The 115,343-nt window shown below is 42.1% G+C and carries 91 protein-coding genes and 3 tRNA genes (1 of these 94 running past the window's edge); 52 read left to right on the forward strand and 42 right to left on the reverse strand.

The window, feature by feature from the left end; translation table 11 throughout:
• Positions 1 to 97 precede the first annotated feature (97 nt).
• The 4 genes from dnaA (at position 98) to MTO98_RS05635 (ending at position 4,950) form a co-directional block, all read left to right on the forward strand.
• Positions 98 to 1,522, forward strand: a complete 1,425-nt coding sequence (gene dnaA, locus MTO98_RS05620) for a chromosomal replication initiator protein DnaA (protein ID WP_090528828.1) — start codon at positions 98 to 100, stop codon at positions 1,520 to 1,522.
• A gap of 196 nt (positions 1,523 to 1,718) precedes the next feature.
• Entirely contained in the window at positions 1,719 to 1,901 is a 183-nt protein-coding gene (locus MTO98_RS05625; protein WP_243485632.1) for a hypothetical protein, read from the forward strand.
• 167 nt (positions 1,902 to 2,068) lie between these two features.
• Entirely contained in the window at positions 2,069 to 4,453 is a 2,385-nt protein-coding gene (locus MTO98_RS05630) for a TlpA disulfide reductase family protein (protein ID WP_243485633.1), read from the forward strand.
• Between the two features lie 41 nt (positions 4,454 to 4,494).
• Positions 4,495 to 4,950: a nuclear transport factor 2 family protein gene (locus tag MTO98_RS05635; protein WP_243485634.1), complete on the forward strand. Its 456-nt coding sequence runs from the start codon at positions 4,495 to 4,497 to the stop codon at positions 4,948 to 4,950.
• Between the two features lie 3 nt (positions 4,951 to 4,953).
• On the opposite strand, the gene MTO98_RS05640 is transcribed toward MTO98_RS05635, so the two are convergent.
• The 7 genes from MTO98_RS05640 to MTO98_RS05670 form a co-directional block, all read right to left on the reverse strand.
• Positions 4,954 to 5,484 carry a Uma2 family endonuclease gene (locus MTO98_RS05640; protein ID WP_243485635.1) on the reverse strand — a complete coding sequence of 177 codons (531 nt, stop codon included), beginning with the start codon at positions 5,482 to 5,484 and terminating at the stop codon, positions 4,954 to 4,956.
• Positions 5,485 to 5,524: 40 nt separating this feature from the next.
• Positions 5,525 to 6,076, reverse strand: coding sequence for an NUDIX hydrolase (locus MTO98_RS05645; RefSeq protein WP_243485636.1), 552 nt, complete (start codon positions 6,074 to 6,076; stop codon positions 5,525 to 5,527).
• The gene (locus MTO98_RS05650) at positions 6,069 to 6,473 is read right to left on the reverse strand and encodes a hypothetical protein (RefSeq protein ID WP_243485637.1); all 405 of its coding nucleotides are present in this window, start codon (positions 6,471 to 6,473) and stop codon (positions 6,069 to 6,071) included. Before MTO98_RS05650 ends, MTO98_RS05645 begins: the two co-directional genes overlap by 8 nt.
• A 25-nt stretch (positions 6,474 to 6,498) precedes the next feature.
• A complete protein-coding gene (locus MTO98_RS05655) occupies positions 6,499 to 7,293 on the reverse strand; it encodes a YgcG family protein (RefSeq protein WP_243485638.1) in 795 nt (264 codons plus the stop codon).
• An 11-nt stretch (positions 7,294 to 7,304) separates the two neighbouring features.
• Positions 7,305 to 7,739 carry a TPM domain-containing protein gene (locus MTO98_RS05660; RefSeq protein ID WP_243485639.1) on the reverse strand — a complete coding sequence of 145 codons (435 nt, stop codon included), beginning with the start codon at positions 7,737 to 7,739 and terminating at the stop codon, positions 7,305 to 7,307.
• Between the two features lie 121 nt (positions 7,740 to 7,860).
• Entirely contained in the window at positions 7,861 to 8,442 is a 582-nt protein-coding gene (locus MTO98_RS05665) for a LemA family protein (protein ID WP_243485640.1), read from the reverse strand.
• Positions 8,443 to 8,696: 254 nt separating this feature from the next.
• Positions 8,697 to 9,272 (reverse strand): RNA polymerase sigma factor, encoded by a 576-nt coding sequence (locus MTO98_RS05670; RefSeq protein ID WP_243485641.1) that lies wholly within the window; start codon positions 9,270 to 9,272, stop codon positions 8,697 to 8,699.
• A 595-nt stretch (positions 9,273 to 9,867) separates the two neighbouring features.
• On the opposite strand from MTO98_RS05670, the gene MTO98_RS05675 reads away from it, so the two are divergent.
• Genes MTO98_RS05675 through MTO98_RS05685 form a run of 3 tightly spaced genes read left to right on the forward strand, consistent with a single transcriptional unit; the run spans position 9,868 to position 12,258 of the window.
• Positions 9,868 to 11,418 carry an NAD(P)/FAD-dependent oxidoreductase gene (locus MTO98_RS05675; RefSeq protein WP_243485642.1) on the forward strand — a complete coding sequence of 517 codons (1,551 nt, stop codon included), beginning with the start codon at positions 9,868 to 9,870 and terminating at the stop codon, positions 11,416 to 11,418.
• Entirely contained in the window at positions 11,415 to 11,900 is a 486-nt protein-coding gene (locus MTO98_RS05680; protein ID WP_243485643.1) for a DinB family protein, read from the forward strand. Before MTO98_RS05675 ends, MTO98_RS05680 begins: the two co-directional genes overlap by 4 nt.
• Entirely contained in the window at positions 11,893 to 12,258 is a 366-nt protein-coding gene (locus tag MTO98_RS05685) for a CoA-binding protein (RefSeq protein WP_243485644.1), read from the forward strand. The genes MTO98_RS05680 and MTO98_RS05685 overlap by 8 nt, the downstream gene beginning before the upstream one ends.
• Here MTO98_RS05685 and MTO98_RS05690 read toward each other — a convergent pair.
• From MTO98_RS05690 to MTO98_RS05705, 4 genes are all read right to left on the reverse strand, one after another.
• Positions 12,255 to 13,049: a DUF5672 family protein gene (locus tag MTO98_RS05690; protein WP_243485645.1), complete on the reverse strand. Its 795-nt coding sequence runs from the start codon at positions 13,047 to 13,049 to the stop codon at positions 12,255 to 12,257. The two genes, MTO98_RS05685 and MTO98_RS05690, sit on opposite strands and share 4 nt — an antisense overlap.
• Before the next feature lie 59 nt (positions 13,050 to 13,108).
• A complete protein-coding gene (locus MTO98_RS05695) occupies positions 13,109 to 14,992 on the reverse strand; it encodes an ABC transporter ATP-binding protein (RefSeq protein ID WP_243485646.1) in 1,884 nt (627 codons plus the stop codon).
• A 242-nt stretch (positions 14,993 to 15,234) separates the two neighbouring features.
• Positions 15,235 to 16,296 carry a glycosyltransferase family 1 protein gene (locus tag MTO98_RS05700; RefSeq protein ID WP_243485647.1) on the reverse strand — a complete coding sequence of 354 codons (1,062 nt, stop codon included), beginning with the start codon at positions 16,294 to 16,296 and terminating at the stop codon, positions 15,235 to 15,237.
• Positions 16,293 to 17,285 (reverse strand): glycosyltransferase family 9 protein, encoded by a 993-nt coding sequence (locus tag MTO98_RS05705; RefSeq protein ID WP_243485648.1) that lies wholly within the window; start codon positions 17,283 to 17,285, stop codon positions 16,293 to 16,295. The genes MTO98_RS05700 and MTO98_RS05705 overlap by 4 nt, the downstream gene beginning before the upstream one ends.
• 316 nt (positions 17,286 to 17,601) lie before the next feature.
• On the opposite strand from MTO98_RS05705, the gene meaB reads away from it, so the two are divergent.
• Positions 17,602 to 18,486: a methylmalonyl Co-A mutase-associated GTPase MeaB gene (gene meaB, locus MTO98_RS05710; RefSeq protein ID WP_243485649.1), complete on the forward strand. Its 885-nt coding sequence runs from the start codon at positions 17,602 to 17,604 to the stop codon at positions 18,484 to 18,486.
• A 70-nt stretch (positions 18,487 to 18,556) separates the two neighbouring features.
• Here the strand turns inward: meaB and MTO98_RS05715 are convergent, their stop codons facing one another.
• Positions 18,557 to 19,846 (reverse strand): aminopeptidase P N-terminal domain-containing protein, encoded by a 1,290-nt coding sequence (locus MTO98_RS05715; RefSeq protein ID WP_243485650.1) that lies wholly within the window; start codon positions 19,844 to 19,846, stop codon positions 18,557 to 18,559.
• A 148-nt stretch (positions 19,847 to 19,994) separates the two neighbouring features.
• Here MTO98_RS05715 and MTO98_RS05720 point away from each other — a divergent pair, with 148 nt between their 5' ends.
• From MTO98_RS05720 to MTO98_RS05750, 7 genes are all read left to right on the forward strand, one after another.
• Positions 19,995 to 21,359, forward strand: coding sequence for an OmpA family protein (locus MTO98_RS05720; protein ID WP_243485651.1), 1,365 nt, complete (start codon positions 19,995 to 19,997; stop codon positions 21,357 to 21,359).
• A gap of 136 nt (positions 21,360 to 21,495) precedes the next feature.
• On the forward strand, positions 21,496 to 21,639 hold the full coding sequence (locus MTO98_RS05725) for a DUF6728 family protein (protein WP_243485652.1): 144 nt from the start codon (positions 21,496 to 21,498) through the stop codon (positions 21,637 to 21,639).
• Positions 21,636 to 22,013 carry a RidA family protein gene (locus MTO98_RS05730; protein WP_243485653.1) on the forward strand — a complete coding sequence of 126 codons (378 nt, stop codon included), beginning with the start codon at positions 21,636 to 21,638 and terminating at the stop codon, positions 22,011 to 22,013. Before MTO98_RS05725 ends, MTO98_RS05730 begins: the two co-directional genes overlap by 4 nt.
• Before the next feature lie 434 nt (positions 22,014 to 22,447).
• A complete protein-coding gene (gene recG / locus MTO98_RS05735; protein WP_243485654.1) occupies positions 22,448 to 24,547 on the forward strand; it encodes an ATP-dependent DNA helicase RecG in 2,100 nt (699 codons plus the stop codon).
• A gap of 254 nt (positions 24,548 to 24,801) precedes the next feature.
• Complete coding sequence (locus MTO98_RS05740; RefSeq protein WP_243485655.1) at positions 24,802 to 26,181, forward strand: M20/M25/M40 family metallo-hydrolase; 1,380 nt, start codon at positions 24,802 to 24,804, stop codon at positions 26,179 to 26,181.
• A gap of 173 nt (positions 26,182 to 26,354) precedes the next feature.
• A complete protein-coding gene (locus tag MTO98_RS05745; RefSeq protein WP_243485656.1) occupies positions 26,355 to 27,677 on the forward strand; it encodes an MFS transporter in 1,323 nt (440 codons plus the stop codon).
• Positions 27,678 to 28,006: 329 nt separating this feature from the next.
• Positions 28,007 to 28,816, forward strand: coding sequence for an SDR family oxidoreductase (locus MTO98_RS05750; protein ID WP_243485657.1), 810 nt, complete (start codon positions 28,007 to 28,009; stop codon positions 28,814 to 28,816).
• Between the two features lie 66 nt (positions 28,817 to 28,882).
• Here MTO98_RS05750 and MTO98_RS05755 read toward each other — a convergent pair whose 3' ends face one another.
• Both MTO98_RS05755 and ettA read right to left on the reverse strand, forming a co-directional pair.
• Entirely contained in the window at positions 28,883 to 29,299 is a 417-nt protein-coding gene (locus MTO98_RS05755; RefSeq protein WP_243485658.1) for an SMI1/KNR4 family protein, read from the reverse strand.
• 89 nt (positions 29,300 to 29,388) lie between these two features.
• Positions 29,389 to 31,071: an energy-dependent translational throttle protein EttA gene (ettA, locus tag MTO98_RS05760; protein WP_243485659.1), complete on the reverse strand. Its 1,683-nt coding sequence runs from the start codon at positions 31,069 to 31,071 to the stop codon at positions 29,389 to 29,391.
• A 524-nt stretch (positions 31,072 to 31,595) separates the two neighbouring features.
• Between ettA and MTO98_RS05765 the strand changes: the two genes are divergently transcribed.
• Positions 31,596 to 34,130, forward strand: a complete 2,535-nt coding sequence (locus tag MTO98_RS05765; protein WP_243485660.1) for an ATP-dependent Clp protease ATP-binding subunit — start codon at positions 31,596 to 31,598, stop codon at positions 34,128 to 34,130.
• A 230-nt stretch (positions 34,131 to 34,360) separates the two neighbouring features.
• On the opposite strand, the gene MTO98_RS05770 is transcribed toward MTO98_RS05765, so the two are convergent.
• Positions 34,361 to 35,470, reverse strand: coding sequence for a carboxypeptidase-like regulatory domain-containing protein (locus MTO98_RS05770; protein ID WP_243485661.1), 1,110 nt, complete (start codon positions 35,468 to 35,470; stop codon positions 34,361 to 34,363).
• A 149-nt stretch (positions 35,471 to 35,619) separates the two neighbouring features.
• On the opposite strand from MTO98_RS05770, the gene MTO98_RS05775 reads away from it, so the two are divergent.
• The gene (locus MTO98_RS05775) at positions 35,620 to 36,006 is read left to right on the forward strand and encodes a hypothetical protein (protein WP_243485662.1); all 387 of its coding nucleotides are present in this window, start codon (positions 35,620 to 35,622) and stop codon (positions 36,004 to 36,006) included.
• A gap of 71 nt (positions 36,007 to 36,077) precedes the next feature.
• Here MTO98_RS05775 and MTO98_RS05780 read toward each other — a convergent pair whose 3' ends face one another.
• The 5 genes from MTO98_RS05780 to MTO98_RS05800 all read right to left on the reverse strand — a co-directional run bounded on the left by MTO98_RS05780 (position 36,078) and on the right by MTO98_RS05800 (position 41,979).
• The gene (locus MTO98_RS05780; RefSeq protein ID WP_110586904.1) at positions 36,078 to 36,890 is read right to left on the reverse strand and encodes an enoyl-ACP reductase; all 813 of its coding nucleotides are present in this window, start codon (positions 36,888 to 36,890) and stop codon (positions 36,078 to 36,080) included.
• A gap of 34 nt (positions 36,891 to 36,924) precedes the next feature.
• Positions 36,925 to 37,689 (reverse strand): energy transducer TonB, encoded by a 765-nt coding sequence (locus tag MTO98_RS05785; RefSeq protein WP_243485663.1) that lies wholly within the window; start codon positions 37,687 to 37,689, stop codon positions 36,925 to 36,927.
• Positions 37,690 to 37,716: 27 nt separating this feature from the next.
• Positions 37,717 to 39,411, reverse strand: coding sequence for a DNA repair protein RecN (gene recN / locus MTO98_RS05790; protein WP_243485664.1), 1,695 nt, complete (start codon positions 39,409 to 39,411; stop codon positions 37,717 to 37,719).
• A gap of 193 nt (positions 39,412 to 39,604) precedes the next feature.
• Positions 39,605 to 41,596, reverse strand: coding sequence for a M56 family metallopeptidase (locus tag MTO98_RS05795; protein WP_243485665.1), 1,992 nt, complete (start codon positions 41,594 to 41,596; stop codon positions 39,605 to 39,607).
• A gap of 5 nt (positions 41,597 to 41,601) precedes the next feature.
• Positions 41,602 to 41,979 carry a BlaI/MecI/CopY family transcriptional regulator gene (locus tag MTO98_RS05800; RefSeq protein ID WP_243485666.1) on the reverse strand — a complete coding sequence of 126 codons (378 nt, stop codon included), beginning with the start codon at positions 41,977 to 41,979 and terminating at the stop codon, positions 41,602 to 41,604.
• 454 nt (positions 41,980 to 42,433) lie between these two features.
• Between MTO98_RS05800 and murB the strand changes: the two genes are divergently transcribed.
• Both murB and MTO98_RS05810 read left to right on the forward strand, forming a co-directional pair.
• Positions 42,434 to 43,453 (forward strand): UDP-N-acetylmuramate dehydrogenase, encoded by a 1,020-nt coding sequence (murB, locus tag MTO98_RS05805; RefSeq protein WP_243485667.1) that lies wholly within the window; start codon positions 42,434 to 42,436, stop codon positions 43,451 to 43,453.
• A 264-nt stretch (positions 43,454 to 43,717) separates the two neighbouring features.
• Positions 43,718 to 44,254 (forward strand): RNA polymerase sigma factor, encoded by a 537-nt coding sequence (locus MTO98_RS05810; RefSeq protein ID WP_090528721.1) that lies wholly within the window; start codon positions 43,718 to 43,720, stop codon positions 44,252 to 44,254.
• Between the two features lie 93 nt (positions 44,255 to 44,347).
• On the opposite strand, the gene MTO98_RS05815 is transcribed toward MTO98_RS05810, so the two are convergent.
• Positions 44,348 to 44,956: a helix-turn-helix domain-containing protein gene (locus MTO98_RS05815; protein ID WP_243485668.1), complete on the reverse strand. Its 609-nt coding sequence runs from the start codon at positions 44,954 to 44,956 to the stop codon at positions 44,348 to 44,350.
• A gap of 102 nt (positions 44,957 to 45,058) precedes the next feature.
• The gene (locus MTO98_RS05820) at positions 45,059 to 46,540 is read right to left on the reverse strand and encodes an NAD(P)/FAD-dependent oxidoreductase (RefSeq protein ID WP_243485669.1); all 1,482 of its coding nucleotides are present in this window, start codon (positions 46,538 to 46,540) and stop codon (positions 45,059 to 45,061) included.
• An 81-nt stretch (positions 46,541 to 46,621) separates the two neighbouring features.
• On the opposite strand from MTO98_RS05820, the gene MTO98_RS05825 reads away from it, so the two are divergent.
• The 4 genes from MTO98_RS05825 to MTO98_RS05840 are packed head-to-tail and all read left to right on the forward strand — an operon-like array spanning position 46,622 to position 48,940.
• Complete coding sequence (locus MTO98_RS05825) at positions 46,622 to 47,473, forward strand: phytoene/squalene synthase family protein (protein WP_243485670.1); 852 nt, start codon at positions 46,622 to 46,624, stop codon at positions 47,471 to 47,473.
• Entirely contained in the window at positions 47,473 to 48,018 is a 546-nt protein-coding gene (locus MTO98_RS05830) for a hypothetical protein (RefSeq protein ID WP_243485671.1), read from the forward strand. Before MTO98_RS05825 ends, MTO98_RS05830 begins: the two co-directional genes overlap by 1 nt.
• Positions 48,015 to 48,701: a lycopene cyclase domain-containing protein gene (locus MTO98_RS05835; RefSeq protein ID WP_243485672.1), complete on the forward strand. Its 687-nt coding sequence runs from the start codon at positions 48,015 to 48,017 to the stop codon at positions 48,699 to 48,701. The genes MTO98_RS05830 and MTO98_RS05835 overlap by 4 nt, the downstream gene beginning before the upstream one ends.
• Positions 48,698 to 48,940, forward strand: coding sequence for a cytochrome b5 domain-containing protein (locus tag MTO98_RS05840; RefSeq protein WP_243485673.1), 243 nt, complete (start codon positions 48,698 to 48,700; stop codon positions 48,938 to 48,940). Before MTO98_RS05835 ends, MTO98_RS05840 begins: the two co-directional genes overlap by 4 nt.
• Before the next feature lie 278 nt (positions 48,941 to 49,218).
• Here MTO98_RS05840 and MTO98_RS05845 read toward each other — a convergent pair whose 3' ends face one another.
• Complete coding sequence (locus MTO98_RS05845) at positions 49,219 to 50,133, reverse strand: PfkB family carbohydrate kinase (RefSeq protein WP_243485674.1); 915 nt, start codon at positions 50,131 to 50,133, stop codon at positions 49,219 to 49,221.
• A gap of 317 nt (positions 50,134 to 50,450) precedes the next feature.
• On the opposite strand from MTO98_RS05845, the gene MTO98_RS05850 reads away from it, so the two are divergent.
• Positions 50,451 to 50,524 (forward strand) — tRNA-Asn (locus tag MTO98_RS05850).
• Positions 50,525 to 50,838: 314 nt separating this feature from the next.
• Here the strand turns inward: MTO98_RS05850 and MTO98_RS05855 are convergent.
• From MTO98_RS05855 to MTO98_RS05865, 3 genes are all read right to left on the reverse strand, one after another.
• Entirely contained in the window at positions 50,839 to 51,963 is a 1,125-nt protein-coding gene (locus MTO98_RS05855; RefSeq protein ID WP_243485675.1) for a TlpA disulfide reductase family protein, read from the reverse strand.
• Between the two features lie 150 nt (positions 51,964 to 52,113).
• Positions 52,114 to 52,863, reverse strand: coding sequence for a hypothetical protein (locus MTO98_RS05860; RefSeq protein ID WP_243485676.1), 750 nt, complete (start codon positions 52,861 to 52,863; stop codon positions 52,114 to 52,116).
• A gap of 72 nt (positions 52,864 to 52,935) precedes the next feature.
• Positions 52,936 to 54,471: a hypothetical protein gene (locus tag MTO98_RS05865; RefSeq protein WP_243485677.1), complete on the reverse strand. Its 1,536-nt coding sequence runs from the start codon at positions 54,469 to 54,471 to the stop codon at positions 52,936 to 52,938.
• Between the two features lie 167 nt (positions 54,472 to 54,638).
• On the opposite strand from MTO98_RS05865, the gene MTO98_RS05870 reads away from it, so the two are divergent.
• From MTO98_RS05870 to MTO98_RS05880, 3 genes are read left to right on the forward strand one after another with little or no spacing between them, the layout of a single operon-like run.
• A complete protein-coding gene (locus MTO98_RS05870) occupies positions 54,639 to 54,965 on the forward strand; it encodes a helix-turn-helix transcriptional regulator (RefSeq protein ID WP_243485678.1) in 327 nt (108 codons plus the stop codon).
• Complete coding sequence (locus tag MTO98_RS05875; RefSeq protein WP_243485679.1) at positions 54,955 to 55,452, forward strand: SRPBCC domain-containing protein; 498 nt, start codon at positions 54,955 to 54,957, stop codon at positions 55,450 to 55,452. Before MTO98_RS05870 ends, MTO98_RS05875 begins: the two co-directional genes overlap by 11 nt.
• A gap of 36 nt (positions 55,453 to 55,488) precedes the next feature.
• Positions 55,489 to 55,917 (forward strand): VOC family protein, encoded by a 429-nt coding sequence (locus tag MTO98_RS05880; RefSeq protein WP_243485680.1) that lies wholly within the window; start codon positions 55,489 to 55,491, stop codon positions 55,915 to 55,917.
• A 191-nt stretch (positions 55,918 to 56,108) separates the two neighbouring features.
• Here the strand turns inward: MTO98_RS05880 and MTO98_RS05885 are convergent, their stop codons facing one another.
• On the reverse strand, positions 56,109 to 56,690 hold the full coding sequence (locus tag MTO98_RS05885; protein ID WP_243485681.1) for an RNA polymerase sigma factor: 582 nt from the start codon (positions 56,688 to 56,690) through the stop codon (positions 56,109 to 56,111).
• Positions 56,691 to 56,982: 292 nt separating this feature from the next.
• Here MTO98_RS05885 and MTO98_RS05890 point away from each other — a divergent pair, with 292 nt between their 5' ends.
• The 10 genes from MTO98_RS05890 to MTO98_RS05930 all read left to right on the forward strand — a co-directional run bounded on the left by MTO98_RS05890 (position 56,983) and on the right by MTO98_RS05930 (position 71,156).
• A complete protein-coding gene (locus MTO98_RS05890; protein WP_243485682.1) occupies positions 56,983 to 58,140 on the forward strand; it encodes a FecR family protein in 1,158 nt (385 codons plus the stop codon).
• Positions 58,141 to 58,341: 201 nt separating this feature from the next.
• The gene (locus MTO98_RS05895; RefSeq protein ID WP_243485683.1) at positions 58,342 to 61,644 is read left to right on the forward strand and encodes a TonB-dependent receptor; all 3,303 of its coding nucleotides are present in this window, start codon (positions 58,342 to 58,344) and stop codon (positions 61,642 to 61,644) included.
• Between the two features lie 12 nt (positions 61,645 to 61,656).
• Positions 61,657 to 63,456, forward strand: coding sequence for a RagB/SusD family nutrient uptake outer membrane protein (locus MTO98_RS05900; protein ID WP_243485684.1), 1,800 nt, complete (start codon positions 61,657 to 61,659; stop codon positions 63,454 to 63,456).
• A gap of 93 nt (positions 63,457 to 63,549) precedes the next feature.
• Entirely contained in the window at positions 63,550 to 64,743 is a 1,194-nt protein-coding gene (locus MTO98_RS05905) for a glycoside hydrolase family 99-like domain-containing protein (RefSeq protein ID WP_243485685.1), read from the forward strand.
• A 6-nt stretch (positions 64,744 to 64,749) separates the two neighbouring features.
• Positions 64,750 to 65,946 carry a glycoside hydrolase family 99-like domain-containing protein gene (locus MTO98_RS05910; RefSeq protein WP_243485686.1) on the forward strand — a complete coding sequence of 399 codons (1,197 nt, stop codon included), beginning with the start codon at positions 64,750 to 64,752 and terminating at the stop codon, positions 65,944 to 65,946.
• Between the two features lie 262 nt (positions 65,947 to 66,208).
• Entirely contained in the window at positions 66,209 to 68,902 is a 2,694-nt protein-coding gene (locus MTO98_RS05915) for an alpha-L-rhamnosidase (protein ID WP_243485687.1), read from the forward strand.
• 473 nt (positions 68,903 to 69,375) lie between these two features.
• Positions 69,376 to 69,492: a hypothetical protein gene (locus MTO98_RS34395; protein ID WP_371825406.1), complete on the forward strand. Its 117-nt coding sequence runs from the start codon at positions 69,376 to 69,378 to the stop codon at positions 69,490 to 69,492.
• 99 nt (positions 69,493 to 69,591) lie between these two features.
• Positions 69,592 to 69,664 (forward strand) — tRNA-Cys (locus MTO98_RS05920).
• Between the two features lie 23 nt (positions 69,665 to 69,687).
• The gene (locus MTO98_RS05925) at positions 69,688 to 70,599 is read left to right on the forward strand and encodes a PIG-L family deacetylase (RefSeq protein ID WP_243485688.1); all 912 of its coding nucleotides are present in this window, start codon (positions 69,688 to 69,690) and stop codon (positions 70,597 to 70,599) included.
• A 74-nt stretch (positions 70,600 to 70,673) separates the two neighbouring features.
• Positions 70,674 to 71,156, forward strand: coding sequence for a hypothetical protein (locus MTO98_RS05930; protein ID WP_243485689.1), 483 nt, complete (start codon positions 70,674 to 70,676; stop codon positions 71,154 to 71,156).
• Positions 71,157 to 71,346: 190 nt separating this feature from the next.
• Here MTO98_RS05930 and MTO98_RS05935 read toward each other — a convergent pair whose 3' ends face one another.
• From MTO98_RS05935 to MTO98_RS05960, 6 genes are all read right to left on the reverse strand, one after another.
• Positions 71,347 to 72,399 (reverse strand): LamG domain-containing protein, encoded by a 1,053-nt coding sequence (locus tag MTO98_RS05935; RefSeq protein WP_243485690.1) that lies wholly within the window; start codon positions 72,397 to 72,399, stop codon positions 71,347 to 71,349.
• Between the two features lie 25 nt (positions 72,400 to 72,424).
• Positions 72,425 to 73,936 carry a RagB/SusD family nutrient uptake outer membrane protein gene (locus MTO98_RS05940; RefSeq protein WP_243485691.1) on the reverse strand — a complete coding sequence of 504 codons (1,512 nt, stop codon included), beginning with the start codon at positions 73,934 to 73,936 and terminating at the stop codon, positions 72,425 to 72,427.
• Positions 73,937 to 73,954: 18 nt separating this feature from the next.
• The gene (locus MTO98_RS05945) at positions 73,955 to 77,140 is read right to left on the reverse strand and encodes a TonB-dependent receptor (RefSeq protein ID WP_243485692.1); all 3,186 of its coding nucleotides are present in this window, start codon (positions 77,138 to 77,140) and stop codon (positions 73,955 to 73,957) included.
• Positions 77,141 to 77,436: 296 nt separating this feature from the next.
• Positions 77,437 to 78,600 carry a glycoside hydrolase family 130 protein gene (locus MTO98_RS05950; protein ID WP_243485693.1) on the reverse strand — a complete coding sequence of 388 codons (1,164 nt, stop codon included), beginning with the start codon at positions 78,598 to 78,600 and terminating at the stop codon, positions 77,437 to 77,439.
• A 180-nt stretch (positions 78,601 to 78,780) separates the two neighbouring features.
• Entirely contained in the window at positions 78,781 to 80,010 is a 1,230-nt protein-coding gene (locus MTO98_RS05955) for a sugar MFS transporter (RefSeq protein WP_243485694.1), read from the reverse strand.
• Positions 80,011 to 80,038: 28 nt separating this feature from the next.
• Positions 80,039 to 80,923, reverse strand: coding sequence for an ROK family protein (locus MTO98_RS05960; RefSeq protein WP_243485695.1), 885 nt, complete (start codon positions 80,921 to 80,923; stop codon positions 80,039 to 80,041).
• Between the two features lie 315 nt (positions 80,924 to 81,238).
• On the opposite strand from MTO98_RS05960, the gene MTO98_RS05965 reads away from it, so the two are divergent.
• The 5 genes from MTO98_RS05965 to MTO98_RS05985 all read left to right on the forward strand — a co-directional run bounded on the left by MTO98_RS05965 (position 81,239) and on the right by MTO98_RS05985 (position 88,428).
• Positions 81,239 to 82,267, forward strand: a complete 1,029-nt coding sequence (locus MTO98_RS05965) for a LacI family DNA-binding transcriptional regulator (RefSeq protein WP_243485696.1) — start codon at positions 81,239 to 81,241, stop codon at positions 82,265 to 82,267.
• A 216-nt stretch (positions 82,268 to 82,483) separates the two neighbouring features.
• The gene (locus tag MTO98_RS05970; RefSeq protein WP_243485697.1) at positions 82,484 to 83,929 is read left to right on the forward strand and encodes an MFS transporter; all 1,446 of its coding nucleotides are present in this window, start codon (positions 82,484 to 82,486) and stop codon (positions 83,927 to 83,929) included.
• A 32-nt stretch (positions 83,930 to 83,961) separates the two neighbouring features.
• Positions 83,962 to 84,531, forward strand: coding sequence for a Crp/Fnr family transcriptional regulator (locus tag MTO98_RS05975; protein WP_243485698.1), 570 nt, complete (start codon positions 83,962 to 83,964; stop codon positions 84,529 to 84,531).
• A 225-nt stretch (positions 84,532 to 84,756) separates the two neighbouring features.
• A complete protein-coding gene (locus MTO98_RS05980; RefSeq protein ID WP_243485699.1) occupies positions 84,757 to 87,222 on the forward strand; it encodes a glutaminase family protein in 2,466 nt (821 codons plus the stop codon).
• 99 nt (positions 87,223 to 87,321) lie between these two features.
• Positions 87,322 to 88,428, forward strand: coding sequence for an acyltransferase (locus MTO98_RS05985; protein WP_243485700.1), 1,107 nt, complete (start codon positions 87,322 to 87,324; stop codon positions 88,426 to 88,428).
• A gap of 316 nt (positions 88,429 to 88,744) precedes the next feature.
• Here the strand turns inward: MTO98_RS05985 and MTO98_RS05990 are convergent, their stop codons facing one another.
• From MTO98_RS05990 to MTO98_RS06010, 5 genes are all read right to left on the reverse strand, one after another.
• Entirely contained in the window at positions 88,745 to 90,154 is a 1,410-nt protein-coding gene (locus MTO98_RS05990) for a hypothetical protein (protein WP_243485701.1), read from the reverse strand.
• Positions 90,155 to 90,378: 224 nt separating this feature from the next.
• On the reverse strand, positions 90,379 to 91,893 hold the full coding sequence (locus MTO98_RS05995; protein WP_243485702.1) for a RagB/SusD family nutrient uptake outer membrane protein: 1,515 nt from the start codon (positions 91,891 to 91,893) through the stop codon (positions 90,379 to 90,381).
• 18 nt (positions 91,894 to 91,911) lie between these two features.
• On the reverse strand, positions 91,912 to 95,298 hold the full coding sequence (locus MTO98_RS06000; protein WP_243485703.1) for a TonB-dependent receptor: 3,387 nt from the start codon (positions 95,296 to 95,298) through the stop codon (positions 91,912 to 91,914).
• 126 nt (positions 95,299 to 95,424) lie between these two features.
• Entirely contained in the window at positions 95,425 to 96,393 is a 969-nt protein-coding gene (locus tag MTO98_RS06005) for a FecR family protein (protein ID WP_243485704.1), read from the reverse strand.
• An 86-nt stretch (positions 96,394 to 96,479) separates the two neighbouring features.
• Positions 96,480 to 97,079, reverse strand: coding sequence for an RNA polymerase sigma factor (locus tag MTO98_RS06010; RefSeq protein WP_243485705.1), 600 nt, complete (start codon positions 97,077 to 97,079; stop codon positions 96,480 to 96,482).
• 348 nt (positions 97,080 to 97,427) lie between these two features.
• On the opposite strand from MTO98_RS06010, the gene MTO98_RS06015 reads away from it, so the two are divergent.
• Both MTO98_RS06015 and MTO98_RS06020 read left to right on the forward strand, forming a co-directional pair.
• Positions 97,428 to 97,501 (forward strand) — tRNA-Asn (locus tag MTO98_RS06015).
• Between the two features lie 92 nt (positions 97,502 to 97,593).
• Positions 97,594 to 98,187, forward strand: a complete 594-nt coding sequence (locus MTO98_RS06020; protein ID WP_243485706.1) for a DUF4304 domain-containing protein — start codon at positions 97,594 to 97,596, stop codon at positions 98,185 to 98,187.
• A gap of 247 nt (positions 98,188 to 98,434) precedes the next feature.
• On the opposite strand, the gene MTO98_RS06025 is transcribed toward MTO98_RS06020, so the two are convergent.
• A complete protein-coding gene (locus tag MTO98_RS06025) occupies positions 98,435 to 98,698 on the reverse strand; it encodes a hypothetical protein (RefSeq protein ID WP_243485707.1) in 264 nt (87 codons plus the stop codon).
• 110 nt (positions 98,699 to 98,808) lie between these two features.
• Here MTO98_RS06025 and MTO98_RS06030 point away from each other — a divergent pair, with 110 nt between their 5' ends.
• The 3 genes from MTO98_RS06030 (at position 98,809) to MTO98_RS06040 (ending at position 102,082) form a co-directional block, all read left to right on the forward strand.
• Positions 98,809 to 99,354 carry a TetR/AcrR family transcriptional regulator gene (locus MTO98_RS06030; RefSeq protein ID WP_243485708.1) on the forward strand — a complete coding sequence of 182 codons (546 nt, stop codon included), beginning with the start codon at positions 98,809 to 98,811 and terminating at the stop codon, positions 99,352 to 99,354.
• 76 nt (positions 99,355 to 99,430) lie between these two features.
• Positions 99,431 to 100,306, forward strand: a complete 876-nt coding sequence (locus MTO98_RS06035; RefSeq protein ID WP_243485709.1) for an MBL fold metallo-hydrolase — start codon at positions 99,431 to 99,433, stop codon at positions 100,304 to 100,306.
• Positions 100,307 to 100,495: 189 nt separating this feature from the next.
• A complete protein-coding gene (locus tag MTO98_RS06040; protein ID WP_243485710.1) occupies positions 100,496 to 102,082 on the forward strand; it encodes a M20/M25/M40 family metallo-hydrolase in 1,587 nt (528 codons plus the stop codon).
• A 261-nt stretch (positions 102,083 to 102,343) separates the two neighbouring features.
• Here the strand turns inward: MTO98_RS06040 and MTO98_RS06045 are convergent, their stop codons facing one another.
• The 3 genes from MTO98_RS06045 to MTO98_RS06055 all read right to left on the reverse strand — a co-directional run bounded on the left by MTO98_RS06045 (position 102,344) and on the right by MTO98_RS06055 (position 106,942).
• On the reverse strand, positions 102,344 to 104,965 hold the full coding sequence (locus tag MTO98_RS06045) for an outer membrane beta-barrel family protein (protein WP_243485711.1): 2,622 nt from the start codon (positions 104,963 to 104,965) through the stop codon (positions 102,344 to 102,346).
• Between the two features lie 259 nt (positions 104,966 to 105,224).
• The gene (locus MTO98_RS06050) at positions 105,225 to 106,217 is read right to left on the reverse strand and encodes a FecR domain-containing protein (protein WP_243485712.1); all 993 of its coding nucleotides are present in this window, start codon (positions 106,215 to 106,217) and stop codon (positions 105,225 to 105,227) included.
• A 143-nt stretch (positions 106,218 to 106,360) separates the two neighbouring features.
• On the reverse strand, positions 106,361 to 106,942 hold the full coding sequence (locus MTO98_RS06055; RefSeq protein WP_243485713.1) for an RNA polymerase sigma factor: 582 nt from the start codon (positions 106,940 to 106,942) through the stop codon (positions 106,361 to 106,363).
• Between the two features lie 509 nt (positions 106,943 to 107,451).
• Here MTO98_RS06055 and MTO98_RS06060 point away from each other — a divergent pair.
• From MTO98_RS06060 to MTO98_RS06080, 5 genes are all read left to right on the forward strand, one after another.
• Entirely contained in the window at positions 107,452 to 108,453 is a 1,002-nt protein-coding gene (locus MTO98_RS06060; protein WP_243485714.1) for a hypothetical protein, read from the forward strand.
• A gap of 502 nt (positions 108,454 to 108,955) precedes the next feature.
• A complete protein-coding gene (locus MTO98_RS06065) occupies positions 108,956 to 112,636 on the forward strand; it encodes an ABC transporter permease (protein ID WP_243485715.1) in 3,681 nt (1,226 codons plus the stop codon).
• Between the two features lie 271 nt (positions 112,637 to 112,907).
• Complete coding sequence (locus MTO98_RS06070) at positions 112,908 to 113,276, forward strand: hypothetical protein (protein WP_243485716.1); 369 nt, start codon at positions 112,908 to 112,910, stop codon at positions 113,274 to 113,276.
• A gap of 127 nt (positions 113,277 to 113,403) precedes the next feature.
• Positions 113,404 to 114,810 (forward strand): TolC family protein, encoded by a 1,407-nt coding sequence (locus MTO98_RS06075; protein WP_243485717.1) that lies wholly within the window; start codon positions 113,404 to 113,406, stop codon positions 114,808 to 114,810.
• A gap of 4 nt (positions 114,811 to 114,814) precedes the next feature.
• Positions 114,815 to 115,343: the beginning of an efflux RND transporter permease subunit gene (locus MTO98_RS06080; protein WP_243485718.1), read on the forward strand. 2,711 nt of this gene lie beyond the right edge of the window; 529 of the gene's 3,240 nt are visible here — the first part of the coding sequence; the start codon lies at positions 114,815 to 114,817; its stop codon lies off the right edge, out of view.

Here is a 115,343-nt window from a genome sequence, read left to right on the forward strand (position 1 = left end):
TTTTTTATAAGCTTTTTTTGGCAATATTCGATGTTCCGTAGCAAGGCCAAAAGTTGTTTCGCTGGGGGTTGGAAATCAATATTTTACTTTTATCTATATGGAAAAAACTTGTACGAACGTTTGGAATAGCTGCCTTCAGATCATCAAAGACAACATACCGGCCCAGAGTTTTAAGACTTGGTTTGAGCCGATAAAAGCTTTGAGGATGGAAGGAAGCGTATTAACCATACAAGTACCAAGTTTATTCTTTTACGAGTGGCTTGAAGAGCACTATGTAGGGTTACTGCGCAAAACAATTAAGAAACAATTGGGCGACGAAGGACGTTTAGAGTATAATATAGTTGTTGAGCAATCATCAAGTAAACCATACACAACTAATATGCCTTCAAACGGAAATGGCGCTGATTCAAAACATCAGAGTATGCCGATACCTATTTCAATTAACAAGGATATTAAAAACCCCTTTGTTATACCCGGGCTTAAAAAGTTGAATGTAGATCCTCAGCTTAACCGTAACTACACCTTCGAAAACTTTGTTGAGGGTGATTGTAACCGTTTGGCCCGCTCGGCCGGTTATGCAGTAGCGGCTAAACCCGGAGGTACCTCATTTAACCCACTGATGATTTATGGAGGTGTAGGTTTAGGTAAAACCCACCTGGCACAAGCCATCGGTAACGAGATCAAGCGTACCCTGCCCGATAAACTGGTACTGTATGTATCATGCGAAAAATTTACACAGCAATTTGTTGATGCTTTAAAACATAATAACATCAACGATTTTGTGAACTTTTACCAGGCCATTGATGTGCTGATCATGGATGATGTGCACAACTTTGCCGGTAAAGAAAAAACACAGGATTTCTTCTTCCATATTTTTAACCACCTGCACCAATCGGGCAAACAGCTGATCATTACATCAGATAAAGCACCTAAGGATTTGGCCGGTTTGGAAGAACGCCTGCTTTCGAGGTTTAAATGGGGCTTATCTGCCGATTTGCAGATCCCTGACCTGGAAACCCGTATGGCTATCCTGAAAAACAAAATTTACCAGGACGGTATCGATCTGTCAAACGATGTGATCGAGTACGTTGCCCATAACATCGACAATAACGTACGTGAGCTGGAAGGTGCCATGGTATCATTACTGGCACAGTCAACCCTTAACCGTAAGGAGATTGACCTGAACCTGGCTAAACAAATGTTGAAAAACTTTGTGAAGAACTCATCTAAAGAAATTTCGATGGAATACATTCAAAGCCTGGTGTGTGAGTACTTTGAAGTGCCTATTGAGATGGTGAAGTCACAAACCCGTAAACGCGAGATTGTGCAGGCCCGTCAGATATCTATGTATTTGGCCAAAGCACATACCAAAAGCTCGCTTAAATCAATCGGCCATTTCTTTGGTGGCCGCGACCACTCTACGGTGATCTATGCCTGCCAAACTGTTGAAGATTTGATTGACACCGATAAGAAATTTAAAGGTTACGTAGCCGATATTCAGAAGAAACTGAAAATGTCGTAATAAACGATTTTAAAGATTTAGAAGCCTTGCATTTATGCAGGGCTTTTTTGTTGGTCCCGCTGGAGCTATTTGTAAAACAGACGGTGATTATAAAAGCAAGGTGCCCTCCATCACAGTAACCGACGAGTTGCTCCCCAAAGCATTCCTCTACATGAATAGTTGAAGGTTGATTGACAAGTACTCCCTGTAAAATTTTATGATCCTGATTGGTATTAATGTAATTGGCTTGCTGCAGGAGTCCGGCAAGTGTTTCGGCGGCTTTTCATACGGTTGGTCGGTAAACGTATTAAATGTGCAGTTTGTAACTTTTTCATTGACAGATTTTTTTGCTTACAGTAAAGTAAAAAAGCCGCGTATGTTAAATATCACTATAATTTGAAACTGGATTAATAAAAATGTAGTTATTGTTATGAGACAGATCATATTTTTTAAAAATCCGGCGTGTTGCCGCCTAATAGCTTGTTACCTGTATGTTGAGATAATTCATTGTTTGGCTTGTTAATTAAATGTATATTTAACGGTTAAGTAATAACATCTAAACCTTACATGAAAAAACTACTGTTACTGGTGCTGACTTTTGTTTGCATCTCCCGTGTTTATGGACAATCTATCAGGCTTGAAAAAGGCAAAGAGTTTGAAATCAATGTTCATAATCTGAATCACTTTACAGATTATACCGAAAATTCAAACTACACATACGCTTTTAAGGTGTTAGGGAAGGAGGGTGTAAACACTTTACTTGATTGCCGAATGGTAAAAGCAGTTTTATCTAACGTCAATAAAAACCCTGTAAACAGTAATGAGTTAAATAGCGACAGCGTTAGAACGGCGAGATTAAATTCATCATGGACCCTGATACCGCTGGCCTTATTGCAACAATCATTTACAGTAACAGTAGCTCCCAATGGCGATTTGGTGAAGATCGACGGTGTTGATGAGATTTTACAGGATGCTTCAGATAGATGGGTATTAAATTATAATACCACCGCCGAACTAAAAAATAATGGAGTAGGATTTGTAAAATCTACTATTGAAAAAATATTTCCTCAATTGCCTAAACAAACAATCGGGTATAAAAGCGAGTGGACCGGGCGGTATTTAAGTTTTAATGCTACTGCCATTGATGGAGCGCTTCTCTACCTCGCCATAGTAGGGAAAGATAAGGAGGATATTGCAGGCTCAGGCATTTTTAACCAGGTTACCGGGCTTTTTGAACAACTACAATATAAAACGTTATTAAAGTTTTTTGACATAAATGGCAAAACTAAAGGCTATATTGATTTAAATTACAAGCAAAAACTGCGCTACGGAAGCGGCCATTATTTAGCGGCGGATACTGCATGGATCAATATGCTGGTAAAAACCAATCAATATTTTGGTAAGGCTTTCATGGATAAAATGAATTTTGATAGTACCAGGGCATTCACCTACCTAAGGGCCCACGACGACGCGTTTGTAAATGACCCCTATTATGCAACGGCCAAACTTGATCTTGTACAGCGTGGGGCAGGCAATAATTATGAAGTGTATGGTAAACAGCTGCGAAGTACTCCCGCCAAATTCTTGAAAGGAAACGAGGTACACTTATTCAATAAATTTTCCGAGTCAATGAATACCTCTGCCGATTCGGCTTATGAGGTGAGCAAGTACATGTACCAAATGGAAGCCTTTAATGGTTTGGTGCAAGAGTCATACTCCCAAAATTTTTTATTTTTAAAATCGGCCGACCTATTGCAAAATGATGACTTTAAAAAGTACGTTGCCGAAAAGAAACTTTCAGATGCGGATGTGAAAAAGATGCTGGACGAGATGAGTGAGAAACACGCTGTGACGGTAACCAATAGTGCCAAATTACTTTCAATGCTCCACCAGGATAAAAACCCTTTAATGCAGCAAAAGATCAATCCCATGTATTTATGGGTAAATGCTAAAGATCATGGAAATGATAAAGTGGTTTTATCAAAAACGGCCAGTGCGTTTATGAAGATGAAGGATGATGAGATAAAAAATGGTAATGGTGGGCGCTATGCCTTGCTGTTCTATAAGCAGCTTATATCAGTTTCTCAAAAAGGCAAGGCGGAGGCATTACTTCAAAAAACTATTGAAAATCTTGAGAGGCTTGCTGAAGATACTTTAAATAAAGATCGTTATGCGCACAAAAATATATTAGCCTATGCCTGGTATTTAAAGTATCAGGCTGCAAAACCTGCGGACTCCGTTAAAGCCCTGCAGTATCTTTCAAAAGCTGCTCAATATTCGCCCTCGGGCAATAAGGAAAAGGCGTATGTTAGTTTTTACGACCGGGTTTTTTTGCACTCAGAAGAAAGTTATCGCCAGCAATTTATTGAAAAGCTATTTGCCCTTGGGGATAATGAACAAGCTTTAAAAGTTTTTGCTGATCATATCAATTCGGCTCCAACCAGCATTGACGAGATGCGGAAAATTTATGAGCAGCATTTTCCTGATAAAAAATTTAAGGATTTTTTTGCAGCTAACATCCTACCATCATGGCAGGCCGCACCAGATTTTGTATTAAAAGGTATTGATGGCAAGGAACGTTCTTTAGCCGAGTTTAAAAACCATTGGCTGGTTATTGATTTTTGGGGGACTTGGTGTCCTCCATGCCGGGATGAAATGCCGGCTATTAATGTTTTTAATAAGGAGCTTAAAGATGGAAAATATACCGGAGTCAATTTTTTAAGTGTAGCCTGCCGGGATAACGCCGAGAATGTAAAAGCATATCTCGCCACCAATAAGTTTGATATTCCCGCTGCTATGGCAAATGAGACTATCGAAAAGCTGTACAATATTGCTGGTTATCCGTCAAAAATCCTCGTATCGCCCGAAGGAAAGATGCTGGCATTGAAATTTGGGGATGATTGGGCTGGAACTATTAAGAAGTTTAACGATATCTATCCGGTAAATAATTAAACCTGCATATCGGGATAATAGTAAATGCGGTATATTTAGGTATGAGAAAACTTATCCTGTGTGCCTTTATCTTGTTATCATTAAAATCCTTTGCTCAGCAAACGGAGCAGGATGCTATTAAGCAAACCATTAATACTATGTTTAATGCCATGCGTAAAGGCGATAGTAGCCTGCTCCGTTCAACCTTTGCTAAAGGAATCGCATTTCAAAGTGTAGCCAATAAAAAGGATGGAACAGTAAGTTTAGAGATTGAAAACCCCGATGATTTTATAAAGTCGATCGGCACTCCGCACAAAGGTGTTTACGACGAGCGGGTCACCTTTGCCGATATCAAAATTGATGGGCCGCTGGCCAGCGTTTGGGCACCATACAAGTTTTATTTAGATGATAAATACAGCCATTGCGGGGTAGATGTTTTCCAGCTAATGAAAACCGCAGAGGGCTGGAAGATCATTTATATTGTTGATACCCGGCGCAAAGATAATTGCCCGGAGTAGTGCCTAAAAGGCGAGGGTCAATGATAGTTGAATAACAGTTACCCGACCAGCTGTTAAACCCTGTTGAAGTTGATAATTCCCCTCAACCAAGAGGTAATGCAATACTTCCCGATTATCGGCATCCACAATGATATATTCAGCTATACCATTGCGCTTGTAAAGATCAAATTTTTTCTCTTTATCGTAATTCTTGTTTGAGGAGAGGATTTCAATTACCAGGTCTGGTGTACCGTAAATGCCTTTCCTTTGGATTATATCTGTGTGTTCTTTTTTTATGTAGATAATATCCGGCTGCACAACGCTTTGTTCTGCATCAAGGTAAACATCACAGGGCGCAATAAATATCTCCCCTAAACCTGTATCTTTTGTTGCTGATCTGAGCTGATAAGCGAGATCAAATAAAATCCGTTGATGATCAGTAGTAGGCGAGGGCGACATATAAAGCGTGTTATCGATTACTTCACACAAAGTACCCTCTGGTAGCAGGTTAAACACCTCCATCGCCGTTCTCGGTATATCTAAAATGTTTTTCATCTTATGCTAAAATAAACAAAACGGGGTAAAAGTGCAATTCTTACAATACCCCCAATTTCGTCATCCCGTAAAATAGACCGGCGCAATGCATGGCTTGTTTTATCTCATTATTGAGCAGTAATTGTTTCACCTCTTCAACGGTATATTCTTCAACAATCAGGTCTTCCAATTCGTCAAGGTGCTGTCCCTGTACTTTTTTACCGCCTTTGGTAAAGTAGGTAAATGTTTTATTGTTTGCTGTGGATGGATTACCGTATACGGTGCAAATCAGTTCAAATTCATCAAACTGGTAGCCGGTTTCTTCCAGCAACTCGCGGCGTATGGCATGTACAGGCTCTTCACCCGCATCAATTACGCCGCCCGGTATTTCGAGCGATATAACGCCCGCAGCATGACGGTATTGTTTAACCATGAGCACCTTGTTATCTTCGGTTATGGCTACAGCATTTACCCAGTTCGGGTATTCAAGTACGTAATAATCTTCAACTATTTTGCCGTTTGGCATTTCGCATTTATCAATGCGCAAGGTGGCCCAGGGGCCTTTGTGGATATATGATGATGAAAGTAATTTCCAGGTGAGATCTTTACTCATAGTTGTTTTGCAGAAATTGATAGATAGTATTACGTTTATTTATATTCTCAAAAGAGGTGCGATGATGGTCTTTCTCCAGCCGGTTAAATATGGAAATGACTTTTTGTAAGGCGGCTAATGTTTCATCGTTAGCAACAAACGGCTCATAATAGAGATATAGCAGTTGCGCTAAAGCATCCAGCTTGTCGGCCGAATAATTCCTTTCATCAAGTATAAGGTCAAAATCTTCGATGCTTAACTCAAGTAACTCCGGTAGTTTAATATCATATTCATCCTGAAGCATCTGATCGGCATGTTGAATAAACGCTTCAGGATTTACCGCATTTTTAAAACCGGCAAGCCTTGTTATCGAGTATACGATTTTTTCGATCTCGCTTAAGATATAGTCTTTTTGCATAAAGTTAGCTGCTATATGTGAACGTTTACCAGCTGCCGCTTGAACCGCCACCGCCACCACTGCCGCCGCCAAAACCTCCGAAGCCACCGCCGCCTGAACTGCCGCCGCCACCTGAAAAGCCTCCCCAGTCGCTGCCACTGCTCCGGCCGCCACCACCGAGCATATTGCCCGCCAGGAACCACCAGAATGGGCTTGCGCCGCCACGGCGGCCAATGATCTGCCTGCCGCCACCGCCGCCACCGCGATTACGAAACACCAGTATGAGGATCACTACCACGATGACAATGAATATAAAACCAGCCGGACCGCTATTGCTTTGCTTTGGTTTTTTTGTTGCCTTATACTCACCCTTCATGGCTTTGATGATGCTGTTGGTACCAGCATCAAGTCCGCCATAATAATCGCCTTGTTTAAAATGTGGTTTAAGGTCGTTTTGAATAATATCCTGCGTAACAATATCAGGTAAAGCACCTTCGGCACCATAGCCGGTTTGGATACTCATTTTGCGATCGCCGATAGCTACAAGCAGCAGTACGCCGTTATTTTTTTCTTTTTGGCCAATGCCCCATTTGCGTAATAATTGAACGCCATAGTCATTGATGTCATAATTGCCTACAGATTTCAGTATCACTACTGCTATCTGCGTTGAAGTAGAATCGTTAAATGCAACCAGTTTAGTTTCCAGCTGTTGCTTATCAGCCTGACTTAAGGTGTTGGTATAGTCGTTAACGAGGGTATTGGAGCGTTCCGGAAAATCCTGGGCCTTTGCGGCAATAACGCAAAGTATAAATCCGAAAAACAGTATAAATTTTTTGAACATGTTTTTAAATTTTAATCGCCATCCATAAAGGCAATATCATCCGGAAGTTCGTTTTGATCGCCATTTTGATGAGGGAAATATTTTTGCAATTGTTCACCGGCAATTTTAAGCCCTGTAACAATCCCTTCAACAATATCGCCGTATTTAAAATGTTGCAGCATATCATCGCGGGTGGTATCCCAAAAATCGGGCGGAACCACCTGGTTAATACCTGCGTCACCTATAATGGCAAACTTACGGTCGACAGTGGCAACATACACCAGTACGCCATGCCTGAGCTTGGTTTTGTGCATATTAAGCTGCTGGAAATATTTTGCGGCGCGGTCAAGAACATTCTCGCTGCATCTTTTTTCGATGCAAACCCTGATTTCGCCCGATGAGCGGTGCTCGGCATCTTCAATAGCTTTGCGGATGCGCTGCTGCTCTTCTTCGTTAAATACAGCCATATTTTTTTGTGATTACACCGATTATTTTATGATTGTGCTGATTTTTATGATTACACCGACTTCTAACGATTACGTGATTCTGCAACAAAATCGGTGAAATCATTTCAATCGGTGAAATCCTTTAATTAAACTCTACTTTGGGGGCTTTATCAGCACCTGGTTCGGCAGTAAAATATCCTTTTGCAGAAAAGCCGAACATTTTGGCAGTTATATTGGCCGGGAATGAGCGGATTTTGCTGTTGTATTCCTGCACAGCGTCATTGAAATCTTTACGCGATACATTGATCCTGTTTTCGGTACCTTCCAATTGAATTTGCAGGTCGTGAAAGTTAGAGTTCGATTTCAGGTCAGGATAGTTTTCTGTAATTGAAAGCAATTTGCCAAGGGCAGCACTTAACTCGCCCTGCGATGCCTGGAATGCTTTTATTGATTCTGGTGTAAGTTTGTTAGGGTCAACCTGTACCGATGTAGCTTTTGAACGCGCCTCAACTACAGCTGTTAACGTGCTTTTTTCAAAATTGGCCGCACCTTTTACTGTGTTAACTAAATTAGGGATCAAATCACTGCGGCGCTGGTAATCGCTCTGCACAGCACCCCATTTGGCTTTAACAGATTCATCCAGTTTTACCATGCTGTTGTAGCTGCACGAGCTTAACGACATAGCAGTCACTATAACTAATATGGCTGAGAATAACTTTTTCATTTGTTTTTCGTGTGTTTATGTGATGTTTTGGGTTAGAGTGCAAATCACGTACCGTTGTTACAAACGTAGTTTGTGCTGACAACGTGTCAAGATACGGCTTTTTCGGTAAATTATGGAAGCAGGGGGTTGATGTGTGAAGTGAACTGTGCGAATTGAGAAATAATTAGCCCGGTATTGCTATAAAAGCAGAAAGCCCCATCAGGGGCTGCAGCTTTATAGTGATTTTTGTGAAATTGTTTAAGGGCGGGATCATTTTATCCTGCCAGGCAGTGCTCTTCGCGCATGGTTAGTTTGGCTACCATATCTTTTAAAAGTGTACGGGCACGGTGAAGGGTAGTGCGGGATAAAAGTTCGCTCATGCCCAGTGAAGAGCCGATTTCCTGGTGCGAATAACCTTCAATAGCGTACATGTTGAAAACAGAGCGGTATGTTTTTGGTAGTTTTTGTACCAGTTTCATCAGGTCTTTAGCTTCAAGGCCATTATCATTAAATGAGCTGCTGATAGGTATGGCGGAAGCTTCTTCGGTAGCAAAATCATCCACTAAAACCATTGGTTTTAATTTGCGGTAGCGTGATATGGCACAATGCACCATGATGCGGCGGATCCATCCCTCCAAACTACCTTCGCCGCGGTAGTTTTTCATATTGCGGAACATTTTTATGAATCCCTCTTGTAATATATCCTGTGCCTCGTCTTTATCGGTTGCATAGCGCATGCAAACTGCAAGCATGCGGGGCGCTAATAACCTGTATAATTGTTCCTGGCTTTTTCTGTCGTTACTCAGGCAACCATTCCATATTGTGTGTAAGCGTTCGTCGGCGGTAGTCATTTTTTTATTATTTAAATACATGATGTGCATGCCAATCTGAATGCCATTTTGTAATTTATTGATTTTCAGAAACTTATTTTTTATTGCGTTTTGAAACTGTTCGATAGCGTACGGTCATTGTGCAAAGCCGAACGGTTTTGCATGCTTTTTTTAGTGTATATTTTTTTTCGGAAGGCCTTTTGAAAGAGGGAAGCAATACTTTTTGCCTTACAAACGCGAACCCACATTAAGCACTCGTTAAAAACCTACCGTGTACCCATAAATTTTAAATAAAAATGTCATTTCGAAAGAGCAAATGGGGCTGGGGGCCGGGGCGAAAGAGAAATCTTATACGCCCTGTAAAGTCGCTTTGCATAGTTTAGAGCTGGATGTATAAGATTTCTCCTCAACACATCCGTACGTTCCCCCGACAGGTTCGTCGAAATGACGTTTTCTTTTAATTCATAATCATATAATAATTAAAAGATGTGGGTACACGGTAGGTTAAAAACGAGCGCAAGATTAATGCTAATCAAGAGCTCCCCCTTTAGGGGGCTGGGGGGCTGCGGTTTTTTCTTAACTTTGCACCATCCGGGATAAAAACCCGGCATCAGTCATGACAAAAGAAACAGAGATAGTTTGCCCTCCCGGGCAGCATGAAGATGAGGCGGTTTTAAAACAGCTTGCAGCATCAGCGCTAAAAATTCCACTGAAAAACATTACTGCGTTAAAAATTTTAAAACGCTCTATTGATGCTCGTGGCCGCCGTGTGGTGTACCGCATGCAGGTGAGGGTTTTTATGCAGGAGGCTTATCAGCCCGAAGTTTTTACTGTTAATTATCCCAATGTACAATTTGGCCGACCGGTAATTATAGTAGGTGCAGGCCCTGCGGGGTTATTTGCCGCTTTACAATGTATCGAACTTGGGTTAAAACCAATTGTTATTGAACGGGGAAAGGATGTGAAACAACGTCGCCGTGATCTGGCAAACATTAATAAACAAGGCCTTGTTAACCCCGAATCAAATTATTGTTTTGGTGAGGGAGGGGCAGGTACCTACTCTGATGGTAAGCTGTACACGCGCTCAACTAAACGGGGCGATGTAAACCAGGTATTAAAAATGTTTGTAGCCCATGGTGCTGCCGAAGATATACTGATTGATGCGCGACCACACATTGGTACCAACAAGCTGCCGCAAATTATTACGGCCATGCGCGAAACCGTACTGAATGCAGGTGGGGAGATCATGTTTGATACTAAAGTGACTCAATTGCTGGTTGAGTTTGGGAAAATTAAAGGTGTAAAAATAGCAACAGGCGAAAAGGTAATGTCTGATGCTGTGATGCTGGCAACCGGGCACTCGGCAAGGGATGTGTTTGAAATGCTGCATGCCCAAAATATTTTGATAGAAGCCAAGCCTTTTGCTTTGGGCGTAAGGATAGAACATCCGCAGGAAATAATTGACCGCGCCCAATATCATTGCGAATACCGCGGGCCCGATCTGCCGCCGTCATATTACAGCCTCGTTGAGCAGGTTGATGACCGCGGCGTGTTTTCTTTTTGTATGTGCCCCGGCGGTATTATAGCTCCATGCTCAACGGAGGCCGGTGAAATTGTGGTGAACGGATGGAGCCCTTCAAAACGGAACAATCCTTTTGCTAATTCAGGTACGGTAGTACAGATCAATATGGAAGACGTTGCAGGAAATGATAACGACCCTTTTAAGATGCTCAACTTTCAAAAGCAGGTTGAGCGGGCTGCTTTCGCAGCCGGGGGCGGTAACCTGGTAGCGCCGGGGCAGCGCATGGTTGATTTTGTGCAAAACCGTTTATCAACCGATTTGCCGGTTAACTCATACCTGCCAGGCACCAGGAGTGTTGAGCTGAAAGAGGTTTTACCCAATTGGATCAATGAGCGTTTGCGCAAGGCGTTGCCTGTGTTTGGCAAAAAAATGAAAGGGTATTATACTAACGAAGCCATTTTAGTAGGTGTTGAATCGCGGACCTCGTCGCCGGTTAAAATTCCGCGCGATAAGGAAACCTTACAGCATCCGCAGGTTACCGGCTTATTTCCCTGCGGAGAAGGGGCTGGCTATGCCGGTGGTATAATTTCTGCTGCTATTGATGGCATTAACTGTGCAAATGCTGCTTTAAAAATATTATCATGACCACATCTCAAAAATTAGCTAACGAACTTGAAAGTGTTTTATCCGGTGAACCATGGTATGGCCCATCGGTTTATTCCATTGTTGAAAGTATCAGCTTTGAAGCTGCTTACGAAAAGCCTGTGGGCTCGGTGCATAATATTGCTGCTATTATTTTGCATATGACCGGATGGACAGAGGAGGTAATGGACAGGATGAACGGCATGGACGCCCAATTGCCGGTACGGGGTGACTGGCCCGAACCAGGCCTGCCCGACGAACAAAAGTGGAAATGGATTGTTGAAGATTTAAAACTGGTGAATGTAAACCTGGCGGGCTTTATCCAGAATTTTCCGGAAGAAAAATGGAGCGAAACCGTTACCGGTAAGCTTGACAGGGAGCTTGGTACAGGCGAAACTTACGAGCACCAGGTGAGCGGTTTGATACAGCACCATATTTATCATTCGGCCCAAATTGCTTTACTAAACAGGATGATCAATGGCTGATAAGAAAACATTAATATTAGGGGCAACACCCGATACCAGCAGGTATGCCAACTTTGCGGCTACCCGTTTGGTTGAACGCGGGCACACCATTGTTAACGTTGGGATAAAAACAGGCGAGGTTGCCGGTGTACCTATCGAAAAACCCGAAACCATTCATCATGATATCGATACCATTACACTGTACGTAGGTCCGCAAAACCAACCGCCGCTGTATGATTACATATTGAATACAAATCCCAAACGTATTATATTTAATCCTGGTACTGAGAATACCGAACTAAGGCGCAAAGCCAATGAAAAAGGTATTGAAACGGAGTATGCCTGTACGCTGGTGATGTTATCGGTAGGGGAGTATTAGACATCGTAACCGTAACTTTTAATTATTGGCCGCCAGTAGTCGAGGTGTTTATCCCAGGCATGGCATCCAAATGACAGTTTATTTTTGTTTATTGTCATTGCCCTTTCCGGAAATAGTTCGATAGAGAAATGAAGAGCTTTTTTATACGACGGAATATTCAGCACCTTCTTTTTTCGGTTAACTTCAATACCCCAAAATACATCTTCATTAAAGTAGTGATCATGGTTAAGGCTTAAATAGCGTTTTGCCTCGCTTTGCATGTCAATACAAAGTTTGTGAAACTTTTGTACCCTTCGTAAGGAGAAGCCGCCGTTACCAACCTTGTTTTCAAATTGCATCGGTGATGGACGGCCATCTTTTTGCACATCGAATTTAGCATGTGTCCAGCGCTGAATCTTTGATTTTACAGCCTTAACAATATCCGGGTAATCATATTCACGTATCCAGGGCGCACCAATATAATCATAGCCTTCGGAGCACCATTGCATCAACTCGTCCCTGAATACAAATGCATCAAGTTGGTGGATCAATATAAAATCGTATCTTAAAAAGCTCCGGTAAAATTCCTCCGAGAGCATAAGTTCGTTATAGCTACTAATATCTTTAAAATACCTGTTATCAAAATTGATCACACTAATATCTGATTTAACTTCATTAGGTAATACCAGGTTATTCGGTTTAATAATAATTATATCATGGGCTGATAAAATCTTGGTTGCCTGTGCAAAAGCTGCCCGTTCAAGATTATTTATGACAGGTTTATAAAAAGGGATTACTACTGCTGCTTTCAATGCTGATGTTTGAGTTTTTAAACGTCGCCAACGCGGCCATGAAAAATTATATTACAGGTTTACGCCTGGGTATTAAAAGCCTGCATATCTATAAGCTTCTTGTAAAGACCATTGTTTTGAAGTAACTCGGTATGCGATCCCCGTTCAACAATGCAGCCATTTTCAAGAACAAGTATAATATCTGCGTTTTGTATGGTGCTTAAACGATGTGCGATAATAAGTGAGGTGCGGTTCTGCATCAGGTTATTCAAAGCTTCCTGCACAAGTTTTTCCGACTCGGTATCCAGTGCGGATGTTGCCTCATCCAATAACATAATGGGTGGATTGTTCAACACCGCGCGGGCGATACAGATGCGTTGGCGTTGGCCGCCCGATAGTTTTGTGCCGCGGTCTCCCGTGTTAGTTTGGTAGGCGTTAGTTGTTTCCATAATAAAATTATGGGCATTGGCTATGCGGGCAGCAGCTTCCACCTCCTGCTGTGTTACATTGGGTTTGCCGAAGGCGATGTTGTTAAAAATAGTATCGTTAAACAAAATAGACTCCTGGTTAACGATGCCCATTAATGCCCTTAATGATTCCATGGTAACGGTTTGTATGTTTTTCCCGTCGATGGAGATCGTACCAGATTGAGGCTCGCTAAACCTTGGCAGCAAATCCATTAAAGTTGATTTACCACCGCCGGAGGGGCCAACCAGGGCTACTGTTTTTCCCTTCGGGATTTCGAAGCTAACGCCTTTTAATACATATTTTTCAGTTTCAACCTCAGGTTTTCCGGTATCTGCCGCTTGTTTACCATCAGGTTTAACGGTATAGGCAAATGATACGTTTTCAAATTTAACCTTATCCTCAAAGCCGGTAAGTTCTGTTGCATCGGGAGCATTTACAATCAGGGGCTTCTCGTCTATCAGCGCCAGTACACGTTCGCCCGCCGCTATACCTGAGTGAATGTTGCTAAAAGAATCTGATATGGCCTTAGCCGGACGCATAACTTGCGAAAATAGCGCGATGTAAACGATAAAATCGGAGGCAGTTAAGGAGGTGCCGGTACCACTAATAATTAATGAGCCGCCGTATAACACGATGCCTGCAACCATCAATACACCTAAAAATTCGGACACAGGTGAGGCCATTTGCTGCCTCTTGGCCATTGAACGGGTAATTCTTGAATATTCCCTGTTTTCGTGATCGAAACGGTTTTTTATAAACGGAACGGCATTAAATGCCTTGATAATCTTAATGCCCGATAAAGCTTCATCAAGGTTGCTGATCATGTTACTGTAAGTTTGCTGTGATTCGGCGGCCTGTTCTTTAAGGCGTTTCACTATCCTCGATATAATAAATGCTGAAACTGGGATTATCAGCATGGAAAACAAGGTTAGTTTAACGGATATTACAAACAGCATCACCAGGTAGGCAATCAATTGAAAAGGTTCTTTAAACGCCACCTGTAGCGTACCCGTAACGGAAAATTGCACCACCTGTACATCCGCCGAAATTTTTGACATGATATCGCCCTTGCGCTCGTTATTAAAATAACCCAAATGCAGGTTCATCACATTGTTAAATACGGTGCGGCGCAGGTTAAGTAACGTGTAGATACGCAGGTTTTCCATTATTCGCTGAGATAAATACCTGAATAGATTACTTAATAGTACTGACGTCACAATAGCTATACAAACAAACTTTAAAGCACCAAGCGGGCCATAGTACTGATTGGCCGTATGTGCAAAAAATTCAAAGTCTTTAATAGGATCCCACCAGTTTTTAGGTTTAACAATTATGGCAGTTGCGGCGTGCTTGTCAAAAATTGTGGTAAGCAACGGTGCGAGCAGCGCTATATTGAGCGTATTAAATATTACTGAAAATAAAGTACATATAAAATAAGGGAATGCGAATTTCCCTATAGGGCGTGCAAATGAAAGAAGCCTGAAATAAATCTTCATTAAATAATTTTAAAAGTGCAAAGCTAATAGTAATTAAGTAATTAAAACGAGCAAAAATATAGAAGCGATCAAGGCGTTTTAGCAAGATTTGCAAGGTAGTAGAAAAGGGCCGTTCAAAAACTGTTATGCCTTTATCAAAGATTGCGCTCAATTAAGCGTAAAAGGAAAAGCATACATGGCTGAAAACTATATATGGGAAAAGTATTAGATAAATTTGATACCGCTATCGATTATGTGAGCGGTCATTTTTCATCAAGTACTTCGCGATAAAGCCGTAAATATTGCTTTGCTGTTTCATCCCAGTTAAATTTTTGCGCATGGGCCTTTATTTTTTCGGATGGGTTGTTTTCGCGGAAATGCCGCATGCCTTCATCAAATGTTTTTTGCATCTCTTCACCATCAAAACTGGGGAAATAATAAGCACAATCTCCGGCAATTTCGGGTAAAGAAGTATGAGTTGATACAAAAACTGGCTTGCCGTGGTGCATCGCTTCTATCACCGGCAAGCCAAAGCCTTCGGCTATTGAAGGAAAAACGAATGCTTCACAATTTTTATAATACCAGGCTTTATCATTATCTGATATTGTTCCGATTATTTTTACTCTGTTTTCAACACCGTATTTTTTTGCCTCTGCCATAACTTCGTTTTCATACGGGGTTTTTATCCCGGCTATAATAAGCTCAAAGTCGTTATTGGCCAGTAATGCCGGTAAAACGTGGAAGTTCTTCTTTGCCGAAACTATACCTATGGTGAACAGAAAGTTGTGTTTAGGCTGGTATGCCGGTAAGTGTCCTTCAGGTAATTCAAGTTTGTCGGCACCGTTGTAAATGACAGTTAATTTATCAATAACGTTGGGAAAATAAGTAGCAACATCATCTGCTGCAAATTTCGATATGGTTACTATACGATGGCATTTGTTAATGCGTTCACCCAGTTTTTTCAGGTAATGTTTTAATTTTTTTTCACCGATATTTTCATGGATCTGGTTAATGTCATGTATAGTCATGATCTTTTTATACTTACTGCGTACCTTTTTTGGTTTCAGCCTTGAAAATTGATCGGTAAAATGGAATAGCTTTATATTGTCTTTGTTTATGAAAAAAAACTTATGATATTTTTGACGATAATGTCGCTTCACTTCATCATTATCAAAATCAGCTGTAGCATCATATAAAAAATAACTCAAATCAAAATTTTCGTTTTCTTTTATCAGTGCTTTTCCCAGGCTTCTCCCAAAATAAAATAAGCCAGTATTGGGATATTGCATCGAATCAAACGTTACCAATACACGAGGTTTATTCATATCCATGTTTTAATTTTCTCTGCCACCATAAACGGCGTAATTGTTTCTAAATTGCTTGTCCCGCTTTCCATAAATCCGGCCCTTTTACCAACAGGGGCCCACCGGCCCGGGTGTATAGGCCTTAACGAGGGGAATAATCCAAGGGTATTGATCCCGGTTAAAGCAGCAATGTGCAGCGGGCCAGTACCCGAAGCAATAAGCCCGCCAGCTTTACTTATAAAAGCTATCAATTGCCCTAACGACATTTGCCCTGTCATGTCGCGTACGGTTGAGGGTAACGTCGGGATCCAGTTTGCAAGCAATGCTTTTTCATTTTCAGATCCGGTTATGATGATGTTGAATTTATCGGGCGGAAGGATCTGAACAAGCTCCGCGAAATTATCAAGGCCCCACTCCATACCGCTGCCGTGCGATTTTGGATGAATGATGAGGTTAAATTTATCATTTACAAGTACAGCATCCAAGGCTGGTGTAAGCACAACAGCATTATGAAAATTATTGTGCGATATAATTTCGGGCAGAGAAGGTATTTGTTCAAGCCCTAACGGTTTCAACAAAACAAGGTTGAGCTGCGCCTCATGCAGATCTGATTTTTTGCGGCTCAATTTTACCAGCTTATTGCATGTATACCAATGGAATACCCTGTTGGTTGTTCCTATCCGGAGTTTAATACCTGCCTGCCTTGCTATTTTAGCGATATGTTTATTGGGCAGCACATGTATTATGGTATCGATATTTTGTTTTTGCAGATATTCAACCTGATGTTGTTCGGAGAGTTTTTTTAACTCATCGTAATTAATAAAAGCATCTATTGCTGCTATGGTGTTAATTACAGGCTGCGTATAGGTGCGGCCTAAAAACGAAACTTTAGCACCGGGAAACAGTTGCTTAACGTAAGCAGCTACAGGTAATGTGAGTACAACATCGCCAATGGCGTCAACCCTGCTTATTAAGATGTGCGTTGTTTTTATAGGATCGGTATCGGCCATGTTTTAATAAATTACAATACGGGCAGATTAATGAAATGCTACACATTAATTTGCAATGATAAGATTAAATCTGTTACAGGGTTAATGTAATTTTATATCATTGTTATGTTAATGTGCACCTTTTTACTTTGTGAAGTTTTAAAAGGCTTGCTTATTTCATCAGTATTGTCGTCTAAATTTGTGATATTTTGCTTAAGCGTTAGTTTTAAAACTGATCAGGCCGATTTATCAAATCAATTTAAGCCCGTTTAGCTTAAATATTGTAGATAAAGTGTTTGTTTATAATAGATACATTTGAACTTATTATCATTTTGCTTTGAAGCCGCATCAGAATACTAATAATCAATTGGATTTTCGTGTAATAGCGCGCGCGCTAACTGTTGTTGAAAATGATCTTAAAGGAAGCGGCGCGTTGCTCAAAAGTCTGAAGTTTGATAATAACTGTCCGGTTATTGGTATAACCGGGCCGCCGGGAGCAGGGAAAAGCACCCTGGTAAACGGCATTATTGATATACTTTTGAAAGATGAAAAAAAAATAGCCGTATTGGCTATCGACCCAACTTCACCCTTTAATTTTGGCTCGCTGCTTGGCGACAGGATCAGGATGGCGTCGCATTTTAACCATCCCGATGTTTTTATCCGGTCGTTGGCTACTCGAGGCTCCCTGGGCGGGCTATCGGCAAAAACTATTGAAATGGCAGATGTGCTAAGAGCCTCAGGATTTAATTATGTGCTGATTGAAACAGTAGGTGTCGGCCAGTCTGAAATTGAAGTTGCAGGTCTTGCCGATATTACTCTGGTTGTATTGGTGCCCGAAGCCGGCGATGAAATTCAGCATATTAAATCGGGCCTGATGGAAATAGCTGATGCCTTTATCATCAACAAAGCTGATAGGGAGGGAGCTGATGTATTTGCCAATAACCTGAAAAAAATCATTGGACAAAACCAGGACGCACAATTACCAGTGTTTAAAGCCATAGCATCACAAAATCAAGGGTTAGATAAAATAGCTGCTTTTATAAATCAACCCAATTTGAAGCAAAATAACCGCCGTAAATTATTGCTGACCGAAAAAGTATACAAACTTATTCAGCAAAAAATGATGTCAGGAATAGATAAAAAAAAGCTTCAGCATGATATAGCTGAAGCTTTAATTGACTCAAATTTTAACCTGTATAGTTTTGTGGATACCTATGTATAGTATTTGATTAGCTTAATGTAAACAAGATGTAAATTCGGCTGATTTGTTTATGTATATATAATGTAAATTATTAACTGTTCATAATTTCTTCAATGTGCTCGGCTTCAACCGGAATGTTGCCCATTAAGTCGGTATTACCATTGCCGGTGATCAGGATATTATTTTCAAGGCGGATACCCAATCCTTCTTCGGCAATATAAATTCCTGGTTCGCAGGTTAATATGTTCCCTGTTTCAAAAGATTTATACCTGCTTGCATAATCATGAACATCCAACCCCAGGTGGTGCGAGGTGCCATGCATAAAGTATTTTTTATAAAGGGGTACGTTTTTATCTTGTTTCTCAACATCATGCCTGTCAAGCAGCCCCAGGCCTATAAGTTCACTTGTCATGATCTTGCCTACCTCATCCTGGTATTCACTCCAAACGGTGCCGGCCACTATTAGTTTTGTGGCTTCGCGCATCACCTTTAAAACGGCGTTATAAACCTGGCGCTGGCGCGCGGTAAAACGGCCGCTAACTGGTATTGAGCGCGTCATATCGGCATTGTAGTTACCATATTCGGCACCAAAATCAAGTAGTATCACATCGCCATCTTTACATATCTGGTTGTTATCATTATAATGTAATACAATAGCATTGGCACCTGAAGCTATAATAGGGTTATAAGCGTGTCCTGTAGCCCTTTGCCGGATAAATTCATGGATGATCTCGGCTTCAATTTCATACTCGGTTACACCCGGTTTGGTGTATTTTAAAACGCGTACAAAAGCATCGCGGGTAATATCGCAGGCCTTTTGTGTTAACCCAATTTCAATATCTGACTTTACTACCCGAAGGTCGCGTAAAATAGGTGCCGAGCGTGTATAATTATGAAGCGGATACTTTAATTTAAGAGCTTCATACATGCGATAGTCGCGATAGGGGACGGTATGCGCATAGCGGTCATTTTCATTGGTATTAATATATATATTTTCGGCATAGTTAATAACGCTGTGAAGTATAGTATCATATTCGCTCAGCCAAAAAATGCTTTCGATACCTGATGCTATGCGGGCTTCCTCTTTGGTGTATTTGTGGCCCTCCCAAATAGCTATATGTTCATTGGTTTGTCTTAAAAAGAGTACTTCTTTGTATGCTTTATTAGGACAATCAGGATACAAAATCAGGATACTTTGCTCCTGATCAATGCCTGTTAAGTAAAAAAAATCTGGATTTTGCTTAAACATAAATGCCTGATCACCACTGCGTGGAAACTCGTCATTGGCATGGAAAATAGCGATTGAGTTTGGTTTTGTTCTTGAAACGAAATTTTTTCTATTATTTGTAAATAAGCTATTTTCTATCGGCAAATATTTCATATTTATCGGGTGATTATTTTAGTAAATCAATTTTTTTTAGTTATTTGTGTAACTATTACAATTTTTGGAACAATGTTTGGTCATGGATTCAAACATAATTACTAAATTTGAAAAAAATCACAATTAAAATCGTTTAATCTTAAAAACTATGAATTATTCTACATTAAAGAAAACAGTCGCATTGTCATTTGCTTCTTTGATGGTTGCTGGTTTGGCTAATGCGCAAACCGATTCAACCAAAACAACGGCAACTACAACGTCATCTGAAACCTCGACCGCTAAGGTATTTGGTGGTTTAGGCCAGTACAGGAAATTTAGCATCGGTATCAATGGTGGCGCTACCTCACAATCATTAGCAACCGGTGGTTCAACTGATTTCCAAAACAAAAAAATCAGCCTTGGTTACGGTATCTCGTTGAAAGAGCAATTAGCACATTCATTTGCTTTACAATTAGACCTGAACGGTGGTAAAATCAAAGGTGAAAACCCTGTTTCAGCTGCAGGTACTTACCGCGATACTTACGTTAGCTACGACACCAAATTTTGGCAAGCAAGCTTAAGCGCAGTTGTTAACGTTGCAACTATCGATTTCATCCGTCGTAAAAACGCTGTTAACTTCTATTTCAAAGCAGGTGGTGGTTTAGCTATCTATGATCCAACTGTTACCCGTAACGGTGGTGCCGGTAATGTTACTAATCACTTCAAAAACCCAGGTTCTGACGATAGCCACTACGTAAAAGAGTTAGTTATACCTGTAGGTGCTGGTGTTAAATTCCGTTTAAGCGACGCTGTTGCCTTAGATTTGGGTTACACTCAAAACTATGTTGATGGTGATAACCTTGATGGTTTCAACAGAGCTTATCCTACTAAAGACCACTATTCTTACGCTTACGCTGGTTTAGACTTCACTTTAGGTTCAAAATCAAAACCAGTATTGGAGTGGGTTAACCCAGTTGCAATGATGTATGACGAACTGTATGATGCAGCTTTACGTCAAGAAGTTGAAGCTTTAAAAGGCCGTGTTGCTAACGTTGAAACTGCAGTTAACGACCTGAAAAAAGATTCTGACGGTGACGGTGTTGCTGATCAGTTTGACAAATGCCCAGGTACTGCTGCTGGCAGCGTAGTTGATGGTTCTGGTTGCGTTATCGTATTCCCTAAAGATACTGTTGCTACTCCTGTTGCTACTGCTTACTCAAACATCCAGTTTGAATTTGATAGCTCAGTATTACGTACTTCATCTTACCCAGTGTTAGATGCTACTTCAGCTGACTTACGTTCATCTGGTTCTGCTGTTGAAGTTGACGGTTTCGCTTCATCTGAAGGTACTGCTGCTCACAACTTATCATTATCTAAAGACCGTGCTAACTCAGTAAAAACTTACTTAGTTAACTCTGGTGTTGATGCTAAGAAAGTGAAAGTAAAAGGTTACGGTGAAACTAACCCAATTGCTGACAACTCAACTGAAGAAGGCCGCGTACTTAACCGTCGTGTTCAATTCAAAAAGAAATAATATCTGATTAAATATTATTTGCGAAGGCTCCGGATAACCCGGAGCCTTCTTTGTTTTATAAGGTTTTATATTGGATAGTTATACCTTATATATAGGTATGGTTTTACAGCGGGGAAATTTTGTGTAAATTTGTGTAATGTATTTTTTCAGGAAAAAAGACCCAAACAGGCCCGATAATTTTAATTTGCGGGTGATGCATTTTATAAATGCGCTGGCTATTATTATGTTCCTGGCCGGGATCATCTGGAAACTGGTACAGGTATTTATATTTAAAAAATGAAAGCAATCATCAATACTAACAATGCACCTGCCCCTATAGGGCCATATAGCCAGGCTGCTTTAGCCGGTGGATTTTTATTCGTGTCAGGCCAGATCCCTATCGACCCGTTAAGCGGTGAACTCATCAGCAGTGATATCAAAGCTGAGGCTACACAGGTAATGGAAAACATTAAAGCCATTTTAACCGAAGCCGGTTTGGGGTTTGATAACATTGTAAAAACCAGCATCTTTTTAACCGATCTGCAAAACTTTGTGCAGGTTAACGAAGTGTACGGCACCTATTTTACGGCCGATTTCCCGGCCCGCGAAACCGTTCAGGTATCCGCTTTACCTAAAGGGGTAAACGTTGAGATCTCGGTTATAGCGGTTAAATAAGATTTTTGATTTCGGAATTCGGATGTTCGATTTCGGATTTTTTTCTGAACCAGGGATTTGCGGGATTTGAGCATCTATCGGAGTCTTTCAGTATTCTATCAATTCTTGAATCCTGTAAATTCTGATTCGGATAACTTTGCGTAGGGATAGGAGCGGATACCGGCTATGCGGTTAAGGCCTGCAGGGGTATGAGTGGATAGCCCGGCCGCAGGAACGCCCAAATTTTTAATTTTGGAATTTGGATGTTCAATTTCGGATTTTGAATAATTTGAACCGGATTTAAACGAATTAGAAGCTTTATTAGATTGGTTTTGCATTCAATAAATTCCTTGATTCAATAAATTCGGGTTCAGACAACTATTGCCATTTAAAAAAACGATATAAACTATAATTCTCCCAGTTGCCGCAGGTAGAGATTTAAACTGCAATAATCAATGAACCCTTTTCAAACGCCGCTTGTTTATTTAAAAGGTGTAGGCCAGTCGAGGGCCGAGGTTTTGAAAAAGGAGCTTGAGTTGCACACTTTTGAAGATCTGCTGCGTCATTTTCCATTCAGGTATATCGACCGCACCCGCTTTTATAAGGTACGGGAAATACGTGAAGAGCTACCCTATGTACAGGTACTGGCGCGCATTATAAATAAAGAAGTTGTTGGCGAAAAGCAAAGCCGCCGCCTGGTGGTAAAAGCAAAAGACGATACCGGTATTATTGAGCTGGTATGGTTTAAGGGAATCAACTGGATAGAGAAAACCATTATCCCTGGCAAGGTTTATATATTATTCGGTAAACCCGGCTTTTTTAACATGATGCCGCAAATGGCGCATCCCGAAATGGAATTATATGTGCCTGGTGCACAAAAGCAGGGCAACCTGTCCTTACAGCCGGTTTATAATTCTACAGAAAAGCTTAAGCAATTTTCGCTTGATACCAAAGGTATCCAAAAGCTCACCGCCATATTGCTTGATCTGCATGCTAAAGATATCCGCGAAAACCTGCCTTTGTATATCATTAATCAGTTTAAGTTGCTTAACCGGGCAGATGCTTACCGCAATATTCATTTCCCGGGAGACGCCACTTTGCTTAATGAGGCATTGATTCGCCTGAAGTTTGAAGAGCTATTTTTTCTTCAGCTTAAATTACTTAAAAACAAGCTGCTGCATACCCAAAAGTTTAAGGGGAATGTATTTGATAAGGTAGGCCATTATTTTAATGAGTTTTATCATAACAAGCTGCCTTTTACTTTAACCGATCCGCAAAAGAGGGTATTAAAGGAAATCAGGCTGGATACCCAGCGGGGGATACAAATGAACCGCTTGCTGCAAGGGGATGTAGGTAGCGGTAAAACCGTGGTGGCGCTGATGAGCATGCTGATAGCTGTTGATAACGGCTTTCAAACCTGTATCATGGCACCTACCGAGATCCTGGCTGCCCAACATTATCAAACCATAAAAGGCCTGGTGGGTGATGATTTTATTGAGGTAGCGTTATTAACCGGGTCAACCAAACAAAAAGATCGTAAAGTATTGCATCAAAAGCTCGAAGATGGCGATCTGAAGATACTGGTAGGTACGCATGCCCTTATTGAGGATAAAGTACAGTTTAAAAACCTGGGTTTCGTGGTGATTGATGAGCAGCACCGCTTTGGTGTTGAGCAGCGCTCGAAGCTTTGGCGTAAAAATGTTATTCCGCCGCATATCCTGGTAATGACGGCTACACCTATCCCGCGTACGCTGGCCATGACGTTATATGGTGATCTTGATGTTTCGGTGATTGATCAGTTACCGGCGGGACGCAAGCCCATTAAAACTGTTCATTTTTTCGAAAACCAGCGCCTCAGGATGTTCGGTTTTATGAAACAGGAGATAGCGCTTGGCAGACAGATCTACGTAGTGTATCCACTGATACAGGAAAGTGAAAAGCTTGATCTTAAAAACCTGGAGGATGGTATTGAAGCTATGTCGCGCGAGTTTCCGTTACCAGATTACCGCCTGAGCATAGTGCACGGCAAAATGAAGCCTGCTGATAAGGATTTTGAAATGCAGCGCTTTATTAAACATGAAACACAGATCATGGTGGCCACTACCGTAATTGAAGTAGGGGTTAATGTGCCCAATGCCTCGGTGATGATCATTGAAAACTCAGAGCGTTTCGGCTTGTCGCAATTGCACCAGCTGCGGGGCAGGGTAGGGCGCGGGGCCGAGCAATCTTATTGTATTTTGATGAGCAGCCATAAGCTGAGCAACGATGGAAAGATCAGGCTGGATACCATGGTAAAAACCAACAACGGTTTTGAAATATCGGAGATCGATTTGCAATTACGTGGTCCTGGTAATATAGAAGGTACCCAACAAAGCGGAGTAATTGATTTAAAGCTGGCCAACCTGGCTACCGATCAGGAGTTACTTTTTAAGGTACGCAAATGTGTTGAAACCATTTTTGAAAAAGACCCCCAACTGGCCCATCCCGAAAACCTGGTATTGCACCACGCCTTTGAAGTTAAAAACGCGGGGTTGAGTTGGGATAAGATATCGTAGCGGCTTTAAATAAAACGAATAGCCCCGGGCCGCATGTAATTACTGTAAGGCACGAAGTAATAGCACGGAAGCAAATCAGTCCTGTGTAACGTGCGATTGTCACGCTGCACTCGTAACGACATTTTTAGATATGTCAATTATGAAATACTGTCTTCAGAACAAAATTACCGCCAATTTCTTCAATTATAAGCTCTCAGGTCTTCATCCTTTGGTACTCAAATAGTACATTTGTTAAAACTGATCTTGCTATTTTTATGAAGAAATTTTCCTTACTATTTTCTGCAGTGTTGCTGTGCGCGCAAGTAAAAGCGCAGGACTCATTAGCTATCCGCAAAATGTACGATGAAGCATTGGTTAACGGCCAGTGTTATGAAAACCTGCGTTACCTGTGTAAAAATATTGGCCAGCGTATAAGCGGTTCGGCCAATGCGCAAAAGGCAGTTGACTGGAGCAAGAAGCTGATGGATAATTACGGCTTTGACAAAGTTTACCTGCAGGAAGTTATGGTACCGCATTGGGTACGTGGAGCAAAGGAAGAGGCTGCTATTATTGATGGCCAAACCCGCATTCCGGTTCCAATTGTTGCGTTAGGTATGAGTGTAGCTACGCCTAAAGCTGGCATTACTGCCAATGTTATAGAAGTTAAGAGTATAAAAGAACTTGAATCCCTGGGCGAAAATGTGGTAAAAGGAAAGATAGTTTTCTTTAACCGGGCTTTCGACCCGCGTTTTATTGAAACGGGGGCAGCCTATGGTAATGCAGGCGATCAACGTTTTATGGGGCCGGCTGTAGCGGCTAAGCTTGGTGCGGCAGGTGTAATTGTACGCTCCCTTACCGAAATTATTGACGATTATCCGCATACTGGTGCTACGCTTGCTACCCCCGGTAGTAAAATCATTCCGGCCGCGGCTATCTCTACAAAAGCAGCTAATAAGTTGAGCGCTATGCTTAAGCTTAGGAAATTCCCGGCGGCTAAATTCTACTTTAAACAAAATTGTGAGTTGTTGCCTGATGTAAAATCGTACAATGTTATAGGCGAGATAACGGGTTCTGAAAATCCTAATAAATTTATCACTGTTGGCGGTCACCTGGATTCATGGGACCTTGCCGAAGGAGCGCATGACGATGGTACAGGTGTAATGCAGTCGGTTGAAGTGCTGCGGATTTTTAAAGCCGTGGGATATAAACCTAAAAATTCAGTACGTGCGGTATTTTTTATGAATGAAGAGAACGGTCATAAAGGTGGTACAAAATATGCCGAACTGGCTGCCCAAAATAAAGAACAGCATATCGCAGCTATTGAAACAGATGAAGGCGGTTTTACCCCTCGTGGTTTTAGCTTTGCTGATGTATCAAAAGATTTTATCAAAAGGATAAATGATAACTTCAAATCAATACTGGAGCCTTACGATGTTGATAAGTTAACCATTGGTGGTGCCGGCACTGATATTGAACCGATGAAAGAAACTTTGCCCGGCGTTATATTGATCGGGTTTCGCCCGGATTCACAAAGATATTTTGACTTGCATCATACTGCTAAAGACGTTTTTGAAAACGTTAACAAGCGTGAGCTTGAACTTGGTGCAGCTGGTATGGCGGCATTTATATATCTGATTGATCAGCACGGATTATAATGAACCATGATTTTTAGGATTGGAAGATGACCATGATGTTCGTTCATTACGGTGCCCAGACTTACGAAGTTTTTAAAACTTCGTAAGTCTTCATCTCATGGCAATCCTCTAATCCTATTAATCAAGGTTCAAAAAAATAGCTACCTTTGCGGCACATCAAAAAAACACTCACAGTGACCGGAGAAGGCGATAGTAAACCCCAAAAAGTAGACTCCTTTGCAGCATTGCGTTATAAAGATTTCAGATCTTACATAGGCATGCGCTTTTGTTTCACCTTTGCATATTCCATGCAAGCCGTAGTACTCGGCTTTTATATTTATAGCATCACCCATAGTAAAATTGCCTTAGGCCTTATTGGTCTTTGTGAGGCAATACCTGCTATAGGCATTGCACTATATGGCGGCTATATCGCCGATAAATCAGAAAAACGTAAAATGCTTTTGCTGATCTTCAGTGGTGTTTTACTTACATCGTTAGTTATGTTTACCGTTACGCTTAGCAGTATGAGCGGTATTATACATACGGGATGGATAGTGCCGATCATGTATGCCATGATATTTTGTAACGGTATTGCGCGTGCTTTTTATGGTCCGGCTACATTTACAATTTATGCTAATAGCATCCCTAAAGAATTATATCCTAACGGCAGCACCTGGAGCAGCAGCAGCTGGCAGGTGGCATCTATTTTGGGGCCGGCAGCCGGAGGTTTGATATACGGTTACGCTGATAAAGTGATACCCGGTTTAAGCGGTATTACTGCTACCTTTAGCTGTATCCTGTTTTTACTATTGGTATCGCTGGTATTGGTTTATATGCTCAGGAAATATCCCGCGCAATATATCCCTAAAGAAAGTATCTGGAAAAGCCTCTCGGAAGGGATCCATTTTGTGTTTGGCAATAAAATGATGATCGGCGCTATGAGCCTTGACCTCTTCTCGGTATTTTTTGGTGGTGCGGTAGCTTTACTACCGGTTTTTGCAAACGAAATATTGAAAGTAGGTGCCGAGGGACTGGGTATTATGAGGGCTATGTCCTCGTTGGGAGCAGTGTTGACCATGCTGGTAATGACGCGTTTTTCGCCGATGGGAAAACCATGGCGTAATTTGCTTATCGCGGTTACCGGTTTCGGAGCTTCTATTATCTGCTTTGGTCTGTCAACCAATTTCTACCTGTCGCTGCTGTTTATTTTTACCGAAGGTGCTTTTGATAGTATCAGCGTTATTATTCGTGGTACGTTGATGCAGCTTTTAACGCCTGATCATATGCGCGGCCGGGTTTCGGCAGTTAACCAGATGTTCATAGGCTCATCAAACGAGATTGGTGCTTTTGAATCGGGTACAGCAGCGCAATTGCTGGGCACAGTTCCTTCAGTATTGTTTGGTGGCAGCATGACCATGATCATTGTTGGCATTACTTATCTCAAGACTAAAAAACTGATTCCGCTATCCCTGCAGCAGATCCATGCGCCGGGCGAAGAGGGAATAAAGGAAGGATAAGAGTGATAAAAGCAAACTCAAAAAGTGTCATTTCGATAGAGCAGGGCAGGGATAGCGCGCCGGGGCGAAAGAGAAATCTTGTACGCGTGGCAAAGCAGCCTTGCTTGTTGGCTTAATAGGGTGTATAAGATTTCTCAACGTTCCTCGTTTCGAAATGACATCTTTTTAATGTTTTTGTCCCGCTTGCTACCATGAATTTTTCATGTAGTCAACATTATTTTTAACCTATCCCCTTGTTTTGCTGGGATATAAATTCACATCTTTACGCTGCCGAAAAACGGCACAAGCAACCAATAAACAATCAAACAAAACAACTCACCCTTACAACAATGAAAAAGGTAATATTAGTAACAGGAGCATCTTCTGGTATTGGCCTGGCTTGTGCCAACGCGCTGCAGGCAGCAGGTCATACTGTTTACGGTTCATCGCGTAATCTCGACCGTATGAAATCCGTATCATTTAAGCCTGTTCAGCTTGATGTGACTGACGATGCTTCGGTAAAAGCTGCTATCGACACCATTATTAAAGCCGAAGGTAAAATTGATGTATTGGTGAACAATGCCGGCAACGGTGTAACAGGTCCGGCGTATGCCATGCCGGTTGAAAGTGCCAAGCAGCAGTTTGAGGTTAACTTTTTTGGTGTGATCCGTGTTAGCTCAACAGTATTGCCTGGAATGATTGAAAAAGGACAAGGACTTATTGTGAATATTTGTTCACTGGCCGGTCTGTTCGGTTTGCCATACCAGGGTATGTACAGTGCCTCAAAGTATGCTATTGAGGGTTACTCGCAAAGTTTGCGGATGGAACTGCGTAACACTGGTGTTAAAGTAACCTTGCTTAACCCGGGCGACTTTAAATCTGATTTTAGTCAGAACCGCGCTAAAGTGAAGTTTCCCATCAAAAACGATAAGCTGGAAACTGAATACAATGCCGCAGTTGCAGCCATGGAAAAAGACGAAAGCATTGCCCCAAGCCCTGAATCATTAGCCAAAAAACTGGTTTCGATAGTAGGTTCATCAAGCCCTAAACACCGTTATCTGGTTGGGCAGGTTGGCCAAACTATTGTGCCTACTCTTAAAGCGATATTGCCGGGTGGTTTGTTCGAGAAATTGATGAATGACCATTACGGGATAAAATAAGATTTTGGTATCATACATAAACAATAAAGCCACTCAAAACAGGGGGGGCTTTATTGTTTTAATGTTTTATTCAAACCATTCCCTGCCGTTATCCAGCCGAACAAGCATATCAAAAAAGGAAGTTCCTATCTCAATAAAATACTCCGTTTCCATACTGATAAGGTCTGAGAGAATTATGCGATGAGTACCATCGCTTAGAAACTCGATGCCTATAAACTCGCCCCCGCCGTTACTCCCAATGCCGAAAACATCAGGGAGATATTCAGTAATGTCATATCCTTTGTTTATTTCTAAAAGTTCATCGGCCTTCCAAAATTGTACGTATTCGCTGCCAATAGGCCCCTCAAACGGTTCGTAGTTTTCCAGGTAAAATTTGTAATCCTCGGGCAATTGAAAGGGGATGGCTTCTAAAATACCCTGTTCCAAAGGTTGAGGCCTTCGTTCAAACTTGTATTTGTTTAATAGGTATTCAGGATTTTCCATTTTATTTAAATGGATTTTTGGGAGAACTCATTTAAGCATAAATACATAGGCCGCATCATTTAATTTATGATACGGCTTTAGACAGGCTCTTACACCGTCAACTTCTTATACTTAATCCTTTTCGGAGCCACATCGCCCAGACGTTTCTTCCTGTTTTCTTCGTAATCGGAATAGTTTCCTTCAAAGAAGTAAACCTGTGAGTTACCTTCAAAGGCCAGGATGTGGGTACAGATACGGTCGAGGAACCAGCGGTCGTGACTGATCACTACGGCGCAGCCGCCAAAGTTCTCCAGCGCTTCTTCCAGTGCACGCAGTGTATTTACGTCGATGTCGTTGGTAGGCTCATCCAGCAGCAATACGTTCGATCCTTTTTTTAGAGTGATAGAAAGGTGCACACGGTTACGTTCACCACCTGATAGTACACCTACTTTTTTCTGCTGATCGGCACCGTTAAAGTTAAACTTGGATACGTATGCCCTTGAATTGAGCGGACGGTTACCAACCATAATAGTTTCCAAACCGCCGGTTACGTTTTCCCAAACAGATTTGTTAGGGTCAAGATCGTCATGCATCTGGTCAACATAACCTAAAGCTACCGTTTCGCCCACACGGAAGGTACCGGCATCCGGCTGGTCCTGTCCGGTGATTAAACGGAACAGTGTGGTTTTACCGGCACCGTTAGGGCCGATGATACCAACTATACCGGCCGGAGGTAAGGAGAAGCTCAGGTTATCGAACAATAATTTATCGCCATATGATTTGCTTACGCCGTTGGCTTCAATTACCACATTACCTAAACGTGGCCCCGGCGGAATAAACAGCTCCAGCTTTTCTTCGCGTTCTTTTGTTTCTTCGGATGCCAGTTTTTCGTAATTGCCTAAACGGGCTTTTGACTTGGCGTGGCGGCCTTTAGGGCCCATGCGTACCCATTCAAGTTCGCGCTCCAAAGTCTTCTGACGTTTGCTCTCGCTCTTTTCTTCCTGTGCCAAACGCTTGGCTTTCTGATCTAACCATGAGGAATAATTTCCTTTCCATGGGATACCTTCTCCACGGTCAAGCTCAAGGATCCAGCCTGCAACATTGTCGAGGAAATACCTGTCGTGCGTTACTGCGATAACTGTTCCTTTATATTGTTGTAAATGTTGTTCCAGCCAATCAATTGATTCTGCATCCAAGTGGTTGGTAGGCTCATCGAGTAACAGAACATCCGGCTCCTTTAATAACAGGCGGCATAAAGCCACACGGCGGCGCTCACCTCCCGATAGTACTGAAATTTTAGTATCAGGTTCCGGGCAGCGGAGGGCATCCATAGCGCGTTCCAGTTTGCTATCCAATTCCCATGCGTTCACGGCATCAATCTGGTCCTGCAGTTCGCCCTGACGGTTCATGAGTTTTTCCATGGCGTCGGCATCCTCGTAATACTCAGGCAAACCAAATTTTTCGTTGATCTCCTCGTATTCCTTTAATAAGGCGGTAGTTTCAGCAACACCTTCCTCAACTATTTCCCGTACTGTTTTTTCAGGATCAAGTTCGGGTTCCTGGCTCAGGTAGCCAACGGTATAACCCGGCGAAAATACCACTTCGCCTATATTGGTTTTATCAATGCCTGCAATGATCTTGAGCAATGACGATTTACCGGAACCGTTTAAGCCGATAACGCCGATTTTAGCGCCGTAAAAAAACGACAGGTATATGTTTTTTAATACTGTTTTTTGCGGGGGATAAACTTTGCTAACCCCGGCCATTGAAAAAATTATCTTTTCGTCTGCCATTATAATTGATCGATAAATAGAAATTCAAATATGGCTAAAATAGATGAAAAGGAGGCTTCAGAATAAATGATTAGGAGTAGTAATTTTAAGCTGATTTTTGAGTTATAATGTTAATTTAAATTTAATTGAACCTTAAGTGAAGAGGCACAACCATCATCCTGCGTTCCCCGTATATAGTTATATGACGATAATTACAGGCTAATGCCTAATTGTCATGTTTATGACGAAATGCCTTAAATGGTGGAAATGTTATTAAATATTTGAAATTTGTTTAAACTTTTTTAGGATATTTATATCAAACAGGTAAGTTTCGTTCGTATATTGTAAAAAAAATGCTTGTTAACTGGCTTTTTAGATAAAAACTATTGATTGATGCCAAACTTTGATACATTGCGTATCATAACAATGTCTGTTTCTGCAAAGCTTTAAATGTTGGCAATATTGTTGATGAAAGTAAAACAGGCGTCGTAATTTGTAAAAACATAATTTATACATTAGGGCGTTCAATATTAAGAAAGGTATATATGGAAGCTAAATTTTCGCCGAGGGTAAAAGATGTTATTCAATATAGCAGGGAAGAGGCATTACGTCTTGGGCATGACTATATAGGTACTGAACATCTTTTGCTTGGGCTTATCCGCGATGGGGATGGTGTAGCAATTAAATTGCTGAAGGGATTGAACGTTGATACCGCAAAACTTCGCCGCGCCGTTGAGGATGCAGTAAAGGGAACTATTGGAACAAACGTACATATCGGCAGCATCCCGTTAACAAAACAGGCCGAGAAAGTATTAAAGATAACTTATCTGGAAGCCAAAATATTTAAAAGCGATGTGATCGGTACAGAGCACCTGCTGCTGTCTATCCTTCGCGATGAGGACAACATTGCCTCACAGATACTGGTACAGTTTAATGTGAACTACGAAGTATTTAAGGGTGAAGTTGAATCACATAAAAACGATGTTACTGACGAAATGCCGGGATCACCTACAGGTGGCGATGACGACTTTAAAGAAGAAGAGTCATTTAGTCAGCCTAAAAAGGTATCTGACATTAAATCGAAAACACCGGTGCTTGATAACTTTGGCCGCGATTTAACCCGCGCCGCCGAAGACGGCAAGCTTGACCCTATTGTTGGTCGTGAAAAAGAGATCGAAAGGGTATCACAAATTCTATCGCGCCGTAAAAAGAACAACCCTATATTAATAGGTGAGCCGGGTGTAGGTAAATCGGCCATTGCCGAAGGTCTTGCATTACGCATTGTTCAGCGCAAAGTATCACGTGTATTGTTCAATAAGCGTGTAGTTACACTTGATTTAGCCTCATTGGTTGCCGGTACCAAATACCGCGGCCAGTTTGAAGAGCGTATGAAAGCGGTAATGAACGAGTTGGAAAAATCACCTGATGTAATTTTATTTATTGACGAGATCCATACTATAGTAGGCGCTGGCGGTGCTTCAGGTTCGCTTGATGCATCGAACATGTTCAAACCAGCTTTGGCGAGAGGAGAGATACAATGCATTGGCGCAACCACCTTAGATGAATATCGCCAGTACATTGAAAAGGATGGTGCTTTGGACCGTCGTTTCCAAAAAGTAATGGTTGAGCCGGCTACGCCGACTGAAACTATCGAGATCCTGAACCGCATTAAGGATAAATATGAAGAACACCACGGTGTTACTTATACTCCTGAAGCTATTAACGCTTGCGTTAACTTAACCACCCGTTACATTACCGACAGGTTTTTACCGGACAAGGCTATCGATGCGCTTGACGAAGCAGGTTCACGTGTTCACTTAACCAATATCCACGTGCCTCAAAACATTTTGGATATTGAGCAAAAGATCGAACAGATCAAGATTGAGAAAAACAAAGTTGTTCGCAGTCAGAAATATGAAGAAGCTGCGCAGTTGCGTGATACAGAAAAGAATTTGTTAGTTGAGCTTGACCAGGCAAAAGCTGTTTGGGAAGCCGAAACAAAATCAAAACGTTACACCGTAACTGAAGATAACGTTGCTGAGGTAGTATCTATGATGACCGGCATCCCTGTACAACGTGTAGGTCAGGCCGACAGTCAGAAATTGCTGAACATGGCTGATACCGTTGCCAGCAAGATCATTGGCCAGGACGAAGCTATCAAAAAGTTAACCCGTGCTATACAGCGTACCCGTGCAGGTTTGAAAGATCCTAAAAAACCTATCGGTTCATTCATCTTCTTAGGCCCTACAGGTGTTGGTAAAACGGAGCTTGCCAAAGAGCTTGCCCGCTTTATGTTTGACACTGAGGATGCCCTGATCCAGATTGACATGAGCGAATACATGGAGAAATTTGCTGTATCCCGTTTAGTGGGTGCGCCTCCGGGCTACGTAGGCTACGAAGAAGGTGGACAGTTGACTGAAAAAGTACGCCGTAAACCATATGCTGTAGTGTTACTTGATGAGATTGAAAAAGCTCACCCTGATGTATTTAATATCCTGTTACAGGTATTGGATGAAGGCCAGCTTACCGATTCATTAGGCCGTAAGGTTGATTTCAGGAACACCATCATCATCATGACATCTAACATCGGTGCCCGCCAGTTGAAAGACTTTGGCCAGGGTGTAGGTTTCAGCACTAACGCTAAAACTTTACAGGCCGAAAGCCACTCACGCGGTGTTATCGAAAACGCTTTGAAACGTGCTTTTGCACCTGAGTTCTTAAATCGTATTGATGATGTTATCGTATTTAATTCATTAGGAAAAGACGAGATCTTCAAGATCATCGATATTGAGCTTGCTTACCTGTTTAGCCGTGTAAATGGCTTAGGTTTCAAGATCGAGCTTACCGAAGCTGCTAAAGATTTCATTGCCGATAAAGGTTACGATTCGCAATTTGGTGCAAGGCCGCTTAAACGCGCCATCCAGAAATACCTGGAAGATCCGATTGCCGAAGAGATCCTGAAAGGTGAATTAGCCGAAGGTGACGTAATGGTAGTTGATTTTGATACTGAAACCAAAGAGATCAAAATCACCGACAGGAAAGGCGAAAGCAAAAAACCTGAGCAGGAAGAGCAAAAGTAATTTTGTAATACTGTAAGTAATATTAAAGCCCCGTTTCGAGAAACCGAAACGGGGCTTTTTGTTTGGAGATTAGCCACTGGACTTAACGGATTGCATAAAAAAACGTCATTGCGAGGAACGAAGCAATCCCAAACGGTACAGAGAGACTTGCATAGCCCCTCTGCAAATCGGGGATTGCTTCGTTCCTCGCAATGACGATTTGGGGTACAATAGCAAAGGACATTTATAATCTACTTCCTTTCCACCTCCGGCTCGTAATCAACTGGCAGCATTTCGGCAACGCGGCTTACGCCCCAATCACCTTCGTAGATAATGGCATGAGGATTTGCTATGATTCCGTTATTGTCAAAAAAAGCATGAGGCTCTTCAAATGAGACGATAGTTGTGGCATGGTTAGGCATATCGAGAGCCTGGATAGAACTGGTTGACGGATCCTGCTCTTTTTTTGTATACATGATATACAGGCAGTCGGTAAAAGTTATGGCAAAAAGTCCCTCCCGATCTGTTAAATTAAAAAATTCGTTCCTGTTTAGCGGCTTATTGACAAGGCTTTGATGGTACTTATTGTTTGATCCGCCCCGGTAACCAGGATTGGGATCACGGATCAGGCGCATTACTACAAAGTTTTCGGCTGTAAGATTGTCTTTAATAGCCGACCGGTAAAAATGCATGCTGGAACCAAGGTATGCGGTTTGCCGCCGTTTATGCCATTTTTGTTTTTGTCTTTCGGTTCCCGGCAGATCTTCGAACGTGGAAATACCTTCATAGTATAGCATAACCCTGGGGATATTGTAGTTAAAGTTGGTTACCTTATACCTGATATGATAACCTAAAGCTTTGTTTTCAATTTCCAGAAAATCATGCGACGATGCTTTTAGTATATTAGTAATATCATCATATTCGAAATCAAGCACATCCGAGTTCAGGATTTTGCATTGAGCGGCGTTTTTCGAGCTCCCAAGAAATTGTTGCCTGAATATACTGTAGTATCTTTCACGGTTAGGGTCGGGCCTGATCTTTACCTCGTTTAACTGGAAGGTTTTAGGGATAATGCTGATGGTACCTAAATTGATATTGGTACTGCCTGCCTGCAGGCTATGGGTATAAGTTTCGTAGCCTACAATAGATACGATAAAATCATACTTGCCTGGTTTCACGTTACTTAATGTAAAAGTGCCATCGTCGGCCGTTTTGTTGCCTACCTGGGCGTTGTTTAAAAATACACTGGCGTTAGGCACTGGTTTAGTATCGGTCATGTTTATCACCTTTCCGGTAATTTTTACCTGGGCCAAACTAACTATGGGTATTAGTAACAATAAAAACAACAAAGACTTACGCATAGTTAAAGTTAAACTAAAATTTTAGTTAATCAATATGGCGTTGTGAAAAATCATAGTAAATTATGATCCGAAATAAAATAATTTAAAAAGCGTTTAAACCTTTGAACAATTTTATGTTCATACAGTTATAATAACTAACGCAATACTTTATGAAAAAAATCTTGACTTTAATTTGCTGCACTATTGTACTTGCTGCAACATCATGTAAAAAGGAGTATGTAACCACCAGTCCAAGCGCTACAACTATTTTTGACACAACTCCAAATTTTGTATTGGACAATAGTATCAATGGTTACACCACAACCTTAGCAGTGCCTGAAATCACCGATTATTATAATAATCATGGTGCTGTATTAGTATACATAGAAGATAATGGCACTTATGAACAATTACCAGATGTATATGGTGGTATAAGCTATAGGTTTGTATACACCAAAGGTACACTGTATATTGATGCGCAAAACGCCGATGGAAGCCTACCTACAGGAAATGGTATTCCCGGCCCATTGAAACTTAAAATTGTTTTAGTGCCGTAAAGCAATTGAATTAACAAAAAAGGAGCCTTGCAAACGCAAAGGCTCCTTTTTTATTGAATAGCGATATTATATTATTTAGCCATCTGGTCAATAACTGCCTGGGTTACGCCGGTGAACGAGAAACCACCATCGTGATACAGGTTTTGCATAGTAACCATTTTGGTTAAATCGCTGAACATAGTTACACAGTAATCAGCACACTGATCAGCATCAGCATTACCCAGCGGGCTCATTTTTTCGGCAAATTCGATAAAGCCATCAAAACCTTTTACACCCGAACCTGCGGTAGTGCGGGTTGGCGACTGAGAAATGGTGTTAACACGTACCTTTTTAGCCATACCGTACTCGTAACCAAAGTTACGGGCAATGCTTTCCAATACTGCTTTGTTATCGGCCATATCATTGTAGCCAGGGAAATAACGCTGAGCAGCGATATAGCTTAAAGCCAGTACCGAACCCCATTCGTTAATAGCATCATGCTTCATAGCCGCTTGTAAGATGCGGTGAAGGCTTAAGGCCGATATATCAAACCCTTTGTGGGTAAAATCGTAGTTGTTTTCAAAGTAAGGGATGTTTTTGCGCACGTTAACGCTCATACCTATCGAGTGCAGGATGAAGTCAACCTTACCGCCAAAGTGTTCAAGTGTTTTAGTGAACAGATTGTTGATATCATCGCCATTGGTAACATCGGCACCAATAACAGGCGCGTTGCATTCTTCGGCCAGTTTATTGAGTTCGCCCATGCGTAAAGCAATGGGGGCATTTGATAATACAATTTCAGCACCTTCCTGTACGGCGCGTTGTGCCACCTTCCAGGCTATTGATTGCTCATTTAGTGCACCGAAAATGATGCCTTTTTTACCTTTTAATAAATTATAAGCCATTTGTTAAGTTTTTATAATTGAAGCAAAGTTATAATTATTTATCAGTTAGTATAAATTCAACCGAAACAGTTTGGGCCGCGGCAACCGGTCGACCGGTTTCAATGGCCGGTCGCCAGTGAGGCAGGGATTTTATGATGTTGATCAGTGCTTCTTCGCAGCCGTAACCTATGCCTTTCAGTATTTTAAAATTAACAGGGAAGCCATCTCTTTCAATCAGGAAACCCACCGTTACCATACCTTCAATATTGTTATCAATAGCTTTTTGGGGATAATGCAACTGCTGTTTTATCAGCTCAATAAAACGTTCGTTTCCGCCTTCAAATTTGGGAGGCGCTTGAAAACTAAACTTATCAATATTAGCAGTACTATAAGTTACATTAAATATTGGCGTTACTTTTTTGCGCTTACGAATTGCGGTAATAGCGATGGGATTTTGAGCGGTTATATCTATAGGGGGTAATGAGGTCAGATAAATGATCATATACCTGCTGCCTTTATTGTAAACCGGGACGGCATTATACAATACGCTTTCTTCAAAAGTTAGCGTATCATTAAACTTAGCTCCTTTTAATTCGAAATAACCGGTGGTATCGGTCATAGTGCCAAGGTGCCATGAAGGTGCTTCCATCCAGGTGTTGGTTGATTGTAAACCAATGTACCTAATGGGTTTACCCATCCTGTCGTAAATATACCCGCGCAGGTTAATAGTATCCCGTTTAATAATTGTATCAGGTTTACTTGTCTGGGCCAATAGCTTAAACGAAGCCAAAAGCATCATCGCACATAAAAATAATCTCATTGCGGTTTAGGTTATAATTGAGTGAGATTATATGCTCAGCAATTCTCTCGCATTTTGCAGCGCACTCTCGCCCGGTTTATCGCCACTCAACATCTTAGCAATTTCCAGCACGCGTTCATCATTGCTTAACTGTTTAATACGGGTAAAGGTAGCGGCCTCGCTATCATCTTTGTAAACAAAGTAATGGCTTTGGCCTTTGCTGGCAATTTGAGGCAGGTGCGTAATGGTGATCACCTGCAGGTTTTGAGCTAATCGTTCCATGATCACTCCAACCTTGTTGGCCACCTCGCCCGATACACCGGTGTCAATCTCATCAAAAATAATAGTAGGCAGGGCTGTGTATTGTGCCACGATGGATTTTATGCTCAGCATCAACCGTGAAAGCTCACCGCCCGAGGCTACTTTGCTCATCTCAGCCAAAGCATGGCCCTTATTGGCCGAAAACAAGAACTTGATGTTATCAATCCCCGTAGCCGTAAGCAAAGGAGCTTGCTCAGTAGCACCCCCTTTAGGGGGCGGGGGGGGCGTCAGGTGCTGCTCAATCTTCAGACTTGAACTTGCCATCCCCATTTCGGCCAGCGTAGCCAGCACCTGTTTTTCAATATCAGGAATAGCTTTTTTGCGATTGACTGATAATTGTGCTGCCAGTTTTTCCAGCTCAGCTTTATCGATGCCTATTTGTTTTTGCAGTTTCTCGATGGCTTCATCGCTGAACAAAGCCTGCTGGATCTTTTCAGATAGCTCGTCCTGGATCTGTAGCAATTCGGCATTGGTACTTACCCTGTGCTTTTTTTGCAGGTTGTAGATCATGCTCAACCGCGCGTTCACCTCTTCGGCGCGGGCTTCATCAATAAAAGTATGTTGCTCGATGGCATCAATTTCGGCGGCAACGTCTTTCAGTTCGATGATTGCGCTGTTGATGCGCTGATGCAGTTCGGCAGCGGCAGGGTTATATTTTTCTATCAAACCTAAAGCTTGCCCCGCCTCTTTTAGCTGGATCAATGCGGCAGCCTCCCCATCCTGCAAAAGATAGTTGGCGTTTAAAAGATTGCGCTTAATTTCTTCGGCATTGTTGAGCGTGTTGAGCTCCAGTTCCAAATGCTCCTGCTCGTCGGCAACCAGTGCTCCCTTTTCCAGCTCATCAAACTGAAACTGGAAATAATCCAGATCGGCCTTGGCTTTATCGCTTTCGGCAATCAGTTGGTTAAGCTTACTTAATGACTTCTTATAAGCGCGGAATTTGGTTTGATAATCAAAAAGCAAATCAGAATGACGGGCAACCGAATCAACCACCAATAGCTGGAACTCGGGATCGTTGATCTCTAATGTGGCATGCTGCGAATGGATATCGATCAGCTTTTCACCCAGTTGTTTCAGCGCGGTAAGGTTAACAGGCGTATCGTTCACAAAAGCGCGAGACTTACCATCGGCAGAAATTTCGCGGCGAAGCACGGTTTCTGTTTCGTAATCCAAATCGTTCTCCTCAAAAAAATCGGCTAAATGAAAGCCGCTGATCTTGAACGTACCTTCAATAACGCATTTCTTTTGCTGGTTAAAAAAATATTTGCTTTCGGCCCGTTGCCCCAAAATAAGCGAAAGGGCACCCAATATGATCGATTTACCTGCACCGGTTTCGCCGGTTAATATGTTCAGGCCGCTATCAAAACCTATCTCCAGGTTATCAATAAGCGCGTAATTATTAATGGTTAGCTTTTGAAGCATAAAAAAAGTGTCCTCATTTTATTGAGGACACTAAATTACAAATTAAGGCTCTTTAAAAAATATTTTTTAATACTGTTTGCTAATTTATTTAGTCTTGGTTGAGGTAAGCCGAAAGTCTTAAGTCTAAAGTTCGAAGTCGAAGCAGGACTTGAGACTTTGAACTTTAGACTTAAAACTTCTGACTCAATATCAGTTAGTCAGCGGTATCGGGTTTTATATCCTCCAGCTCGTCATTGTCAAACTTATAATCAAAGTCTTTATCCATTTTATCGCGGTACAGTTTCATTTTTTGTTTAAAGGCCGGGCTTTTCATATAGTCCTGCAGTTTTTTGCTGGCTTCTTTAAGCCTTTGTTGTGCAGCCCTTATTTCGGGACTGTCCTGGTAAACGCGCATTTGTTTGCCGATATTTTTCATATCTTCCTGTAGCTTCTTGATATCAGGATTATCATAAGCCAATCTCAGGCTATCGCCCATAGCCTGCATTCGGTTTCTTTTGGCGATAAATTCAGGCGAATCATAGCGGCTACGGATCTTTTGGCCAAGGGTTTTCAATAGTTCTGTCTGCTTCTTTACATCATCAGGAATCTTGCTTTGCAGCTCGTCCTGGTATTTTTTGTAGTTGGGGTCTCTATCGTCGTTATAGCCGTTGTAGCCACGGTTGTGAGGGATGCCATATTTTTTCTCCAGCTCGTCGTTCATTTTCTTAAAGTCGGGACTGCTGTAATAAGCACCTATCTTGCGGCCAATCTCACCCATCTGCTCGCTGGTTCTTTTGCTTTCAGATGTTTCACCATATTCCTTTTGGAAATCGTCGCCCATCTTTTGCATCTCCAGCTTCATTTTCTCCATGGCATCGGTGTTGTAATAAGCCTGCAAAGCTTTGCTTTTGGCTTCAATCATTTCCTGTTGCTTTTTGAAAGAGTCGCTGGCGTAGTATTTACCCATCAGTTCGCCTTGTTTGCTTACCTCGGCGCTTAGCTTTTCCAATTCAGCATCGTTAAAACCATCGTAGTTGAAAGACTCATGACGTTGCTTGGCCTTAACAATTTCGGCCTGGGTTTTCTTTTTATAGGTTACGGCTTTTTTGGCTTTTGCCTTGCGTACAGTATCCTCTACAAAAACGGCGTGCAGGGCAGCGGGAGCAGTTACTTTTTTAACAGTTAGCTTACCATCTTTTATAGTGGGATTTAGCCAGGCGATGCTGCTAACGCCGGCAGCCATTATGGCAATGGCCACAAGCAGGTGGCGGATATTGCCTATAGGTTTCTTTGTTTTCATGATGCGTTCAATTCTGTTTAATAAATGATATTTTTTGCCGTTAGCAGCCAGGGCCAGCTGTAAATGCTGCTGCCTGGTTTGCTCCAGTTTAAGGAGGGCGTGCGCATAAATGAGCGGTTGTTGCGTAGTTTGTACAACAAGGTCGTCGCAGCTGTTTTCACGCTCCTGGTTAATAATGCGGTTAATTAATTGGGCAAAGGGATTAAAGAATAACAGTATGGAAATAAATTGCTGCACCAGGTTAAGCAGGTAATCATTGCGCTTAATGTGCGATAGCTCGTGCAGTAAAATGGCTTCAACCTCGGTTGCCGATAAGTATGTAGTAAGGGTTATCGGCAACAAAATAATGGGGCTTAAAAAGCCAATCATGCAGGGGGCATCAACCATGCGGCTAAAGTTTACCCAAACATTTTTAGTAATGCCCAGCTTTTGGCAAAGGTCATCGGCAAAGTCCTGCAGCCTGTCGGCAGGTACCATAGTACGTTTTATCAGGCTGATCCTTTGCCAGCTTAAGCTTACCTTAAGCAGGTTAAACACCAATCCCGCAAAGTAAAGGGCCGATATATAGGGCAGGTAGCCTTTTATAACATATTCGTAATAGCTGTTTTGCGGTCTGGCTGCTACTTCATGCAGCGGCAGGTAGAAACGTGGTAATAAAGAGGGTGCATTGGCGGTTGTGTAATTGACCCACTCGTGCAGCCTGAACTGATGGATAAACGTGTATATAAACCAGGCGCTTAAAGTAAGCATAGCGCCCATAGCCCAATTATGCTTTTTAATGGCCGATAATTGCGGCGCGCAAATGAACACTAATCTTAAGGCGAACCATATGAGCAATCCCTGCCATAGCGATTGTAAAATGGTTACGCCTAACACCTGGCTTATATTATAGAATAAGTTTTCCATAACGTTTATTTTTTATCCTGATCAAATTGATTCAAAAAGTTTTTAATAGCGTCAATCTCGTCTTTTGATGCGCGGTGCTGGCCAAGCGCCTGGATCACCAAGTCGGAAGTGGAGCCTTTAAATACAGTAGACAAGATTTTATCCAAAGCGTTGCTTTGCGCCTGCTCCATTGTGAATAAAGCTTTGTATAAATGTGTTTTTGAAGTGGTGTCGCGCTCAACCATTCCTTTATCATGCATAATCTGCATGAGTTTTAAAGTAGTGGTGTAGCCGGCATCCTTTGTTTTAGAAAGCTCCTCATGAACTTCACGTACGGTGCATTGGCCCTTTTTCCAAATTACCTGTAAAATTTCAAGTTCGCTTTCTGTTGCTTTAATTTCCATCTGTTTCTCTATTACGAATTTCTTCGTACAAATATCTACGATGGTTTTCGTATTTGCAAGGGATTTGTGATTTTTTTAACAAATTTTAACGGTTGGGGAGGTGGTGAGTGGTTGATTGGGTTGATTAGGTGAGTGGTTGGATGAAGTCTGAACCTGGATTTGGGGGGATTTTTGAGATTTTATTGGATTTTTCTTGTATGATGTTGTCTGAACCTGAATTTTTTGAATTAAAGAATTTATGAAATTTGCTTATCGTTCAAAAATTCTGATCATTTCTTAATTCTAAAAATTCGGGTTCAGAAAAAAGAAAATCCTGCCCATCCCAAAATCTCCCCAAATCCCGGTTCAGACAAAATCCCAAATCAACAATCATCTTCTTTTAATTACTTTTGCGCTGAAGGGTTTCGGAAATCAAAATTCCGAAATCGAACATCCCAAATCCGAAATCAGAACTATGTTGCAAATACAGGAAAACGTATCCCTCAAAAATTTTAACACTTTCGGTATTGATACCCGTGCCCGCTACTTTGTAGAAATAGCCCATGAAGATGAGCTAACAGAGCTGTTTGCGGATCCGCAATGGCAGCAAACCGAACGGCTGGTACTTGGCGGCGGCAGCAATATGCTGATGGTTAATGATTTTGACGGCTTGGTGATCCGCATGAATATCCGGGGCATTGAGCACCGCATTAGTCATGATGATGTTTATGTTGAAGTTGGTGGTGGCGAAGTATGGAACGGCCTGGTAAACTATTGTGTTGACCATGGTTATGCCGGTATCGAAAACCTGAGCCTTATTCCGGGTTCGGTAGGGGCATCACCCATTCAAAACATAGGTGCCTATGGTGTAGAGCTGAAAGATGTTTTTCACAGCTGCCGCGCTTTTGAAATAGCAACAGGTACGTTTAAAGAGTTTAGCAAAGAGGATTGTAAATTCGGCTACCGCGAAAGTGTGTTCAAAGCGGAGCTGAAAGGACTATATATTATAGTATCGGTAAAATTTCATTTATCGCTTACGCCGAACATCAATACCCAATATGGTGCAATAGGGCTGGAGCTGCAAAGCCGGGGGATTGTAAACCCTACCATAAAAGATGTATCACAGGTGGTGGCGCATATCCGGGTATCTAAACTGCCCGATCCCTCAACTATTGGTAATGCCGGTAGTTTTTTCAAAAACCCGGTGATCAGCACAGATGAGTTTGCCGCAGTTCAGGCTAAATTTCCGGATGTGGTGAACTACCCTGCTGCAGATGGCGGCGTAAAACTTGCCGCCGGCTGGCTCATTGAACAGTGCGGCTGGAAGGGAAAAACTGTTGGCCACACAGGAACATGGAAGAACCAGGCCCTTGTATTGGTGAACCACGGAGGGGCTACCGGACAGGAAGTGTATGATTTTTCGTCGCAAATCATAGACAGTGTGTACACTAAATTTGGCGTTACACTACAACGGGAGGTTAATATTATTAGTTAAATAAGTTTATTTAAAGTGAATTTCTGTTTTAAATAAAATTTGTTCTAAATAACATTCCTGTTACAAATCTTTTGTTTTCGTGTTTTGTTATTTATTATTTTTTATATATAAGTGACTGTTAATCAATTGTTTTATTGATTTTAAAGTGTAAGTATTACACACTTGCCAAAATCTTACGCCGAAATTTAATTGTGGAGTTTTTACTACACTTTTTAGGTTAGTGGCATCATGCTTGTCTAATTGTTAACACAAAACTTTAACAAAATGACAAAGATTGAGTTTAACACCCTTGTACTACGTCAGGCGACTTCTTTAAGATCATACGCTTTACATTTCACGCACGACGCAGACGATGCTAACGACCTTGTCCAGGATACAATGTTGAAGGCCATAACTTATTACAACAAGTTTAAGGAAGGCACCAATTTAAAAGGATGGTTATATACCATCATGAAAAATACGTTCATCAACAACTATCGCCGTTTTGTTAAAATGAGCACCTTCGTTACCAAAAGTGATGAAATTTCATCTCCAAACCTGGTATTCAGTTCAACTAAAAATCAGGGCGAAGCTAAATTTGTAATGGATGATATTAAAAAAGCTTTAGACAGGCTGCCTGAAGATTATTATGTACCCTTCACTATGTATTTTGAAGGTCATAAATACCATGAAATTGCCGATCATCTGGATATCCCAATCGGTACTGTAAAAACCCGTATACACGTAGCACGCAAGTTGCTTAAGAAAAACCTTAAAGCATATGATAACGGTATCGCCAAACCCGTTTATGCCGAGAATTAATGTTCAATTAAACTCCATCATATATATAATAGGAAACCCGCCCCATGAGGCGGGTTTTTTGTTTAGATATAGGTTGTTATTATCCGGCGCGCCTTATCTTAAAAACGGTACAGCCGGCTGATAAAATATTTGCCGGGTGTTATATACCAGTACGCTGTTAAAAATGATATAAATAAAGTTTACAGCATAAAACAACGGCATACTCAACAATATAATTTCGCCAGCGCCAAGGTTCAATATAGATGAGGGGATATGGAAAAATTCATTATTGAAAAGGATGATTATTGTCATCGCTATAAACAAGCACCATGAGATTTGAAAATTGATAAGCCGTTTACAGGGCTTATCTATATCCTTTAATTTTTTTCTGTTGGATAGCCATAATGCCAGTGGCAAAGCTATCCCTAACAACGGAAATATAATGAAGCTTAAGGCTGATAAATTGAATTGCAGCAGGAAGTTTCTGCTATCATTATTCAAAATTTCTGCCGGGTCGAAAGGTGATTCCGTTAAATCTTCTGGGGTAATATTCAATGCAGTTGCCAGTCTTTTAAGGGTGTCGCCCCTGGCCTCCGTTTCACCGTTTTCTATTCGTTGTACGGTTCTTAAACTTAGCTGTGCTTGTTCGGCTAATTCTTCCTGGCTTAATCCTTTACGGTTACGCAGTTCCTTGATCTTTTTTCCGGGGTTATAGGTTTTCATATTTGATATATTTTGCTGAACAAAAGTATAGCTGTATAAAGATATTAACTGCCGACTTGTTTACGTCATGTTTACGACATTGCTGTTTAGTATAGGTGTTTCCTACTGCGCCAGCTTCTTCATCGCCTCTGCCGCCACTACCTGCCCGGATATAATAGCAGGTGGCACTCCCGGCCCGGGCACGGTGAGTTGACCCGTATACAACAGGTTGCTGATATGTTTGGCCCGCATGGCGGGTTTAAAAAATGCAGTTTGGGCAAGTGTGTTGGCTAATCCGTAGGCGTTGCCTTTAAAAGAGTGATAGTCGGCTTTAAAATCATTTAATGCATAGCTACGCTTTACCACTATCGAATTGCGGATGTCCTGCCCGGTAATGTGGGCAAACCTGCCCATCATCAGGTTAAAATATTTTTCGCGAATGGTTTCATCATCATTTAATCCCGGAGCTATCGGCATAAGGAAAAACAGGTTCTCACCGCCATCGGGAGCTACTGTGTTATCTGTTTTTGAAGCGCAGCATACGTAAAATAGTGGATTGGTTGGCCATTGCGGTGAGGTGTAAATTTCTTTGGCATGCAGCTCAAAATCCTCATCAAAAAACAAATTGTGATGCTGTATACCCGGCACTTTTTTATTGGTGCCGATATAAAAAAGCAAACTCGATGGCGACATGGTACGGCTATCCCAATATTTAGCCGTGTAGTTGCGATGGGGTTCATCAATCACGTGCTGGTCAATATGTTCATAATCGGCCCCGGCAATTACCATATCGGCAGTAAATACACCTTGGGTGGTTTGTATGCTGCTAACCTGTTTATCTTTTACCTCAATTTTAGTGACCTCCGTGTTCAGTTTTATTTCAACCCCAAGCTCTATAGCCAAACTCACCATAGCTTTTACTATTTCGTTCATGCCGCCCATCGGGTACCAGGTCCCTAACGAAAGATCGGCGTAATTCATCATGCTGTACATAGCCGGGGTATTTTGCGGGGTAGCGCCTAAAAACAACACCGGGAACTCAAGTAGTTTAACCAGTTTAGGGTTTTTAAAATGCTTGCGTACATGACTGCTCATGCTGGTCAACAGTTGAATACTGAAACTTTTTTTGATGAGATTGAAATCAATAAACTCGGTAATGGAGTGGGAGGGGCGAAAAACATATTCGCCCATACCTACTTTATATTTATATTCCGCCTGGGCTAAAAACTCTTTTAATGCTTTGCTGCTGCCAGGTTCTGTTTGTTCAAACAGGGCTTCGAGCTCGGCCATGTTTGCAGGTACATCCAATATTTCATTTGGGCTGTAATAAATGCGATAGCCGGGATCCAGTCTTTTAAGCTGATAATAGTCGGAGGTCTTTTTGCCGAACAGCGCGAAGAAGTTTTCAAACACATCCGGCATCCAGTACCAGCTTGGCCCCATATCAAAACGGAAGCCGTTATGCTCCCAGACGCGGGCGCGGCCTCCGGGCTGATTGTTTTTTTCGAGTATGGTAACTTTATAACCTTCTTTAGCCAAAATACAGGCTGCAGATAATCCTGCAAAGCCCGAACCAATAACAATTATATGCTTGCTGCTGCTCATGTTTAATGTGAAGTCCAAGTTAAGCAAATTGTTTTATGGGCATAAAAAACAATACCGCTTTGAATTTGTACTTTTGAACAAATGACCACGCTAAGGCCGATGATGAACCTGTACGATGAAGCATGTTTTGAATGCAGTAAACTGATAACTAAAAAGTACAGTACTTCATTTAGTCTTGGCATCAGAACTTTCGATAAAAGTTTCCGGTACCCTATCTATGCCATTTATGGATTTGTGCGTTATGCCGATGAAATTGTAGATACCTTTCATGATTACGATCAGCAGCAATTGATTGACAGGTTTGGCAGCGAAACATTTTGCGCTATTAAAGAGGGCATAAGCACCAACCCGGTTATTCACTCATTTCAGCAGGTGGTTAACCAGTATCATATTGATCACGAGTTGATCAGAGCTTTCCTGCGATCGATGGCGATGGACCTGGATAATAAAGCTTATGATAAGGATACCTATCAAACATACATATACGGTTCGGCAGAGGTTATCGGCCTGATGTGCCTGAGAATATTCACCAGTGATGATGCTTTGTATCAATCACTGATCCCCAAAGCACGAAGCCTGGGGGCCGCATTCCAAAAAGTTAATTTTTTGCGGGATGTTAAGGCCGACTATACCGAACGCGGGCGTACCTATTTTCCGGGGATAGATTTTAATAACTTTACCGAGCAGGACAAGCTTGCCATTGAAGCCGAAATTAAGCACGATTTTGATGAGGCTTTTGAGGGGATAAAGCGCCTGCCCGCGGGCACCAGGCTTGGGGTTTATATTGCGTATATTTATTACCTGCAGCTGTTTAAAAAAATAAGCTATACATCGGCCAACGTAATACTTAAAAAACGTATCAGGGTTTCTGATGCCCGTAAAATGAGTTTATACATCAAAGCTGTTCTGCAGCAAAAGCTAAACGTTATTTAATGTTCAGGAAGATTTTTTTTATAGCCAATATTTTGGCATCATCATTCGTTTTTCAATCGGCCAAAGCCGAAGAACCAAATTTGAAAGTGTTGCGTAAGCAAATGGTGATTGCAATAGATAAAAGCAAGACAGCCGATTCCCTGTATAACAGCCTCAACAGTATTAAAGAAAAAAACGGCATTGTAAATGGTTTTATAGGGGCATTACTGGCTTTAAAGGCCAAGCATGCCTGGAACCCGTACTCTAAAGTGAAATACCTTAATCGGTCAGAAAAAGTATTTAAGCAAGCTGTAACTGCCGACCCGCATAATATCGAGATCAGGTTTATGCGCTTTTCTATTGAACATAATGTGCCATCCATTTTAGGCTTTAATAAAGATCTTGCAGCCGATAGCGAAGATATTATAGCACAACTGGATAAAAAGAACTATGGCTCGGCCGATAAGGAATTAACTATCGCAATCATCAAATTCCTGATCCATTCCAAAAGGTGCACACCTGCCCAAAATCAGGTACTAAACAAACATTTAACCGAACTTACGTGAGATACACCTATTTGCTGATCAATCTGCTAACGGTGTTTTTCCCCGTTGTGCTTTCGTTTGATAAAAGGGTGGCTTTTTACAAAACCTGGAAATTTATATGGCCGGGTATGCTTGTTACCGGTTTGTTCTTTTTGTTTTGGGATGTGCTTTTCACCATTCACGGTGTTTGGTCGTTCAATCAGGCATACATTATTGGGGTTAAATTTTGGGGTTTGCCCTTAGAGGAAATACTGTTTTTTTTAACCGTGCCATTTGCCTGCATTTTTATTTACGCATGCCTCAATTATTATGTTAAATGGCTAATGCCTTTCAGGCTAACCAGTATCATAAGCAGCATGGTAATAATGCTGAGCATCCTGATGCTGATATTTTATCATGACAGGCTTTACACCGTAGTTACCTTTAGTTTATTGTTGGCGTTGGTACTGCTTATCCAATACGTTTTTAAAGCAGATTGGTTAAACCGGTATTACCTGGCATATTTTGTAGCACTTTTGCCGTTTTATATAGTGAACGGTATATTAACCTCAGTACCAATTGTGCTGTATAACAATGCCGAAAATCTTGGGAAACGGGTTGGTACTATCCCCGTAGAAGATCATTTTTACCTCATGGCCCTATTGCTGATGAATATTGGTTTCTTTGAATATTTTAAACAGCGAAAATTGAAATCAAGCAAATGAGCGAACTGCCACGATACACTAAATCGCAGCTGGCCTTACGTAACGGGCAGGATAAGCCACAGGTATGGGTAGCCTACAAAGGCGATATTTATGATGTAACGGAAAGCCGCCTGTGGCGTAACGGCAAACACTATGAGCATTGGGCAGGTCAGGACCTTACAGACGAGCTTGCCGATGCCCCGCATACAGAAACTGTATTTGAAAAGTTTGAGAAGATAGGAAAACTAAAGCCGGTATAAACTTATCACAGAGGGCTTGAATATTTTAAGCCTTTCCTAACGAAGAGTAGGTGTTATCATTAAATAAAAAATGTCATTTCGACGAACCAAGGAGGGCTTTGCGCGTCGGAGGTGAGGAGAAATCTTCTACGCCCTGCTTTTAACAGTATGGTTGTAGAACCAGATGTAGAAGATTTCTCTTTCGCCCCATCTCACAGCCCTCCGTGCTCTATCGAAATGACATTTTCTTTTTTAGGATGTGGTATATATAGTAATTCCTAAGTAAGAGAGGCAAGAGTTTACAATTCAAATTTAGCCAGGCCTACAAATTCCTGTATGCGGTTAGCTATCTCTTCTTCACTCAGGTTCCTTAATCTTTCAGAACCAAATTTTTCAACACAGAATGAGGCCAGTGCCGAACCAAAGATAATAGCGTTTTTCATGTTGTTGAAGTTAACAGTACCCACTTTAGCCATATAGCCAATAAAGCCACCTGCAAAAGTATCGCCTGCGCCTGTAGGATCAAACACCTCGGCCAATGGAAGGGCTGGGGCGCTAAAAATCTGATTTTCATGGAACAACAAGGCACCGTGCTCTCCTTTTTTAATGATAAGGTATTTAGGGCCCATGGTTAATATTTTACGGGCGGCCTTAACCAGTGAAAACTCGCCCGATAATTGGCGTGCTTCGGCATCATTGATGGTTAAAACGTCAACCATCTGTATGGTTTTCAATAGCTCATCAAGGGCAATATCCATCCAAAAGTTCATGGTGTCCATTACAATAAGCTTAGGGCGGTTTTTAAGACGGCTGATAACGGTTTGCTGTACCTGCGGCGAAAGGTTGCCCAGCATCAGGTATTCGCAATCCTGGTAACTTTCCGGAATGATAGGATCGAAGGCTTCCAGTACGTTGAGTTCAGTTACCAGGGTATCACGACTGTTCATGTCATTATGGTAACGGCCACTCCAGAAAAATGATTTTTCGCCCTGTTTGATCTGCAGGCCTTCGGTATTAACATTGTGGTTTTGGAGGTCCTCAATTTCATGTTGAGGGAAGTCGTCGCCAACAACGGCAACAATTTTTATTTTATCATAAAAGTAAGAAGCGCCCAAACTTGCAAAGGTTGCAGAACCGCCTACTATTTTATCGGTTTTACCAAAAGGGGTTTCAATGGCATCAAACGCCACAGTGCCAATAACTAACAAACTCATGTAAAGATATTTATATTTTTTCGTCGCAAATATTGTGAAAAATAAGGGATAATCATTAATCGATACCATTTTGTAACACCAATTTTCACAGGTGAAACCATAATTTGAGCAGATATTGTAAACATAACTGCCGAAAAAAGTTAGGTTGCCTGAAAACTGGCAGGCGTCCGGAAAAAAATATCACATAGCTTTAATTTTAAGTGTCACATAATCAATGAGAAAAACGGCATGTGAAAAATATTTAAAATTTTTTTTAATAAAAATTGTGAAATATCTGTCGAGTTTTTACCTTTGCCCCACTCCAAACCGGATTAGATTCCTGAGTAGCTCAGCCGGTTAGAGCATCTGACTGTTAATCAGAGGGTCGCTGGTTCGAGCCCAGCCTCAGGAGCACAAGCCCCGCACGTCTGCGGGGCTTTTTTTATGCCCTGAAATTTGATTTACGATGAGATTAATGTTATATCGAATCAGCCCTAAAAGCTGGGGGATATGAATCTATACGTGGCACGCGCGTGCTATCTCGGGGCATTAGGAGATTTAGCGATCATCTTTTTCAAAGGATTCGTCAAAGTCAAGGATTTGATAGGGAATATAGATAGATAAAGAAGTTTGCTAAACAATATTTGCCGTGCTAAGCATTACATTAACAGTAAAAAGAGATTTTTTATCAGCAAAAAGGCGTTTGGTTTTATAGCTATCAGCTATCTATTTAAACGCCTCAGCCAGGTGGTTATTTAACGTGGTATTCAGGCCTTGCTCATCAACTACAATATCAACAAGTTTTCCATTTTTGTCTATCAGAAACAGCGCCGGAATAGTTGTGACGCCGTATTCTGAAATTAACGGATACTCGTTAGAGAACTCAATTTTGGTGGGGAAGATGTTTTTCCATTGTGTTATGCTCTCTTTAGCAACAGCTTTCTTCCATTTTTCGGGTGTGTAATCCATGTTAATGCCTATAACCTCAAGTCCTTTAGAATGGTACTTGGCATACAGTTCTTTAACTTTTGGCAACATTGCCAGGCATGGGCCGCACCAACTTGCCCAAAAATCAAGCAATACATAGTGCTTTCCGCGATAAGACGACAGGCTCACTTGCTCGTTATTAATCCCAGTTTCTGTAAAATCCGGAGCCAGATGACCAACACTGGGAGTTTGTGGTTTAAAGGCAGGGTGTTGCAGATAAGTATGGAGTTGTTTGCCAATAATGCTGTTCTGCATTCTCGCGGTTAGCTTTTTGTATTGTGATTCTAAAGAGTCGCGGTATTGATAGCCCGCGTACTTCTTCATCAGAAAAGGGCTCAGGTATGAATCGGGATGTGTTGATATGAAGGAAAATTCGAGTGCCCGTATTTTATCTTTCCTGATAAAACGTTTGGCATTATCCGTTTCATTGTTGTATTTGCCGGTGGACGATGCTATCTCATTGGTAACAGCTTCTTCATCTCTGTTTAGCTTGCTAAATTCATCCTGCGTAATTGAACCGGACAGGGCAGATAAGTTCACGTTATCCTTATTAATAGCTATTTTCATCTCTTTTGGTTCGATAAACAGGCTGCCGCTTTTTTTATAAGAGCGGTCTTTACCACGTATATTGAGCCAAATAGTGGATGGTTCTGCTATATTACCTTTAACAATAAAAGTAGCCTTATCGCTAATTATCGAATCTTTTATAGTTTCTCCAGCTTCGTTTACGTACTGGATATCTATAGTATCGCGAGCACGTGTATCTACAGTTCCGCGTAAGGTAAAAGCACGCGGGTTGATAGTTTGAGCCTTTGCCGAATAATAACTAAAAAGGCTTAGTATAATGATCGATAACTTTTTCATAGGAATATAAATAAGTATGATCAAATGTATAACTAAATAATTAGTTATAAAAATCGAACGGAAGTTTCATACTCGATAGTAACTCCAGAGCGCTGATCCGGGAATATAGAAGACCGATTGGAGTATGATCACCCTTTTATCTATCTGTCATTACAGGTATTTGACTGTATAAAATAATCTCCCGTCGGCATTGATTCCGCTCACTACAATTTTGAACCTGTTTGAATGATCATTATTGTAAAATCTGATTGCCTGTGTTTGCTTTTGCTTGTCAAGTATGAGGTTGGGGACCCAAAGTAGAGTTAATCTCAGATCCTTACCAGTATGCACGATTCGGGCGTAATCTGGTGAATAAAATGTTCGGAGTTGTGTGTAGCCAGATAATGTGGCAGTTTTGTTATTTGATGTACTGGTATAACCTCCATCTTTTTTCGTGTATAATGCTATCACTCCGCCTTGTACACCGAACATCCCTCCCGACGCCGGATCGTATATTTTTACATACTCAAACTCGGTCATCGGAATGCCTTTTACATCGCCCGCATCAACCTGAATATTATTCAAAAAGATGGACACGTTGTCATCTCGCCAGGTTACCGACGGGCGACCTGAAACAGCATTCCTGATCTGCAATCCACCAACCTTGTTCTGTAAGTACTGATATATGGTTACGCTATTCTGTGCTCTGGGATCCCTGGTAAGATCAAAATTAGCTGATATGCCGCCCTTAAATAACCCCGTGCTGAATTGTTCATCAATTTTATCCTTATCATCTATCCGTCTTCCTTTAACCGTCACTTCCTGGAGCGTTCTTAAGCCATTCAATTCATGCCAATAATCTAACAAATGTTGTTTGCTGCCAGAATCCGGAACTATTTGTACTTCACTGGCTTCAGGCAAACTGAATGAATATGGATATTTACTAATCAAGCCATTTGTTACCTTGATCTCTGTTTTTTCGGATGCCAGCGCCTAGTCGGTGAATTTAAAACTTAGTTTAGCATCGCCGTAAAAGATCAATCCATCTTTTTTAAAAGTTCCATCAGGGTTCATCGTTATTGGAAACAAGACTGCGCTTGAATCGGGTGCGGTAACGATAATATTGACCATTGCTCCTGGAGAGATTCTTCTTTTATCAACCTGATTAACCTTTCCTTCAACAGCAATATATTTATTGTTATAATTTTGGAGATCCTTTCGGAGTTCATACGTATACTGCTGCCAGCCGTTAGTTAGCATGACCATGTCGAGGTATTGCGCCGTTGTATCAGCATCATTTTCAAAGTAAAATTCCGGATTAACGATTTTGCCTCTCAAACCACCCGCAAGCAGTAATTGAGAAATGATTGTAGCCGATGGTTTTTTTTGATCACTATCACAACTTGCTGTTATTGAGATAGAAAGATTTGCCCTGGTAGAGTCCTGGTTTTTAATAACCATTTCATTTAGGCCCCTGCTGTTTTTACTAATCACCGGAAACGAGATATCCGGCTTAAATAAATAATCGTGCTTATTAACAAATACCGCTCTTTCGGCAAGTATGCGGTTATCTCTGTTAAATAAAGTTATGTGAACAATACCGGTAGGCATTGCCTCAAAAGGGATGGTCATATTAACAGCTTGATTTGAAGTCAAATCGGCTTTGATCTGGTATAGCTTACGCCCATTTGCCGTTGCCACAATACTCAATTTCTTATCAGCCTCAGCAGCATCAACCGTTCGTTGTATGATGATCTTTTTACCTTTTGAATTATTTAAAACGTGTAACACGATACCGGACGACTGAGGCCTGAAAAGCGAATCTTGATGTTTCATGCCCTGATCATCAATCCAGTGGGCTACATATCTTTCGCCCGGAGATGGCTGTATCACAACCGTTCCCATACCATCATGCACCGTTTTAAAGGTTGTAATGATTTTATTCCCTGCTTTTATTGCGCCACTCGCGTTGACTGGCATTCCATTGATATCGGAAGCTTTGAAGGCCACGAGTGATGGCAGGTCATCCACCAATAAACCTCCCTCCGGAAGGAAACTGATTGAAGCCTGATGTCGGACTGCTGATTTCCTGGTACCAAGAAACCGCATCACCGGCATTTGCAATTCACTGATATAAACAGCGTTCGAATCGCTAAGCATCATGGTTGTATACGCCCTGCAAAACCAGCGTACCCCATCCTCTCCAGGGGGTATGCGGAGGTAACCGGAGGCCGTGGCTTCAAAGACAGGTGCCACAATACGGTCTGATATATTTCCGTTTTGGTCAACCAATTCTATATTCAAACTCGTACTTAGAACAGATGGCCAGGAGCCGTTAAACAAGTAGGCTTTTAACCAAACCGTATCTCCCGGGAAATAATAATCCCGATCATAATGGATATATATCCGTTCACTGTGCCCTGTTTGTTTCAATGCATACTCTTCCATGTTGTCCTGCCCGCTACAAACAGCGGAGTAGCCTATTAAAAAAAACAATAGCAGCGTCCCGCTAACCAAGCGCTTCAACATAATTTCTGATTGTTTGATTAAATTTAAAGCTTCAGTATCAAATAACAGTATCTCCTTGTGAAATAGCTGCATTACCCTTGCCTCAAAAAAAACTGCAAAAAAATTTGCGCAACTCAAAAGTTGCATATATATTGCAACCTATAGGTTGCTTAATTAAATTTTGCAAAATGAAACAGGACATATTTCAGGCCATAGCCGACCCAACGCGGAGAGCTATTTTAACTTTAATTGCTATACAGGCCTTAACACCAAATGTAATGGCCGAAAAATTTGATATGAGCAGGCAAGCAGTATCAAAACATATTAAAGTGTTACAGGAGTGCGAATTGGTTACGCCGCAACATTCAGGCAGGGAAATATATTATCATTTTAATGCAAAAAAAATGCAGGAATTTGACAACTGGATAGCCCAATTCAGACGCAACTGGGAAACCCAGTTTAATCAACTTGACGAAGTATTATTAAAAATGAAAAACGACGAAAATGAACAATGATTTGCTATTTGATTTTACCGTCGATAAAGCGGCAAAAACGATATTTATAACAAGGGAGTTTAACGCCCGGCAGTCGCTGGTATGGGACGCTTTTACCAAAAAGGAAATTTTGGATAAATGGGCCGCACCTGCACCCATGCGCTGCGAAACCAAATACCTGGATTTTAAAGTTGGGGGCCGAAGATTTTACGCCATGATAAACCCCGACGGGCAGGAGCGCTGGATACTCCAGGAATATACTTCCATTACACCGAAAACTAATTTCAAGCTTTATAACTCGTTCGCTGATAAAGACGAAAACCCGGAGCTGCCGGGCTCTAAATGGGACCACAGTTTCAGCGAGCAAAATGGCATAACAAAAGTGGATATTTCCATTTATAATGAATCGCTGGAACGGATGCAAAACCTGTCTGACGGTTTCAGGATAGGGTACACAGCGATGTTAAAAAATCTGGATGATCTGTTCGCCAGTTTATTGCAGAAATAACAAGTAGAACAATTAAACCACTATAAATTAAAAATCATGAAAGCAATTAATCCCTGGATCAACTTTAACGGCAATGCCGAAGAGGCATTTACTTTTTACAAATCAGTTTTTGGCGGAGAGTTCAAAAAGATTGTCAGGTTTAAAGACTTAGCCAGCGCCGAATTTCCGGTAGACGCTGATGATGCAAATAAAATAATGCACATCGCCTTACCTATAGGCAAAAACAACGTGCTGATAGCCAACGATGTTCCCGGATTTTTAGGACGGGTAGACGAAAATGAAAACCGGTCGAAAATTGCGGTAAGTACAGACAGCCGCGAAGAAGCTGATAAAATATTTAACGGACTATCGGCAGGTGGAAGCGTTGAAATGCCTATTGATGACAGCCCCTGGGGTACATACGCCAGTATGTTCAGAGACAAATATGGCATTGAATGGATTGTGGAATTCGATCCAAGCAATTGATTAACAAATAAAAGGAGGCTGTCCTTTTGGGACAGCCCCTTTTTTATTTGCACAAATTTGCCTGAATGCAGATCAGGCTGAAAAGCTGAGAAAAAACAGCCCTCCATATCTGCTATGTGCCTGTCATGGTAAACGGTATGGTTCACATGAAATTTTATTCTGAAAAGCTATAGGAAAGAGGCTGCCCGACGTTAAATTATCCTGATCAGGAGCAATGCAAATATTGCAACCTTATCAATGTTTTGTTTTAAATGTTTTGTAGCTATTGCCAACTGATTTTCGACGGTGTGTTTGCTGATTTCCAGCAACGAAGCTATTTCGGTATTACTCAAATGTTGCATTTTGCTCATTTGAAATATTTCGCGGCATCGTTTGGGTAGTTCCTTCAAACACTCCTGCATCATAAATTCATGATCAAGCTCGGTAAGGCGTTCATAACCCATATTGTACACCACTGCACCTGTAGCAGGAAATTCTTCGTAAAAATCAATAAGCGAATGTTTGGCCATTTTTAGCCGCCGGTACACCTCATACCGCGTAACCGAATTAAGATAGGCTGCAAAATTATTGATGTTAAGGGTTTGACGCTTGTTCCAAATAATAACAAATACCTCCTGAACAACTTCTTCACTTGCACTCGTATCTTTTAAATAAAATAGCGCGGCTTTGTACATCCTGAGCCAGTACCTGTCATAAAAAAGGGCAAACGATCTGCCGTCGCCAGCGGTAATACGCTGCCACAATTCCTCGTCAGATAATGAAGCTTTTGCCATTATTGGTTTATAATTAGGTTTTAAGCGCAATTATCAACCTGGGCTACCATCATCAGGGCAATCAAAAATTGCACAGCTAATAGTTGCCAATCGGGTTGTTAAATAGTAAAATGGTGGTTTTTTGGTTTATCCAACTAAAATAGGTTTCTTTTTTATTTGCACTATCCTGAACTGTCATGTCCTGTTTGGATGTAGCATTTTGCCCCGTCAAAATCTTTTTTGAATTTTTTTTAAAAAACTATGGGAGGTTTCCCCGCTTTCACCCTCTACCTAATAAACCGATTATAAATTCATGACCGCAGAAGAGTATACCGAGCTATATGAACGATACCTTGCAGGCAATGCTACGCCGCGGGAGGTTGAAAGCCTGCTTGCATATCAAGACAAATTTGACATTGCAAGATTTGATACCGGAGAGGGCATTGCTGACCAGGACGCGATCAAAGACCGCATTTACAGCCAAATAGTTAAACAGACTAATGTAGATGGGCAAAAATCAAACAGCAGGAGCTTTTGGTGGTCAATGGCGGCGTCATTGTTAATATTGGCTACTGCGGGGATAGTTTTCGTAAAAAAGCAACATTCAACAGTCCGTAAAGATGTAAGTGAAATAGCCGCCCACCATAAAAATATACTCCCGGGTACTAATAAAGCAATACTGATCCTGGGGAGCGGCGAAACCATCGATTTACATGCGATAGCAAACGGCCAGATAGCCAGGGCGGGCAATGTGAGGGTGAAAAAATTAAAGGATGGCCAACTGGCATATGATAGAGAGCTATCGGCAGAAAATGATGATCGGGTGGTATCTTTCAATACCATTGTTATCCCAAAAGGAGGGCAATATGAGGTAACCCTGCCCGACGGTACATCAGTGTGGCTTAATTCAGCATCATCATTAAAATATCCAACCGTATTTACGGGTAAGGAAAGACATGTGGAGCTAACCGGTGAAGCCTATTTTGAAGTAGCCAAGAATAAGGCCAGGCCATTCACGGTTTCTGCCGGGAAAACCGATGTGAAAGTATTAGGCACACATTTCAACATTACGGCTTATCAGGATGACCCGGTATCAAAAACAACCTTGCTTGAAGGTGCTGTAGTGTTGAGCCGCGGTAAGCAGCAAGTTGAAATGGTTCCCGGCCAGCAGGCTGTAACCCAAAATGGCGATGGTGGGGCAATCCGGCTAAAAACGGTAAATGTGGAAGATGCTATAGCCTGGAAAAAAGGCTACTTCTCGTTCAGAAAAGAAAATATCGGGAGCGCCATGCGCAAAATAGCACGCTGGTATGATGTAGACGTTGAATACGAGGGTAAAATGAGCCACAAAGTACTGGGCGGCACGGTATCACGCACCCAGAATATTGATGAAATATTGGCTTATCTTGAATTGACAGGCATAGCCCGATTTGAACTTAAAGAAAGGAGGATCATTGTAAAAGGAAATTAACCCACCCTTGTATAATATCCTAAGTTAAGTCAAGGAACGTCGTTACCGTTCCCTGACTTCTCAGCAAGAGGTGCTGATTAGGTCAAAAACAATTCTCTTCAAAGAATCAATTATTTACTAACCTACATCCAAATGTATAAAAATTCTACTAAAGATTTTTGTGGGATATGGCCCCGCATTAACCCTAATTTGCTGTTGAAGATGAAGCTGACATTTGCTATTTGTCTTATTGCATTTATGCAGGTTTCGGCGTCGAGCCTTGCTCAAAAAATAACGCTGAATGTTAAAAACCTGCCTTTTGATAAGTTGCTGGATAACCTTGAGCAACAAAGCGGCTATCATTTTCTGTATGATGATGAGTTGTTGAGCGAAGCAAAACCGGTGACACTTAATATCAAAGATGTCACGATAACCGATGTACTGGCCAAATGCTTTGCAGGCCAGCCATTTGCTTACGTGCTTAAAAAGCGCAACGTTATAGTTACGCAAAATTATAAAACGGAAACACCGAAACCGGCGGCGGTACTTACCGTAACCGGCACCGTAACCGACGAAAAGGGAATTGCCCTGCCCGGCGCAACGGTTGCTGTAAAGGGCAAAAACATAGCTACCACAACCAATAACAACGGCAAATATGCATTGGCCAATGTAGATGTCGACTCAACACTGGTGTTCAGCTTTTTGGGATATAATACAAAGGAAGTACCCGTTCAAAGCCGGGCGCTCATTAACGTGAGTTTAACTCCTAAAGAAAACAGCCTGAACGATGTTATAGTTGTAGGTTATGGCACCCAGAAAAAAGGGACTATTACCGGTTCTGTAGCTGCGGTAAAGTCGGCCGAGATTACTGTTGCACCTTTAGCCAGTACCATCAATACGCTTGCCGGACGTTTGCCTGGTTTGGTGTCCCAGCAATCAAGCGGCCAACCAGGTGCCGATCAGGCCAACATCAGCATCAGAGGCTTTGGGCAGGCGTTATGGATTGTTGACGGCGTAGAATCAGATTTCAACAATATCGATCCTAACCAGATCGAAACCATCAGTATCCTGAAAGATGGTTCGGCATCTATTTATGGTGCCCGGGCGGGTAATGGTGTTGTGCTTGTAACTACCAAGCGGGGCAAAGAGGGTAAACCGAATATTACCCTGAACTCGTCATACACCTTGCAGGGAAATACAGCAATGGCCGATCCTGTTAATGCCGGGCAATATGCCGAGATAACAAACCTTTTTTATACCAACCAGGGCAAGCCTGCGCCTTATACGCAGGACCAGGTTCAGAAATTTTATAACGGCGGCGACCCTGCTTACCCCAATACCGATTGGAAAAAAATTGCAGCCCGCACATGGGCTCCGCAAACGCAGCAAAACTTGTCGGTTCGCGGCGGCTCGGAGCAAATTAAATATTTTGGCTTTTTCGGGTACCTGAACCAGGACCCTATGTGGCGCAATAATGGTGGTGGTTACAATCGCTACAATCTGCAATCAAACCTTGATGCCAAGATCAATAATGACCTGTCTATCCAGCTTAACCTTTCATCGGTTAATGAAATGATATCGCAGCCGGTGCGCGGGCAAGGTGCCGGTATCAACACACTTTGGCAGGATTTATGGAACTCCTTGCCAATTTACCCTGCAACGCTGCCCGATCCAACTAAATACTCATACGCCAACGGACAAGGGGTTGGCAGCATTTCCCTGGTATCTGACGAAAATATAGCAGGTTACGACAGGGTAAACAGACAAAACCTGAAAGGCACATTTATAGCCGATTACAAAATCCGTGCTGTTCCTGGTTTAAGCGCAAAGGCTTTTATCAATTACGATAAAACTTACGCTACCGATAAAAACTTCTCTAAGCCGTATAGTTTTTACACGTACGATTACGGCACACAGGCGTATACCCTTGCCGGCTCGCTGGGTACCGCAGCTAAATTAATTTATGACGAAACGCAAACGAGGAACATCAACGGTCAGTTATCATTAAACTATGATCATCTCTTTGGCCCGGATCATCATATTACCGCACTTGCATTGTATGAGGCAATTGATAACAGCTTTAATGAGGTAATAGCCGGCCGGGATAATTTTTTGACGCCTGCTATTGAAGACCTTTATGCCGGGGCTGTTCAAACCAGCCAGGCAGACAGCCACACAACCCAAACCGGACGTGCCAGTTATGTTGGCCGTTTAAACTATTCATACAAAGACAAATATTTGATCGAATCTACTTTCCGTGCTGATGCATCAGCTAAATTTCCGCCCGAAAAACGCTGGGGCTATTTTCCAAGTGTTTCATTAGGCTGGCGTTTGGACCAGGAAAGCTTTATTAAAAAAGTAAGCGCCATTGATGAACTGAAACTGCGAGCAAGCTATGGCACTTCGGGTATAGATGCCGTGCTCGATTTTCAATATTTAACGGGTTACAAATTTAACGGGCAATGGCTTATAGGCAATGGTACGCAGGTGGGTATCCAATCAACCGGCTTGGCCAATCCCAATCTTACCTGGGAAAAAGTAAAGATCTATAACCTTGGTTTTGATTATTCTTTCTTCAACAGGAAACTGTTTGGAACTGTAGATGCTTTTTACCGTACACTTACCGGTATTCCTGCTACCCGCATTTTTACGTTGCCAAGTACCTTTGGTGCAGCGCTTCCGCCGGAGAACATAAACAGCCAAAATAATCGTGGTTTTGAATTCAGCGTAGGCACAAGCGGCAACATTGGCCAGCTAAATTACCAGGTAACGGCAAATATTTCATGGTCGCGTGCAAAGTGGAATCATTTCGAAGAACCTGCATACACAGATGCTGATCAGGCAAGGCTAAATCAACTATCGGGCCGCTGGATGGATATCACTTACGGATATATCTCAGATGGTTTGTTCACCAGCCAGCAGCAGATAGATAATTTAAAATTTGATTATCCCGGCGGAAATGCCGCATTACGGCCGGGAGATATCCGCTATGTTGATATTAACGGTGATGGTAAGCTCGATTACCGCGATCAAAAACAGATTGGCACAGGCACCGTGCCCGACTGGATGACCGGTGCTACCATTAACCTGAAATACAAAAACTTCGATCTGCAATCATTACTGCAGGGGGCTTTCAATTATTACAGTATGATCAGTCTTCAGCATGGCGGTATCAATTACTCGCAAACATATTATCAAAATATGTGGACAGAGCAAAATAATTCGGCTAACGCTTTTGTGCCGCGTATTTCGGGGGCTTCTGCAAATAGTTTGCAATCAGATCATTTCTTTAAAAAAGCAAGCTATTTGAGGTTGAAAACCTTTGCCATAGGCTATAATTTCCCTAAAAATCTATTGCGCAAGGCTGGTGTACAAAACCTGCGGTTTTACCTGGCTGGTACCAATTTGCTAACCATTAATCCGCTTAGTAAATATGATGTCGATCCGGAAGCACCTTCAGGGCAGGCAGGCTATTACTACCCGCAGCAAAGAACAGTTTCGGTTGGGTTGAATGTATCATTATAATTTGAAGAGATCATGAAAAAAATTATATCATTAATTGTTTTATTATGCACAGTTGCATGCTTTTCATGCAATAAAGACGTATTGAACAAACAACCGCTCAGTATTATTTCAGATGCCAACGTTTTTAAAGATCCGGCGCTTATTAACGCTTATCTAACGCAGGTATACTACGATATGCCTTTCCTTGGGAATGATTGCAATGCAAGCGGCCCTGTTGATGGTGACGGTGGCTGGCATGCTTTCGATATAAACGATGTTTCGGATGAGAGTTTTCCGCAATTCAGGGATTGGAACCCGAGTAATGCCTTTACTTACAAATACGGAAACTTAAACATAACCGGGGGCCTGCTGGATTGGTGGGGGTATAACACGGTACGGGAAATCAATCAGTTTCTTGAAAAACTACCCTCATCGCCACTACCGGCAGATGAGGTAAAGGCCAAATTGGCCGAAGCGAGGTTTTTAAGGGCTTTTTGTTATTTTGCTATGGTTAAGCGCTATGGCGGTGTTCCCCTGATCACCCAAGTGCAAAACGCTACTGATCCGCATGATACGCTTTATCCAAAACGGGCAACCGAACAAGCCGTTTATGATTTTATTATTGCTGAGGCCGATGCCGCCGCCGCAGATTTGCCGGAAGTATTAACTATCGACAATATAGGCAGGCCATGCAAGTATGCTGCCCTTGCGTTGAAAAGCCGTGCTGCCCTGTATGCGGGTAGTATTGCTCAATTTGGTACGGTTCAGGCTAATGGTGTTACAGGTATCCCGGCGTCTGCCGCTAAACAATATTACCAGGCATCATATGATGCATCGCAGGCTATTATTAAAAGCGGGAAATATGCCCTCTATACTGCAGATGCTAATAAAACTACCAATTTTCGCAACATTTTCCTGGTGAAGAACAACAGCGAGGTGATTTTTGCCAAGCGGCACGATAATGTTAACCAGGCAACCGGCGGGAATGGCTGGGGTGTTGATTTTTTCAATTGCCCAAGGCCACAGGCCTGGAGCCGGGGTTTGTACGAACAGGCTTATCTTGAGTTAGCCGAATCGTTTGAGCACATTGACGGCACACCGGGTACATTAGACCGTTCGGCTGTGCAGAAAAACCTGGTGACTACCGATGAGCTTTGGGCTAACAAAGATCCTCGTTTCTTTGCCACTTTCTATACGCAAAATACCAGCTGGAAGGGTGGTAAGCTGGATTTCCATGCAGGGATCCGCTTGCCTGACGGAACAATCAAAACGGACGGCGCTTACAACGGAATTGCCGCTACGGGCGATCAGGATTATCAGGGTACCGGTATAGGCGTTTTAAAATACCTTGACGAAAGCCATGATAACATGGCCGGGGCAAACAGCGGCTGGGCTACCTCGGCACAGGACTGGTTGATATTCCGTTATGCGGAGATTCTGCTGAATAATGCCGAAGCTGCCTATGAACTTGGAAATTCAGGCGACGCTTTGACATCGATTAACCAGGTCAGGAGCCGTGCGGGTATCGCTGCCCTTGCTGCTGTAGACAGGGACAAAATTCATCATGAGCGTAAAGTAGAACTGGCCTTTGAAGGTCAGCGTTATTGGGATGTGAGGAGATGGCACACTGCTGTCGCCGATCTGTCTATACGCTGGTCGGGCATCCGTTACATACTGGACGCTGCTTCGGGTAAATACCAGATACAGATCATTAATAATGTGGATGGTACATCGAATATCCCGCAGTTTCGCCAGGAAAATTATTATTTACCGATTACCAATGCCAGAACATCTAACAACCCCAATTTGGTTGAAAATCCTGGTTATAAATAAATGCATGCCATTACGGGAGATAGCCGGGTGTTATCTTCTGTAATGTTATTTAGTAACTATAATTCCCAAATACTGAACTGATAAAGCATCACCATGAAAAAATACAGGATTATACTATTGATCTTACTACAACTACCGGCGCTGTTTTTGGCAGGCCATGCGCAGTCGGCCGGTAATAAATATGATATTGCCGCTTTCTATTGGCCCGGTTATCATCCCGACGCGCGTTTCAAGGATATAGGGGTTTTTCCCGACGGTAAAGGAGAGTGGGAAGCCATATATAAAGCAAAGCCCAAATTTTCGGGCCATTACGAGCCCGAAGTACCGCTTTGGGGGTATGAGGATGAATCAAAGCCCGATGCTATGGAAAAAAAGATAGCCACAGCCACTAAGTATGGGGTGAATGTATTCATTTTCGATTGGTACTGGTATGACAATAAGCCATTCCTGGAGGACGCATTGGACAAGGGTTTTCTTAAAGCACGGAATAATACAGATATGCGTTTTTGCCTGATGTGGGCTAACCATGATCATAACTCATACCTCGACCCGGCCAATCCCGACAAAAGCAAGATATATTGGAAAGGCGGTGTTGACCGCAAGATTTTTGAAGGCATGGTTAAACATATCATCGATGATTATTTCAAAAAAGAAAATTATTATAAAATAGATGGCGAGCCGGTGTTTAGTATTTATGAGCTTTCAACTTTTATTAACGGCATTGGTGGTACTAAGGAAGCCAAAGAAGCGCTTGATTATTTCAGGGCCGAAACGATAAAAGCCGGTTTCCCGGGATTGCACTTACAAGCCATTCTTTGGGGCAATATCCCATCTGCATTAAACGATGTTCCGGGCGATAAATCACAAACCCAAAGCAGCACACTTGATTATTTTGGATTTAAAAGCATGACCAATTACCAATGGGTACATTTTGTAACGCCGGGTGACAACTACATAGACTGGGGCAAAAAAGCCATCGAAAAATGGGCCGAATGGGATAAAACATTCAATATTCCGTATTGCCCGCAGGTATCCATAGGTTGGGATAACAACCCCCGCTTTCCTACAACCACGCAGCCAATGGTTAAGCAAACTAACCCGCACGACTTTCAGCTGTACTTGCAAAAAGCAAAAAACTATGTGGATAGTCACCCTAACCAGCCAAAACTAATCACAATTAACGCCTGGAACGAATGGGCCGAAGGTAGTATGCTTGAGCCGGAGAAAAAATTTGGTTATGGCTATCTTGAGGCTGTCCGGAATGTATTCCTGTCACAAAAAAAATAGATGATAATGATAAACCTTATAAAAGTTACTTTAATAACAGTATGCTGTGCTTTGTTTTTCTCCGCATCTTCAATCGCACAACAGAAAATTACTCCAAAACGGCATTATGACGTTGCCGCATTTTTGTATCCCGCTTATGCAGCGGGCGATCCGCGGTTGCGCCCATTCTGGCCCTCTGGCATTGGTGAATGGGAAACGGTGACCAACATGCAGGATAGGAACCCCGGCCATTACTGGAACCGGAAACCGGTTTGGGGTACCATTAATGAGGCAGACCCGGCAGTGATGTCTATGGAGATAGACCAGGCCGTTAACCACGGCGTTAATGTTTTTATTTTTGATTGGTATTGGTATGATGGCAGGCCATTCATGGAAACCACGCTTGACAGCGGTTTTTTAAAAGCAGGGAATGTAAACAAAATGAAATTTTACCTCATGTGGGCCAATCATGATGTAAATAACTATTGGGATACCCGCCTGTTTAAATACCATGATGATAACATCATTTGGCAGGGAAGTGTATCCCGCGAAGAATTTGAAAAGATCTGTAAACGTAATATTGATAAGTATTTTAAATCACCTCAATATTATAAGATCGACGGTAAGCCTGTGTTTATGATCTATGACCTGCCAAACCTGGTTAAGGGTTTGGGCGGCATTACACAGACGATAGATGCATTGAAATGGTTCAGAAATGAAACTAAAAAGGCAGGGTTTCCGGGGCTTGATTTGCAGTTCACGATGTGGTCATCCAACTTTAATTTTAGCGGCTTCGATGCCGGTAAAAGTAAAAATCCGCAAAGCGACATGATCAAACAATTAGGTTTTACCAGTTCAACACACTACCAGTTTGCCCATTTTGTAAATGTCAATGACGATTATCTGAACATATTAGAAAATGTGAAGAAGGAGTGGGCTAAGATTGACGGTTCTTTTGATATCCCTTATTACCCGCATGTTAGTGTAGGCTGGGATAACAGCCCGCGCACGGGCAAGAGCGCTGTAGTGAGGAATAATACACCTGCAAATTTTGAAAAAGGCCTGAGAATGGCCAAAGGCTACATTGATGAACATCCCAAACAAACGCCGCTCATCACCATTAACAGCTGGAATGAATGGACCGAAACAAGCTACCTGCAGCCGGATAACGTGTACGGTTATGGTTACCTGGATGCGGTGAAGAAGGTTTTTCTGGAACAATGAACTTTCACCATGTAGTGGCTTTTAAACCGGAAAGTGTGGCTGAACTATTGAAACGAATAGTTGGGCAGGGAGTTATGGGCCTGTTAGTTTAACATTTCGGCATCGCGTTTTCGGTAACACGTTTGACTGTACGTGCGGTATTTGGTAATGGATAGTGATACTATGTAATTGGATCAAAGATGATTAAATAGAAACGCGAAAAAAAAACCATCATAATTATTGACAACCTTTAACTTCACTCGCAATAACAGTTAATCTTTTTATGAAAAAAATAATACTTCTATTTTTGATCAGCCACTTTTGCGCCATTTGTTTAGCGCAGGTGAAGGTAGATCACCTGTTAACAGAAAACTTAAATAATCCTGAAAGTATCGATGCAAAATCGCCGGCTTTAAGCTGGCAACTGTTATCTGAGCGAAGGAATGTAAATCAAACCGCATATGAAATACGTGTAGGAACCAGCCCTGTGGCAAAGCAGTTTGTTTGGGAAAGCGGTAAGGTGGCATCCCCTCAATCGGTATTTGTAACATATGGCGGTCCCGAATTACGCTCCGGCCAGGCTTATTACTGGCAGGTAAGAGTGTGGGATGAAAACAACAAAGTTTCGCCATGGAGCGCAGTGGCATATTGGAAAATGGGGCTGCTCAATTCTTCAGATTGGCTGGCACAGTGGATAACCCCTGGTTTCCGGGAAGAAGCATCAAGGCCAAGCCCTATATTCAGGAAGGAGTTTCATCTTCATAAAAAGATAAAGTCGGCGTATGTCTATATCACTGCACACGGTTTGTACGATGCTCAGATCAACGGCAAAAGGGTAGGCGATGCCTACCTTACACCAGGTTGGACAAGTTATAATAACCGCCTGCAATATCAGGTATACAACGTAACCGGTATGTTGAAACAGGAAGCAAATGTTATAGGCATAACACTTGGTAGCGGCTGGTACAGAGGGCATGTTGGCTTTAATCCTAAAGATGGATTGTATGGTAAGGATATTGCAGTGCTTTGCCAGGTAAACATTACATATACCGATGGCACTACAGAAACCGTTAATACCGACAACACTTGGAAATCATCTACAGGGGCAATCCGCAGCTCGGAAATTTATTACGGCGAAGTAATTGATCACCGCAAAGAGCAGCAGGGTTGGACATTGCCCGGTTTTGATGATAGTCAATGGAGCGGCGTAAAGGTAAATGACTTTGCAAAAAATACACTTATCGCTACTTACAACGAGCCGGTTAAACAACATGAAACCATTAAACCGTTAAAGATATTTAAAACACCTAAAGGCGACCAGGTAATAGACTTTGGTCAAAACCTGGTAGGTTGGGTAAAACTAACCGTTAGCGGACATGCCGGCGATACCATCAAACTATCACACGCAGAAGTGCTGGATAAACCCGGCGATTTCTATACCGCGAACCTGCGTACCGCCACGGCGCAAAATACCTATATCTTGAGCGGCAGCGGAACAGAAACCTTCGAACCTCATTTTTCCTGGCAGGGTTTCAGGTATGTTAAGGTAGAAGGCTTTCATGCCGACCTGAAGCCGGAAAATTTTGAAGCTGTCACTTTGTATTCGGATATGCGCGCAACCGGTTCATTCAGCTGCTCCAACCCGTTTATCAACCAGTTGCAGCACAATATTTTATGGGGCCAGAGAGGTAACTTTCTGGATGTACCAACCGACTGCCCGCAGCGCGATGAGCGGCTGGGATGGACAGGAGATGCACAAGTATTCAGCAGAACGGCTTCGTTTAACATGAACGTGCACAATTTTTTTACCAAATGGATGAAGGATGTGGCGGCCGACCAATACAGCAACGGTTCGGTGCCACACGTAGTGCCCGACGTGCTGGAGGGTCCAGGTTCGCATCCCGGCGGCAGTACCGGCTGGGCAGATGTATCGACAATAGTGCCATGGAACATGTACCTGGCTTACGGCGATAAGCGCATACTTGAAAATCAATATGCCAGTATGAAAGCCTGGGTAGGTTATATGGAGGCGCACAGTCATAATGATCTGTGGAACGTAGGTGATCATTTTGGAGATTGGCTGTTTTACAGTGTGAATGACGACCGCTTCGGAAGATCAGCTATCACCAGCAGCTATCTGATAGCGCAATGCTTTTACGGGTATTCAACACAACTGCTGATTAACACTGCCAGGGTTTTAGGGAAAAATGATGATGTAAACCGTTACACCGATCTTTTAACAAAGATCAAGCGTGCTTTTGTAAATGAATACGTTACCCGGAACGGCCTGATTTCGTCGGATACGCAAACTGCCTATGTGCTGGCGCTTCAGTTTGATATGTTGCCTGAAGAGCTGCGTCAGCAGGCCGCCGACAGGCTTGTAAGCAATATTAAGCGCTATAACATCCACCTCACTACGGGTTTTCTCGGAACGCCCTATATATCCCATGTTTTGAGCCGGTTCGGCTACACGGATATAGCTTATCAGTTATTATTGCAGGATACTTACCCTTCATGGCTGTACCCCGTAAAAATGGGGGCTACAACCATTTGGGAACGCTGGGATGGCATCAGACCGGACGGTTCTTTTGAAGAGCAGTCAATGAACTCCTTTAACCATTATGCCTACGGTGCCATCGGCGACTGGATGTATCGGATAATTGCAGGTATTAACGAAGCAGCGCCCGGTTATCAAAAAATTATCATCAAGCCGCATACAGGCGGCAATTTCAGCTTTGCAAATGCAGATTATGAAACGCCATATGGTAAAGTAAGCTCGCACTGGAAAACCGGCGATGACCAGTTTTATCTTGATGTGCAGATCCCGTCCAATACCAGTGCTTCGGTTTATATTCCTTCAAAAAATAACGGGCAATTGTTGGAAAGCGGGAAAAATTTCAAAGCTGATATTGCTAAAGATGGCTATATCAAGGTAGACATTGGTTCCGGTACCTATCATTTTTCAGTAGCGAGGTAATTTCAATAATGAAAAGAAATATCGTACCAGTAGCCTGAAATATTGCTTTCTATAAAATAAAAGTCCCTGCAAGTGTGCGGGGACTTTTTGCTTTGAACAGGTAGCAGATATCGAGTTTCAAAGTGAAGTTCATAAGCTAACCGGGAAACTTAGTGACCGTTACGAACAGAAAGTTTGATTACAGCAAAAGTGCCTGCAAATTAAGTGCAAACTCCAAACATCACGAGTTGGAATCAAAGTGCAGGCTAACACGATAATCAGTTGAAAAAAATATATGGTTTTATAGGCAATTTAAAATAAAATACTACTTTTGTAAAGTATATTAAATCCATAGATATTATATACTTTATGACTGACAGTTATCGTATCCTTTCTTCCCTTCTTTCAGGTTCAAACATATCGGGTTGTTGTTGTCCCTGTTTCTGATATCCTTTTATCAGGTTTAGTCCGTTAATATCAATCAATTTTTACTTATGTCTTCATTTGCACAATTAAAAAAGGCTGTCCCTGGTTTGGAAGCCCACGCCGAAAGGTTTTACAATACCGGCACCAAGGCCGCTGGTACCCGGTTAGGGAACGGGCTGCAATAAGTAAGCAGGTTAGCGCCAAAAGGATAGTGAAGCGGGCAGTCAATCAATTTTCTGATGCCGGTAGGTTAAAGCATGGTGTTGCTATAAATAATATAATAAGGCGGAGTGGCCGAGCGGCTCAGGCGGGGGTCTGCAAAACCCTTTACGACGGTTCGAATCCGTCCTCACGCCTCTGACAGGTTTAATAAAAATACATTGAAGAAAAAGTTCATCATATCGGTTTTGCTGTTGTTAGCTGTCGCTTTCACAGATGAGGCCCGTGCAGAGACGGGAAACCTTCCGGCAAGGGTACTGGTTGTGATTGCCCATCCTGACGATGAGAGTACAATTGCCGTTACTCTGTATAAAATTGCAAAAGAGCAGCATGGCATAGTCGATTTATTTGTGATCACCAACGGTGAAGGGGGTTACAAATACGCCACGTTAGCTGAAAATTATTACGGCCTTGCTTTGACCGACGAAAAAACGGGCCGGGAGAATTTGCCGCGGATCCGGAAAAAAGAGCTCATGAATGCCGGTAATATACTGGGTGTTAATGAGTATTATTTCCTGGATCAAACAGATGATCATTACACGGAAAATGAGAAAGAAGCATTGGATACAAGCTGGGATGTTCCTGTTGTTAAAGAGCGCCTGAACCAGGTTTTGAAGCATAACAATTATGATTTTGTTTTTTGCCTTTTGCCAGAAAACCCCACGCATGGCGCTCATAAAGCGGCTACATTGCTTGCGCTGGAAACAGTTGCCGCATTGCCGGCAGCCAAACGCCCGGTAATATTGGGGGCTACTTTACATAGTAAGGCCGATGCTCCCGTATCATTTCACCGTTATAGCAATTACCCGGTCACGCAAACTGTCAATGACAGTTGTGTTTTTTGCCTGGACAGAACAGCAAGGTTCAGCTACAGGGATAAAATGAATTATAAAGTAATAGCCAACTGGGAAATTGCAGAACACAAGTCACAAGGCGTTACGCAAATGACCATGAATGAGGGAGACCTTGAACAATATTGGTATTTCAGTGTGAATGGGAATACCGGATTAGCAAAAGCCAGGGCACTGTTTGATGAACTTTCGAAAGTACCGTATGTAAGCCGGGTATACTGACGGATTAAAGCTTTTGAAATACGATAGCGGCGTAAGGAGATGATTTTAATGTTCGGTAACTTAAATACTTTTGTATGAATAGAATTCAACCTGTCGATATATCGGCAATCATCGCAAAGAGTTCGGTAACGGATTATCCGCTCAATAACCTGACCCGCATATTGGCGCACTCCCGTCTGGCAATGGATGTTTATATGCAATGGCAGCCCCTATATCGCGATGTATCTTCCATAGTGGGGCTTAGGGTGGCATATTTGTACGCTTATGTTATTTCGCAAACCGCTGGATCAGCGTTTTATACCAATTTATTCAGGGGGATAATCATTGATAATCATGAGGATCCGGATAACCTCGACCTGTCTGAAATTGAACAGGACTTATTATGTTTTGGTGCCGAAATAGCAGAAAGCAACGGTTGTATCGAAGAAATTACCTACGACAGGTTAAGGGGACAATATACAGATAAGGAAATGGTAACCCTTGTTGCCTTTGCCGGACAAATGATCGCGGCTAATATCTTCAATAACGTACTTGGCATTGAATCGGCTGATTGTTAGCGGGATTCTGAATTATGCCCCGCTTTGTGTATCCGGGCCAATATGTATATCAACAATAAAAAAGTCATGCCTTTTAAAAAGCATGACTCAAACCTTTATTAGTTAAATACACTGTTATAAGCTGTGAAAAACAGGCCTGCAAAAGGTATAAACAATGATGCCGTTTTTGCAGGCCTGCTATTTAACTGGATTAAGGTTGTTCCATAGTATACAATGAATTGACTTCCGCGTCGCTCAATACTTTGTTATATAACCTCAATTCATCTATAGCGCCAATGAAAAAGTTAGCACCATAAAAAGCATTGGGGCTGTCGCTGTCGGTGAAGTTATAGGCCGATTTAGGAAGCTCATTGCCAATGGATAAATTGGGCGGAGAAACTAAAGGCAGCGGGTTGCCAGTAACGCTGGCGGTTTTTTTCAGTACGCCATCAATATAAAATTTCTCGGTACCGTTGGTAAAGCTTACAATTAACTGTGTCCATTTGTCAAGTTGAACCGAAGCCCCGCCATCATCCTGGTCATGGTCGCCAGTGTCTGTGTTGACAGTCAGGAACGGTAAATTGCCACCCTGTAACTGGAATTTGTAACCCAGCCAGCGGTTAAGCGAGATGATATAGTTACCGTTGCTCGCCATATGCGGTTTAATCCAGACGCTGATAGTAAAACTGTTGGGCCTGAGCGCGCTGTTGTACGGAACCTCGATATAGGCACCATTGTTAAATGTAAAGGCTTTGCCTGCTGCTCCATAACGATCTGTTGTTAATACAGGAAGTGTTCCGCCATCAGCCGCAGTGGCGGCAGATGAACCAATCCAGCCTGTTTTAAGCTGGCCATTGTGCCCGTTGCCGCTGGCATCGTTGGCGTCTCCGTCAAACTTCCAGTAGGCCACCAGGTTATCTGCTGATATTTCCTGGATCAGCTTAGTGTTGAATTGCACCACAGCCCTAACAAGGTTAGCCGTTGCATTGTTCACTTGTTCCTGTGTAAAACTGCCGGTTTTAACCTGGTTAGCCAGGTCAAGCGAGCTTTTAAGCGTGGCTTTTGCCCCTACGGTATAATCGCCAGCTTGTTTCCCTTCAACAGCGGCAGTATAAAGCGCGTTAGCCGAATCTATCTGCAGACTTAATTTGGTCTTATCCGAATTATAATTGGGCTTGTTACTGTCTTTTTTACAGGATTGCGCCAGAAGAACCACGGCAGATAACATGACGAACGCCGTAATTAAGTTTTTGATCTTGCTCATTGTGCCATAATTAAAGATGTTCATATTATTTACCTAATTTAAGATTGGTTTGCCGTTCGCTTTCCGGTATAGGAAAAAACTGGTTGGCAGTGAAATTAAAGTTCGGTTTATAGTTCAGCGCACTGGTGGCATAGGCCGACCCGTAGCGGATGATATCAAAAAAACGATGGAATTCAAGCGCCAGTTCCGAGCGCCTTTCCCGGCGTATCGCGTCACGTAGGGTGGTTTGATCTGTCGATGTGATATCAGGTAACAAACCATCAGGGACTTTTCCGCCGGTAGTGGCCGATAACGTAGCGTCATAGATATAGCTTTCACGTGCCCGTTTGCGGATTTTGTTAAGCGGAACCAAAGCACCGGCACCATTGCCCGATTCATTCAGCGCTTCGGCCTCAGTAAGCAATACTTCAGCAAAGCGGATAGCCTGGTAATTTAAATTACCATCTCCTTTAATGCTCACCGGGATTTCAGAGAGCGGTTGAGTATGTTTTTTGCTTACATAGCCCGTACTTGTCCAGTTAGGATCAAATGCGCTGTCATAATAGGGATGACCTGCACGGCCAACCGAATAGTCTAAACGAGGATCGTCAACACCAGCTGTGCTTTTTTCAAAATTATTGACTAAATTTTGGGTTGGCAAATAAAAACCATATCCGTTCAGGGTACGTGGCGCAAACCATTGATTTAGGGTATTACCCTGAAAAGGGGATAGGCCGGTGGTATGTAAGATAGAAAATACAGCCTCAGCATTATTTTTGCTGGCTGCCCTGAAATTGTCCGAAAATACCGGCAATAAACTATAAACACCTAATGCTTCAACCTGTGCTGCTGTGGATGCGGCAAGCGCCCATTTCTTCTCAAACAGGTAAGTTTTTGCCAGCAGGGCAAGCGCTGCGCCTTTGGTTACCCTGCCTGCATCAGCATTGGTCCAGTTTGTTGGCAATACAGCTGCAGCTGCCTGGCAGTCCTTTTCTATTTGTGCATAGATCTGTGCCTGGGGCAGGGCAGGGCTTTGCAGCTCCTCAGGGGTTTCCACTTTCAGGTGTAGAGGGATATCGCCATAAGCTGCCGTAAGGTTAAAGTAGTAATAAGCCCGTAAAAATTCGGCCTGGCCCAATGCAGAGGTCCTCGTAGCTTCCGATACCCCGGCTTTCGCTGTAGCCAGCCCATCGGTTACCACATTGCACTTAAAGATGCCGTCATAGTATCTTTTCCATACGGCTTCGACAGCTGCATTGGATGGGTTGATATTGAAATTCTGAATGCTCAGGAAATCGCTTTGATCACCATCGCTACTGCCCTTTACTGCATCATCTGATGCCAGGTCGCCCAGTACCCATATGGCATTTGATGAAGCATCGGTAAAAGTGAGCGGTGAATAAGCCGCATTTACGGCCAATATAGCATTCGCATCCGAAGTAAAAAAGTTATCGGATTGGTATTGGCCAAGCACAGGTTGCTCAAGGAATTTTTTGCAACCGCTCGTCACCACAAGTAATGATGCGGCGAGGAGTATATAGATATTCTTTGATTTCATCTCCGTGTTTTTTTATGATTAGAAATTAGCGTTAATACCAAATGTTATGGTACGTGCTGTTGGATAGGTTCCCCAATCGATACCAACTGCGGTTACGGCATTGCCATTATTGCTGTTGTTATATTGTTCTGGGTCAAGACCGGTGTATTTAGTAAATGTTAGCGGGTTTTGACCACTCACAAATACCCTTACCGACGATAAACCTATACTTTTGAGCGCATTATGGCCCAGTTTATAACCTAACTGTACATTCTTTAATCTTAAGTAAGAGCCGCTTTCCAGGAAGCGGGTTGATGGTTGTTTATTGTTTGTTCCGTCAGACCAGGATAATAACGGAAAGGTGTTACTTGTTCCGGGGCCCGTCCAGCTTTGGGTAGCTATACGTTCGGTGATATTGAACGGACGATAAAAACCTTCAATGTCCGTTAATACCTGGTTATATAATTTATTACCATATACACCCTGGAAAAACACATTTAAGTCGAAGTTTTTGTATTGAACGCCTGCCGTAAGTCCGTAAGTAAATTTAGGGATAGGGCTGCCAACAAAAGTGCGGTCTTTATCATCGATAATGCCATCGCCGTTAATGTCTTTATACATAACATCGCCCGGGCGGATTCCGGGTCCCTGATAGGCGTGGGTAAATACCTGCTGGGCGTTTTGGAAAACACCTTCCTGCTGCAGTAAGTAAAAAGAACCGATTGGATGGCCCTGTTCTGTAAGGGTGGCGAAATAATTATTATCAATACGTGCATTGGCAATTGGGGCACCGCCAGCTAAGGAAACCACCTTGTTGTTTACGGTAGCAAAATTCGCGCTCACTGTATAAGTCCAACCGGTGCTGGTTGTCTTTTTGTAGCCTAACTCCAGTTCGATACCGCTATTGCGTACCTTGCCCGCATTAACTGCCGGGTTGCCGCCGTTACCTGCACTGCTGGGCAGCGGCAGGTTTAGCAGCACATCAGATGTGTTTTTGATGTAATAATCAGCAGTAAAGGTTAATGCATTTTCAAAAAAACCTAAATCAAGCCCTACGTCTTTCTGCGTGCTTTTTTCCCAGCGGATGTTAGGGTTGCCCTTTGACGTAATACTGTACCCCTGCGTTGTGGTACCGTTAAAAGGATAATAAAAATTGCCACTTAGTAGCGATGTATAAGGGTAAGTGCCAATTTGTGAATTACCCAGCTGGCCTATACTTGCGCGCAGTTTCATGGTGGATATCGGCTTGATATTTTTCATAAAATCCTCGCGGTCAATTCTCCAGCCCAATGACCCGGAGTAAAAGCTTTCATAGCGTGATGAAGGGTCTAATTGTGATGAACCATCACGACGATAGTTGACGCTTGCAAGGTATTTGTCATCATACTGGTAACCTATACGGCCAAATATGGAGAACAATGCCGAATGGTATTCATTACCGCCATTTTGCTGCGAAGCTGCTGTGCCGTTATCCAAATATTGAAAATTTGGTGTCTGATCCGTAAAGCCCTTGCGCGATGCTGACAAAGCCTGTACATCCTGCTTAATAGCCTCTGAACCCGCTAAAAAGTTGATAGTATGTTTACCCAGGATCAGGTCATAAGTGGCTGTATTGGTCCAGTTATAATTCAGGTCGTTGGTGTGTGATTGTGCAAGGGAATTAGGAGAGTTGAAAAAGCGGTCGATACCATAAGTTTCAAAAAACTGTTTGTAATCAGTTTGGATGAGGTTAACGCCGATGTCTGATTTTATTTTCAGCCCTTTGATTGGGTCAATTTCCACGTAACCGTCGCCCAATATGGTATAGCCATAAGTGTTGTCATTGCTGGCATCTGCCTCTGCCACCGGGTTAATGCCATCGCCAAGAAAATTGCCAAGCAACGGGTCCTGCTTAGGCAGATCCACGAATTGCCCGCTGGCGTTGTAAACTGGTGTGCCGGGTGTACGGAATAAAGCAAAGCGCACCACGCTGGCTGCCGCACCGGTGTAACCATCGCCCGAACTGCCCACGCTTCTTGTTTTAGAGTAGGCCAGGTTAACATTAGTACCTACTTTAAGGAATTTGGCAATGTTGCCGCTAACCGCAGTACGCAGGTTAAACCTGTCGAACGATGAGTTTTTGATCAAACCATCCTGCTTAAAATAGTTTGCAGAAACTATATACTGCGAATTATCGTTTCCGCCGCTTATGGATAACTGGGCATTGGTTATTGGGGCGGGTTTCAATACTTGTTTAAGCCAGTTAACATCTGATAAGGTACTGGCAAGGCTATCTGATATGATTGGCCTGCCGTCGTTTTTCGCAGCAGTATTGTATGCGCTCACGTATTGCGCATTGTTAGCCATTTTAATCAGGTGTTGAGCGGTTTGAACGCCGGTATAAGCGCTGAAGCTTAATTGTGTTTTGCCTGATTTGCCACGTTTGGTGGTTACAATAACTACACCATTTGATGCCCTGGCCCCGTAAATAGCTGCCGAGGATGCATCTTTCAAAATATTGATAGTTTCAATATCATTAGGCGAAATTTCATTAATGCCGTTTTGTGTAGGCACACCATCTACGATGTAAAGCGGGTCGTTATTATTGATGGTACCCACCCCGCGTACACGAACCGAGATGCCTTCGCCCGGCGCACCGGTGTTTTCGGTAACAGAAACGCCTGCTGCTTTACCCTGCAGCACCTGGTCAACACCGCCAACGGGCAAGCTGCTGATATCTTTACTGCTGATAAGTGAAACCGCACCGGTGAGGTCTTTCTTTTTTTGAGTGGTATAGCCCACTACAACTACTTCGTTCAGGTTACCTGCTGCTGCTTGTAAAACTATATTGATTGCCGCGCGGCCCGAAACCGAAATGTCCTGGGTTTCATACCCGATATATTTTATGGTTAATACCGCATCTTCAGCTACGGTAACTGTAAAGCGCCCGTTAACGTCAGTAACGGCCAGGGCTTTTCCGCTCTTTAAGCTGATGGAAGCACCGGGAAGGGTAGCACCTGTTGCATCGGTAACGGTGCCGCTTACCTTAATATCAGCAACAACAGGTTTAAAGGTACCCTGACTGCCGGTTTTTATTACCGGCAGGGTCAAAGGCTTGCTTAACGGATTGGCTTTAACTGAAAATTGCATCGATGTTACCAGGAATAAGGTAGCTGCAACTTTTAGGTTTAAAGCGATCCTCTTTTCATATCGACGGATAATGAAATAACTGTAAGTTTTTTTCATATGCTTTGGTTATTTGGTTAATGGTTATTGATCATATGATCGTTGCCGGGCTGGTTGGCCGGTACCTGTTGGCAGCGGGGTTGCATTTTCAGCAACGCTGCCGGCAATTGACTTTTAATAGATTATCTCATAAGATTCACCCTTTCTTCTCTTGAATTTTTTAATTCCTCAGTATTTTATAGTTGGCGTATTTGTGTTGTGAACCAGTCAGGTATTTCATTTTTGGGCAAAAGCAATCCACTATCACCGAATTTTCGGTTGATCAGCAGGTTATTGAATAAAATTGTGTGTCAGGTTTATAATACTGGCACCGGATCAGGCGGCGCAGGTTTATTAGGATCGAAAACAGCTACGCCAACTTTAGAGTCAGCACAACCGTAATACAAAAACCATTTGTTTTTAAAATAGGTTAGCCCCTCAATAAAAACAGTTCCGTTTACATACTGGCCGCTTTTTTCAAAAGGTTCCATTGGCCGTAAAAAAGGAACATTGAGCCTGCCTATTGCCTTAGTAGGGTCTTTAAGCGAAAACAACACCTGGCCGGCACAATATGAATTGCCGTTAAAGCGTTTATCGCCACCATTGCCGGGATGGTTTTTGCCATTATAGAATAATATGATGCCATTTTTGGTGATCAGCGCCGGAGGGCCACACTCGGTTAGGTCACTGTCAAAGTAATTTTTGCGCGGAGAGATAAGCCATTTGAGTTCGCCTTTGCCATCTGTTAAAGGCTCCCAGTCAACAAGATTGGTTGAAGTGGCGGCAAATACATGCAACTCTCCCCAATACATCCAGTATTTACCATTTACTTTGGCAATAACAATCTTACCACCTTTCAATTGAGTTACAATAGAGGCGGATTTATTAGGAATATCAGCGAATTTACCGTTATAGAATTTCCTGAAGATAGGGCCATGTTTAACCCATGTTACGAGGTCTTTGGAAGTAGCAACACCAAGGCGCGGCACTTTTCGGTTCCACTGGGTGTAAAACATTACATAGGTTCCGTTTTCGGTTACGGCAACCCTTGGGTCTTCGCATCCACCCGGCCATTCAAATTCTTTTTGACTGTCATTTCCCGGATAAACTACAGGTTTTCCGCTTCTTTTAAAATGAAGCCCATTAGTACTTTCTGCATAGCCAATGCGTGATGTACGGGTACCGATAGCATCGCCGGTCATATCCTCAGAGCGGTATAAAACCACTACTTTGCCGTTTTTTACTGTAGCTGCAGGATTAAATGTGTAAAAAGCCTCCCAGCCAACCTGCTTACCCGACATGGGGTCTAAAAACCTTGAGCCGGCCAGTGGAGAGATGATAGGATTGGTATTGGCTGGTCTTTCAAAGCCGCCAAATGCCCAATTAGGCAATTTGTTTTGTACGCTTGTTTGCGCAAACGAAAGATTGAAAAATAACAGGCAGGTTAAAACTGCCGCAAATGTAGTTATACCTTTATTCATCAGGCTGTATTATAGGTTTGATAATTGGATAATAGCCGGTTGGTTTAATTTGCAAAACCGGTTTTATAACTTTAGCAATATTAAGCAATAAAACCGGTTTTGCAAATTAATTATCAAGAAGTTATCCGCATACTGCAAGATTTTTACAAAAGGGATAACTGGAGGAAGGCGTTGATAAGCTTAGTGCTTAACTTTATAAAGTTTGTAGCCGAATAAAAAGATCACGGCATAGCATATAATAGGCAGATAATAAGCTTTGGCAACATCATGGTTGGCAATCTGGCCCATCAGTAATGGAAAAAAGGCACCACCAACAACACCCATTGATATAAAAGACGAGCCTTGTTGTGTATGACCGCCCAGGTTTTTTAAGCCGAGACTGAATATGGTTGGGAACATAATGCTGAAGAAAAAGTTGATCATCATGAGGGCGATGTATGATGTCCATCCCCATGCCTGTGCAACAATAAGGCACATAATGATGCTGCCCATTGCAAAAGCGGCCAGTAGTTTATTAGGTGCAATAAACTTCATTAAAAAAGTGCCCACAACACGTCCAAGTGCCATCATCAGCATAAAAATGCTCATGTAATTACTGGCAGTTTGATTGCTGAAACCCATTACTTCGTGGCCGTAATTGATAAAAAATGCCCAGGTGCCGCCCTGTGCCGCCACATTAAAGAACTGTGCTGCAACCGCCCACACAAAATGCTTGTGCTGGTATAGCTTTTTTGAAGGCGCTAAATCAATATTTACGGCTTCCGGATCATCGGTTTTTGCGGCAGCGTGAGGATCATTAAGCGGCTGTACCCTAAGGAAAAGAAACGCGATAAACAGAAGAATGATCACTGCCCCAATGCCTATATAAAGGGATTTGACTGAAGAAAGATCAGTGGAGTTTGCGTTTCCGTTACCGAACAGAAACCATGCTGCAATTAGCGGGCCGCATATAGCACCAATGGCATTGAACATTTGTGAAAAATTCACCCGCAGATCGCTGGTGCGCTGATCGCCAAGTGCTGCAGAAAAGGGGTGGGCAACGGTTTCAAGTGTGGCCATACCACAGCCCATCACAAACAGGGCAATCCTGAAAAAGTTAAAGGACGCAGCATTGGCTGCCGGCACAAACATAAAGATCCCCGTGGCAAACAAGGCCAAGCCCAGTAAAACTCCCGGTTTATACCCGAATTTTTTCAGAAAATATCCTGCAGGGATACTCATGATAAAGTAAGCTCCAAATACAGAGAGCTGGATCAGGCCCGACTGTGATTTGGAAACATTGAGCGCGCCCTGAAAATATTTATTCAGCACATCGCTCATGGCATGTAATACGCCCCACATTAAAAATAAAGAGGTAACGAAAATGAAATTGACAATGTACTTCTTCTCGATAAAAGCAGCTTTTTGCATATTATTTTGGTTGTATTTGGTTACTGAATCAGATAAGGTTGTTGTGATCTGTAAAAATTGCCGCAGCACCAATCAGCGGACTTTGCTCTCCCAATTGGGCCAGTTCAATTTTGAGTGAATTTAAATTCTTTTGAAGCCGGGGTAAAAAGAAATTTGAAGCCTTAGCAATATTTCCGCAGATTACCAGCACATCGGGCTGTAATTTATTTGCGGCTATTGACAGGAACCCGGCAAGCTGGTCGGCAAATTCATTGAATATTTGCGTGGCCTGATCATTTTTTACGGCCAGTGCAGCCAGTTCTTTTACACCGCCGGTTAATACCTGTCCTGTTAGCGTGGTATATCGCTTTACGAACCATCGGGTCGAAAAATAATCGTCTGCAATGCTTTCTTTGTAAGGATCGCTGCCGAGGTTGAGATCTTTGGCTACCTTGGTTGCCGAAAAGGCTGATCCGAAGCCGGTTCCAAGCGTTATGCCTATTACTTTATCGTACTGCCTGCCTGCACCGGAAATAGCTTCGCCTGCTATAGCACATTCAGCATCGTTCCTAAAACGTACCTGTTCGTCTTTCATCCCAAGGGCAGCAGCAAAATGTTTTTTGATATTCATACCAAATATGGCTTCATACTTATCCAGTCCTTTGATATAGGATATGCCTTTATCGTAATCGAAAGGGCCGGGCATAGCAACCGCCAAGCCTGAGATAGGCAGGTTATTTGTTTTTAAAACCTCCTGAAACGCATGTTCCCAGGCCGATAATATTTCATTTGCTGTGCCCTTGCTCATAACCTCAACACTTATGATGCTCCCTGCTATTAATGCATTTGCCCTCAGATCGCAAATGCCGGCTGTCATGTGCGAGCCGCCTATGTCGGCAGTTAATATATATGGTGATAATTGTTCGGCCTGCATATTTGATTTTTTTGTTTTTTAGTTTGTGCTGATGTTATAAATTAGCAAACCGGTTTTGCATAAAGGTGATGGCCCGATAATTATTTGCTGGAGTTTAAACATGATATATTCACTGTATAAATGATGTGATTGCTTGTTTGCTAATAGGAGATGCGTGGTTTATAACTGAAATTTCCTTGTCCGGAAAATAAAAAAAGCTTCTTGTTATCTTTCGGGGCAATTATAAACAATAAAACCGGTTTTGCAAATCAAAAATATTACATTTGAAAAATGCTTTGATTATTTTTGATTTTCAACCTAATTATTACTGCCTAAATGAGCAAAAAACTATCGATCAATGATATCGCGAATGAACTTCATGTTGCCAAGTCGACTGTTTCTTTTATATTGAACGGAAAAGCGAAAGAGAAGCGGATTAGTGAGGAGCTAACGGAGCGCGTGTTGAAGTTCGTAGAAGAAAAAGGCTACAGGCCCAACCAGCTTGCCAAGAGCCTGAGTACCGGCAAAACGAAGATGATTTGCCTGTTGGTTGAAAAGATATCAGATTACTTTTTTTCGCACATTGCCTTTCACCTTGAAGCTTTAGCCTATAAAAATGGTTATAAGATCATTTATTGCAGTACCGAGAATGACCCTGAGAAAACGCGGGAGCTGATCAGCTTATTGAGAGCGCGGCATGTGGATGGTTATATCATTACCCCGCCAGCCGGTATTGAACCGGAGATCCAGGCTTTACTTGCCGACGGTATACCCGTGGTATTGTTTGACCGCTACCTGCCGGATGTACCTACGGATTACGTTGGCCTTGATAATTACAACGGCACTTACGAGGCGGTTGATTTTCTGGTAACGGGTTCTTCAAAAAAGATCGGCCTGGTTACCTTAAATTCAGATCAGACACAAATGATAGAACGCCGGGATGGTTATACGGCTGCCCTGAAGAAGCATAAACTGAAACCGCTGATCCTGAAAGTTCCCTTTGAAAACAACATGGAAACAACCGTAAGGCAATTGGTTCAGTTTATAAAGGATAACCCCGATCTTGATGCGGTTATCTTTGCCACCAATTATCTTGCATTGAGCGGCATCAAGGCTATCAATGAAGCCGGACTGAATATTCCCTCAAATATTGCTGTAATCGCCTTTGATGACCATGATGTTTTCAATATTTATAATCCCTCTATCAGTGCCATTGCGCAGCCTCTTGATGAAATGGCCAAACAGTTATTTAAAATTCTGTTAGATAAATTGGAGAATAAGGTGAGGCTGAAAGATTTGAGCAAAATTATCATTCACCCCGAATTGATACTGAGGGGATCGACCATAAAATCAGTACAGCGGTAAACTTTACCGTTTTTAAGTAAGAACACAAAAGCCCGGTTTGAAAAATTTGGAAAATATACCGGGTGCCGGCACCGGTTAGTAGCAACGCGGATCTTTTTCTTTTCATCTTGTAAACAGTTAAACGGTAACGCAGCTGCATTCAAAGCAACTTCCATCTTCTTCCATTTTTTAACACACATCAATGTTTATTCATTTTCTGCTTTTCAATTTTGTAGCATGAAAACAGAAACATTAGAAACCTTGCACAATACTGATATTGAAGCAAGGGCTGACAATAATATAGCCAACCTGAACATTGCTATTGCCGGTATTTCCATTAGCTTGTTTATGATGAACCTTGACACAAGTATTGTGAGCGTAGGGTTGCCAACCATGATCAAAACGTTAAGAACAACATTTGCCGCGGCGCAGTGGTTTGTTTTGGCTTACCTGCTTGTGCTTACTGCTTTAATTACCGCTGCAGGGCGGCTTGGTGATATCGTGGGGAAAAAGAAGCTATACCTGGCCGGTATCGTAATATTTACCGTAGCATCCCTGCTTTGCGGTTTATCCAGCAGTGCAACATTATTTATTGGCTTTCGCGGTTTACAAGGGGTAGGGGCAGCCTTAATATTGGCTTTGAGCATGGCTATAGCAACCGAGCTTACGCCCAAAAAGCAGCTGGGCAAGGTAATGGGTATTTTATCAACAATAACCGCGCTTGGCATTGCAAGCGGGCCAACCATTGGCGGCATATTGCTTTCAACTTTTGGGTGGCAATCAATGTTTTTGGTAAATGTTCCCTTTGGAGTAATAGCTTACTTATTGGGCTATAAATATATATTGAGCCCTGCCATTAAAAAAACGGTGGCTATTGATTGGGCTGGAATAATACTATTGGCAGTAACCTTATCGTGCTACTGTATCGGTATGACTATGATTGAAAAACAAGGCTTCAATAATCCCTTGGTTTTAATATTATTAGCAATTACTGTTGCAGGTTTTTTTTCATTTATTGAGTTAGAGAAAAGGATAACCCATCCGTTAATAAATGTCGCTATCTTTAAAAACCGGCTCATCAGTAAAAACCTGGTTGCTACGGTACTTGTATACACGGTAATTATCACTACGGTAATATTGCCGCCGTTTTATCTTTCAAAGGCAGCCAATTACAGCTTGGTACAAGTTGGACTGATTATGTCTTTCGGGCCATTATTAACTGTTGCGCTAAGTATTTACGCAGGTAAAATAGCAGATAAATACGGTGCAAAAAACGTGATGTTTTATGCCGTACTTACCATAGCAATTGGATGTTATTGTATGAGTACAATCACCCCGGCCGAAAATATTGCAGGTTATCTTTGGCGGATAGGAATAATTGCGCTGGGATTAAACTTTTTCAAAACCCCTAACAATACGGTGGTAATGGAAGTTGCGCGGGCAGACCAACGCGGGCTGCTCAGTGGTTTCCTGTCACTGTCGCGCATTTTAGGGCAAATAACCGGAACAACTGTTATGGGGGTTATATTTGCTGTTTTGTCGGGTGTGGCGGGCACCTCAAAAACTGGCGGGTCAGCACAGTCAATAACTTATGGCTTTGATAAAGTATTTTTGATAAACGCATTTATTGCATTGGTTGCAGCATTGTTAATTTACCCCAGGTTCTTTAAGCAAAATGCATAGTTTTAATAAATAATAAATTCTATTAGCTATTTATGAAAGAAGCATTAGCCAAATACATCCTGAAAAAAGTTAAAATGAGCGATGAAGATTTGCAATTAGTCCTTTCGTATTTTAAATCCCGCACCGTTAAAAAGAAAGAAATCTTATTGCACGAAGGCGGTTTGTCAAACAGGATGTATTTTGTTGTGAAGGGTTGCCTGCGGATTTATTTTATAAAGGATGTTGGCACTGAAGTTACCCGAAGGATCATATTTGAAAATGACGCATCATCATCAATGGTATCGTTCATTACCGAAAACCCCTCGAATGAATATATTGAAGCTGTAATGGATTCAGAGCTGCTTTATATGGACAGGAAGGATTTTTACCACCTGGTAGAAACATTACCCGCATGGGACAAGTTTTATCGCCGTCAACTGGAATACGCATATGTAATAAACACCAACAGGTTGATGAGTTTTATTACCAACGATGCTACCGAACGCTATTTATTGTTGCTTAAAGAAAATCCTGAGATCATAAAACGTTTGCCCAACAGATTGGTGGCTAATTATTTGAATATTACACAAGAAGGTTTAAGCAGGTTGAAGTCAAAATTGTAGAATGCCTTACCATAAGTGACGGGAAAGCCGTCAATCAAAAAGCTTATAATCTTGCCAATTCATTCACATAATTTCTTTCTATAATCCTATAAAACTCCCTGAGGTTCGCATAAAAATAGGCGAAAATGAGACGATATGCGCGGACTTTGATACAATATGAAGATATCCCGGGAACGCTTTTACTTACTTTTACGATTTGAATAAAACATCAATTATATACTATCCATGAACCAATCTAACCGACTTAAGTCATTGGTATTACTGGCCTATGCATGCCTCACCGGGACTGTGCATGCACAGGAAAGAAAAGCACCTGCTTATCCGCTGATCACGCACAACACTTATTTTAGTATCTGGTCAAATACCGATCAACTGAACAACTCTACCACAACGCATTGGACAGGTGCAGAGCACTCGTTGCTGGGACTTATTAACGTGGATGGGAAAATCTATCGTTTTCTTGGAAAAGAGCAAACCAGCTACAAAACCATATTGAGCGCTTCTGATGAAGCGTCTTATAACGTTACTTACACTGAAAACAAACCGGCGGGCGACTGGACCTCGCTAAAATACAATGCTACCGGCTGGAAATCCGGACAGGCACCGATCGGCGACGATGAAAAAAGCGTAAAAACGTTATGGAAATCGGACGACATTTGGGTAAGGAGGACATTCAATCTTAATAGTATCGCCGGTATTAATGAGCTTTTACTAAAACTTAATCACGACGACAATGTTGAGGTTTTTCTGAACGGCACCAGCGTTTATGAGAAGAAAGGCTGGACAAGCAGTTTTCAATACTTCTCCATCAATAAAAACAAACTTAAAGCGGGTCAAAACGTGATAGCTATCCACCTTGCTAACACGGCTGGTGGCCGCTTTTTAGATTTTGGTCTTGCAGATAAATTGAAAGATAATGCTTCACAAATTTTACTGGCCGAACAAAAAAATGTAGCGGTGAATGCAACGCGAACTGTTTACGATTTCGCTGCCGGAAAAGTAAACCTTCAGCTTACTTTCACTTCACCGTTGCTGTTGAACGACCTCAATTTGTTGTCTCGCCCGGTTTCTTACGTCACTTATAAAGTGAATGCAAATGACGGAAAAAATCATGCTGTGAAAGTTTTCCTGGGTGCATCGTCAGATATCGCGGTCTATCAGCCATCGCAGGAGGTTAGCGCACAAAAATATGCCACTGCGAAACTTTCCGTCTTAAAAACCGGCACCCTTGAGCAGCCTGTTCTTCAAAAAGGTGCCGATGATATGCGTATTGACTGGGGGTATTTTTATGTAGCTGCGCCAAAGACTGCCGGTGCGGTTCAGTTTATTACCAAAGGCAGCGAAGCTGCAAACGCATTCAGGAAGGGAGCTGTTTTATCAACCGCATCAAAAGGGCATTCACTTTCACTAAATACCATCATTCCTTTCGGAACTGTTGGTAAAAACGCTGTTGAGCGCTTTGTTGAGTTAGGTTATGACGAAAGGTTTTCTGTACAGTATTTCAATACTGATTTGAGGCCGTGGTGGAATAACTCGGGCAAAGCTACCATTGAATGCGAGCTTACAAACGCCCTTGATGAATACCAGTCTGTAGTGCAAAAATGCAACGCTTTCGATAAGGAGGTTTATGCCGATGCCTTACGTTCGGGAGGAAAAGAATACGCATACCTGTGCGTATTGGCCTATCGCCAAAGCATTGCGGCACATACACTGGTTAAAAGCCCCGCAGGTGAAATTTTATGGTTATCTAAAGAAAACAATAGTGGCGGTTTCATCAATACGGTGGATGTAACCTATCCATCAGCTCCGCTTTACCTGCTTTATAACCCGGAATTGATGCAGGGCATGCTGAACGGCATTTTCCACTTCAGTGAATCGGGCAAATATCCGCACCCTTGGGCTGCGCATGACTTGGGCACTTATCCTAAGGCCAACGGACAAACTTATGGTGAGCCAATGCCGGTGGAGGAATCAGGTAATATGATCATTCTTTGTGCCGCTATTGCTAAAGCTGAAGGCAACGCCGGCTATGCAAAAAAACATTGGCAAACACTAACCAGCTGGGTTGATTACCTGGCCAAAGAAGGCCTGGATCCAAAATCCCAGTTATGTACTGATGACTTTGCCGGTCACCTGGCCCGCAACGCTAATTTATCGGTAAAAGCCATCGTAGCCATAGCTTGTTACGCGCAAATGGCCGAGACATTGGGTGAAACCGAAACCGCTAAAAAATATAGGGCCATAGCCGAAGGCATGGTGCCCGAGTGGATAAAAATGGCCGACGCCGGTGATCATTATGCACTAACTTTCGACAATAAAGATACCTGGAGCCAGAAATATAACCTGGTTTGGGACAAAGTGCTGGGGCTGCATTTATTCCCTCAAAAAGTGTATGATACCGAAACCCGGTACTATCTTACCAAAATAAATAAGTTCGGGATTCCGTTGGACAGCCGTAAAACATATACCAAGAACGACTGGATAGTCTGGACAGCAACTTTTGCTCCTCAAAAAGATCAGTTCGAGGCGCTGATCAAGCCACTTTATGTACACGCCCTGGAAACCCCATCACGCGTGCCATTGAATGACTTTTATGATTCAAAAACAGGCATCAGGGAAAACTTCAAAGCGCGGAGTGTAGTAGGCGGTTTTTACATGAAAGTGCTGGCTGATAAATTGAACGCAAAATAATTTCTGAACATATAATTATGAGCCGTACAGTTTCCCTTTTGAAGATGGAGACCGTACGGCTCGTATTATATCAGTGCCCGATTCTCTTAACCTTATATAATGGACAATAATCAACTGATCACCAAGCCGCATTACCCGATACTGGATGGTTTGCGCGGCGTGGCAGCTATAATCGTAGTTACCTTTCACCTCACAGAACCGCTGGGGACGGGACATTTGGATATCATCGTTAATCATGGATATCTGGCGGTCGATTTTTTTTTCCTGTTATCGGGTTTTGTTATCGGCTATGCTTATGACGACCGCTGGCATAAGATGACAATCGGCACGTTCTTTAAACGCCGTATCGAGCGCCTGCAGCCAATGGTGATTTTAGGGATGACACTCGGTGCTATCGGGTTCTATTTTACGGATTCTACGATATGGCCGCTCATCCATACCGTCCCCCTTTGGAAGATGCTGCTGGTGATGCTGATTGGTTATACCATCCTGCCAGTACCCTTATCGCTTGATATACGTGGCTGGGAAGAGATGCACCCTATGAACAGTGTAGGATGGTCTTTATTCTTTGAATACATAGCCAACATTCTTTACGCAGTTTGGATAAGGAAATTTTCAAAAACTACTTTGACAGTATTGGTTTGTATTGCCGCTGTGGCGCTTGCACATCTGGCTATAACTAATGGAGACGTTAGCGGAGGCTGGACACTGAATGTAGAGCAAGTGCGCGTGGGCATTACCCGCACCATATATCCTTTCTTTGCCGGGCTGTTACTTTCACGGATAGCAAAACCAGCCCAAATTAAAAATGCCTTTTTATGGTGCAGTATCCTGGTAGCTATCGTTCTATATATGCCGCGTATCGGTGGTGCCAACCATCTTTGGATGAACGGGATCTATGAATCCGTTTGTATCATTATCGTTTTCCCGCTTATTGTTTACCTTGGTGCCAGCGGTGTGATACAAACTCAAACGGAAAGCAGGATCTGCAAATTTTTAGGCGATATTTCCTATCCGCTTTACCTGGTGCATTATCCGCTGGTTTATTTTTATGTTGCATGGATCAGCAATCATAAAGGCGTAACCATTGTGCAGGCCTGGCCTTATGCATTAGCTATTTTGATTGGTGCAATTATCCTGGCGTATATCACTTTAAAATGGTACGATGAGCCGGTTCGAAAATGGCTGCGAAAAAAGCTTGGTTGAAAAAGAAAAGCTCGCCAGATTTTTTAATAATCAATGACAGGATTATCACAACCGGCCAAACCGCGATGAGAGTTTGTTGCACATTGAACGGTTCAAAAAGCAATTATTAGGGATTGTTAAAAGTATTTTAACTAATAACGCATCTGACCAATTAACTGATCCGGATTTTATCCGGTTAAGAGATGTAAAAAAAGCCTTTACGATGTAGTGAAGGCTCTTTTTGTTATGTCAAACGAAGATATTGTTGATCCAATTATTTGCAGGCGTGAGAGAAAGCTGAAATGAGGTTAAATCAGCCGATAGCCTCCCAATATTATTAGTTTTTTTTCTGGGCAAAAAGCCAATCCCATAGTCCGGGTGTAATACTAACCTGGTACCATATGTTGTGCCCATCATTTGGATATTCTGTGTATTTGGGGTGTAAGCCGGCTTTTTTCATCCCCTCAATCATACCGCGCGAGCCGCTAACCGGTACGTTTTGGTCTTTGGCTCCGTGAAACGCCCAAACAGATACGTTAACCAGTTTAGAGGCAAGTTTAGGGTCTTCTCCGCCGCAAACCGGTATTGCAGCAGCAAACATATCCGGGCGGGTGCAGATGAAATGCCACGAGCCATAACCACCCCTCGAAATACCGGTAACGTAGCGTCTTTTGGCATCTATTGAAAATGCGGTATCGAGTGCGCTTATAGCTTTATAAACTAATGTATCCACCGAAGGATAGTTGGGAATCCCTCCCCAGCCTGAACCTGCCGGGCAATTAGGCACAAAAATAAATGCAGGGTATCGCGTTCTGTTGGGTTCGGCCGATAGTATTTCAGCAGCTGCGGCCCCTTCTATTTGTCTTATGGTGTCGGTACCCGGTTGGCCGCCATAAGGCAGGGATACCACAAGGGGGTATAGTTTTTTAGGATCATAATTTAATGGTTTTAATAACCGGTATCTTAATGTATCTCCTTTGCTGTTTACAAAAATCCGTGCCTCAAATAGCTGGGCCAAGGCTTTTGTGTTTTCAAAGTTTTTCTTGCCCCAGTAAATCTGCGAGTAACATTGAATGGATAACATTACCCCTAATCCCAGTGTAATAATACAAGCTGCAACTTTAATGGTGCCTAAGGTATCACTTGCTGGTTCCGGTACAGGGCTGTGCACGTTCTCCGCTTTCAATAGTCCGACTTCAGCGCGTAAATTCATAATAAAAAGCACCGGGATCAGGCAAGCAGCCAGAGAGGCAAATTGTGTGATTTTTTCTAATACAACCGGTGGTACCAATGTACCCCATAAGGTTGTTGATAGTAAAATAAAACCAATCACCAACATATATGCACCTGCTATCTTTAACCAAAAGTGTTTTCTGCCTCCCGAAAATATAAGTGCTATACTATGTAAACTACCTGCGCACAAGAAAACAATTGCGACTGGTTTGTAGTAATTTACCAGTTGCCGTGATGCTACAACGGTACAAACAATAGCCAGGTAAAAGATATTGCTTATTAATGCAATGCACCCTGTGTAAAAGGCAAGCCAGAACCTGCGGAAATGGAAATACTTTAATAAAAGTACCGAACCAACACCCGAAATAACATTTATCCCGATAAGCCATATCACAATTGAATTAAGCGTATAGATTCCTCCGCCAATTTGAAAGATTATGAGGCTTTGCAAAAGCGAACAGGCTGCTGATAATCCTAAAAAAAATATTCCAAAGGTGTAAAGGCTCCTGTTCATAGCTGTCTTGTTTGTCAGGTTTGGTTTATAAAAAGCAGTTGGTACAACGCTTTATTACAGCGTATTTAACAAATATAGAAAGCGGTGCCTGATATTGTATTTAGTTTATAATTAAATAAATATGGCGAGCTTGCAAACTCGTTATTCGGGCGAACAAAAAGAGAAGGGATAATTTAACGGATGTAAAAAAAGGCCACAGGTTTTATCCCGTGGCCTGAGTTTTTTTACCAGCCGGCGTTTTGTTTAATAACACCGTTGCTTCGGTCAATTTCTGTTTGCGGCACTGCCCAAACAGCATTTATAACCGGGTCAAATGTACGTGCAGGCCAGGCCACCGTGCCATTATAGGCGTGCAGCGGTTTGGCATAAGCAGCCTGCGCATCGCCCCAGCGGATCAGGTCGCGGTGACGGTCGGCCCATTCACCAGCCAGTTCGCAGCGGCGCTGATTTTTAAGCTCGGCGAGTGTTGCGTTTTGTATGCTGGCTAAACCTGCGCGGTTACGTATCATGTTGATCTCTTTATCTGCATTTTTATTCTGCATGAGCTCAGCTTCGGCTTTAATAAGTATTACCTCGGCATAACGTATCAATGGCACGTTCAGGTTAGTTGTTGGGTGGTCACCATTGGCGCTGATCTCAGCACTTACCGGGTTAGCGTACGAGAACGGTTCCATGTATTTGTTAAACTGATAACCGGAAAGACTGTTTACCGAACTGTAAACCCTTTCGGTTCCAAAATACATGAATTTATCGCCAGGTTTTAAAATAGTTGCCTCACGGCGTTTATCGCCACTTTCAAAAGCATCATAAAGCTCTTTGGTAGGCTGATAATAGCCCCAGCCGTTATAAAAGCCCCAGCCTTTGTTTTCAAGCATTACCCCAGGCAAAATACTTCCCCAGCCCGAAGTGCCTTTGGCAGTACTGGTAGCCGACCAAATATATTCTGTGCTGTAATTGTTAGCAGCTTTAAACACATCGGCGTAGTTAGATAATAAAGCGCGTTTGCCCTGGTTCACCACCGAGTCGGCGTATTTTTCGGCATTTGCCCACTCTTTTTTGTACAGGTACATTTTTGACAGGTAAGCCCATGCCGCTACCTTGTGCGCACGACCATAATCTGCAGGTGCCAGCTGATCAAAATAAGGCAGCAGGTTAGCCGCTTTTTTAAATTCGCTTTCTATATAAGTATAGTTTGCGGCAATATTTGCCGCACGGGGAGTAGGGTTAGGGTCGTTATTGTTTTCGCGGGTAATGATGGGTACGCCTGCGCGGTCATCAGCATATTGATAAGCCAGCTGAAAATACATCAGGCCGCTTAAAAAGTATGCTTCACCCAGCAAACGGTTTTTCAGTGTACCGTCCATGCTGATGGCCGGTATCTTGTTGATCACGTCATTCGCTCTCCTGATCACGGAGTAACGCATATCCCATTGCCCGGTTGTGTAGCCGCTTGAATAATAGGTGCGGTTAAAGTTTTTGATGGCATCGGCATTGGTGTTGATACGGCCGGTAACCATATCGTCGCTGGCGTTGATGAACCACATATAACCGCGGCCATAAAATTCTTCCCCGTCAAAAGGTTCATACATTGCGTTAGCTCCTAATTGGGCATCGCTTTCTGTTTTCCAAAAGTTACCTTCAGATACAACACCTGAAGGTGTGATATCCAGATTTTTGGAACAGGCTGCAAACAGCACGCTTATTGACAAAACTGATGCTATATATTTAATTTTTTTCATGTGTGCTTTAATTAATGTTTACAAATTGATGTTAACACCAAAAATGAAAGATCTTGATTGCGGGTACCTGCCAACGTCTATGCCGTAGTTATCAAACCCAACCTCCGGATCAAAGCCTTTGTACTTGGTAATAGTGAACAAATTGTTTGATGTGGTATAAATACGCAGGCTGCTGATACCGATTTTAGCCAAAGCTTTAGGTGCAATGGTATAACCCAGCGTTACGTTTTTAAAGCGCAGATATGAACCGTTTTCAATATACCAGTCTGAGTTGGTACCAAAGTTACCATTGTCATCGCTGGCGGTAATGCGTGGTATAGTAGTGTTGGTGTTGGTTGGCGTCCATGCGTTAAGTACATCTTTAAGCAGGTTGTAATTTTGCCCTAAACCGCCTGCATTTAAGCTGGTGTACTTTAATGCATTGTATAGCTTATTACCCTGTACACCTTGCAGGAAAATATTCAGGTCGAAATTTTTGTAAGCAAAGTTTAACGTTAAGCCGTACGAAAAATCAGGATAAGCGCTGCCTACAAACTGGCGGTCATTGTTATCAATTTTTCCATCGTTGTTAAAATCAACAAACTTGATATCGCCTGGTTTAGCGTTTGGCTGTATAAGGCCTCCGCTGGCATTTTTGTAATTGTTTACCTGGTCCTGGCTTTGGAATAAGCCATCTGTTTTAATAGAATAGAACGAATATAGCGGATGGCCAACCTGTGTCCAGATTGGTGATAACAGGCCGCGCACGCTTGGGCTGCTGCCAAATACGGTGTTGCCGTTAGGCAACGATAACAGCTTATTATTTAATTTGCTGAAGTTACCACTGATGTTGTAACGGAACTCCTTTTTAGGGTCGCTGTTATAGGTAATAACCGCCTCAATGCCATTATCCCTTACTTTACCGCCGTTAACCCAAACGCTGCCTAAACCGATACCTGCGGGTATTTGCATCAGCATATCGGTAGTGTTTTTAACAAAGTAATCGGCCGATAAGGTAATGCGTTCGTTCAGGAAACCAAGATCTAAACCAATGTCGGTTTGTTTTGAACGGGCCCAGGTGAGTTTATCATTTGGCCTGTTATAGGCATAATAAGCAGTAGTAAGTGCCGGGTCCTGCCCAAGGTAGGTGCTGCCTGCATTAAGCGTTGGGCTAACGGCGTCGCCTGATACCGAAGATAAATTGCCCAGTACACCGTAGCTGCCGCGCAGTTTCAGGTTGCTTAACCAGCTCAATGACTGCATAAAGTTTTCACGGCTCAATACCCAGCCCGCCGAAACAGCGCCGAAGTTTTGAAACCTGTTTTGCTGCGCAACAAGTGAAGTGCCATCACGACGGCCAGTAACCGATAACAGGTATTTGCCATCATAGTCATAATTTGCACGGGCCAGATAGGAGATCAGGGCCTGGTCATTCTTGTAATCGCCAAGTGCCTTGCTTGTTAAATCCAAACCATTGGCAAAATAACGGAACAAGGGGTCTTCATTATCAAAGCTTGAGATATAACCAGACAGGCCCTGGTTTGTATTTTTTTGATAAGTATAGCCTGCTATTACGTTGATGTTATGCTTTTGAATAGATGTAGTATAATTCAGCGTTTGCTCTGTCAGGAAACTGGTGCTGTTAGATGATGCTTCTGAAAGACTGTTGGTAAGGTTGGGCTTACCTACTTCAGGCACCATCGGCGAAAATGTTTTTGAATAGTAAAAAGACTTGGCTATTGAATAGTTCGACCTGAATTTTAACCCTTTAAGAAAATTAACCTCAAAATAAGGGTTAGCGATAATGGTATTAACAGGATTGCTGCTGTCAATACGTTCCAGGTTAGCAACCGGGTTAACAACATCACCGTAAGAACCTGCGTAGTCGATAGGTAAACCTGAATAAGCTCCGGTAGGTGTACGCACGGTAATACTTGGCGGATAAAATATAGCAGCCTGTATAGCACCGGTATAACCGCTAAAGGTATTGGTTCCGCGGCTGTTTGAATAGCTGTATGACAGGTTTTCGCCTACTTTAAGCCATTTGTTTACCTGGTGCTCCGAATTAAGACGATAGGCATAACGCTCACCAAAGGTGTTTAGTAATATACCTTCGCCCCTACGGTAATTGAAGCTCATAAAATAAGTTGAACGGTCATTGCCGCCGTTCAGGCTTACATTGTACTCCTGTGTGTGCCCCGTTCTGAAAACCTCATCAATCCAGTTGGTGCGGGTGATCTGCCCATCCGGGTAAGCGGTAGCATCAAAAGCTGGTAAGCGGTTCTTTCCAGCCGCATCAGTTGCGGTGTTGTAAACATCGGCATATTCTTTAGCATTAAGTGCTTCCAGCTTTTTCCAGGCATTTTCAAAGCCTTGTTTAACATCAGCACTGATCTGCATTTTACCTTTTGTACCTTTTTTAGTGGTTATTAAGATAACACCACCCGAAGCTCGCGAGCCGTAAATGGCAGCCGAGGCGTCTTTCAGTACAGATATCGATTCGATATCATTAGGGTTAAGTACGGGTGTGCCCGGGTAAAACACCGCCCCATCTACTACATACAGGGGCTGCTCGCCATTAATACCGCCTAAACCACGGATATTGATCTGCGGACCGGTTGATGGATCGCCGCCATTGTTGTTTACCACAACACCGGCTGCTTTACCTTGCAACATTTCTTCAGTACTTCTGAAAGAGCGTGAAGTTGATTTATCCAGGTTAACTGATGTTACCGCTCCTGTAATTGTAGCGCGGCTTTGTGTACCGTAACCCACTACAACCACTTCTTTAAGCGACTGGCTGTTGGCTTTTAAAACAACGGTAAGGGTTTGCTGGCCTTTTACCGGCACTTCCTGGCTTTCAAAGCCAATGTAATTAAAAACCAATACGGCGTTTGGGTCTGCGCTGATGGCAAATTTACCATCGGTATCGGTGGCTACACCCGCCGATGTTCCTTTAACGCCTACACTAACCCCAACCAGAGATTCGCCTTTTTCGTCAGTCACGGTACCGGTGATACGAATGTTAGCTTTATTTTCTGTAGTTGCAGCGGCTTTAATTTCGGGCTGTTTTTCAATTTGCAGTAATACATGCTGCTCATCAACCTGGGTTATTGTGCCTTTATATCCTTTAATTAATTCTTTAAGTACGTTAACAACGGGTTGGTTATCGGCCGAAATAGTTACGATTTTATCGGCATTGAAAGTGGTTGCATTATAGCCGATAATGAATGAGGTTTTCTGCTCAATAATTTTAAAGATGTTTTTAATAGTCTGATTTTTAGCCGCTATGCTAACGCGCACGGTTTTCATGTCCTGGCCTTCGGCAGAAAAAGAAGGAGCTGTACTGCAAATCATAAAGGCGATAAGCAGCGCCAATCCTTTTAGCAAACTTTTTGTTGCTGATATGTGATAGAGTTTTACCATTTTTATAATGTTTTTTATGAGATGAAGAGTCGTAAAAAATTACATGGCCTGCTGCTTCAGCAGCCATATGCAGGCAGGTGTTGGCGCATCTGCCTGTTTTTATTGGTTCTTATTTGATCATGTTTATCAATGGCAGTTAGGTGAATCAATAATTATTTTGTTTTTGTTGTATTGGTAAGTGAATCCGGCAAGGCGGCTAAGCACTTTGAGCACACTGTTTAGCGGCTGATTGTTAAAACCAACCGTATAGCGGCAAACCTGGCCGGGCTTATCGTGAACCTTTATATCGATATTGTATTTACGCGATAGCGCTTCGGCCATTTCGCTCACAGATGCCTCATCAAAGTAAAGCTTGCCATTTTGCCAGGCGCTTACCTGGTCGGCATCGGTATGCCTTACACTGGCAGTATGGTTCAATACATTGTAGGTGATCATCAGGTTACGGGTAAGCACCCCGGCAAGTGGTTTAACCTTACCGGCAACGGCCTCACTTACCTGCACCCTGCCACCAACAACAGCTACCCTGTAATCATTATCGTTTTTGTAAGCATGCACGTTAAACTGCGTGCCTAACACGCGCGTTTGCATATGTCCGGTAGTTATAATAAAAGGCTTTGCCGCATTATGCTTTACATGAAAATAAGCTTCGCCGGTAAGCGATACACGGCGCCCCGTTTCATTAAAATCGGCACTTAAGGTTAATACCGATGATGAATTGAGGACAACCTCTGTACTATCTGGCAAGATCAGCGTTTTGCGTTCGCCACGGGCGGCGGCATAGCTCAGTTTTTGTAAAGGCTGTTTGTTAAGCGCGGCATATAAATAAAATGCAGCCGGTATCAGCAGCAATACGGCGGCAATTCTGAGTAACGGGATCAGACTGATAACTTTCGTATCCCGCCCGGCCCTGATCTGTACCAGAACACGGCGTCTGATATTTTTTAATACAGCATGTTCATTAACCGGACTGTCTGCCAAATCATTATTTAAATTTTTAAGCCATTGCTCAACCCGTTGCTCCTCCTGGGGCGTGCATGTACCTTGTTTATATTTTTCAAGTAGTGCCTTGATCCGGGCAGACTGTTCGTTGTTCATCTGCTGTTATAATCGGCGATTATGGAGGATGGTACCGTTAAACAATTATCAATTGTTTGTTAATAAAACATCAACTTGCCCAAAGCCTATGATATCAGTGTCATAATAGCAATAAGGAGAAGCAAGGGATTTTCAATTCGTTGGAAGCGGAAGTAAAGCCTTTTTATGGCAATGGAGATATTATTCTTTACTGTTTGCTCAGATAGCGAAAGCCGGTTGGCTATTTCTTTTACCGAAAGCTGGTCCACGCGGCTTAACGAGAAGGCATCGCGCATGTTCCCGGGCATTTTTTCAATTTCGCTCATCAGCCAGTCGTTAAGTTCTGATTCGATAACAGCATCTTCGGGCGATACAGTTACCATGGTTTCTTCCTCATCAATCAACTCCCGGGCGTTAACAATAGCCCTGGTATTGGCCGAATAATGGTCGATCACCTTGAATTTTGCGGCTTTAAATAAGTATGGTTCAAAGCTGTCGGCGATAACAATGCCTGCACGGTTGTTCCATAATGACAGGAATATATCCTGCACAAATTCTTCTGATGCTTCGGTGGAGCGGGTTTTGCCGTATATGTACCTGAGGATTTTTTTATCGTAACGTTTCATCAACAGCAGCAACGCCTGTTGGTTGTTGCCCTGCATGCGGCGCAGTAGTTCGGCATCCGGGATAAGCCTGCTGTTTGACATATCGCAAACTTATCTCAAGGCTTTTAAGTAATTGTTAGCTTATAATGAAGCGAAAAATAAAAGATAACATTTGACTATATTTTTGCGAAAGTACAATTGGTATATACAACAGAAACAATCCTTTTGTTGATTAGCACATGCCGGTTTATGATACATTTATTAATGAAATGACTATAATCAACTGTTTTAAAGGTGTCTAAAATACCTGGGTAAAGTGATAAAAAGGATACTAAAGCAAGGCTTTTTCACACTAAGGTTTACATTTTGATATTATGTTAATAACAAGTTGAATAAAATTGTGAAATATCATTGAAAGTTATACTTTTGCAAACCCCAACCGGATTAGATTCCTGAGTAGCTCAGCCGGTTAGAGCATCTGACTGTTAATCAGAGGGTCGCTGGTTCGAGCCCAGCCTCAGGAGCGGATATAGCCAGGTACATATGTATCTGGCTATTTTGTTTTATAGCTACATTCTATCTCGTCTATCCTTATCTTTAACATAAGAATCTTTAGATGACCTTCATCATTTCTAAGCTATTCCGACGCAAGACTTCAACAGAAACTGTTTTAGAACAAGAACTCATTTCACCACCGTCAACAAATATGACAGCCAAAGAAAAGCAATTGGCCTTTATTAAAGACTCACTTAAACCTTTATTAAAAGCTGAAGGCTACAAAACCATTGGTAATATATGGTGGAAAATAAACGGACCATTTTTCAATTTAGTCGAACTTCAGAACTTTTCCTGGAACTCACGTAATTCGATTGATTTTTGCTTCAACTTTACGACTGGTTTTACAAGTGACATCAAGAATTCTACAAAACCTACTATTCACGACGGTATTCCGTACGTGCGTGAAAGCTATTTTGAAGTCTCAAAAAATGAATATTGGAAGGGGACAAATGGTTATCAGATTGATGATAGTACGGATTTGGACAAGTTTACTAAACAGGTTTTAAAAGATTTTGATGTACTCATTATTCCGAAACTAAACCTACTAACGAATGAGGATTCTATTATTAGTTTTTATTCGGATGAGTTCTGGGGCCCTCGCGTGAAACAAAGCTTAACACTTAGGCATAAGAATATTCGAATTGATAATTAATCGAGGTTCGAGAATTTCAGTATGAGTAAATTCAAATTTGCCCCAGTTTGTTTAAAACGCGTAATTGACCAATGAAATTTTTGTCAAAACGCTCAACTGAGGGAGCCAATGGGCAAGCACGATAAAACGGTTGCTTGCCCTTCTTTTTTGCCTTTCAATTTGTAGATAAGATTGAATAAATCACCCGTCTTAGCGGTTCGATGTTGCGGTTCTTCAAATGTGAACTTTTCGGGTGGCATCGAGTCAATCAAGATTTTTTTTGGTAAGTGCTTGATTGGTAGTGTTTATTGTCGGTCCTGCTTAGGCGCTCAATAGCTTGCCGTGCGATAGGCTCTATGTTGACATTACTTTTTTTAGCAATAAGAGCATCCGCCAATTTATCCTCCAGTTTTTTAATCCCAGTTTCGCTTTCCAGTTTAATGATCTTTAAGTCAGATCCGTCGATAAATCCATTTGACAACCGTTCCTGTGCTTTTCTCATCTTCTTGTTTAAGTTTTCGATCTCTTTCAACAGGTTTAAATGATCATTCTTGTTTTTGTGCTCCTGACTATAAACATTTATTTACATCATCGTGACTTAATTCTACCTATTAGTAGGTAAAAAATATATAGGTTTGTTTTATGAAAATAACGAGAGACGAAATTATCATGGTTGCAGATAGTTTAATTAGGGAAAGGGGCTATAACGCTTTTAGTTATGCTGATATCTCTAAAGAACTTGATATAAAAAACGCTTCAATACATTACTATTTTCCTTCAAAAGCTGATTTAGGTATTGCTGTAATTAATCGCGCAATCGACCATTTTGAAATTGAATCTAAAACTTGGAAAGGGTTAAGCTATAAAACCCAGCTGGCTAATATTGTTAAGATTTATTCTACAAAAAAAGAGGCTGAGTGTATCTGCTTAATGGGGGCCTTATCTGCTGTTTTCCATACGCTAACAACAGAAATGCAGGAACGACTGCAATTGATCGCAAACATCTTTTTGAATAAGCTTACAGAGGTCTTAAAACTTGGGAAAGCAGCTGGAGAATTTAATTTTCTCGAATCTCCTGAAGTAAAAGCTTGTATGGTACAATCATCACTAATTTCATCTTTATTGCTCGATAGGGTTTTGAAAAACAACGCTTTTCAACTAATTGAAGGAGAAATTTTAAACATATAATTCACCCCAACCCCGGCCTAAAACCAGCACTGTTTTATAATCAACAATTATGATAAATCAAATCAGGATAAATCAAATGATACAACAAGACAGCAACATAAACGAAGCACTCAGCTACAGTGTGTATACTTCTACACGGCCTGGCCTGAACAGGGACCCAAACACCCCTCCTGGGCTGGACAATTTAAAATGGGTATCAAATAGCGCAACGCTTATCTATGGAAGAAATGATGCAGTGCTTGTGGACACATTTCTCACTATCGAACATACGAATGCCCTGGCGGATTCAATCGCGGATACCGGCAAGAATCTCAAATACATATATATAACGCATGCACACGGCGACCACTTTTTCGGGCTTCAATTACTGCTTGATCGTTTCCCCAATGCAATACCGATCGCTACCCAGGCAGTTGCAAAAAATTGTGGCGAACATACACAGCCGGAAGTAGTTAACGACTTTTGGAAACCTCGCTTCCCAGGTCAGATACCTGAAAAATTAGCTATTCCTGAAGTATTGCAAAGCAATGAGTTTGAGCTTGAAGGAAAAAAAATGGTAGCCATGGAAACAGGATTCACTGATACTTTCGATTCAAGTGTTTTGTATGTGCCATCTATCGGACTTATCGTTGGCGGGGATGTGGTTTATAATGGTATTCATTTATACCTTGGGGAAACTACGGCAGCAACCCGTTTAGAATGGAAAAACGCTTTAGATAACCTGATAAAATTGCAGCCTAAACGGGTTGTTGCGGGTCATAAACAGCCATCGTTTTCTGATGACCCCGTTATTTTAATGGAAACCAAGAGATATCTGGAGAATTTTGAACGTCTGAACGCAGAAACATCGACCACCATTGAACTATACAACGCGATGATTGCTCTTTACCCGGAACACGCTAACCCTGGCTCACTTTGGGGAGGGGCTTTAATAACTAAAAGGACAATTTAAAACAACTCAATTGTAAATCCAGGTTCAGTTAAATGGACAAAACAATTACAAAAAGAGCAGCTTTTGGATATCGATGCAAACATAAATTGGAACATTTCCAGAAACGCAGCTATCCGCTAAATTGTAAATAGGATAAAGCAAACAACTGTAATTACTTCACATTTAATTTTAACAAACCATCAATAAAAAATGAAAGAAAGCACGTTGAAATTCGCAATTGCTATAATGCTTTTATTATCTAATATTTTTGTAGGCTTTGCGCAGGATAAGCATTTAGCAACTGATGTATTCTACAAAATCAGACAGGCGGAAATGCAAACATCGCAAATACCTCATATTGCCCATTATCTGACAGACGTGTCAGGCCCGCGTTTAACTAACTCTCCTGGTTTCGCCAGAGCTGCTGCCTGGGCCATCAAAAGCTTCAAATCATACGGATTAACCAATACCAAACTGGAACCCTGGGGTAATTTTGGAAAAAGCTGGGAACTCCAGGATTTCAGCATAGCTATGAAAGCGCCGTATTTTCAACCTATTGTAGCTTTACCAGCTCCCTGGAGTGGCAATACTAATGGCCCCATACAGGCTCAGGTAACTTTACTTACTCAAGCCCAAGCCATCGATTCTGCCTACATCAAAAATCATTATAATGATCTGAGGGGAATGATCATTTTAATTCTTGGTCAACCATTGTTTACAAGCGGACCGGAGAAAGCCAGTGATATTTTCGCACCGCGTGCCACCCGTTTCACAGAAGATGAACTGTCAAAAACCGATGATTACTATAACTATACCTACGATCAGATACATGCACTGAACGACCAACTTCGTTTGGAGGAAAAACTGAATCTGCTTTATGAAAAAGCCGGCGCGGTAGCTGTTATACACTCTGAGGCTGGGAACACATACGGCACCGTTTTCGACGAATCGTTCCATAGCTATCAATCTAAATCTAAAGTACCTCAGGTTAAAATGGCGTACGAAGACTGCCAGCGCATTCAAAGATTGATCACCTCGGGGCACCCTGTTGAGCTCGCTTTGAACATCAAAGGAAGTTATTTCGGTAACGATACAAAGGCTTACAATGTTATTGGAGAAATCCCGGGCTCAGATCCCCAATTGAAGGACCAGGTAGTTATCCTCGGGGCACACCTGGATTCCTGGTCTGCATCTACAGGGGCTACCGATAATGCTTCTGGTTGTGCTGTTATGATGGAAGCAGTGCGATTACTGGATTCATTACACCTGCAACCTAAACGTACCATCCGCATAGTATTGTGGAGCGGTGAGGAACAAGGAATTTACGGATCATACAATTATGTAAAAAACCATTATATCAACCCATCAACAGGAAAACCCAACAGCGAACAGGAAAAAGTAAGCGCTTATTTTAACTTGGATAACGGAACTGGTAAAATCAGGGGTATTTATACCCAGGGTAACACTGCAGTGAAACCTTTATTTGACCAATGGTTTCAGCCTTTCCATGATTTGGGGGCTACCACGGTTGCAAATAAATATACTGGCTGTACCGATCATACTTCTTTTGACTGGGCAGGTATACCAGGCTTTGAGTTTATCCAAGACCCTATTGATTATGACAATATAACTCACCACAGTAATCAGGATAATTACGACCATCTGCAGATCGAAGATCTTAAACAAGCAGCCATCATCGTAGCTTCCTTCGTTTATCAGGCCGGTAACCGGCCCGATCTTTTACCGAGAAAGCCTTTTGAAAAAAGGTTATTTGAGTGGGACAACCTTGCATTATAGTCAAATTAACCAAAATGGTCTGTTTTGGGCATTATAGTTAACGAAATCATTTTCCACATATAGACCATAGTTTTCAAAACAACGATCATATAGCCGCCACCGGACATATGATCGTTTGTGTCATTAAGGTTAACAAAGGCTTTTTCCAATAATTTAATTTATTGAATAGGTGTTTAAATAACAGGGCTTAACGAGGGCAGGAAGTTGAGAACACACATGTAGAATTAGAAGCACCTTCGTTTCCATATTTAAGTTATCGTACTATTGCGCTCTTCTTTTCTCATCAAATGATATGTTCTTGTTGTTTCCGGAAACCTTTGATCTTCCGAATAAGTAGGTAAGACCAAGGCTGAAGGTCCTATAATGATAGTCCGTTCTTTCTGTCTGTACAAATTCGCTAAAACGTGCATCATATTTGCTTGCCGTACCCAGAAAGTAAGCCGGGTTGATGATCAAATTATTGTTAAGCAACTTTAATCTGGCCCCCACCCTGAAATCACGTTGATTGTATGTGTAAGTGTTTCCACTGGTTGAGGGAAGGCTTTGGCTATAGTTCAGATAGAAGTTTAACAATTTAGTTGCCTTGAAATTATTATTGAGACTAAAGGATGCAGAGGTTCCATTTTGGATAGGAATAGCTTCAATTTTGGACTTTGAGGATGAATAAAAAAAAGAGGCAGAGCTGCTATTTTCCCACCAATTAAAAAATGCCCGGTTAAAGGAAACATAGGCCCCCACGTTATCCCGCGTTAAAAAGTTTCCTCTGCTTGAAACCACTAATGGCCCCTCAATCGTTGTAAGCAATGAATTTACATCGCTGGCATGTTGTGTAAATACAGTAAAAGACAGCATGCTTTTATATAGGTAATTAAGTTCGAAATTATTACTGTATGAAGGTAAGAGCAGTGGATTTCCGGTAGAATAAGTATAAATATTTGTATAATAATCAAATGGATTTAAAGAACTGAGGCCCGGACGGTTGATCCGCCTCGAATAATTTAAAGAAAAAACATTGTTTCCGTCAGCTTTGTAAACGATATAGGTTGTAGGGAATAGGGCACCATAATTACGCTTATTACGCTGGTTTAAAGTAGGCGAATAACCATCCGTCATCGTATACTCATAACGCAATCCTGCTTTGGCCGTCCATTTTTTCGATAGGTCGGCTTCCATACTATAATACGCGGCCAGGTTTTTTTCGGTATAGTCGAAATCATTACTGCGCGTTTGGTCCAGCTGGAGATTATCGGGGATCTTGTTATAATATGCTACGCTGGCATTGTTATTATAATTAGCAAACTTGGCACCTGTTTCTATTTTAGCCCATTTATAAGGCAATGTTAAATCTGACTGGATAGACCAGATATTGTATTTTGACAAGTTGTTATTTTGAACTGAAGCATAGGTGTTTGCAGATTTGGAAACAAAACTATTGCTTACTTCAGGCCTGTTCGTAAAAAAATTAACAGAACTGCTTAATTTCTTTCCGGCCGAATCAATCTTTAAATCATGGTATATATTTAAGGTTTGTGCCAATAACGGCCTTGACATATCGCCTTTAGTGTTCAAAACCGAGTCGACAGTATTCCCGGTACCATAGCTATAATTATTAACATAGGTATCCTTCTCTTTACTGTGTGAAATATTATAAATAATTCCGACGTTATTGCGGTTGTTCACTTCATAATCTATACTTAAACCGGCCTGCAAACCGGGTGTAGTTGATACACGTTGCTCGTTACTAAGAATTTGGCTGGGGTTCCCAATTATATTGAGCCAATCGTTCAGCATATTGTGATAACGCGATTGATTAAATGTAAAAGAGCTGTTAACTTTTTTTGAGCGGAAAAAAAGAGCCGCATTGTTGTTATAAGAGGCGTAAACATCCTTCCGATATGCCGAACTTAATGATCCGCGCCAACCCAAAAATTCGTTTTTCTTTAAAACAATGTTAATTAGCCCGGCATTGCCCTGGGCCTCATATTTTGCGGGCGGGTTGGTAATGATCTCTATTTTTTCCACACTTTCAGATCTCAGTGTTTTCAGATAATTAGTCAGATCGGCTCCGCTTAAATAAATTATTTTCTCATTTATCATAACCGCCATACTGCCTTTGCCCACCATAGAAACGCCATTGTCGGATACTTTTAAAAAAGGTGCCACCTGCAAAGCCTCAAAAAGGGAGGACCCATTTGCCATTATAGTGTTGTTCGGGTTAAATATCCATCGATCAACCTTTCGTTCAAGAACAGGGGATTTGCTGGTTATGGTAACTTGTTTGAGTTGTTTGATTGATGCATTTAGTACGATATCCGGTAATTGAACCATCTTCATGTCTCCTAACGTTAGGGTAAGAGACAAACTATCTTTACTTACTTCCGAAAATCCGATCAGATAATCCCCTTTTTCTGTTGCTGTGAGCTTGAAACGTCCCCCGGTATCAGTTTGTGCAGATTGTATTATTTTATCGGTAGCAACCTGCTTTATAATGACGTTTGCAAAAGCAATTGATTTATGATCTATATCTACTATACGGCCTTTGATTTCATAGCTGGCTTGCACAGCATCACGTTCGATCAATATGTTACCTTCAACCTGTCGGAACGAAAGAAAAGTATTTTGTAATAATTCCTGCAAGGTTTGTTCTATTGTTCTGTTCTCCAAAGCCAGGTTCAGGCCGGTAAGTGCTTTAATTTCCGTCTTACGGTAGTAAAAGCGAAGCGAGGTTTGCTGCTCGATCTTTTTGAGACCACTGGCAAGACTTTCATCCCGCAGGCCGATAGTAACCCTGTCCGATTGCATATTCTGGCCCTTGGTGGTAGTAGCCAGTAATAACTGGAAAGCGGTTAATATGATTAATGTACTAATAAGGCTTAGGCGCATTAGACGAAAAATAAATGGCTTGTTTAATTTTATTACCCCGCTGAGGCCAGCACATACGCCTCCCGGCTTCCGCATTTTTGCAGAAATATTCATACTTTTAAATGTTTTAAGTGACTCAATTATTTAAAACCCCGGTTTTACGGGATGCCTGTAAGCCGATGACCGTCGGTTTACAGGTTATTTTGACTTATTATCCTGCCTGGAGGATAAAGGCCTTTATAAGGCTTAGCTGTTGTCCATTTTTTATTTTCTTTATTTTTTAGTTGTTACACCCTGGCCCATCTATCACGATGCTGCCGTCCGGCCTGATCTCATAATTGGCATTGTTGAAAGCGCACATTACTTTTAGTATTTTTTCCAATTCTTCACCTCTTAAAGAAGTTCCTGTAAAACGGCAGTCCTTCAATTTTATATTGCCGAAACTGATCTTAACATTGAAGTGTTGTTGCAATTGCGCAATAGCATCACCAAAGCTCACATCGTCAAAATGCAGATCACTTTGCTGCCAGGCGATTACCGCATTGGCATTAACAGTTGCCTGCACCACTTCTGCTTTTGAAGTATTAAAGCTGATCTGCTGGTTTGGGGTAATTACACCTAATAATTTATTGCCATTGGCAACGCTTACTTTACCACGGGTTACCGTGACCTGAATGGTGCGTTTATTTTTATCCTCCTTGATATTAAATGCTGTACCCAGCACTGTGGTCAGCAAGGTTCCTGTATGAATAATAAAAGGTTTGCTCGCGTCATGACGGACATCAAAATAAGCTTCACCGGAAAGGTAAACTTCCCTTGTTTTACCATTGAATGTCTTAGGGTATTTTAACGCTGAGCCGGCATTTAACCACACCCGGCTGCCATCGGTAAGCGTTATCTCGCTTTTCTGGTCAATGGGTACCTGGAGAGTTGTAAGCTCAACAGGATGTAAACGGCTTTGTAATGACGGCCATTCGAGGTACAAAGCAAAAGAGATCAGCAACACTGCTGCAACAGCCGCAATACTTCGCCAAAACCCGAGCTTTCTTTGTGGCAGCAATACTACTTTAGCCTCTGTTTCGTGGATTGTGTTTTTAATTTCGCTAAAAACACTGGAAAGCCATTGATCTTTTGCTGAACGATCTAAATCATGCCATTGAGCGTTAGCATTACTATTTTCTTCCAGCCAGCGTTCCACCAGCTCATTTTCTTCATTTGTGGTTTCGCTCTTGAGGTAACGATCCAATAAGGCAGCTATTTGATGACGGCTCATTTGTTATCCATTTCTCAGTAGCCGTATGATATGCCGTTTGGTACTATAAGGAAATGAAATATTTTTTTACAGGTGTGAATTTAGCTTGACGATAAGGAAGATACCCTGAAAAAAGGGGAGTATAAATGCCATGGATACTGGGTTTAGGATAGCCATAGCAATAATGCAGCGGTAGAAATCATTGCCAGTGAAGCTCTTAAATGTTTTAAGGCAGTAGAAAGCTGGTTTTTTACAGTTTGTTCAGAAAGCTGCAATTTGTCAGCGATTTCTGCGATACTTAAATTTTCTTCCCGGCTCAATAAATAAATTTCTTTCACCCGGGGTGATAATTCATCCAGCGACGTTTCAATACTTTGGGCTATTTCTTTTGCAGCTATTTTTTGCTCAATAGTCTCTTCGTAGCTAACAGTCAGCAAGTCTACCATAGCCGCATACTCCCGGCGTGTAATATTCTTTCTAATTTTATCCACTATCCGGTCACGGGTTAGCTTAAAGAGGTAGGCTTTTAAATCGCGGTCAACTTTCAATTGTGTTCTTTCCTGCCAAAGCTTTACAAAAACATCATGGATAATATCCCTGCCGTCCTCCATGTCAAAAAATTTAGAACTTGCAAAACCTGCCAATGAATCTGCATACCGATTGTAAATTTCGGAAAATGCGTTTTCATCATCTTTTTTTAAAAGATCTATCAGTTGCAGATCAGCTAAGACTAAATATGTTGCCATTGCTTGTTAAAACTAAAGTGCTATTATAAAAGACATACACTATGTACAATTAGTTGCACTTTATACAAATAGAGATAATTTCACATTCTATTCCATGTTCAACGCTTAGGCACGAAAAACGTAAGGAGATCGGAAGCGCTGCTAAAAAAATTAAAATGCTTCGTTCAGATAGCAAACGGCTGGCAAGACCGTTTTTTCAGCCAGTTCTTATTGCATGTGCGGTCACAACCACGGATAAAGATCAATTTCAAAATATGGTTCGAAAATCGCACACTAAGGGTTCATGAAATTGCGCTAATTCGCTCAAAACGCACATTTGATCTAAAAGTTGGTTCGAATTTAGCCCAGTCATGGAGCAAAAGCCCGCATATGTCCGAAGGGCTTTTTTATGCCTTGAATTTTTGATTTATCTGTATTTAACTATCATGATTTACCTGTAACAGATCCACTACAAGCATAGTAGTTAGCTATTTTCTGCTTAGATTGGTCATTATTATCTATTATTTATTATGAAGGCATTGTTTGCAGCTATCTTGTTGATTACTTTTTCTCATTTATGTTTCTCACAACAAACCTATGCACCCGCCGCACCTTTACCTGCTAAAAACCTGGGAATATATGGCAGGGGGTTATATCCTGGCAACGATACCACTTACCGGCTGTTGAAACATAGCGGGTTCAACACGCTGTTGTTATCAAGTTTTTACATTCATGCTAACGGAGACCTGTATTCTGGTGATTCTCATCAACCTATTATTCATAACGGTAAATGGGTAGGCGATTCTTCCTATGTGCGAAGGGTTACTGATCTTAAAAGAAAATCTTCCATATCCCGGATTGAAATTTTACTGGAAGGGCGTTGGTATGGGCAGCCGCCAAACACCTTTGATTTTATCCGTGACTGGTATGACCCATCTAAGACGGTGCCGGGTATCGTGACCGGTATCGGCGAACAGAGCACGTTATATAATATCTGTAAGGTGTTAAAGGAGGTACTTGGTGCCGATGCATTTTGTATTGATGACGAATCTGTGTATGACAGTGCTTCTATTGTTGCGATGGGCAAGATTGCGGCAAAACTAAACATGCACATGACATTATGCCCTTATAAAGGATATGCTTATTGGGGCAGCATTCTTAAAGCATCAGATGCAAACGTGGTTGATGCCTTGTATTTACAATGTTATGATGGCGGTGCAGAAAACGAAATAAAAGACTGGGTAGGGGCGCTCAAGCCTAAGCAGCCGATTTATCCGGTATTTATGGTACGTGGTTCATTCAGTACGTGCGATACTTATAAAGGAAGTAAATCAGTAACGGAGATCAAGACCCAGTTGAAAGGCTTTAAAAACGACTATCCGGAAATAAGTGGTGCAGCGATATGGCAGATGGAGGATCTGAAAAATTTCGTAAAGATGGGATGTACTGTTAAGGAACCAACCTCGGGAAGTGCGAAAAGTGTAGCCGGGTTTTTAAGTCAGTTGAAAAAGACGTTGAAAAGCGAGTTGTAACACATGCCGGAGTGAAGGCAGGCGTCCTGTTATCACGCAGGTATTATTTATGCGGCTTATATGATGTTTTGATAAGTCTTATAAATGCCTGATCAGGGTTCGGATTTTCCTTGTTCAAATATTGTTATTAGCCGTTATTGGGAGTCCGAAATTGGCGATTGAACGTAAATTTTCAACGAAATAGTTCGAAAAATGTCCAGCCTCAGGAGCTATAAAGGGCAAGCACCAACAATCGGTCGCTTGCCCTTCTTTTTACCACGCAATTTGCGGTTGATCATTTATGTAAAGTTGGGCAGTTAACTTGTTTTAGTGGTTAGATGTTCCTATGCTTCAAAAGTAAATTTTTCAAGGCAGGTCGAACCAATATGCGTTTGCTGTAAATGATTGATTTTTTGAATTTGGTTAATCATTTCCGCAAACCCGGTCTCAATTAATAAACCATTGAATTACTATTAATATTTTCTTAGGTTTGGGAAAGCGACAAAGTACCTAAACTCAGTTGATGCCTTTTACACTCCATATTACCTTTTATGACATTGCGTTTTTTGGTGCTGTATTTATCAGCTTAACGCTATCGGTATTTTTATGGATCGCCCCAAAGGAGAACCAGTTTGCGAACCGTTGGTTGGCGCTTCTTATGGCTGTTATTGCTTTGTGGATAACCAAAGTTTTGACGGCTGATATTGATTTGGCAAAATATATTCCTTTCTGGAACTATTTCCCGTTGCAGTTCTCAATGGCGTTTGGCCCTTTGATTTACTTTTACGTGTGTCAGATAACGGAGCCAAGGTTCGTCTTCCATCGTAAGCATCTTCTGCACTTCATTCCCCTGCTGCCTGAATTAAGCGTCCAGGTATTTACTGCAATACAAAACGTAAATACAGGTAATGCTATTTATCATAAATTCAACGCTGTATTGCAGTTATCCGCATTTCTGTCGGTTGCCATTTATTTGTATTTGTGCCATACACAAATTGACCGTTTTTACCAGGAAAAGCAATTCCTGGCGGGCGACCGTTACCGCAACGAGCTACGATGGCTGGATCGCTTACTTGTCGGACTCGGCATGCTATGGTTGCTATGGATCCCGTTGACAGCTGTTAACTATTTTTATTACAATGATAAATCAGGAACGTATTATTATCCGCTGTACCTTCTTTTTATAACCGCAATCATTTGGATAGCTGCAAAAAGCCATTTAAAAACAGAAGTTATTGAGAAGACTGATATTACCATAAAGCCATTGTTACCGGCAGATCTGAAACAAAAAGGCTCCTGGTTAAAAATGGAAGTAAAGGAAAAAGGGTATTATCGGGATGCAGAACTAAGCCTGGCCTCGCTTGCCGAAAAACTCGACCTACATACTCATGAAGTATCCCGGATCATTAATACCGTTTTCAAAAAAAGCTTTAACGATTTTATTAATGAATACCGTGTGCGTGAAATTGCACTCAAAATGCAGGACCCCTCTTATGATCATATCACCTTGCTTGGCCTGGCGTATGAATCGGGCTTTAATTCACAAAGTAGTTTTCATCGCATTTTTAAGCAGTTTACAGGTAAAACCCCTCTTGAATATAAAAACTACCTGCAAAAAGTTCTCCCAACTTATAAGTTGAGAGGTTTTACCCAACCTATGCCGCTAATATTGAACCATGCAAGCCCTGTGGGGTGGGCACATGAAAAATTAACCGGCAATAATATGTTTAAAAACTATTTTAAAATTGCGTTCCGCGGATTTTGGAGGCATAAGCTATTTACACTGATAAATATTATCGGTTTATCCATCGGCATAAGCGCTTTCCTGGCCATTTACTTTATTGTACAATACGATTTTACGTTTGATAAATTTCATAAGGACAGTGACCGGATTTATCGGGTTGTAATGAACACATCAACTCAGGGACATAAAAACTATTCGAGCGGTGTACCTGCCCCTCTGGCTGAAGCTATTAAAAGCCAGTCCACCGGAATAGGGGAAATCACACCGGTATATACACTATCCCCTCATTTTGTCTATATCGACAAAGATAAAAACGAACAAAAGCGGTTCAGAGATCTGGACAGAATAACACTTGCTAATCAGCAATATTTTAAAATTTTTAATTACGTATGGCTTGCCGGTTCATCACAACACGCGCTTGATGAGGCAAACCAGGTGGTGTTAACATCCCAACAAGCCAGGCTCTACTTCCCGTCGTTATCATATCATGACATGATTGGTAAAATAGTTACTTATGATACCCTTCAAACAACCGTTAGCGGGGTAGTTGAAACGCTTACCCAAAATACCGACTTTAGCTTTCATGACTTTATCTCCTTTAGTACTGCCACAATTAACAAACGTTTTTCTGCTGATCTGCATCTAAACACCTGGGAGTACAGGCCTTCGGCATCGCAGGTTTTGGTAAAGCTGGCACCGGGTACCCCGGCACCAGGGGTTATAAAACAGATCAATACCATTTTCAATAAAAGTAATCCGCCGGGTGTCGGAGTAAAAGGGGTTGCAGACAAGGTCGATCTGGCCTTGCAGCCATTGGACGATATTCACTTCAATCCCGACTATAATATTTTTAATTTCTCATCGCCAGCCAGCAAAACAACGCTTTACCAATTATTGGCTATCGGTATCTTTTTGCTGTTGCTGGCATGCATCAATTATGTGAATTTAACCACCGCCCAGTCCGCACAAAGGGCAAAGGAAATTGGCATCCGTAAAACTTTGGGGAGCAGCCGCATACAATTAGTATTCCAGTTTTTAAGCGAAACATTACTTATAACTTTCTTTGCGGTTTGTATTTCGGTGTTCCTTGCGCCGGTTATTTTAAAAATGTTTGCCGATGTTATATCCCCTGATATTCACGCAAATATGCTAAGGCCGGATGTGGTGCTTTTCCTGGTCATTTTAACGTTGGTGATAAGTATTTTGTCGGGTTTTTATCCCGCAATGGTGTTATCGGGCTACAAGCCCGCATCGGTGCTAAAAAATCAGGTGCAGGGCAATAGCAATAAAACCCGAAACGCGTGGCTCCGTAAGTCGCTTACAGTTTCGCAGTTTGTTATAGCTCAATTTTTATTAATGGCTACTATTTTTGTAAGCAGGCAGATTTATTACGCCTTACATAAAAACCTCGGATTTAAAAAGGATGCCATACTGGTTATTAATACACCCTGGGAAAACACCAAGGCCAGCAGCAACCAGGTATTGCTGAACGAGTTTAAGTTGATGCCCCAGGTTGCCCTTGTGGGTTTGGGTAATGACCCGCCTTCGGCTAATGTATATAATTGGCTGCGTGGTACGTACAACGATGGAAAAAAACAGATAACAACAGATGAAGTGACATTTAAGTCTGGTGATGAAAACTACATCAAAATATACCAGCTAAAATTGCTTGCCGGCAGAAACATAAGCGAAGCCGACACGGGGAAAGGAATCATCATCAACAATACTTACACTAAATTATTAGGGTTTACTAATCCCCAGGATGTTATTGGGAAACAGTTGAAATACGGCGGCGGCAAAGGCCGAAATGTAAGTGTTATTGGGGTAGTTACCGATTTTTATCAATGGTCGCTGCATTACCCAATTCATCCATTAGTTTTATTTTCGGGAACTCCGGACCGCCGACCAATGATGACGTTACATGTTAGTTTGAAACCAGAAACCCCAGGCGGTAACGAGTGGAAAACCGCTATTGCAAATATGGGAAAGGCCTGGAAAAAGGTTTATCCCGACGATGATTTTGATTGCCATTTTTACGACGAAACCATAGCCTGGTTTTATTACGAAGAACAACATACCTCAACCTTGCTCACCTGGGCAACAAGTGTTTCGATATTGATCAGTTGCCTCGGGCTGTTAGGCCTTGCCGTTTACACTACCAACCAACGTACAAAGGAAATCGGCATACGCAAAGTATTTGGTGCCAGTGTTATTCAAATAGTAACCCTTCTATCAACCGAACTGATATCGCTTGTTTTACTCGCGTTTGTCATCGTAACGCCGATTGTATGGTACGCTGTAAATAAATGGATGGAAGGCTTTGCCGACCACGTAGCTATTAGCTGGTGGGTATTCGTTATCAGCGGTGCAGGGATGCTGCTAACAGGATTATTTACCTTAAGTTTCCGGACCATTAGGGCTGGTATGGCGAACCCGGTAAAAAGTTTGCGGAACGAGTAAATTTATATTGTTCTGGTGGCCCGTTTATATGCTGTACAAACCTTAACTTGTTGATCGTGTTTTAGATCCTGTAAAAATCATTGCGAATTTTATATTCTCTTTTGAAGGGGTGTTGTCATTTTACCATATAAAATCAGTTTAAGGCTTCAATATGGTAAAATTCGTAACATTTATGTTGCAAGTGCTTTTCTAAATGTCTTCTATTAGGAAATGATTATAATTGTTAAATAAATGTTAATTTAATATTAACAAATCGACAAGCTGTATGATAATGAAGCGGACATTAAAACTGATCATTTATGCCTTTGCGGTGCTGATGATCCTTTTGCGCCCTTTTTGTGCATACAGAATATCGATGAATACGCTGCTTGTTAAAGATCCTAACCGGATGCTCGCTTCGTTACAACGTGTTATTAAGAAAAAAGAAACGCATGCCGAAGCTGCTGAAGACGCAGCAGAGATAACGGCAGATAGCAGCGTTGTTATTCTTCCTCTTATTTTCGCGTTAATAATCAGGTGCAATTTGTCCCGGTTATTGTCCCTGTTAACCGGCAATAAATTAAGCAGCCGTTTTGCTACAGTATTCCAGGTAGCACCCTGTAACGACTACTATTGTTGGATCTCACGTTTTCAGATCTGAGAAATACCTGGCTCCAGGTTATTTTAACCTCCTTGTTTTTAACATTAACAATTGGGGGCTTGTAGGATATAAGATCCCTCCAGGCGTCATCCATCATTTTATTCTTCTGTTCATTTAACAGTAATTTATGAAATCTTTTTTTCCTAAGGCAATCCGCCTATGCGCAATGATATGCCTGATGGTTTTTACCTATTCGGCCCTGTTGGCCCAGCAGCGCCATACCTATACGCTATCATCGCTTGTTGATTCGGCTAAAGGGCACTTACCTGTACTGCTGCAAAAACAAGCTTTAGCCAACAGTGCCAAAGCTAATATTACCGATGCCCGAAACAGTTTTTTACCTAAACTGAACGTAGGCGATGAAGTAAGCATTGCATCGGCTAATGATGTTACAGGTACCTATCTGCCATTTGGCGGGATAATTCATGCTACATCAGGCAGCATCCGATCTGAAAATAACTATGCAGCTCAAACCGGCAATATCGCTTCCGTTTATGCCGAGTATGACCTGGTTAACTTTGGATTGAGAGGTGCCAAAGTAAGCAACGCAATTGCTTATGCCGATGTGCAGCAGGCCGATTTTGATAAGGAAACTTACGTGATCAAGCTTCAGGTTGGCAAGCTTTATTTTAATATGCTTAAAAACATTTACCTGCTACAGGTAGATCAGCAAAATATCAATCGCTACCAATCTGTTTATACAATCATCGGCGCGCTTACAGGTAGCGGGATCAAACCCGGCGCCGACTCATCGCAGGCCAGGTCTGAATTATCGAAAACCCGGGTAAGCTATAACCAGCGCCAGGGTCAGATCAGGCAGATGCAGCAGCAGTTAAGTTTTTTAACCGGGATCAATGCTGCCGATATCAATATCGATACCGTTCGCAAAGATGATCAGATGGCTGCTGAAAAGGTATTTGCCACCATGCCGGATACTGTAAATAATCCATTGCTTGCCTACTATGTTAAGCAAAAAGCATTATATCAAAGTGCCGAAAAGCTGGTTAAAAAAAGCTACTTGCCTAAAATTGTGCTCGCCGGCGGTGGCTGGGCCCGCGGGTCAAGTATCGCTTATGGCGATGATTATCGCTCGCTTAACACCGGCCTTGGTTACCAGCGCTATAACTATGCGGCGGGTGTTGCCATTACGTATGACCTGTTCAACGTAGTTCACCGCAAAAACAGGCTTGCCGTTAACCGTTATCAGACACAGGCAGCAGGTTTCGAGCTGAAACAGCAGGTACAGGTATTGCATAACGCACAGCAGCAAGCAAACGAAGCAATTAAAACTGCCGAACTTAATCTCAAAGAATTACCCATCCAGTTGCAATCAGCCACGGATACTTACAACCAGAAAGTAGCACAATATAAAGCCGGCGTAATAAACCTGATTGACCTTACCAACGCGTCATTCCTGCTGTATACAGCACAGGTAAATTACATAGAAACGCTTAACGACTGGTACACCGCCAACCTTGATAAAGCCGCCTCGGGCGGTAACCTTGATCTATTTATTCAAAACATTAACAAATAAAACAATGGTAAAAGCAGCGCTCAAAAGGCCCATCACCATATTGGTGTTGTTCATAGGCCTTTTATTGTTTTCGGTAATTTCCCTGCGTTCGGTACCAATTGATATCTTTCCAAGTCTTAACTCCCCTACGGTATATGTTATTCAGCAATACGGGGGCATGAGCGCAAGGCAGATGGAAGGGTTTTTCTCAACCAAAATGCAGGACCACTTTCTTTATGTAGATGGGCTCAAAAGCATTGAGTGTAAAAACATACAAGGTTTAACGCTCATCAAATTATCTTTTTACGAAGGGACCGATATGGCCGAAGCTTCGGCTGAGATAGCAATACAGGTAAACCGGTGCCTGTCCTTTTTTCCTCCGGGAGCATTGCCGCCCGAGGTTGTGCGTTTTGACGCATCTTCCTTACCAATAGGCGAACTTGTATTTAGCAGTGATACTAAATCACTGAACGATATTTTTGATATGGCAGGTACGCTTATCCGTCCGCTGTTTGGTAAAGTGCCCGGCCTTTCGGCACCTCCGGCATTTGGCT

Source organism: Mucilaginibacter sp. SMC90 (assembly GCF_022811725.1).
In the GTDB taxonomy this organism is placed as follows: Bacteria; Bacteroidota; Bacteroidia; order Sphingobacteriales; family Sphingobacteriaceae; genus Mucilaginibacter.

Bases quoted from the DNA above. Each gene is read 5' to 3' on its own strand.
- dnaA (WP_090528828.1), top strand. From the start codon at position 98: ATGGAAAAAACTTGTACGAACGTTTGGAATAGCTGCCTTCAGATCATC.
- MTO98_RS05625 (WP_243485632.1), top strand. From the start codon at position 1,719: ATGATCCTGATTGGTATTAATGTAATTGGCTTGCTGCAGGAGTCCGGC.
- MTO98_RS05630 (WP_243485633.1), top strand. From the start codon at position 2,069: ATGAAAAAACTACTGTTACTGGTGCTGACTTTTGTTTGCATCTCCCGT.
- MTO98_RS05635 (WP_243485634.1), top strand. From the start codon at position 4,495: ATGAGAAAACTTATCCTGTGTGCCTTTATCTTGTTATCATTAAAATCC.
- MTO98_RS05640 (WP_243485635.1), bottom strand. From the start codon at position 5,484: ATGAAAAACATTTTAGATATACCGAGAACGGCGATGGAGGTGTTTAAC.
- MTO98_RS05645 (WP_243485636.1), bottom strand. From the start codon at position 6,076: ATGAGTAAAGATCTCACCTGGAAATTACTTTCATCATCATATATCCAC.
- MTO98_RS05650 (WP_243485637.1), bottom strand. From the start codon at position 6,473: ATGCAAAAAGACTATATCTTAAGCGAGATCGAAAAAATCGTATACTCG.
- MTO98_RS05655 (WP_243485638.1), bottom strand. From the start codon at position 7,293: ATGTTCAAAAAATTTATACTGTTTTTCGGATTTATACTTTGCGTTATT.
- MTO98_RS05660 (WP_243485639.1), bottom strand. From the start codon at position 7,739: ATGGCTGTATTTAACGAAGAAGAGCAGCAGCGCATCCGCAAAGCTATT.
- MTO98_RS05665 (WP_243485640.1), bottom strand. From the start codon at position 8,442: ATGAAAAAGTTATTCTCAGCCATATTAGTTATAGTGACTGCTATGTCG.
- MTO98_RS05670 (WP_243485641.1), bottom strand. From the start codon at position 9,272: ATGACTACCGCCGACGAACGCTTACACACAATATGGAATGGTTGCCTG.
- MTO98_RS05675 (WP_243485642.1), top strand. From the start codon at position 9,868: ATGACAAAAGAAACAGAGATAGTTTGCCCTCCCGGGCAGCATGAAGAT.
- MTO98_RS05680 (WP_243485643.1), top strand. From the start codon at position 11,415: ATGACCACATCTCAAAAATTAGCTAACGAACTTGAAAGTGTTTTATCC.
- MTO98_RS05685 (WP_243485644.1), top strand. From the start codon at position 11,893: ATGGCTGATAAGAAAACATTAATATTAGGGGCAACACCCGATACCAGC.
- MTO98_RS05695 (WP_243485646.1), bottom strand. From the start codon at position 14,992: ATGAAGATTTATTTCAGGCTTCTTTCATTTGCACGCCCTATAGGGAAA.
- MTO98_RS05700 (WP_243485647.1), bottom strand. From the start codon at position 16,296: ATGAATAAACCTCGTGTATTGGTAACGTTTGATTCGATGCAATATCCC.
- MTO98_RS05705 (WP_243485648.1), bottom strand. From the start codon at position 17,285: ATGGCCGATACCGATCCTATAAAAACAACGCACATCTTAATAAGCAGG.
- MTO98_RS05715 (WP_243485650.1), bottom strand. From the start codon at position 19,846: ATGAAATATTTGCCGATAGAAAATAGCTTATTTACAAATAATAGAAAA.
- MTO98_RS05720 (WP_243485651.1), top strand. From the start codon at position 19,995: ATGAATTATTCTACATTAAAGAAAACAGTCGCATTGTCATTTGCTTCT.
- MTO98_RS05725 (WP_243485652.1), top strand. From the start codon at position 21,496: ATGTATTTTTTCAGGAAAAAAGACCCAAACAGGCCCGATAATTTTAAT.
- MTO98_RS05730 (WP_243485653.1), top strand. From the start codon at position 21,636: ATGAAAGCAATCATCAATACTAACAATGCACCTGCCCCTATAGGGCCA.
- recG (WP_243485654.1), top strand. From the start codon at position 22,448: ATGAACCCTTTTCAAACGCCGCTTGTTTATTTAAAAGGTGTAGGCCAG.
- MTO98_RS05740 (WP_243485655.1), top strand. From the start codon at position 24,802: ATGAAGAAATTTTCCTTACTATTTTCTGCAGTGTTGCTGTGCGCGCAA.
- MTO98_RS05750 (WP_243485657.1), top strand. From the start codon at position 28,007: ATGAAAAAGGTAATATTAGTAACAGGAGCATCTTCTGGTATTGGCCTG.
- MTO98_RS05755 (WP_243485658.1), bottom strand. From the start codon at position 29,299: ATGGAAAATCCTGAATACCTATTAAACAAATACAAGTTTGAACGAAGG.
- ettA (WP_243485659.1), bottom strand. From the start codon at position 31,071: ATGGCAGACGAAAAGATAATTTTTTCAATGGCCGGGGTTAGCAAAGTT.
- MTO98_RS05765 (WP_243485660.1), top strand. From the start codon at position 31,596: ATGGAAGCTAAATTTTCGCCGAGGGTAAAAGATGTTATTCAATATAGC.
- MTO98_RS05770 (WP_243485661.1), bottom strand. From the start codon at position 35,470: ATGCGTAAGTCTTTGTTGTTTTTATTGTTACTAATACCCATAGTTAGT.
- MTO98_RS05775 (WP_243485662.1), top strand. From the start codon at position 35,620: ATGAAAAAAATCTTGACTTTAATTTGCTGCACTATTGTACTTGCTGCA.
- MTO98_RS05780 (WP_110586904.1), bottom strand. From the start codon at position 36,890: ATGGCTTATAATTTATTAAAAGGTAAAAAAGGCATCATTTTCGGTGCA.
- MTO98_RS05785 (WP_243485663.1), bottom strand. From the start codon at position 37,689: ATGAGATTATTTTTATGTGCGATGATGCTTTTGGCTTCGTTTAAGCTA.
- recN (WP_243485664.1), bottom strand. From the start codon at position 39,411: ATGCTTCAAAAGCTAACCATTAATAATTACGCGCTTATTGATAACCTG.
- MTO98_RS05795 (WP_243485665.1), bottom strand. From the start codon at position 41,596: ATGGAAAACTTATTCTATAATATAAGCCAGGTGTTAGGCGTAACCATT.
- MTO98_RS05800 (WP_243485666.1), bottom strand. From the start codon at position 41,979: ATGGAAATTAAAGCAACAGAAAGCGAACTTGAAATTTTACAGGTAATT.
- murB (WP_243485667.1), top strand. From the start codon at position 42,434: ATGTTGCAAATACAGGAAAACGTATCCCTCAAAAATTTTAACACTTTC.
- MTO98_RS05810 (WP_090528721.1), top strand. From the start codon at position 43,718: ATGACAAAGATTGAGTTTAACACCCTTGTACTACGTCAGGCGACTTCT.
- MTO98_RS05815 (WP_243485668.1), bottom strand. From the start codon at position 44,956: ATGAAAACCTATAACCCCGGAAAAAAGATCAAGGAACTGCGTAACCGT.
- MTO98_RS05820 (WP_243485669.1), bottom strand. From the start codon at position 46,540: ATGAGCAGCAGCAAGCATATAATTGTTATTGGTTCGGGCTTTGCAGGA.
- MTO98_RS05825 (WP_243485670.1), top strand. From the start codon at position 46,622: ATGACCACGCTAAGGCCGATGATGAACCTGTACGATGAAGCATGTTTT.
- MTO98_RS05830 (WP_243485671.1), top strand. From the start codon at position 47,473: ATGTTCAGGAAGATTTTTTTTATAGCCAATATTTTGGCATCATCATTC.
- MTO98_RS05840 (WP_243485673.1), top strand. From the start codon at position 48,698: ATGAGCGAACTGCCACGATACACTAAATCGCAGCTGGCCTTACGTAAC.
- MTO98_RS05845 (WP_243485674.1), bottom strand. From the start codon at position 50,133: ATGAGTTTGTTAGTTATTGGCACTGTGGCGTTTGATGCCATTGAAACC.
- MTO98_RS05855 (WP_243485675.1), bottom strand. From the start codon at position 51,963: ATGAAAAAGTTATCGATCATTATACTAAGCCTTTTTAGTTATTATTCG.
- MTO98_RS05865 (WP_243485677.1), bottom strand. From the start codon at position 54,471: ATGTTGAAGCGCTTGGTTAGCGGGACGCTGCTATTGTTTTTTTTAATA.
- MTO98_RS05870 (WP_243485678.1), top strand. From the start codon at position 54,639: ATGAAACAGGACATATTTCAGGCCATAGCCGACCCAACGCGGAGAGCT.
- MTO98_RS05875 (WP_243485679.1), top strand. From the start codon at position 54,955: ATGAACAATGATTTGCTATTTGATTTTACCGTCGATAAAGCGGCAAAA.
- MTO98_RS05880 (WP_243485680.1), top strand. From the start codon at position 55,489: ATGAAAGCAATTAATCCCTGGATCAACTTTAACGGCAATGCCGAAGAG.
- MTO98_RS05885 (WP_243485681.1), bottom strand. From the start codon at position 56,690: ATGGCAAAAGCTTCATTATCTGACGAGGAATTGTGGCAGCGTATTACC.
- MTO98_RS05890 (WP_243485682.1), top strand. From the start codon at position 56,983: ATGACCGCAGAAGAGTATACCGAGCTATATGAACGATACCTTGCAGGC.
- MTO98_RS05895 (WP_243485683.1), top strand. From the start codon at position 58,342: ATGAAGCTGACATTTGCTATTTGTCTTATTGCATTTATGCAGGTTTCG.
- MTO98_RS05900 (WP_243485684.1), top strand. From the start codon at position 61,657: ATGAAAAAAATTATATCATTAATTGTTTTATTATGCACAGTTGCATGC.
- MTO98_RS05905 (WP_243485685.1), top strand. From the start codon at position 63,550: ATGAAAAAATACAGGATTATACTATTGATCTTACTACAACTACCGGCG.
- MTO98_RS05910 (WP_243485686.1), top strand. From the start codon at position 64,750: ATGATAAACCTTATAAAAGTTACTTTAATAACAGTATGCTGTGCTTTG.
- MTO98_RS05915 (WP_243485687.1), top strand. From the start codon at position 66,209: ATGAAAAAAATAATACTTCTATTTTTGATCAGCCACTTTTGCGCCATT.
- MTO98_RS34395 (WP_371825406.1), top strand. From the start codon at position 69,376: ATGTCTTCATTTGCACAATTAAAAAAGGCTGTCCCTGGTTTGGAAGCC.
- MTO98_RS05930 (WP_243485689.1), top strand. From the start codon at position 70,674: ATGAATAGAATTCAACCTGTCGATATATCGGCAATCATCGCAAAGAGT.
- MTO98_RS05935 (WP_243485690.1), bottom strand. From the start codon at position 72,399: ATGAGCAAGATCAAAAACTTAATTACGGCGTTCGTCATGTTATCTGCC.
- MTO98_RS05940 (WP_243485691.1), bottom strand. From the start codon at position 73,936: ATGAAATCAAAGAATATCTATATACTCCTCGCCGCATCATTACTTGTG.
- MTO98_RS05945 (WP_243485692.1), bottom strand. From the start codon at position 77,140: ATGAAAAAAACTTACAGTTATTTCATTATCCGTCGATATGAAAAGAGG.
- MTO98_RS05950 (WP_243485693.1), bottom strand. From the start codon at position 78,600: ATGAATAAAGGTATAACTACATTTGCGGCAGTTTTAACCTGCCTGTTA.
- MTO98_RS05955 (WP_243485694.1), bottom strand. From the start codon at position 80,010: ATGCAAAAAGCTGCTTTTATCGAGAAGAAGTACATTGTCAATTTCATT.
- MTO98_RS05960 (WP_243485695.1), bottom strand. From the start codon at position 80,923: ATGCAGGCCGAACAATTATCACCATATATATTAACTGCCGACATAGGC.
- MTO98_RS05965 (WP_243485696.1), top strand. From the start codon at position 81,239: ATGAGCAAAAAACTATCGATCAATGATATCGCGAATGAACTTCATGTT.
- MTO98_RS05970 (WP_243485697.1), top strand. From the start codon at position 82,484: ATGAAAACAGAAACATTAGAAACCTTGCACAATACTGATATTGAAGCA.
- MTO98_RS05975 (WP_243485698.1), top strand. From the start codon at position 83,962: ATGAAAGAAGCATTAGCCAAATACATCCTGAAAAAAGTTAAAATGAGC.
- MTO98_RS05980 (WP_243485699.1), top strand. From the start codon at position 84,757: ATGAACCAATCTAACCGACTTAAGTCATTGGTATTACTGGCCTATGCA.
- MTO98_RS05985 (WP_243485700.1), top strand. From the start codon at position 87,322: ATGGACAATAATCAACTGATCACCAAGCCGCATTACCCGATACTGGAT.
- MTO98_RS05990 (WP_243485701.1), bottom strand. From the start codon at position 90,154: ATGAACAGGAGCCTTTACACCTTTGGAATATTTTTTTTAGGATTATCA.
- MTO98_RS05995 (WP_243485702.1), bottom strand. From the start codon at position 91,893: ATGAAAAAAATTAAATATATAGCATCAGTTTTGTCAATAAGCGTGCTG.
- MTO98_RS06000 (WP_243485703.1), bottom strand. From the start codon at position 95,298: ATGGTAAAACTCTATCACATATCAGCAACAAAAAGTTTGCTAAAAGGA.
- MTO98_RS06005 (WP_243485704.1), bottom strand. From the start codon at position 96,393: ATGAACAACGAACAGTCTGCCCGGATCAAGGCACTACTTGAAAAATAT.
- MTO98_RS06010 (WP_243485705.1), bottom strand. From the start codon at position 97,079: ATGTCAAACAGCAGGCTTATCCCGGATGCCGAACTACTGCGCCGCATG.
- MTO98_RS06020 (WP_243485706.1), top strand. From the start codon at position 97,594: ATGACCTTCATCATTTCTAAGCTATTCCGACGCAAGACTTCAACAGAA.
- MTO98_RS06030 (WP_243485708.1), top strand. From the start codon at position 98,809: ATGAAAATAACGAGAGACGAAATTATCATGGTTGCAGATAGTTTAATT.
- MTO98_RS06035 (WP_243485709.1), top strand. From the start codon at position 99,431: ATGATACAACAAGACAGCAACATAAACGAAGCACTCAGCTACAGTGTG.
- MTO98_RS06040 (WP_243485710.1), top strand. From the start codon at position 100,496: ATGAAAGAAAGCACGTTGAAATTCGCAATTGCTATAATGCTTTTATTA.
- MTO98_RS06045 (WP_243485711.1), bottom strand. From the start codon at position 104,965: ATGCGCCTAAGCCTTATTAGTACATTAATCATATTAACCGCTTTCCAG.
- MTO98_RS06050 (WP_243485712.1), bottom strand. From the start codon at position 106,217: ATGAGCCGTCATCAAATAGCTGCCTTATTGGATCGTTACCTCAAGAGC.
- MTO98_RS06055 (WP_243485713.1), bottom strand. From the start codon at position 106,942: ATGGCAACATATTTAGTCTTAGCTGATCTGCAACTGATAGATCTTTTA.
- MTO98_RS06060 (WP_243485714.1), top strand. From the start codon at position 107,452: ATGAAGGCATTGTTTGCAGCTATCTTGTTGATTACTTTTTCTCATTTA.
- MTO98_RS06065 (WP_243485715.1), top strand. From the start codon at position 108,956: ATGCCTTTTACACTCCATATTACCTTTTATGACATTGCGTTTTTTGGT.
- MTO98_RS06070 (WP_243485716.1), top strand. From the start codon at position 112,908: ATGAAGCGGACATTAAAACTGATCATTTATGCCTTTGCGGTGCTGATG.
- MTO98_RS06075 (WP_243485717.1), top strand. From the start codon at position 113,404: ATGAAATCTTTTTTTCCTAAGGCAATCCGCCTATGCGCAATGATATGC.